General features: G+C 63.3%; 109 protein-coding genes, 1 tRNA gene, 4 pseudogenes and 1 riboswitch (1 of these 115 cut by a window edge). Of the genes and pseudogenes, 47 read left to right on the top strand and 67 right to left on the bottom strand.

Features of this window, described 5'->3' with window-relative positions; all coding sequences use genetic code 11:
• Both ACZYHG_RS10990 and ACZYHG_RS10985 read left to right on the top strand, forming a co-directional pair.
• A protein-coding gene (locus tag ACZYHG_RS10990) for a TIGR02302 family protein (protein ID WP_464613805.1) crosses the window boundary here: on the top strand, positions 1–828 show its final stretch. 1,761 nt of this gene lie to the left of the window's left edge; only the last 828 of its 2,589 coding nucleotides appear in the window; its start codon lies beyond the left edge, outside the window; the stop codon is at positions 826–828.
• Between the two features lie 46 nt (positions 829–874).
• Positions 875–1,246, top strand: a pseudogene (locus ACZYHG_RS10985) (glyoxalase superfamily protein).
• A gap of 120 nt (positions 1,247–1,366) precedes the next feature.
• Here ACZYHG_RS10985 and ACZYHG_RS10980 read toward each other — a convergent pair.
• Complete coding sequence (locus ACZYHG_RS10980) at positions 1,367–2,230, bottom strand: LysR family transcriptional regulator (RefSeq protein ID WP_464613804.1); 864 nt, start codon at positions 2,228–2,230, stop codon at positions 1,367–1,369.
• A gap of 223 nt (positions 2,231–2,453) precedes the next feature.
• Between ACZYHG_RS10980 and ACZYHG_RS10975 the strand changes: the two genes are divergently transcribed.
• Positions 2,454–3,404 carry a DMT family transporter gene (locus tag ACZYHG_RS10975; protein WP_464613803.1) on the top strand — a complete coding sequence of 317 codons (951 nt, stop codon included), beginning with the start codon at positions 2,454–2,456 and terminating at the stop codon, positions 3,402–3,404.
• 9 nt (positions 3,405–3,413) lie between these two features.
• Here ACZYHG_RS10975 and ACZYHG_RS10970 read toward each other — a convergent pair whose 3' ends face one another.
• The 4 genes from ACZYHG_RS10970 to ACZYHG_RS10955 all read right to left on the bottom strand — a co-directional run bounded on the left by ACZYHG_RS10970 (position 3,414) and on the right by ACZYHG_RS10955 (position 6,846).
• Positions 3,414–5,015, bottom strand: coding sequence for a tetratricopeptide repeat protein (locus tag ACZYHG_RS10970; protein WP_464613802.1), 1,602 nt, complete (start codon positions 5,013–5,015; stop codon positions 3,414–3,416).
• Between the two features lie 126 nt (positions 5,016–5,141).
• Positions 5,142–5,513, bottom strand: coding sequence for a response regulator (locus ACZYHG_RS10965; protein ID WP_464613801.1), 372 nt, complete (start codon positions 5,511–5,513; stop codon positions 5,142–5,144).
• 119 nt (positions 5,514–5,632) lie between these two features.
• Positions 5,633–6,175, bottom strand: a complete 543-nt coding sequence (hpt, locus tag ACZYHG_RS10960) for a hypoxanthine phosphoribosyltransferase (protein ID WP_027031270.1) — start codon at positions 6,173–6,175, stop codon at positions 5,633–5,635.
• 23 nt (positions 6,176–6,198) lie between these two features.
• Positions 6,199–6,846, bottom strand: a complete 648-nt coding sequence (locus ACZYHG_RS10955) for a hypothetical protein (protein WP_464613800.1) — start codon at positions 6,844–6,846, stop codon at positions 6,199–6,201.
• A 189-nt stretch (positions 6,847–7,035) separates the two neighbouring features.
• On the opposite strand from ACZYHG_RS10955, the gene ftsE reads away from it, so the two are divergent.
• The 3 genes from ftsE (at position 7,036) to ACZYHG_RS10940 (ending at position 9,522) form a co-directional block, all read left to right on the top strand.
• The gene (gene ftsE, locus ACZYHG_RS10950; RefSeq protein ID WP_027031272.1) at positions 7,036–7,695 is read left to right on the top strand and encodes a cell division ATP-binding protein FtsE; all 660 of its coding nucleotides are present in this window, start codon (positions 7,036–7,038) and stop codon (positions 7,693–7,695) included.
• Positions 7,688–8,674 carry a cell division protein FtsX gene (locus tag ACZYHG_RS10945; protein ID WP_464613799.1) on the top strand — a complete coding sequence of 329 codons (987 nt, stop codon included), beginning with the start codon at positions 7,688–7,690 and terminating at the stop codon, positions 8,672–8,674. The genes ftsE and ACZYHG_RS10945 overlap by 8 nt, the downstream gene beginning before the upstream one ends.
• A gap of 122 nt (positions 8,675–8,796) precedes the next feature.
• Entirely contained in the window at positions 8,797–9,522 is a 726-nt protein-coding gene (locus ACZYHG_RS10940; protein WP_464613798.1) for a YdcF family protein, read from the top strand.
• Positions 9,523–9,539: 17 nt separating this feature from the next.
• On the opposite strand, the gene ACZYHG_RS10935 is transcribed toward ACZYHG_RS10940, so the two are convergent.
• Positions 9,540–10,172 (bottom strand): pyridoxamine 5'-phosphate oxidase family protein, encoded by a 633-nt coding sequence (locus ACZYHG_RS10935; RefSeq protein ID WP_464613797.1) that lies wholly within the window; start codon positions 10,170–10,172, stop codon positions 9,540–9,542.
• A 23-nt stretch (positions 10,173–10,195) separates the two neighbouring features.
• Positions 10,196–10,666: a nuclear transport factor 2 family protein gene (locus ACZYHG_RS10930; protein WP_464613796.1), complete on the bottom strand. Its 471-nt coding sequence runs from the start codon at positions 10,664–10,666 to the stop codon at positions 10,196–10,198.
• 118 nt (positions 10,667–10,784) lie between these two features.
• Between ACZYHG_RS10930 and ACZYHG_RS10925 the strand changes: the two genes are divergently transcribed.
• Positions 10,785–11,687, top strand: coding sequence for a LysR family transcriptional regulator (locus ACZYHG_RS10925; RefSeq protein ID WP_464613795.1), 903 nt, complete (start codon positions 10,785–10,787; stop codon positions 11,685–11,687).
• A gap of 124 nt (positions 11,688–11,811) precedes the next feature.
• Positions 11,812–12,600, top strand: coding sequence for a lysophospholipid acyltransferase family protein (locus ACZYHG_RS10920; RefSeq protein WP_464613794.1), 789 nt, complete (start codon positions 11,812–11,814; stop codon positions 12,598–12,600).
• A gap of 20 nt (positions 12,601–12,620) precedes the next feature.
• Here ACZYHG_RS10920 and ACZYHG_RS10915 read toward each other — a convergent pair whose 3' ends face one another.
• The 3 genes from ACZYHG_RS10915 to ACZYHG_RS10905 form a co-directional block, all read right to left on the bottom strand.
• The gene (locus ACZYHG_RS10915; protein ID WP_464613793.1) at positions 12,621–13,247 is read right to left on the bottom strand and encodes a LysE family translocator; all 627 of its coding nucleotides are present in this window, start codon (positions 13,245–13,247) and stop codon (positions 12,621–12,623) included.
• Between the two features lie 92 nt (positions 13,248–13,339).
• Positions 13,340–14,287 carry an aldo/keto reductase gene (locus ACZYHG_RS10910; RefSeq protein WP_464613792.1) on the bottom strand — a complete coding sequence of 316 codons (948 nt, stop codon included), beginning with the start codon at positions 14,285–14,287 and terminating at the stop codon, positions 13,340–13,342.
• A 123-nt stretch (positions 14,288–14,410) separates the two neighbouring features.
• Positions 14,411–14,932 carry a gamma-glutamylcyclotransferase gene (locus tag ACZYHG_RS10905; protein WP_464613791.1) on the bottom strand — a complete coding sequence of 174 codons (522 nt, stop codon included), beginning with the start codon at positions 14,930–14,932 and terminating at the stop codon, positions 14,411–14,413.
• Positions 14,933–15,067: 135 nt separating this feature from the next.
• On the opposite strand from ACZYHG_RS10905, the gene ACZYHG_RS10900 reads away from it, so the two are divergent.
• Positions 15,068–16,066, top strand: a complete 999-nt coding sequence (locus tag ACZYHG_RS10900) for a DUF2125 domain-containing protein (protein ID WP_464613790.1) — start codon at positions 15,068–15,070, stop codon at positions 16,064–16,066.
• Between the two features lie 7 nt (positions 16,067–16,073).
• Positions 16,074–16,996 (top strand): annotated as a pseudogene (locus ACZYHG_RS10895) (sugar kinase).
• A gap of 6 nt (positions 16,997–17,002) precedes the next feature.
• Here ACZYHG_RS10895 and ACZYHG_RS10890 read toward each other — a convergent pair.
• Both ACZYHG_RS10890 and hisC read right to left on the bottom strand, forming a co-directional pair.
• Positions 17,003–17,938 (bottom strand): prephenate/arogenate dehydrogenase family protein, encoded by a 936-nt coding sequence (locus ACZYHG_RS10890; protein ID WP_464613789.1) that lies wholly within the window; start codon positions 17,936–17,938, stop codon positions 17,003–17,005.
• A 39-nt stretch (positions 17,939–17,977) separates the two neighbouring features.
• On the bottom strand, positions 17,978–19,087 hold the full coding sequence (gene hisC / locus ACZYHG_RS10885) for a histidinol-phosphate transaminase (RefSeq protein ID WP_464613788.1): 1,110 nt from the start codon (positions 19,085–19,087) through the stop codon (positions 17,978–17,980).
• A gap of 138 nt (positions 19,088–19,225) precedes the next feature.
• A riboswitch (SAM riboswitch) is annotated at positions 19,226–19,303 on the top strand.
• Between the two features lie 73 nt (positions 19,304–19,376).
• Here hisC and metX point away from each other — a divergent pair.
• Together metX and metW are read left to right on the top strand one after the other, a co-directional pair.
• Positions 19,377–20,546 carry a homoserine O-acetyltransferase MetX gene (metX, locus tag ACZYHG_RS10880; protein ID WP_464613787.1) on the top strand — a complete coding sequence of 390 codons (1,170 nt, stop codon included), beginning with the start codon at positions 19,377–19,379 and terminating at the stop codon, positions 20,544–20,546.
• Positions 20,543–21,157 carry a methionine biosynthesis protein MetW gene (gene metW, locus ACZYHG_RS10875; protein ID WP_027031288.1) on the top strand — a complete coding sequence of 205 codons (615 nt, stop codon included), beginning with the start codon at positions 20,543–20,545 and terminating at the stop codon, positions 21,155–21,157. Before metX ends, metW begins: the two co-directional genes overlap by 4 nt.
• Positions 21,158–21,172: 15 nt before the next feature.
• Here the strand turns inward: metW and ACZYHG_RS10870 are convergent, their stop codons facing one another.
• Together ACZYHG_RS10870 and ACZYHG_RS10865 are read right to left on the bottom strand one after the other, a co-directional pair.
• Entirely contained in the window at positions 21,173–21,493 is a 321-nt protein-coding gene (locus ACZYHG_RS10870) for a DUF1330 domain-containing protein (RefSeq protein WP_464613786.1), read from the bottom strand.
• Positions 21,494–21,613: 120 nt separating this feature from the next.
• On the bottom strand, positions 21,614–21,877 hold the full coding sequence (locus tag ACZYHG_RS10865) for a hypothetical protein (protein WP_464613785.1): 264 nt from the start codon (positions 21,875–21,877) through the stop codon (positions 21,614–21,616).
• Between ACZYHG_RS10865 and ACZYHG_RS10860 the strand changes: the two genes are divergently transcribed.
• Positions 21,857–22,780 carry a glycosyltransferase family 2 protein gene (locus ACZYHG_RS10860; protein WP_464613784.1) on the top strand — a complete coding sequence of 308 codons (924 nt, stop codon included), beginning with the start codon at positions 21,857–21,859 and terminating at the stop codon, positions 22,778–22,780. The two genes, ACZYHG_RS10865 and ACZYHG_RS10860, sit on opposite strands and share 21 nt — an antisense overlap.
• A 64-nt stretch (positions 22,781–22,844) precedes the next feature.
• Here ACZYHG_RS10860 and ACZYHG_RS10855 read toward each other — a convergent pair whose 3' ends face one another.
• From ACZYHG_RS10855 to ACZYHG_RS10845, 3 genes are all read right to left on the bottom strand, one after another.
• Positions 22,845–23,639: a DUF1194 domain-containing protein gene (locus ACZYHG_RS10855; protein WP_464613783.1), complete on the bottom strand. Its 795-nt coding sequence runs from the start codon at positions 23,637–23,639 to the stop codon at positions 22,845–22,847.
• Between the two features lie 87 nt (positions 23,640–23,726).
• Complete coding sequence (locus ACZYHG_RS10850; protein ID WP_464613782.1) at positions 23,727–25,553, bottom strand: ABC transporter ATP-binding protein/permease; 1,827 nt, start codon at positions 25,551–25,553, stop codon at positions 23,727–23,729.
• A gap of 137 nt (positions 25,554–25,690) precedes the next feature.
• A complete protein-coding gene (locus tag ACZYHG_RS10845) occupies positions 25,691–26,479 on the bottom strand; it encodes a class I SAM-dependent methyltransferase (RefSeq protein WP_464613781.1) in 789 nt (262 codons plus the stop codon).
• Positions 26,480–26,599: 120 nt separating this feature from the next.
• Between ACZYHG_RS10845 and gloB the strand changes: the two genes are divergently transcribed.
• Both gloB and ACZYHG_RS10835 read left to right on the top strand, forming a co-directional pair.
• Positions 26,600–27,367, top strand: a complete 768-nt coding sequence (gloB, locus tag ACZYHG_RS10840) for a hydroxyacylglutathione hydrolase (protein WP_464613780.1) — start codon at positions 26,600–26,602, stop codon at positions 27,365–27,367.
• A 22-nt stretch (positions 27,368–27,389) separates the two neighbouring features.
• Complete coding sequence (locus ACZYHG_RS10835) at positions 27,390–27,812, top strand: cupin domain-containing protein (RefSeq protein ID WP_464613779.1); 423 nt, start codon at positions 27,390–27,392, stop codon at positions 27,810–27,812.
• Positions 27,813–27,814: 2 nt separating this feature from the next.
• Here ACZYHG_RS10835 and ACZYHG_RS10830 read toward each other — a convergent pair whose 3' ends face one another.
• The 3 genes from ACZYHG_RS10830 to ACZYHG_RS10820 are packed head-to-tail and all read right to left on the bottom strand — an operon-like array spanning position 27,815 to position 30,232.
• Entirely contained in the window at positions 27,815–28,489 is a 675-nt protein-coding gene (locus tag ACZYHG_RS10830) for a lysoplasmalogenase family protein (RefSeq protein WP_464613778.1), read from the bottom strand.
• The gene (gene yddG / locus ACZYHG_RS10825; protein WP_464613777.1) at positions 28,486–29,400 is read right to left on the bottom strand and encodes an aromatic amino acid exporter YddG; all 915 of its coding nucleotides are present in this window, start codon (positions 29,398–29,400) and stop codon (positions 28,486–28,488) included. Before yddG ends, ACZYHG_RS10830 begins: the two co-directional genes overlap by 4 nt.
• Before the next feature lie 43 nt (positions 29,401–29,443).
• On the bottom strand, positions 29,444–30,232 hold the full coding sequence (locus ACZYHG_RS10820) for a DUF3108 domain-containing protein (RefSeq protein WP_464613776.1): 789 nt from the start codon (positions 30,230–30,232) through the stop codon (positions 29,444–29,446).
• A 257-nt stretch (positions 30,233–30,489) separates the two neighbouring features.
• On the opposite strand from ACZYHG_RS10820, the gene rpmB reads away from it, so the two are divergent.
• The 3 genes from rpmB (at position 30,490) to ACZYHG_RS10805 (ending at position 32,331) form a co-directional block, all read left to right on the top strand.
• The gene (gene rpmB / locus ACZYHG_RS10815) at positions 30,490–30,786 is read left to right on the top strand and encodes a 50S ribosomal protein L28 (protein ID WP_027031300.1); all 297 of its coding nucleotides are present in this window, start codon (positions 30,490–30,492) and stop codon (positions 30,784–30,786) included.
• 179 nt (positions 30,787–30,965) lie between these two features.
• Positions 30,966–31,646 carry a queuosine precursor transporter gene (locus ACZYHG_RS10810; RefSeq protein WP_464613775.1) on the top strand — a complete coding sequence of 227 codons (681 nt, stop codon included), beginning with the start codon at positions 30,966–30,968 and terminating at the stop codon, positions 31,644–31,646.
• A 4-nt stretch (positions 31,647–31,650) separates the two neighbouring features.
• A complete protein-coding gene (locus tag ACZYHG_RS10805; RefSeq protein ID WP_464613774.1) occupies positions 31,651–32,331 on the top strand; it encodes a spermidine synthase in 681 nt (226 codons plus the stop codon).
• A 26-nt stretch (positions 32,332–32,357) separates the two neighbouring features.
• Here ACZYHG_RS10805 and ACZYHG_RS10800 read toward each other — a convergent pair whose 3' ends face one another.
• The 7 genes from ACZYHG_RS10800 to ACZYHG_RS10770 form a co-directional block, all read right to left on the bottom strand.
• Positions 32,358–32,843 (bottom strand): SRPBCC family protein, encoded by a 486-nt coding sequence (locus ACZYHG_RS10800; RefSeq protein WP_464613773.1) that lies wholly within the window; start codon positions 32,841–32,843, stop codon positions 32,358–32,360.
• The gene (locus tag ACZYHG_RS10795) at positions 32,840–33,208 is read right to left on the bottom strand and encodes an ArsR/SmtB family transcription factor (RefSeq protein WP_464613772.1); all 369 of its coding nucleotides are present in this window, start codon (positions 33,206–33,208) and stop codon (positions 32,840–32,842) included. Before ACZYHG_RS10795 ends, ACZYHG_RS10800 begins: the two co-directional genes overlap by 4 nt.
• Positions 33,209–33,385: 177 nt before the next feature.
• The gene (locus tag ACZYHG_RS10790) at positions 33,386–34,405 is read right to left on the bottom strand and encodes an esterase-like activity of phytase family protein (protein WP_464613771.1); all 1,020 of its coding nucleotides are present in this window, start codon (positions 34,403–34,405) and stop codon (positions 33,386–33,388) included.
• Positions 34,402–36,300 carry a cobaltochelatase subunit CobT gene (gene cobT, locus ACZYHG_RS10785; protein WP_464613770.1) on the bottom strand — a complete coding sequence of 633 codons (1,899 nt, stop codon included), beginning with the start codon at positions 36,298–36,300 and terminating at the stop codon, positions 34,402–34,404. The genes ACZYHG_RS10790 and cobT overlap by 4 nt, the downstream gene beginning before the upstream one ends.
• Positions 36,300–36,737 carry a hypothetical protein gene (locus ACZYHG_RS10780; protein ID WP_464613769.1) on the bottom strand — a complete coding sequence of 146 codons (438 nt, stop codon included), beginning with the start codon at positions 36,735–36,737 and terminating at the stop codon, positions 36,300–36,302. Before ACZYHG_RS10780 ends, cobT begins: the two co-directional genes overlap by 1 nt.
• Before the next feature lie 4 nt (positions 36,738–36,741).
• Positions 36,742–37,728, bottom strand: coding sequence for a cobaltochelatase subunit CobS (gene cobS / locus ACZYHG_RS10775; RefSeq protein WP_027031308.1), 987 nt, complete (start codon positions 37,726–37,728; stop codon positions 36,742–36,744).
• A gap of 123 nt (positions 37,729–37,851) precedes the next feature.
• Positions 37,852–38,496, bottom strand: a complete 645-nt coding sequence (locus tag ACZYHG_RS10770) for a J domain-containing protein (protein WP_464613768.1) — start codon at positions 38,494–38,496, stop codon at positions 37,852–37,854.
• Positions 38,497–38,677: 181 nt separating this feature from the next.
• Here ACZYHG_RS10770 and ACZYHG_RS10765 point away from each other — a divergent pair, with 181 nt between their 5' ends.
• Positions 38,678–38,980, top strand: coding sequence for a BolA family protein (locus tag ACZYHG_RS10765; RefSeq protein ID WP_464613767.1), 303 nt, complete (start codon positions 38,678–38,680; stop codon positions 38,978–38,980).
• Positions 38,981–38,999: 19 nt separating this feature from the next.
• Here ACZYHG_RS10765 and ACZYHG_RS10760 read toward each other — a convergent pair whose 3' ends face one another.
• The 5 genes from ACZYHG_RS10760 to ACZYHG_RS10740 form a co-directional block, all read right to left on the bottom strand.
• On the bottom strand, positions 39,000–40,553 hold the full coding sequence (locus ACZYHG_RS10760; RefSeq protein WP_464613766.1) for an acetolactate synthase large subunit: 1,554 nt from the start codon (positions 40,551–40,553) through the stop codon (positions 39,000–39,002).
• A 116-nt stretch (positions 40,554–40,669) separates the two neighbouring features.
• Positions 40,670–41,470 carry an alpha/beta hydrolase gene (locus ACZYHG_RS10755; RefSeq protein WP_464613765.1) on the bottom strand — a complete coding sequence of 267 codons (801 nt, stop codon included), beginning with the start codon at positions 41,468–41,470 and terminating at the stop codon, positions 40,670–40,672.
• Between the two features lie 85 nt (positions 41,471–41,555).
• Positions 41,556–42,440 carry an HlyC/CorC family transporter gene (locus ACZYHG_RS10750; protein WP_464613764.1) on the bottom strand — a complete coding sequence of 295 codons (885 nt, stop codon included), beginning with the start codon at positions 42,438–42,440 and terminating at the stop codon, positions 41,556–41,558.
• Between the two features lies 1 nt (position 42,441).
• Positions 42,442–43,578, bottom strand: coding sequence for a 3-dehydroquinate synthase (aroB, locus tag ACZYHG_RS10745; protein ID WP_464613763.1), 1,137 nt, complete (start codon positions 43,576–43,578; stop codon positions 42,442–42,444).
• Positions 43,575–44,186, bottom strand: coding sequence for a shikimate kinase (locus ACZYHG_RS10740; RefSeq protein WP_464613762.1), 612 nt, complete (start codon positions 44,184–44,186; stop codon positions 43,575–43,577). Before ACZYHG_RS10740 ends, aroB begins: the two co-directional genes overlap by 4 nt.
• Before the next feature lie 211 nt (positions 44,187–44,397).
• Here ACZYHG_RS10740 and ACZYHG_RS10735 point away from each other — a divergent pair, with 211 nt between their 5' ends.
• The 5 genes from ACZYHG_RS10735 (at position 44,398) to ACZYHG_RS10715 (ending at position 48,352) form a co-directional block, all read left to right on the top strand.
• Positions 44,398–44,550 (top strand): hypothetical protein, encoded by a 153-nt coding sequence (locus ACZYHG_RS10735; protein WP_015315495.1) that lies wholly within the window; start codon positions 44,398–44,400, stop codon positions 44,548–44,550.
• A 14-nt stretch (positions 44,551–44,564) separates the two neighbouring features.
• Complete coding sequence (locus tag ACZYHG_RS10730) at positions 44,565–45,482, top strand: site-specific tyrosine recombinase XerD (protein ID WP_464613761.1); 918 nt, start codon at positions 44,565–44,567, stop codon at positions 45,480–45,482.
• A gap of 98 nt (positions 45,483–45,580) precedes the next feature.
• Positions 45,581–46,531 carry an acetyl-CoA carboxylase carboxyltransferase subunit alpha gene (locus ACZYHG_RS10725; RefSeq protein WP_027031317.1) on the top strand — a complete coding sequence of 317 codons (951 nt, stop codon included), beginning with the start codon at positions 45,581–45,583 and terminating at the stop codon, positions 46,529–46,531.
• Between the two features lie 251 nt (positions 46,532–46,782).
• Positions 46,783–48,102 carry a L,D-transpeptidase family protein gene (locus ACZYHG_RS10720; protein WP_464613760.1) on the top strand — a complete coding sequence of 440 codons (1,320 nt, stop codon included), beginning with the start codon at positions 46,783–46,785 and terminating at the stop codon, positions 48,100–48,102.
• A gap of 7 nt (positions 48,103–48,109) precedes the next feature.
• A complete protein-coding gene (locus tag ACZYHG_RS10715; RefSeq protein ID WP_464613759.1) occupies positions 48,110–48,352 on the top strand; it encodes a sulfurtransferase TusA family protein in 243 nt (80 codons plus the stop codon).
• A 3-nt stretch (positions 48,353–48,355) separates the two neighbouring features.
• Here ACZYHG_RS10715 and ACZYHG_RS10710 read toward each other — a convergent pair whose 3' ends face one another.
• Together ACZYHG_RS10710 and ACZYHG_RS10705 are read right to left on the bottom strand one after the other, a co-directional pair.
• Positions 48,356–49,465: a CobW family GTP-binding protein gene (locus ACZYHG_RS10710; protein WP_464613758.1), complete on the bottom strand. Its 1,110-nt coding sequence runs from the start codon at positions 49,463–49,465 to the stop codon at positions 48,356–48,358.
• 3 nt (positions 49,466–49,468) lie between these two features.
• Complete coding sequence (locus ACZYHG_RS10705) at positions 49,469–50,632, bottom strand: D-alanyl-D-alanine carboxypeptidase family protein (RefSeq protein ID WP_464613757.1); 1,164 nt, start codon at positions 50,630–50,632, stop codon at positions 49,469–49,471.
• 275 nt (positions 50,633–50,907) lie between these two features.
• On the opposite strand from ACZYHG_RS10705, the gene ACZYHG_RS10700 reads away from it, so the two are divergent.
• From ACZYHG_RS10700 to ACZYHG_RS10690, 3 genes are all read left to right on the top strand, one after another.
• Positions 50,908–52,071, top strand: a complete 1,164-nt coding sequence (locus tag ACZYHG_RS10700; RefSeq protein ID WP_464613756.1) for a M20 aminoacylase family protein — start codon at positions 50,908–50,910, stop codon at positions 52,069–52,071.
• 85 nt (positions 52,072–52,156) lie between these two features.
• Positions 52,157–52,233: transfer RNA gene (locus ACZYHG_RS10695), tRNA-Arg, on the top strand.
• 238 nt (positions 52,234–52,471) lie between these two features.
• Positions 52,472–53,020: a glutathione peroxidase gene (locus tag ACZYHG_RS10690; protein ID WP_464613755.1), complete on the top strand. Its 549-nt coding sequence runs from the start codon at positions 52,472–52,474 to the stop codon at positions 53,018–53,020.
• A gap of 84 nt (positions 53,021–53,104) precedes the next feature.
• Here ACZYHG_RS10690 and ACZYHG_RS10685 read toward each other — a convergent pair whose 3' ends face one another.
• From ACZYHG_RS10685 to ACZYHG_RS10645, 9 genes and pseudogenes are all read right to left on the bottom strand, one after another.
• On the bottom strand, positions 53,105–53,992 hold the full coding sequence (locus ACZYHG_RS10685; RefSeq protein ID WP_464613754.1) for an MBL fold metallo-hydrolase: 888 nt from the start codon (positions 53,990–53,992) through the stop codon (positions 53,105–53,107).
• Between the two features lie 81 nt (positions 53,993–54,073).
• Positions 54,074–54,574 carry a hypothetical protein gene (locus tag ACZYHG_RS10680; RefSeq protein WP_464613753.1) on the bottom strand — a complete coding sequence of 167 codons (501 nt, stop codon included), beginning with the start codon at positions 54,572–54,574 and terminating at the stop codon, positions 54,074–54,076.
• Between the two features lie 206 nt (positions 54,575–54,780).
• Positions 54,781–55,134: a cupin domain-containing protein gene (locus ACZYHG_RS10675; protein WP_464613752.1), complete on the bottom strand. Its 354-nt coding sequence runs from the start codon at positions 55,132–55,134 to the stop codon at positions 54,781–54,783.
• Between the two features lie 127 nt (positions 55,135–55,261).
• Positions 55,262–56,155, bottom strand: coding sequence for a sugar phosphate isomerase/epimerase family protein (locus tag ACZYHG_RS10670; RefSeq protein ID WP_464613751.1), 894 nt, complete (start codon positions 56,153–56,155; stop codon positions 55,262–55,264).
• A gap of 69 nt (positions 56,156–56,224) precedes the next feature.
• Positions 56,225–57,163, bottom strand: a pseudogene (locus ACZYHG_RS10665) (ABC transporter substrate-binding protein).
• 81 nt (positions 57,164–57,244) lie between these two features.
• Positions 57,245–58,243: an ABC transporter permease subunit gene (locus ACZYHG_RS10660; RefSeq protein WP_464613750.1), complete on the bottom strand. Its 999-nt coding sequence runs from the start codon at positions 58,241–58,243 to the stop codon at positions 57,245–57,247.
• Positions 58,240–59,784, bottom strand: a complete 1,545-nt coding sequence (locus ACZYHG_RS10655; RefSeq protein ID WP_464613749.1) for a sugar ABC transporter ATP-binding protein — start codon at positions 59,782–59,784, stop codon at positions 58,240–58,242. The genes ACZYHG_RS10660 and ACZYHG_RS10655 overlap by 4 nt, the downstream gene beginning before the upstream one ends.
• A complete protein-coding gene (locus ACZYHG_RS10650) occupies positions 59,781–61,160 on the bottom strand; it encodes an FGGY-family carbohydrate kinase (protein ID WP_464613748.1) in 1,380 nt (459 codons plus the stop codon). Before ACZYHG_RS10650 ends, ACZYHG_RS10655 begins: the two co-directional genes overlap by 4 nt.
• Entirely contained in the window at positions 61,157–61,936 is a 780-nt protein-coding gene (locus ACZYHG_RS10645) for a DeoR/GlpR family DNA-binding transcription regulator (protein ID WP_464613747.1), read from the bottom strand. Before ACZYHG_RS10645 ends, ACZYHG_RS10650 begins: the two co-directional genes overlap by 4 nt.
• A 182-nt stretch (positions 61,937–62,118) precedes the next feature.
• Here ACZYHG_RS10645 and ACZYHG_RS10640 point away from each other — a divergent pair, with 182 nt between their 5' ends.
• Genes ACZYHG_RS10640 through ACZYHG_RS10630 form a run of 3 tightly spaced genes read left to right on the top strand, consistent with a single transcriptional unit; the run spans position 62,119 to position 65,300 of the window.
• Positions 62,119–63,162, top strand: coding sequence for a class II aldolase/adducin family protein (locus tag ACZYHG_RS10640; RefSeq protein WP_464613746.1), 1,044 nt, complete (start codon positions 62,119–62,121; stop codon positions 63,160–63,162).
• A gap of 15 nt (positions 63,163–63,177) precedes the next feature.
• Positions 63,178–64,452, top strand: a complete 1,275-nt coding sequence (locus ACZYHG_RS10635) for an FGGY-family carbohydrate kinase (protein WP_464613745.1) — start codon at positions 63,178–63,180, stop codon at positions 64,450–64,452.
• Positions 64,449–65,300, top strand: coding sequence for a TIGR01459 family HAD-type hydrolase (locus ACZYHG_RS10630; RefSeq protein ID WP_464613744.1), 852 nt, complete (start codon positions 64,449–64,451; stop codon positions 65,298–65,300). The genes ACZYHG_RS10635 and ACZYHG_RS10630 overlap by 4 nt, the downstream gene beginning before the upstream one ends.
• Here ACZYHG_RS10630 and ACZYHG_RS10625 read toward each other — a convergent pair.
• The gene (locus ACZYHG_RS10625) at positions 65,287–66,303 is read right to left on the bottom strand and encodes a sugar-binding transcriptional regulator (protein ID WP_464613743.1); all 1,017 of its coding nucleotides are present in this window, start codon (positions 66,301–66,303) and stop codon (positions 65,287–65,289) included. The genes ACZYHG_RS10630 and ACZYHG_RS10625 overlap by 14 nt on opposite strands.
• Positions 66,304–66,457: 154 nt before the next feature.
• Between ACZYHG_RS10625 and ACZYHG_RS10620 the strand changes: the two genes are divergently transcribed.
• Positions 66,458–67,258, top strand: a complete 801-nt coding sequence (locus tag ACZYHG_RS10620) for a hypothetical protein (protein WP_464613742.1) — start codon at positions 66,458–66,460, stop codon at positions 67,256–67,258.
• Positions 67,259–67,281: 23 nt separating this feature from the next.
• Here ACZYHG_RS10620 and ptsP read toward each other — a convergent pair whose 3' ends face one another.
• Genes ptsP through ACZYHG_RS10595 form a run of 5 tightly spaced genes read right to left on the bottom strand, consistent with a single transcriptional unit; the run spans position 67,282 to position 71,992 of the window.
• Positions 67,282–69,261 carry a phosphoenolpyruvate--protein phosphotransferase gene (gene ptsP / locus ACZYHG_RS10615; RefSeq protein ID WP_464613741.1) on the bottom strand — a complete coding sequence of 660 codons (1,980 nt, stop codon included), beginning with the start codon at positions 69,259–69,261 and terminating at the stop codon, positions 67,282–67,284.
• A gap of 56 nt (positions 69,262–69,317) precedes the next feature.
• Positions 69,318–69,698: a PTS glucitol/sorbitol transporter subunit IIA gene (locus ACZYHG_RS10610; protein ID WP_464613740.1), complete on the bottom strand. Its 381-nt coding sequence runs from the start codon at positions 69,696–69,698 to the stop codon at positions 69,318–69,320.
• A gap of 27 nt (positions 69,699–69,725) precedes the next feature.
• On the bottom strand, positions 69,726–70,724 hold the full coding sequence (srlE, locus tag ACZYHG_RS10605) for a PTS glucitol/sorbitol transporter subunit IIB (protein ID WP_464613739.1): 999 nt from the start codon (positions 70,722–70,724) through the stop codon (positions 69,726–69,728).
• A gap of 16 nt (positions 70,725–70,740) precedes the next feature.
• A complete protein-coding gene (gene srlA, locus ACZYHG_RS10600) occupies positions 70,741–71,502 on the bottom strand; it encodes a PTS glucitol/sorbitol transporter subunit IIC (protein WP_027059023.1) in 762 nt (253 codons plus the stop codon).
• 52 nt (positions 71,503–71,554) lie between these two features.
• Complete coding sequence (locus ACZYHG_RS10595; protein WP_464614659.1) at positions 71,555–71,992, bottom strand: transcriptional regulator GutM; 438 nt, start codon at positions 71,990–71,992, stop codon at positions 71,555–71,557.
• A gap of 192 nt (positions 71,993–72,184) precedes the next feature.
• Between ACZYHG_RS10595 and ACZYHG_RS10590 the strand changes: the two genes are divergently transcribed.
• Positions 72,185–72,826, top strand: a complete 642-nt coding sequence (locus tag ACZYHG_RS10590) for a hypothetical protein (RefSeq protein ID WP_464613738.1) — start codon at positions 72,185–72,187, stop codon at positions 72,824–72,826.
• Between the two features lie 103 nt (positions 72,827–72,929).
• Positions 72,930–73,604 carry an HAD family hydrolase gene (locus ACZYHG_RS10585; RefSeq protein ID WP_464613737.1) on the top strand — a complete coding sequence of 225 codons (675 nt, stop codon included), beginning with the start codon at positions 72,930–72,932 and terminating at the stop codon, positions 73,602–73,604.
• 78 nt (positions 73,605–73,682) lie between these two features.
• On the opposite strand, the gene ACZYHG_RS10580 is transcribed toward ACZYHG_RS10585, so the two are convergent.
• From ACZYHG_RS10580 to ACZYHG_RS10525, 12 genes and pseudogenes are all read right to left on the bottom strand, one after another.
• Positions 73,683–74,762: a DUF930 domain-containing protein gene (locus ACZYHG_RS10580; protein ID WP_464613736.1), complete on the bottom strand. Its 1,080-nt coding sequence runs from the start codon at positions 74,760–74,762 to the stop codon at positions 73,683–73,685.
• Positions 74,763–75,051: 289 nt separating this feature from the next.
• Positions 75,052–76,218, bottom strand: coding sequence for a DUF930 domain-containing protein (locus ACZYHG_RS10575; RefSeq protein WP_464614658.1), 1,167 nt, complete (start codon positions 76,216–76,218; stop codon positions 75,052–75,054).
• A gap of 427 nt (positions 76,219–76,645) precedes the next feature.
• Complete coding sequence (locus tag ACZYHG_RS10570) at positions 76,646–77,725, bottom strand: ABC transporter ATP-binding protein (protein WP_464613735.1); 1,080 nt, start codon at positions 77,723–77,725, stop codon at positions 76,646–76,648.
• Complete coding sequence (locus tag ACZYHG_RS10565) at positions 77,713–79,416, bottom strand: ABC transporter permease (protein ID WP_464613734.1); 1,704 nt, start codon at positions 79,414–79,416, stop codon at positions 77,713–77,715. Before ACZYHG_RS10565 ends, ACZYHG_RS10570 begins: the two co-directional genes overlap by 13 nt.
• A 57-nt stretch (positions 79,417–79,473) precedes the next feature.
• Entirely contained in the window at positions 79,474–80,460 is a 987-nt protein-coding gene (locus ACZYHG_RS10560; protein ID WP_464613733.1) for an ABC transporter substrate-binding protein, read from the bottom strand.
• 273 nt (positions 80,461–80,733) lie between these two features.
• A pseudogene (locus ACZYHG_RS10555) lies at positions 80,734–82,127 on the bottom strand (pyruvate dehydrogenase complex dihydrolipoamide acetyltransferase).
• A gap of 3 nt (positions 82,128–82,130) precedes the next feature.
• The gene (locus ACZYHG_RS10550; protein ID WP_027031380.1) at positions 82,131–83,129 is read right to left on the bottom strand and encodes an alpha-ketoacid dehydrogenase subunit beta; all 999 of its coding nucleotides are present in this window, start codon (positions 83,127–83,129) and stop codon (positions 82,131–82,133) included.
• Positions 83,129–84,157 (bottom strand): thiamine pyrophosphate-dependent dehydrogenase E1 component subunit alpha, encoded by a 1,029-nt coding sequence (locus ACZYHG_RS10545; RefSeq protein WP_464613732.1) that lies wholly within the window; start codon positions 84,155–84,157, stop codon positions 83,129–83,131. Before ACZYHG_RS10545 ends, ACZYHG_RS10550 begins: the two co-directional genes overlap by 1 nt.
• A gap of 2 nt (positions 84,158–84,159) precedes the next feature.
• Positions 84,160–85,488: an NAD(P)H-dependent oxidoreductase gene (locus ACZYHG_RS10540; protein WP_464613731.1), complete on the bottom strand. Its 1,329-nt coding sequence runs from the start codon at positions 85,486–85,488 to the stop codon at positions 84,160–84,162.
• Between the two features lie 297 nt (positions 85,489–85,785).
• Positions 85,786–86,559 carry a phosphodiesterase gene (locus ACZYHG_RS10535; protein WP_464613730.1) on the bottom strand — a complete coding sequence of 258 codons (774 nt, stop codon included), beginning with the start codon at positions 86,557–86,559 and terminating at the stop codon, positions 85,786–85,788.
• A gap of 25 nt (positions 86,560–86,584) precedes the next feature.
• A complete protein-coding gene (locus tag ACZYHG_RS10530; RefSeq protein WP_464613729.1) occupies positions 86,585–87,655 on the bottom strand; it encodes a LacI family DNA-binding transcriptional regulator in 1,071 nt (356 codons plus the stop codon).
• Between the two features lie 126 nt (positions 87,656–87,781).
• Positions 87,782–88,570 carry a 3-hydroxybutyrate dehydrogenase gene (locus ACZYHG_RS10525; RefSeq protein WP_464613728.1) on the bottom strand — a complete coding sequence of 263 codons (789 nt, stop codon included), beginning with the start codon at positions 88,568–88,570 and terminating at the stop codon, positions 87,782–87,784.
• Positions 88,571–88,814: 244 nt separating this feature from the next.
• On the opposite strand from ACZYHG_RS10525, the gene ACZYHG_RS10520 reads away from it, so the two are divergent.
• Positions 88,815–89,603: an acetoacetate decarboxylase gene (locus ACZYHG_RS10520; protein ID WP_464613727.1), complete on the top strand. Its 789-nt coding sequence runs from the start codon at positions 88,815–88,817 to the stop codon at positions 89,601–89,603.
• On the top strand, positions 89,596–90,756 hold the full coding sequence (locus tag ACZYHG_RS10515) for a patatin-like phospholipase family protein (RefSeq protein WP_464613726.1): 1,161 nt from the start codon (positions 89,596–89,598) through the stop codon (positions 90,754–90,756). The genes ACZYHG_RS10520 and ACZYHG_RS10515 overlap by 8 nt, the downstream gene beginning before the upstream one ends.
• Before the next feature lie 274 nt (positions 90,757–91,030).
• On the opposite strand, the gene ACZYHG_RS10510 is transcribed toward ACZYHG_RS10515, so the two are convergent.
• Both ACZYHG_RS10510 and ACZYHG_RS10505 read right to left on the bottom strand, forming a co-directional pair.
• The gene (locus ACZYHG_RS10510) at positions 91,031–92,641 is read right to left on the bottom strand and encodes an inorganic phosphate transporter (RefSeq protein ID WP_464613725.1); all 1,611 of its coding nucleotides are present in this window, start codon (positions 92,639–92,641) and stop codon (positions 91,031–91,033) included.
• A 161-nt stretch (positions 92,642–92,802) separates the two neighbouring features.
• On the bottom strand, positions 92,803–94,017 hold the full coding sequence (locus tag ACZYHG_RS10505; RefSeq protein ID WP_464613724.1) for an ROK family protein: 1,215 nt from the start codon (positions 94,015–94,017) through the stop codon (positions 92,803–92,805).
• Positions 94,018–94,239: 222 nt separating this feature from the next.
• Between ACZYHG_RS10505 and ACZYHG_RS10500 the strand changes: the two genes are divergently transcribed.
• The 6 genes from ACZYHG_RS10500 (at position 94,240) to ACZYHG_RS10475 (ending at position 100,366) form a co-directional block, all read left to right on the top strand.
• Positions 94,240–95,478 (top strand): extracellular solute-binding protein, encoded by a 1,239-nt coding sequence (locus ACZYHG_RS10500; RefSeq protein ID WP_464613723.1) that lies wholly within the window; start codon positions 94,240–94,242, stop codon positions 95,476–95,478.
• A gap of 135 nt (positions 95,479–95,613) precedes the next feature.
• Positions 95,614–96,498, top strand: a complete 885-nt coding sequence (locus ACZYHG_RS10495; RefSeq protein WP_464613722.1) for a carbohydrate ABC transporter permease — start codon at positions 95,614–95,616, stop codon at positions 96,496–96,498.
• Entirely contained in the window at positions 96,498–97,343 is an 846-nt protein-coding gene (locus tag ACZYHG_RS10490; RefSeq protein WP_464613721.1) for a carbohydrate ABC transporter permease, read from the top strand. Before ACZYHG_RS10495 ends, ACZYHG_RS10490 begins: the two co-directional genes overlap by 1 nt.
• A complete protein-coding gene (locus ACZYHG_RS10485; RefSeq protein WP_464613720.1) occupies positions 97,340–98,362 on the top strand; it encodes an SIS domain-containing protein in 1,023 nt (340 codons plus the stop codon). The genes ACZYHG_RS10490 and ACZYHG_RS10485 overlap by 4 nt, the downstream gene beginning before the upstream one ends.
• Positions 98,362–99,300 carry a PfkB family carbohydrate kinase gene (locus ACZYHG_RS10480; protein WP_464613719.1) on the top strand — a complete coding sequence of 313 codons (939 nt, stop codon included), beginning with the start codon at positions 98,362–98,364 and terminating at the stop codon, positions 99,298–99,300. The genes ACZYHG_RS10485 and ACZYHG_RS10480 overlap by 1 nt, the downstream gene beginning before the upstream one ends.
• Positions 99,287–100,366 carry an ABC transporter ATP-binding protein gene (locus tag ACZYHG_RS10475; RefSeq protein WP_464613718.1) on the top strand — a complete coding sequence of 360 codons (1,080 nt, stop codon included), beginning with the start codon at positions 99,287–99,289 and terminating at the stop codon, positions 100,364–100,366. The genes ACZYHG_RS10480 and ACZYHG_RS10475 overlap by 14 nt, the downstream gene beginning before the upstream one ends.
• 7 nt (positions 100,367–100,373) lie before the next feature.
• Here the strand turns inward: ACZYHG_RS10475 and ACZYHG_RS10470 are convergent, their stop codons facing one another.
• A complete protein-coding gene (locus ACZYHG_RS10470) occupies positions 100,374–100,922 on the bottom strand; it encodes a TetR/AcrR family transcriptional regulator (protein ID WP_464613717.1) in 549 nt (182 codons plus the stop codon).
• A 145-nt stretch (positions 100,923–101,067) separates the two neighbouring features.
• Between ACZYHG_RS10470 and ACZYHG_RS10465 the strand changes: the two genes are divergently transcribed.
• Positions 101,068–102,381, top strand: a complete 1,314-nt coding sequence (locus ACZYHG_RS10465) for an efflux RND transporter periplasmic adaptor subunit (protein WP_464613716.1) — start codon at positions 101,068–101,070, stop codon at positions 102,379–102,381.
• On the top strand, positions 102,378–105,461 hold the full coding sequence (locus tag ACZYHG_RS10460; RefSeq protein WP_464613715.1) for an efflux RND transporter permease subunit: 3,084 nt from the start codon (positions 102,378–102,380) through the stop codon (positions 105,459–105,461). Before ACZYHG_RS10465 ends, ACZYHG_RS10460 begins: the two co-directional genes overlap by 4 nt.
• Positions 105,462–105,605: 144 nt before the next feature.
• Here ACZYHG_RS10460 and ACZYHG_RS10455 read toward each other — a convergent pair whose 3' ends face one another.
• Positions 105,606–106,061 carry a L,D-transpeptidase gene (locus ACZYHG_RS10455; protein WP_464613714.1) on the bottom strand — a complete coding sequence of 152 codons (456 nt, stop codon included), beginning with the start codon at positions 106,059–106,061 and terminating at the stop codon, positions 105,606–105,608.
• A gap of 361 nt (positions 106,062–106,422) precedes the next feature.
• On the opposite strand from ACZYHG_RS10455, the gene ACZYHG_RS10450 reads away from it, so the two are divergent.
• Positions 106,423–106,737: a hypothetical protein gene (locus ACZYHG_RS10450; protein WP_464613713.1), complete on the top strand. Its 315-nt coding sequence runs from the start codon at positions 106,423–106,425 to the stop codon at positions 106,735–106,737.
• Between the two features lie 54 nt (positions 106,738–106,791).
• On the top strand, positions 106,792–106,959 hold the full coding sequence (locus tag ACZYHG_RS10445; RefSeq protein WP_464613712.1) for a hypothetical protein: 168 nt from the start codon (positions 106,792–106,794) through the stop codon (positions 106,957–106,959).
• A gap of 68 nt (positions 106,960–107,027) precedes the next feature.
• Here ACZYHG_RS10445 and ACZYHG_RS10440 read toward each other — a convergent pair whose 3' ends face one another.
• Positions 107,028–107,723, bottom strand: a complete 696-nt coding sequence (locus tag ACZYHG_RS10440; protein WP_464613711.1) for a winged helix-turn-helix domain-containing protein — start codon at positions 107,721–107,723, stop codon at positions 107,028–107,030.
• A gap of 45 nt (positions 107,724–107,768) precedes the next feature.
• Here ACZYHG_RS10440 and ACZYHG_RS10435 point away from each other — a divergent pair, with 45 nt between their 5' ends.
• Positions 107,769–108,542, top strand: coding sequence for a response regulator (locus tag ACZYHG_RS10435; RefSeq protein WP_464613710.1), 774 nt, complete (start codon positions 107,769–107,771; stop codon positions 108,540–108,542).
• Between the two features lie 79 nt (positions 108,543–108,621).
• Positions 108,622–110,709 (top strand): PAS domain S-box protein, encoded by a 2,088-nt coding sequence (locus ACZYHG_RS10430; RefSeq protein ID WP_464613709.1) that lies wholly within the window; start codon positions 108,622–108,624, stop codon positions 110,707–110,709.
• A 122-nt stretch (positions 110,710–110,831) separates the two neighbouring features.
• Here ACZYHG_RS10430 and ACZYHG_RS10425 read toward each other — a convergent pair whose 3' ends face one another.
• Positions 110,832–111,242, bottom strand: a complete 411-nt coding sequence (locus ACZYHG_RS10425) for a hypothetical protein (RefSeq protein ID WP_464613708.1) — start codon at positions 111,240–111,242, stop codon at positions 110,832–110,834.
• Positions 111,243–111,244: the final 2 nt, after the last annotated feature.

Genomic DNA, 111,244 nt, shown 5'->3' with positions numbered 1-111,244 from the left:
GACCGCATGATGGACCAGATCGAGAACCTGGCGAAATCAGGCGACCGCGACAAGGCCCAGCAATTGCTGTCGCAACTGCAGGACATGATGAACAATCTCCAGGCCGGCCGTCAGCAGCAGGGCGGCGAGCAGGACAGCCAGATGCGCCAGCAGATGGACAAGCTCGGCGATATCCTGCGGCGCCAGCAGGAGATGATGAACGACACCTTCCGCATGGACCAGATGCAGCGTGGCAAGAATCCCAACGATCAGCCCGGTGGCGGTGAGGACCAGAACTTGCCGGGGGTTGGCCAGAACGGTGATCCACCCGCCAGGCCGAAGCCGATGACGCCGCAGGAATTCGCCGATGCGCTGAAGCAGCTGCAGGAGGGCCAGGGCCAGCTGAAGAGCGATCTCAATCAGCTGAAGAAGAGCCTCGAAGGCATGGGCATGGAGCCCAATGAGGGATTTGGCGAGGCCGGCAAGTCCATGGGCAACGCCGAACAGGCGCTTGGCGAGGGTCAGGGCGACGAGGCCGTTGGCCACCAGGGCCGGGCTCTGGAGGCGCTGCGCAAAGGCGCCAAGGACATGATGAAGCAGATGCAGGCCATGCAGGGCGACCAGGGCGGTAGCCAGGAAGGTGGCCGCCAGCAGGACGCCGACCGTGACCCGCTCGGCCGGCCGCGCGCGAGCCAGGGCCCGGATTTCGGCGATTCGGTGAAAGTGCCCGACGAGATCGACGTCCAGCGCGCCCGCCAGATCCTGGAAGCGATCCGCAAGCGGCTCGGCAACGCGCTCAGCCCCGACATCGAGCGCAGCTATCTGGAACGGCTGCTTGAGCTGAAATAGGGATCGCCACCCCCGCCCGAAACCTCTGTCGAACGATTGCGACACCATGCCGAAGCTCGGTATTGTCACGCCCATCCTGCGCATCTTCGATGTAGCCAAGGCGCATGAATTCTACGTGGGCTTTCTCCGTTTCTAAGTGCAGTTCGAACACCGCTTCGAAGACAACGCGCCGCTTTACACGGGCATCTTCCGCGACGGCTGCGTCCTGCATCTGAGCGAACATCATGGCGACGGCACGCCGGGCATTCACATCCGGATCGAGACGACCGACATTGCTGGGCTACACCACGAGTTGACCGCCAGGAAGTACCGCCTTGCCGGGCCGGGGTTGGAGGAGACGCCTTGGAAGACGAAGGGGGTCACGGTCGACGATCCGTTCGGCAACCGCCTGACCTTCTATGAGGATGTGAGAGGCTAGAGCAATTCCAGGAAAAGTGTAGGCGGTTTTCCCGGGAAAAGCGCGTAGCGCTTTCCCTTGGGAATTGCGTCAAACAAAGAGACAGAGCGGGTCCCCGTTTCCGTGAAACGGTGAACTGCTCTAACCCTGCCTGTTGACGAACGCCTCGCGGATCGCCTCTTGCATGCCGTCGATCGCCTCGCCCGACGTATTCGGGTTGCGATGCATCACCACATTGGACGAATCGATGTCGCCGAACCCGTCGGCGGACGTCAGTTCGCGGCAGCCGTCCGGAATGTTGCTGCGCGAGATCGGTGCGATCGCCAGGCCTGAGGTGACTGCAAGCTTCAGGCCGCCGGTGGTGTCGCTGGTATAGGCAACACGATAGGCAAGGCCGCGCTGCTCCAGCGACTTGATGGCGAAGTCCTTGCACCAGCTGACCCGGTTGTAGAGCGCGATCGGCACCGGGCGCTCCTCATGCATGTGATGCAGGCTCGATGTCACCCAGACAGTTGGGTCGTGCATCAGCACTTCGCCGCTGGAAGGGTCCTGCCATTCGAACACCACGCACAAATCGAGTTCGCCTGCGGCGAGCGCGGCGATCTGCGCCTCCGAATGCGCATAGCGCACGGTGACCTCGACCTTGGTGTGACGCTTGGAGAATGCGCCCAGAGCGCGCGACAGGATGGCGTGGCCATATTCCTCGGGAATGCCGATGCGCACCGGTCCCCCCAGCGGCGCTGCCGCCATCGACGCCGCCGTTTCGTCGAGCAGCGAAACGATGCGGCGGGCGTTGACGATGAGTTCGCCGCCGCGCCGCGTCAGCGCGACACCGCGCGAGCCGCGCTCGAACAGGCTGTCCCCGATCAGTTCCTCGAGCTTCTTCATCTGCATCGACACCGCCGACTGGGTGCGGCCGGCCTGCTCGGCAGCCCTGGTGAAATTGCCGGCCTCGGCAATGGCAACGAAGGTGCGCAAGAGATCGCTGTCGAGGGTTGGGCGCATGATATCCACCATAAGCAAATTTGATTGCTGGTATCATTCCAATTCGTTTGCAACATGTCAAACGCCGGAGGATAGTTCCCTCACCCATTGGATAAGCGGCTGCGAAATCAGTCGCGGACCAATACAGAGTCCTCACTCGTGCCCGCTGCCCGAAACGGTGGCGGGTTCTTTTTAACCCGCGGGCGGCAGCTTCGGATCACTACGCGCAGGAGCCGGAACCAAGATGCAGAATAGGATGGTGCGCGGCATCCTGAGCCTGTGTCTGGGCGTGCTGGTGTTCTCGCTGCAGGACCCGCTCGTCAAAGCCGTGTCGAGCGGTTACCCAGTCACCGAGGTGATGGCGATCCGCTCGATCGTCGCCCTGCCGATCCTGATCGTCCTTGTCCACGCCGATGCCGGGCTGCGGGCAATCCTGTCGAAACGGTTTGGGCTGCTGACGATACGCGCCTTCATCCAGTTCACCTCCTACACGGTGTATTATCTGGCCATCGCCGCCCTGCCGCTGGCCGACGCCGTGGCGCTCTATTTCATGGCGCCGCTGTTCATCATGGCGCTGGCCGGCCCCTATCTCGGCGAACGCGTGTCCTGGCGGACGCTGGCGACCGTGCTGATCGGACTGGTTGGCGTCATCGTCATGGTGCGTCCCGGCGCCGGGCTGTTCGACTGGGCGGCATTGCTGTCACTGGGCTCGGCGGCGCTCTACGGCTTCTCGCAGTTGATGGCCCGGAAGATCGGCGATACCGAATCGTCCACCGTCATGGCCTTCTATCAGAATGGCGCTTATCTCATCGGCGCCGCCGTGGTTGCCGGCACATTCCATCTTGCCGGCATAACCCACGCCGTCCACCCCAGCGTCGAATTCCTGGTGCGTCCGTGGATATGGCCGACACTGCCGGATTTCCTCAAAATGGCCGCCTGCGGCTTCGTCGCCTCCGCCGGCATGATACTTCTGTCGCAGGGTTACAGGCTGGCGCCGGCCAATCGCGTCGCCACCTTCGAATACACCGGCATTCTGTGGTCGCCGCTCTGGGGTTTTCTGTTCTTCGCCGAGGTGCCGCGGTCGACGACAGTGATCGGCGCCGCCCTGATCATCGGCGCCGGCCTGCTTGCGCTCAACACAGAACGGCGCAAGAGTGCGGCACCTGTGCTTGCCACAACCAGCGACACCGTATGAGACCGCACCTCAGCCGGACAGAATTTCGATGAAGCGCTGGACGATTGGCCGGGTTGGCGAGTTGGTCTTGTCCAGTTCCAGAAACTTCTTGTAGGCGGCGATTGCTTCGGGCTTGCGACCGGTGTCGCGGTAGCTGTCGCCGAGCGCGCTGTAGATATCGGCCTTGTCGGGCGCCAGCTTCACCGCCGTATCCAGCGCCTCCAGCGCCTCCTTCTGCTGGCTGAGCGCCTGCAGGCAGCGGGCATATTCCAGCCAGTAGCCAGCATTGCCGGGCTCTATGGTCTTGGCGCGATCGTAGCGCTGCGCCGCGGCGTCCCATTTGTGCAGCAAGGCCAGGAGATTGGCATCCTGCGCCTGCGCCTCGGCATTTTGCGGCGAATAGTCGGCGGCGTCGCGGAAAACCTTTTCCGCCTCTTCATAATTGCCGTCGCCGATATACATCGACGCCAGATAGGCGAAGGCCACGATGTAGCCGGGGTCGAGTTCGAGCGACCGGCGCAACAGGGCAACGCCTTGCTCCTTGCGCCCGCGATCGAGCTCGATCTTGCCGGCCTTGGCATAATAGCGCGGATTTTCCGGGTCGAGGTCGGCCGCCTCTGTCAGGAATTTTATCGCATCGTCGGGCTGCTTGCGGGCCATCGCTATGTCGGAGAAACCTTCGACGGCAAGCGCATTGCCTGCATCGCGGCCATGCACCTCGTTGAACTCAGCCTGGCCTCCGTCAAGGTCGCCGGAGACACGCAGCACATTTCCCAGATTGAGGCGCGCCGGCAGAAAACCGGCATCGAGCGCGATCGCTGCCTTGAAATCCTCGATGGCGGCCGGCAGGTCGTTGGCGTTGTAGCGGATGAGGCCGACGAGATTGTAGGCCCATTTGGCATCCTTGTGGTGCGAGCGGATAAGCCGTCGCGCCAGCGTCGTCGCCCGCAGCGGCTCCTTTTCGGCATCGGCCGCAATGGCGATGAACGGATCGAGCGTCGCCATGATGCTGGAAGCGGCGTCGGCGAAATATTCCCGCTCGGACCGGTCGCCGATCGGCGGCAGATCGATGATCTCGACCGTGTCGCGCACGACCCGCAGCCGCAGACGCAGGCCGGAGCGGCCGCATGCCGAGTCGGCGCAGACGAACTCCCCGGAAATGCGCGTCTCATACGCGTTGAACAGCCGGCGCACGTGGAAAATCAGCGATTCGATCGAGAAGCCCGAATCGGGAAAGGAAAACTCGACGCGGCGCGATTGCGGGATGGCGCTGATGCTTGCCTTACTGGTCTTGGCCTTCGCGGTGACGTCCTGCAGCCCGTCCCAGACCCGGCTTGCCGCGACATCGGCGGTCAGCCCTTCCTTGCTCAGCGTCTCGGGCACGGCGATCGGCTCGATGACCACCTCGTCACGGCGGAACTGGCTGACCAGCACTGGAAAGACGACGATGACGGCGACCAGGAAAAGCGCGTTCAGGAAAATGCTGCGAACCGTCGTCGACCACGTGTCGAAGCCGGAAAGTGAAAACCTTTCGCGCAAGCGTCGCCGCTGCTCCGGCGGTGACGCCGACGCTTCCGCGCTTGCAGGCTGTTCGTCCGCCGTCGATTCCACCTTGCGACGCTGACGCGCCATGCCACCCACCCCGACTTGCCCCGGATCATATTAGGGGATGCGAAGATAGATTGTCACGTGGCACGGCTTTTTTGCGACGGTGTGGTTACCGCCATGCAGGGCTAGCCTACCAGCCAGATGTTCAGCCTAAGCGAAGCAGGCTATCGCCTTGTCCACCCGGGCGCGGATTTCGGCCAATGTGAACGGCTTCTGCACGACATCGAGGATGATGCCGTCCAACTCCTCGGCGCGCTCGCGCTGGTCGGCATAGCCGGTCATCAGCATGATCTTCATCGCCGGAAAAAGGGCCGCCGCGGCGATCGCCATCTCGATGCCGTCCATCTCCGGCATGCGGATGTCGGAGACGACAAGATCGTAGCCGCCATGCGCGGCGCGTATCAGCGCCAGGCCTTGAGCGCCGTCGGCGGCAATATCGATTGCGTGGCCGGCGCGTTCGAGTGCGCGGGCTGCGAGGGTGCGGACGGACTCATCGTCCTCGACGATTAGAAGCTTTGCCATGGCCGGCAATTTGGCCGCGAAAAGTTGACTTTCTCTGAAAGCCCCCAGCGTTCGACCAAGCTAAATTTTTCGGCACCGTTAAGGGCTTTTTCAGAATTCGCCGGTGCCAGGCGCTGGTCTCACGCATCGCCTTTCACAACACCGACGAACGGCAATTCGCGAAAGGCGTGCGCGACGTCCATGCCATAGCCGACGACGAAATAATCGGGACAGTCGAAGCCGACATAATCGGCGACGAGCGCGGTCTGGCGGCGCATGCGCTTGTCGAGCAGCACGGCGATGGAACAGCTTTTGGCGCCGCGCGACAGCATCAGGTCGCGGGTGAAGGTCAGCGTCTTGCCCGATTCCAGAATGTCGTCGATCAAAAGCACGTCGCGGCCGGCAACCTCATTGTCGATATCGCGCAGCACCCTTACCTCGCCGCTGGTGGTGCCGGCGCCGTAGCTTGAAATGAAGATGAACTCGACTTCCGGCGACAGGCCGACATCATGCATGGCGCGGATCAGGTCGGCGGCGAAGATGAACGAGCCCTTCAGAACCGAAATCACCAAAAGATCATGATAATCGTGCTCGGCGATCTCCTTGGCGAGTTCGAGATTGCGCCGCGCGATCGCCGACGCCGAAAACAGGACCTCGATGTCCTTGTCGCGTACGATGGGCATTGGTGGTCTTCCCCAGTGATTGCCTACTCAGCAAAAGTGACCAAAACGGTCCTCACGCCGTTCTTAGGCACGTCGAGCCGGCTGGCAAAGCCGAATCTTTCGCCGGATGCCAGCGAATGGCCGGATGTCCCCAACGTATAGCGTGTCAAACGTCCGTCATTGCCCGTCACCCGGATTTCGAGCGGCGGCAGGGTCGCCGGAGCCGTCCCATCATTTGCGGCCTCGCCATCGACGAACAACACCGGATTGGCTCCGGAGACATCGACGCGTGAGGTGACGCCTGAAATGGTCAGCGCCGACGCTTGCGCACCGGTCAGAAACGGTGCCTGGCGTACCAGCGCATGCCCGCCCGAGACCCAGAAGGCGGCAAGGGCGGCACCGACGCCGGCCATCCAGAAGATCGGCCCGCCGCGCGAGGCTGGTGGCCGTTCCGCCGGCGCTTCCGGCCTGCGCAGCATGTCCATACCCTCGATGGGCGGAGTGATAATCGCACGCGGCGGCGGTGAAGGGCTTTCAACTGGAGGGACTGGCCGAGGCATCACGACATAGTCAGCATCGACGATGTCGCTCGCTGGACCGCGCATCATCAACCGGTCCGCCGCCGCAATTGGTGCCGGATCGGTCATGATTTCGCCGGAAACCGGGCGCGCGGTTCGTTCGTCAGCCATCATGGCCCCAGTATTGCGCGTGTTCGCTTTTCGTTTCTTTTGCGTAAACATAAATGGTTAACGCTTCCCCACCGGAGCCGTCGTGACAAGCCGAAACAGCACGGGAATTAACTGCCGGTTAACCATGCCGGCCGATGGTCTTTTCACAGAGCAGGCCGCCTCGCCGCGGCCAGGAAATTCAGGTCGTCGAAATTGATTCGCTTCGAAAATGTCGGCCTCCGCTATGGCATGGGTCCGGAAATCCTCCGCGACATTTCCCTGCACATACCGGAGCGCTCATTCCAGTTCCTGAGCGGACCTTCGGGCGCCGGCAAGACCACCTTGCTTCGCCTTTTGTTCATGTCGCTGAAGCCGACGCGCGGCCTGATCACCATCTTCGGCAAGGACCGCTCGCGCATCTCGCGCGCCGAACTGCCGCACCTGCGGCGCCGCATCGGCGTGGTGTTCCAGGATTTTCGCCTGCTTGACCACATGACCACATATGAGAACGTCGCCCTACCGCTGCGCGTGCGCGGGCGCGAGGAGGCGAGCTACCGCACCGATGTCACCGAGCTGTTGAAATGGGTGGGGTTGGGTGAGCGCATGCATGTGCTGCCGCCGGTCCTGTCGGGCGGTGAGAAGCAGCGTGCCGCGATCGCACGCGCGCTCATCGAGCAACCGGAAATCCTGCTCGCCGACGAGCCGACAGGCAATGTCGATCCGCCGCTGGCGCGGCGCCTGTTGCGGCTGTTCCTCGAACTGAACCGTCTTGGCACCGCCGTGGTGATTGCCACCCACGATCTCGGCCTGATGGAGCAGGTCGATGCGCGCCGCTTGATCCTGGCCGGCGGAAGGCTGGACATCTATGACTGACCTCTCCGCCGAGCATCTCGAAGAGCAGGACGCCGAGGCGGCCGAAGCAAAACCGCGCGCGCAGCGCCGGATGGCGCCGATCGTGCCGGCGCAGAACATCGCCGGCCGCGCCCTGGTGCTGGTCATCGCCATCATGACCTTCCTGTCCTGCCTGACCTTCGGCGCGGTGACGCTGGTGCGAGACACCGCCTCGGTCTGGGAGAACCAGATCTCGCGTGAGGCGACGATCCAGGTCAAGCCGGCCGACGGCCTCGACATGGAGGCAGCCCTTGCACAGGCTTCGCAGATCGCCGGCGAATTCCCTGGCGTCAAGTCGACGAGGATTATCGACCGCGAAGCGACGGCAAGACTGCTCGAGCCATGGCTGGGCTCGGGTCTCAATATCGATGAGCTGCCGGTGCCGCGTCTAATCATCGTCACCATCGACGAGAACAGCCCGCCCGACTTTGCCGCCATGCGCGCCGCGATCACGCCGAAACTGCCGAGTGCGTCGCTCGACGACCATCGCACCTGGGTCGATCGTCTGGTGGCCATGGCCCGCACCACGGTGACCATCGGCATCGCCGTGCTGGCGCTGATGCTGTCGGCAACGGTGCTGACCGTGGTGTTCGCGACGCGCGGCGCCATGGCTGGCAATGGCCACATTATCGAGGTGCTGCATTTCGTCGGTGCCGAGGCGGCCTTCATCGCGCGCGAGTTCCGCCGGCATTTCCTGGTCACCGGCATGAAGGGCGCGGCTGCCGGCGGCGCGGCCGCGGTGCTGGTCTTCATCGTCTTTTCCTGGTGGTCGTCGCGCAATATGGCGACGCCGCAAGCCGACCAGGCGACCGCTCTGTTCGGCAATTTCGCCATCGGCTCGATGGGCTATCTTGGCGTCGTCCTTATGGTGCTGGTGATCGGCGCCCTGACGGCGGCAACCTCGCATGCCACCGTCGTCGCCTATCTCAGCGACATCGACGTTCGACAGCCCGACGCATGAAAAGGGAGAGCACTTCTACGGGTGGCGGCGCGGACAGAAAGCAGGGCGATCACGGACGGAGAATTGGCGTAACGCAAAGTGCGTCTTTCACCTACCCAAGGCCGCATTTCAGGATTAACCATATGGCGATGGACCCGCGGGATTCGACCGGGACGGCTGGACAGATGCCAGTGGTGGTTGCTCGTTTGCGCGACCACGGCGGGGTTAGCCGTTTAAAGACCGCGCTGCGCGTATCCGCGCTCTCGCTCCTCGTCCTCGCAACGTTGTTTGCCGGCGGCTTCGGCTGGTTCGCCAACAAGGTCGCCCATCTGACGACCCCCGCCAATCCGGCCAAGGCCGATGCCATCATCGTGCTCACCGGCGGCCAGTCCCGCCTCGATGCGGCGATGGATCTGCTGGCCTCCGGCAAGGGTGAACGGCTGTTGATCAGTGGCGTGCATCCTTCGGCCAGCCGTCGCCAGCTTCAGGCGGCGACCGGCGGCGACAAGAAGCTGTTCTCCTGCTGCGTCGACATCGATCGCGCCGCGCTCGACACGATCGGCAACGCCGAAGAAAGCGCCAAATGGGTGGAGAACCATGCCTATGGCACGGTGATCCTGGTCACCAACAACTATCATATGCCGCGCAGCCTCTTGGAGATGGGACGACTGCTCCATGGCGCCAAGCTGGAGCCCTATCCGGTGGTCAACTCCAACCTCGACGATGGTAGCTGGTTGACCAAGCCGCAGGCGTTGCGCGTGCTGTTCACCGAATACAACAAGTATCTCTTGGCGCTCGCGCGCGGCATCCTACCGATCAAACCAACGCCCGACGGCCTTGCGCTGGCCGAGACCGCGGCTGGCGGTTAACCTTTCACGGCATTTCGCTATTCGCTGCCGCCAGCTCCGGTCGCGCCCTTGAGGCGTGCGATCTCGTGTTCAAGATGCTGGATGCGCTTGTCCCGCTCGCCAAGCGCTGCAGTCACATCAGCGGCCTCGAACCGTTGCGGAATGTGCTGCGGGCAATTGGCATCCCAGGTCGAAACGGTGAACAGGATGACCTGTTCGGGCCTCGCCTTGTAATTCTCCGGCATCAGCTTCGCCATCAGCTCGGCATCGTTTTCGACGACACGCGCCGTGCCCCAGATCTTGATGCGCTGGCGCAGCATGTAGTCGATCAGGAACACGAAGGCTTGCGGATTGTCGGCCAGGTTGCCCTGCGTGATGAACTGCCTGTTGCCGGAGAAATCCGCGAAGCCGATGGTCTTTTCGTCGAGCACCTTGAGGAAGCCCGCAGGGCCGCCGCGATGCTGGATGTAGGGCTGGCCCTCGCCATTGGCCGTCGACAGGAAGACACTGGTCTGCCTCTCGATGAAAGCGGCAAGGTCCGGCGTGATGATTGCTTGCCAACCGCCGCGCTCCTCGACGCGGGCGTAGGACTGGCGTGATCCCTTGCGCGCCTGGATCGCCTTGACGCTTGGCGTGAAGGCAACATCGCTGGTGAAAGCATGCGCGTTCATCGAAAGCCTCCTTGAGGTAACGTCTAGAGCCCGAGCTCTGACAATGTTGGATGGTCGTCCGGCCGGCGGCCAAGCGGCCAGTGATACTTGCGGTCGGCGGCGCCTATCGGCTGGTCGTTGATGCTGGCTATGCGCAGGCGCATCAGGCCGTGCTCGTCGAACTCCCAGTTCTCGTTGCCGTAGCTGCGGAACCAGGAACCGCTGTCGTCGTGCCATTCATAAGCGAAGCGCGCGGCGATGCGGTTGCCGTGGAAGGCCCAGACTTCCTTGATCAGCCGGTAGTCGAGCTCGCGGCTCCATTTGCGTGTCAGGAAAGCCTGGATGGCATCGCGGCCTTGCAGGAATTCGGCGCGGTTGCGCCAGCGGCTGTCCGTCGTATAGGCGAGCGCGACCCGTGCCGGATCACGCGAATTCCAGGCATCTTCCGCCATGCGCGCCTTTTGCGCTGCAGTCTCGGCGGTGAAGGGCGGAAGCGGCGGGCGGCTATCAGACATGCGAACTCCTTTGCTGGACCATGCTGCAGACAGGCCCACAGCGCTGATATAACGCCTTCCATTCTTGAAATGCAGATGGCATATTTGCAATCTATCCTTCCATTTTATGGAAGAAGCTATGGATCGTCTCGAAGCCATGTCGCTCTTTGTCGCCGCGGTGGAAGCAGGCAGCCTTTCCGCCGCGGCCCGCCGTTTCGGCATTCCGCTGGCAACCGTCAGCCGCAAGGTTTCCGATCTGGAACGCCATCTCAACACAAGGCTGCTGAACCGTTCGACGCGTCGGCTGACACCGACCGATGCCGGCGAGGCCTATCTTGCAGCCTGCCGCCGCATCCTTGATGACGTCGGCGAGGCTGAGCGCGCCGCGGCCGGCGAATACAGCGCTCCGACCGGGGAACTGGCCATCACCGCGCCGGTCGTGTTCGGTCGCCTGCACGTGCTGCCGGTCATCACGGATTTTCTCGCGGCTTATCCCGACGTGGACATCCGCCTGACCCTTGGGGACCGCATAACCCAACTGGTCGAGGACCATTTCGACCTCGCGCTGCGCATCGGCCAATTGCCTGATTCGAGCCTGGTCGCCATTGCCGTCGGCTCGATCCGCCGCGTCGTCTGCGCCAGCCCGGCCTATCTGGCCGAACACGGCACGCCCACGGCCCCGGAATATCTGAACATGTACAATTGCATCACCTTCGAGGGACTTTCCTCCGCCGCCCCATGGGGCTTCACCAAAGGCAAGACGGAGGTCACGGTTCAGGTCCACTCACGGCTTCAGGTCAACACCGCCGAGGCGGCGATCGATGCCGCGATTGCCGGCGTCGGGCTGACGAAAGTGCTTTCCTATCAGGTTGACGCCGCGGTGCGGTCGGGCATGCTGCGCATCCTGTTGCGGGAGTTCGAGCCGGAGCCATGGCCGGTCAGCCTGGTGCATGCGGGCCACGGCCTGCTGCCGGTCAAGCTGCGCGCCTTCCTCGATTTCGCGGCTCCGCGTCTGAAGGAGCGGCTGGCGCGCTTGGGATAACGTGACCGCGGGCCGGCCCCCGCAGCGAGCCGTGCTTCGGCACCGGTTGGAACACGCTTCGAGCCATTTCCATTTTGCCCGCGCTTGGTGTAACCAACGCACACTTCCTCACCGGACCTCCCCCATGCTCTATGTCAGATCGCTGGCGTTCAACTTCGTCTTCTACGTCAATCTGATCGTCCAGATGATCCTCTGGACCCCCTTCTATTTCCTGTCGCCCCGTCACCTCGCCTGGTTCGTGCCTAAATTCTGGTCGCGCACGTGCATGTGGCTCTATGACAAGATCGCCGGCACCAGGAGCGATATTACCGGGCAGGAAAACCTGCCCGAAGGCTCCTTCATCCTGGCGCCCAAACACCAGTCATTCTGGGACGCCATCGCTTTCTTCCCCTTCCTCCAGGACCCGCTCTACATCCTGAAGCGGGAACTCACCTGGATCCCGTTCTTCGGCTGGTACATCATGAAGATGCGCATGATCCCGGTGCATCGTGGCAGCCGTTCGAAAGCGCTGAAGGCAGTGGTCGCCGCGACCAAGGCGGAGATGGCGCGCAACCCGCGCCAGCTGATCATCTATCCCGAGGGCACGCGCCGCGCGCCGGGCGACGAGCCGGCCTACAAATACGGCATCGTCGAAATCTATGCGCAGTTGGGCGTGCCCGTGGTGCCTGTCGCCCATGTCGCCGGGCTCTACTGGCCGCGCCGCAAATTCCTGCGCTACCCCGGCACCGTCAAGGCGCGCTTCCTGCCGCCGATCCCGCCCGGCCTCGGCAAGGACGAATTCATGGCGCGGCTGATCGGTGAGACGGAAGCTGCCTGCGACCAGCTTCTCATCGAGGCATCCCGCGCAACGAACCCGCCAGCCATGCCGCCGACGGCGGTGAAGCGGTTGCGGGAGCTCGGCGTCAAAGCTTGAAGAAGCTCTTCGCCTAACGATCATCCGAACACCGCCAGCGCGGTGGTCAGCACCAGCGTCACGGCGAACACCAGGTTGATGATGCGGGACGCCATGGGTCTGCGCAAATAGCGCGCGAATGCCGCCCCGGCGAGAAGCCACACGGCGTGGATTATCACGATCATCGCCGCCAGGACCGTCAGCTTCAGCCATAGGCCAAGTTCGGCACCGCCCTGTTTCGAAGAGGCGCCGGCGAACACGGCCGCGATCGCCACATAGGCTTTCGGGTTGGCGACAGCCAGGAGAAACCCGGCCAGCCATGTCGGGCGCGAAGCTTCTACGTCGCGTGCCGCCAGCGGCGGGGCCGTGGCAATCTTGAAGGCGAGATAGAGAATGTACGCCGCCGACGCCAGCAGCAGCAACGGCGCCAGTTTCGGCATCGACGTGAGCACTGCCACGACCCCGGTTGCCACAACCAGCAGCACGGCGATGGTGCCAAGGATGATCCCGCTTGTATAGCGCAACGAGTGACGCAGGCCGAAGGCGGCCCCAACGGCGGTAACGCTTATTGTTGCCGGCCCGGGGCTGCCCATGACGACGGTGGCGGCAAGCACCAGAGCGAGCAATTGCCGCCAGAAGTCTGGTTGCGAAAGGAGCGGCTCACTCATCTCATGCCTTCAGTCCTGCCCTTGTTCGAGAGAACGTTAGGGCAGGACTGAAGGATCGTCTTGGACGTTCGTGCGTCCGGCCGCCGAAGGTGTTAGTCGCTCGCCTTGTCGAGCTCGGCCATGTCGTCGGCGGTCAATTTCAGCGACGCCGCCTTGATCAGGCTGTCCATCTGCTCGGACTTGGTGGCGCTGGCTATCGGCGCGGTGACCCCTGGCCTCGCGATAACCCAGGCAAGCGCCACTTCCGCCTGCTTCGCCGAATGCCTCGCCGACACCGCGTCCAGCGCTGCAAGGATGCGCATGCCGCGCGCGTTGAGATAGCTGCCGACATCTTCGCCGCGCTCGCTTTGGCCAAGATCGGCTTCGCTGCGGTATTTGCCGCTCAGGAAACCCTTCGCCAGGCTGAAATAGGTGATGACGCCGATATCCTCGGCCACACACAGATCGCGCAACGGCCCATCGAAGGAGGAGCGGTCGTAGAGATTGTATTCCGGCTGCAGCACTTCGTAGCGCGGCAGGCTGCGCAGGCTCGCGACATCGAGTGCGGCGCGCAACTGGCCGGCGTCGAGGTTCGAACAGCCGATATGGCGGACCTTGCCTTTGGCGAGCAGCTTCTCGTAGGCGCCGAGCGTTTCCTCATAGGGCGTCGATGGGTCCGGCCAATGCGACAGATAGAGGTCGATGACCTCGGTCTGCAGCCGCTTCAGCGAGGCGTCGACGGCCTTTTCGATGTAGGCGGCGGAAAGATCCTTGTGCCCCTGCCCCATATCCGAGCCAACCTTGGTGATCACCACCACCTTGTCGCGATTGCCACGCTCCTTCATCCAGCTGCCGATAATGGTTTCCGATTCGCCGCCCTTGTTGCCCGGCACCCAGCGCGAATAGGCGTCGGCCGTGTCGATGGCGTTGAGTCCGCCCCCGACGAAGCGATCGAGCAGATCGAAAGAGGTTTTCTCGTCGGCGGTCCAGCCAAAGACGTTGCCGCCCAGAACCAGCGGCGCGATGGAAAGGTCGGTGCGACCGAGACGGCGTTTCTTCAAGATGGATCTCCGTGAGGACGGGTACCGGGCGGATGCCGCCCGCTGGCTGGGGTTCGAGCTTAACCTAGGTCTTGCCTTGTCGAGGTCAAAGGCCTGGCCGCCTTTTTCCGCAGAGCCAGCGCTTCACAAAGGCGCTATCCGCCTGGCGACATCTTCAAGCCAGTGGTCGCGAATGCCGAGCGCTTCGAGATGTTCGAGCGTGCTGAGCACATAATCCTCATTGTTGCCGGATTGGCCGACCGCGCCGCGCACCACCCTCGCCGCGTGCACCGCGTCCAGCGCGCCGGCATATTGCTCATGCTTGCGGTCGGCGATGTAGGCCACCGCCTCGACCGTAGCGCCGCTGTCGAGGCGAATTTTGAGCATGCGCTCGAGATAGACTGATGTGACAAGCTCGCGCTCGCGCAGATAGGCAATGACCTCGTCGCGCAGTTCTCCTGGCACACGGAAAGCGAGCCCGATGCAGGAACCGCCACGGTCGAGGCCGAGCACCAGCCCCGGCCGCTGGCGTGTACCGCGATGCACGAAGGAATAGACGCAAAGCGAGCGTCGGTAGCCATAAAGGCGCGCGCGTTGTGTTTCGACATGTGCGAAACCCGGCCGCCAGATCAGCGAACCATAGCCGAACACCCAAAAATCGCCCATATCGCCGCGCCTGATTACAAAAGATTGCCGACACCGCATCCGAATCGGTGTTTTTTCCGTCCGTCTCTGTCTACCTATTGTTGTCGGAATCGAAGCTCCGTCCACCAATACCCGTGCGTTAATGAGAGCCAAAGCATGACGTCAAGTGACGAACGCCAACCAAAGTCCCGCCGTGGCCTGTTCTGGCTTGTGGCGTTCATCGTTGTGCTGTTTGCCATCTACAGCGGCGGCTGGTTCTATCTGGCGGATCGGGTCAGGAGCGAGGCCGACAAGGCGGTTGCCACGCTCAACAAGAGCGGCGTCGAGGCTGGTTGCGCCAACCTCCAGGTGAGCGGCTATCCCTTGAGCTTCACGGTCTCCTGCGACAACCTTGCCTACGAGGACGATACCAGGAACATCGCCGCCTCGGCCGGCAGTTTCAATGCGGTCGCCCAGATCGTCCAACCCCTGTCGCCGGTTGCCAATCTGCGCGGTCCGCTCAGAACTTCGGTCCCGGGCATGACGCCGCTGTGGATCGACTGGGACAATCTGCAGGCCAACGTCAAATTGTGGTACCCGCTGCCGCAGCGTATATCGCTACAGGCCGACGGCCTGTCGGGCCAGACCGATCCGGCTGACGACACCGATCCGGTCGAGCTGTTTAGCGCCGGCAAGGCGGCGGGCCAATTGCAGCCGAATGGCGGGGATCTCGACTATCTCGGCAGCTTTGGCGATCTCGAGATCGACCCCGATGCGATCGGCGGGCGCGTGCTGCCGGCGCTTGACGCCAGCGGCGACGTGTCCCTCAAGAACGGCCTTGCGCTGATCGGCACGCAACTGAAAAGCCTGCGCGGCCAGAGCATCCAAATCCGCAACCTCGATTTGTCGTCGGGGACTGCGCGTGTCACCGTTTCCGGGCCGCTATCGGTCGACACCGAAGGCCTGATCGACGCCGATCTGATGATCAAGATCAAGGATCCGAAGGCCGTGGCAACTATTCTCGCCGGCGCCATACCGGAGCAAAAGAACGCGATCCAACAGGGGTTCGCCGCGCTGGCCATGCTTGGCAGCGAACCGTCGATGCCGTTGAAAGTGAACAAGGGCAAGGCTTCGCTCGGCTTCATCCCGCTGGGCAAGATCAAGCCGGTGCAATAGCGCTACCATGTCAAGACCTGTGAGGCTCCTGAGTGTCGGTGCATTGACGCTGGACACCATCCTGCGCGTCGAGACGCTGCCCACGCATCAGGGAAAATTCATCGCCTCCGACGGTGTCCAGATTGCCTCGGGCATGGCCACGAGTGCTGCCTGCGCGGCACGTCGCCTGGGCGCCGAGGTGTCGCTTTGGGCGAGCGCCGGCGATGATTCGGTCGGCGATCAGCTGATTGCCGGGATCGAGGCCGAGGGCGTCGATTGCAGCTATGTGCGCCGCGTCCCTGGTGCCCGCTCGGCGCTGGCCTCGATCGTGGTCGATGCGCATGGCGAGCGCATCATCGTGCCTTTCTACGACAAACGCGCCCAGACCGATCCCGAGGCATTGCCGTTTTCCGACATCACGGTATTCGATGCCGTGCTGGTCGACGTGCGCTGGCCGGGTGCGGCGGCGCTTGCCCTGAACGCAGCGCACGCCATCGGCCGGCCAGCGATTCTCGATGCCGACACCGCGCCGCTGGCAGTCCTGGAACAGCTGTTGCCGCTGGCTTCTCACATTGTCGCCTCAGAGCCGGCGGTCCGCATCATATGCGGCCAGGCGCTGGATCTGGAAACCGCTTGCACTGACCTGGCCTCCCGCACCGACGCATTCGTCGCGGTCACCGGCGGCGCGCAGGCACTTGGTGGTTCGACCGCGCTGCCAGATCATCCCGTCATGTCGCGGCGCCAAAAATCAAGGCGGTCGACACGCTGGCCGCCGGCGACGTCTTTCACGGCGCCTTTGCCGTCGGGCTTGCGGAAGCCATGCCGGTCCAGCAGGCCTTACGCTTTGCAAGTGCGGCCGCCGCGCTGAAATGCCTACGCTTCGGCGGCAGGCTCGGCGCACCGGACCGGATCGAGACACTTGCGATGATGGCTGCAACCTGGCCTGCTTGAACAGGCTTAGCTCTTGGCTGGATGCTCCACCGCCTGACGGCCAAAATCGGGCACGTCGATGTCCTGGCCGGCCTCGATGATCGAGCGGCGCACGGCCCGGGTGCGGGTGAACAGGTCGAAGAGCTTGTCACCGTCGCCCCAGCGGATCGCCCGTTGCAGGAACGCCAGGTCTTCCGAAAACCGCGCCAGCATTTCGAGGATGGCGTCCTTGTTGTGCAGGCAGACGTCGCGCCACATGGTCGGATCGGAGGCGGCAAGGCGGGTGAAATCGCGGAAGCCGGAAGCCGAATATTTGATCACTTCGGACTTGGTCACCGACTGCAGATCGTCAGCGGTGCCGACGATGTTGTAGGCGATGATGTGCGGCAGATGCGAGACGATGGCGAGCGTCATGTCGTGGTGCTGCGGGTCCATCGTGTCGATGTTGGCGCCGCAGCGGCGCCAGAATTCCGACAGCCGCTCCAAAGCGTCCGGATCGGTGTCCGGAAGCGGCGTGAAGATGCACCAGCGATTGTCGAACAGATCGGCAAAACCGGCATCCGGTCCGGATTTTTCGGTACCCGCCAGCGGATGGCCGGGAATGAAATGAACGCCATCAGGCACGTGCGGCTGCATCTGCGCGATGACCGAGGCCTTGGTCGAGCCGACATCTGTGAGGATCGCGCCCTTCTTCAACGCCGGCGCGATCTCGTGCGCCACCGCGCCGGACGAACCGACCGGCACCGAGACGATGACCAGGTCGGCATCGCGAACCGCTTCCTTCGCATCGGTCGTGTAGGAATCGCCAAGCCCAAGTTCCTCCGCCCGCGCCAGCGTCGCGGCACTGCGGGTCGAGATGGCGACATGGCCGGCAAGGCCCTCGCGGCGGATGACGCGCGCAAGCGACGAGCCGATCAGGCCGATGCCGACCAGCGCGATCTTTTCAAACATCGGTGATGTCATGGCGTTCAGCTTTCGGGGTGTTCCAGCTTTTCCGGCGTTCTAGCTTTTCAGGAATGTCGTGAGCGCGGCGACGACGCCGCGATTGGCTTCTTCGGTGCCGACGGTCATGCGCAGCGCGTTGGGAAAGCCGTAACCTGAAACGCGCCGCAAGATATAGCCGCGCGCGGTCAGATAGTCGTCCGCCGCGGCCGCGGAGTGCTTCTTGTCGTCGGGAAAATGGATGAGGAGGAAGTTGCCGACGCTGGGCGTCACCCGCAGCCCGAGCCCGGTCATCTCCGTGCTCAGCCAGGTGAGCCAGGTCTCGTTATGCGCCACGCTGCGCTCGACATGGGCGCGGTCGCGGATCGCCGCGATACCGGCCTCGATCGCCGTCGTATTGACGTTGAAGGGGCCGCGCACACGGTTGATGGCGTCGACGATATGCATTGGGCCATACATCCAGCCGATCCGCGCCCCGCCCAGGCCGATCTTGGAGAAAGTGCGCGTCATCACCACGTTCTCGTTGCCGCCGACCAGCTCGATGCCGGCTTCATAATCGTTGCGGCGGACATATTCGGCGTAGGCGGCGTCGAGCACCAGCAGCACATTGCGGGGCAAGCCGGCATGCAGGCGGCGCACCTCCTGGAACGGTACATAGGTGCCGGTCGGATTGTTGGGATTGGCGAGGAACACGATTTTCGTGCGCGGCGTGACGGCGGCCAGCAACGCATCGATGTCGGCGCGCTCCTCGGTCTCCTTGACCACGACCGGAGTGGCCCCGGCCGACTGGATATAGATCTTGTAGACCATGAAGGCGTGTTCGGTGAATATGGCCTCGTCACCGGGTGCGAGATAGGTCTGTGCCAAAAGGCCGAGGATCTCATCGGAGCCGTTGGAGCAGATGATGTTCTGGGCATTGAGGCCGTGCACCTCGGCGATCGCCTCCCGCAACCGTTTGGCGGTGCCGTCGGGATAGATATCGAGCTTTCCGGCAATCTCCCGCGCGGCTTCGATCGCCTTCGGTGAGGGCCCGAGCGGATTCTCGTTCGACGACAGCTTGTAGACCTTGGCGACACCGGCCGGCGCCGTGCTCTTGCCCGGCACATAGGCGTCGATGTGCATGATGCCCGCGCGCGGGGTGGGACGTGCCTGATCCGATGTCTGGTTCATTTTGTGCAAAATCCGTCGAAAATGCCTCCAGCCGGGAAGCCGCAGCGGAAATACAAGCCATGGCCCGCAATGTCGAGAGGTGGCAGTGGTCCTGGCAGTCGGCATTGACGGCAGGGCGGGCGAGTTCTAGAAGAACACCGACAGTTCCGTGGTGATTTGGCCGGTCGGCTTGCAGCCACGTTAAACAACTTGCTAAAGGGCCGTTTGCATCCTGTAACCGGCTTTGCGACGGCAATGCCGGTTTTTTTGTTGTCCGCGCCCGGCCGGACGACCGATGGAAGAGATGTGAATGGCCGCTCTGCGCGCTGGAAAGACCAACAACGAGGCCGACCAACCGTCGAGCCCGGTGTTGCGCTTTGGCCCAGACAAGCCGCTCAAGCTTGACGCCGGTACGCTGCTGTCGCCGTTCCAGATCGCCTACCAGACCTATGGCACGCTGAACGATGCCCGTTCCAACGCCATCCTCGTCTGTCATGCGCTGACCGGCGACCAGCATGTCGCCAACACCAATCCGGTGACGGGCAAGCCGGGCTGGTGGGAAGTGCTGATCGGTCCCGGCAAGATCATCGACACCAACCGTTTCTTCGTCATCTGCTCCAACGTCATCGGCGGTTGTCTGGGCTCCACCGGCCCAGCCTCCACCAACCCCGCCACCGGCAAGCCCTACGGACTCGACCTGCCCATCATCACCATCCGCGACATGGTGCGTGCCCAGCAGATGCTGATCGACCATTTCGGCATCGAACAGCTGTTCTGCGTGCTCGGCGGCTCGATGGGCGGCATGCAGGTGCTGGAATGGGCGTCCAGCTATCCCGAGCGCGTCTTCTCGGCGCTGCCAATCGCCACCGGCGCGCGCCATTCCTCGCAGAACATCGCCTTCCACGAAGTCGGCCGGCAAGCCGTCATGGCCGACCCGGACTGGCATGGCGGCAAATATTTCGAGCACGGCAAGCGCCCGGAAAAGGGCTTGGCGGTCGCGCGCATGGCCGCCCACATCACCTATCTCTCGGAAGCCGCCTTGCATCGTAAATTCGGCCGCAACCTGCAGGATCGCGACCATCTGACCTTCGGCTTCGACGCCGACTTCCAGATCGAAAGCTATCTGCGCCACCAGGGAATGACCTTCGTCGATCGCTTCGACGCCAACTCCTACCTCTACATGACGCGGTCGATGGATTATTTCGACCTCGCGGCCGACCATGGCGGCAGGCTGGCGGACGCCTTTGCCGGCACCAAGACCCGGTTCTGTCTGGTGTCCTTCACATCAGACTGGCTGTTTCCAACAGAAGAGAGCCGCTCGATCGTGCATGCGCTCAATGCCGCCGGCGCATCGGTATCCTTCGTCGAGATCGAGACCGATCGCGGCCACGACGCCTTCCTGCTCGACGAGCCGGAACTGTTCGCCGCCATCAACGGCTTCATCGGCTCGGCTGCGCGTGCCAGGGGGCTCACATCATGAGCGTCAATGGCAACCAGCGCGTCGACCTCGAGGTCGTGGCAAACCTCATCCCGCCGCAGTCGCGCGTGCTCGACGTCGGTTCGGGCGACGGCTCATTGCTTGAATTGCTGCAGGACACCAAACAGGTCGACGGCCGCGGGCTGGAGCTGTCGCAGCGCGGCGTCAACGAATGCGTGGCGCGCGGCCTCTCGGTCATCCAGGGCGATGCCGACAAGGATCTCGAATTCTACCCAGACAAGGGTTTTGATTTCGTCGTCCTGTCGCAGACCTTGCAGGCCACCCGCAACCCGAAGCTGGTGCTCGACGAACTGCTGCGGATCGGCAACCGCGCGATCGTGTCCTTCCCCAATTTCGGCCATTGGCGGGTGCGCCTGTCGCTGTTCGTCAAGGGCCGCATGCCGGTGACCGCGGACCTGCCTTATTCCTGGTACGACACGCCCAACATCCATTTCTGCACCATTCGCGATTTCGTCAATCTGTGCGAGGAGCTGGGGGCTACGGTGGAAAAGGCAACCGCGCTCGACGCCGCCGGCCAGAAGATCGGCCTGTCGATGCCCTGGTGGTTCTGGAATTTCTTCGGCCAGCAGGCAGTGTTCTTGCTGAAGCGATAGAACGCATCCGCCAACCTATTGCAGAACGTCGGTGGCCTTGTGCGGATGCTCGACGCCGTCAACCATGATGACGTTGGACTCCGAGTTTTCGGTGCGCAGCGAAAGGATCGCCTGATAAGCGGGCGAGCCATACCAGCCGCGCATCTGCTGCCGATCCGGAAACTCGATGATGATCAGATGGCCCGGCCAGTCATTCTCGATCACCTCGACATCGCCGCCATGGACCAGGAAGCGACCTCCAAATGGTTCCAGCGTGGCATCGATCCTGTGCAGATACTCGACGATCTGCGGGCCCATCGTGACTTGGCGCATATGGGCAACGGCGTAGGCGGTCATGGCGTAGCTCCCTTTCAATCGAAGCCGACCAGCCGGCCTCGCAAGGGCAATCTGACGAAACGCCGAACGTAAAGCGATTACGTCCAGGGTAATGAGATGAATGCGCGACGGATCGGCCTGTCAGATCGCCCGCAACGCTTTTCCCGGCAACTCTGTTGCAATTGGAGCGCTGTGACCGGAATTCGTGATTTCGCTGGGATCAGGCACCGGCACGGTGAGTGACACCGGCAGCTGTTTTTTGTATCGTCTCGCCGAATCCTGTGAGGGTGTCGTGGAAGGGGGAAGTCCGATCCATTCGACCGTCCTGAAGATCGAAAGACCTGGCAGGGGGCGCATTTTTGCGCTGGAAACGGCTGCCGCGATATGACCGGGAAGACGGAGCATGCACCCCTCATCACGGTGATCACGCCGACCCACAACCGGCGCGAAACCGTACTGCGCGCCGTGGACAGCGTGCTTTCCCAGAGTTTGCGGCGGATCGAGCACATTGTCGTCGATGATGGCTCGACCGATGGCACCGGAGCGGCGCTGGCCTGCATTGAAGACCCCCGGCTGGTCTATATCGGCGCAAAGTGGCGCGGCGCCAACGCTGCCAGGAATGCCGGCATCGAGCGGGCGAGCGCGCCTGTCGTAACATTCCTGGATTCCGACGACGTCTACCTGCCACATCGGCTCGAACGGACCTTGGCCTGGTTCGATGACAATCCAGCACTTCAGGTGCTGCTCTCCTCATATGTTTCCCTGAAAGGAAATCGAACCACCAATTGCATCAACCGCACCGCCTTCCTGAGCCCGTCAATGCTGGAGCGAGCGGTGGTTGTGCAGACCGCTTTCGTCGCCGGTTCGGCGATAACGGCTCGTCGCGAGGCCTTGCTGGCGATAGGCGGCTATGACAGCGACATCAGCCGGATGCAGGACCGGGAGTTGCTGCTGCGCCTCGCCGCGCGCTTCGGCGCACAATTGTCCGGGGACATCGACTGGGCGAAGCACAATTCGCAGAACTCGATTTCGAGCCGCCGGGGCGGCTATGTCGAAGCCTATGCGAACCTGATGGCCAAACACCCGGATATCGCCCGCCGCTATCCGCACATTCCGCCTTTCATGATCGCGCGGCAGATCATCGCCGATCTTCTCAAGGGCCGGATACCTCAGGCTTTTGCGGGATACATGACCAACCGCTCATCGGCGGCGCTCGGCTATTCCTTGCCGGAACTGGTCAATGGCTATGTCTGTGGCCGACGCTCGCGTCGCGACCTCTACAATGAAGTCCGCGACCAACGCTCTTAGCAACCTGAAAGGACCCTTTCAGATTGCTCAAGGCTGCAGCCTCGCCGGCGTGACCGACGACTGCTCATCGATCCAGTTCGGGCAAATATGGATCCGAGAAGAACCGCTTGTCACGCTCCCCCTGCAGGCAGTCGATCGGCGCATCCGCGTCGACGGGAATGACCCCAGCCTTGTCCTGAATGCCGCTCACTTCGAGGATCAGCTTGCGACGGATGGCCGTCGAAAATTCGGCAGCCGCGTAGATAGGCAGCACGAAAGAGCCCGGTCCGCCCGTCACACACTGCGCGTAATACTGGTCGAGATGCTTGAAGGTCGGCGAAGGGCTTATCAGGATCGGCAGGCCGTTGATGACGATGCCCTTGGCGGTTGCCGCATCACGCATGGCGGTGACCGGCGGCCCGATATTGTTGGGCCCATCGCCGGAAATGTCGATGACGCTGCGTTCGCCGGTGAAGTCAGTCCTGTCGAACAGCCCGGCGCCGAAGCCAAGCGCGGTGGAGATCGAGGTGCCGCGAAAGCTCCGGAACGGACGCGCCGCGACCTTGTCGGCAAAGCTGTTGGCGCTCTCGGCACTGTCGATGATCTGCCAGCTGATGATCGCGTCTTCGCGCACCGTGCCTGCCCATTCGAAATAGGCGAGCGCGATGCGGCCCGTATTGCCGGACCGGACAGCCTGGATGAAGTCGGGATGCCGCAGCGCCTCGACATAGCCGGCGCGTTGCAAGGCAAATTCCTTCTCATCCATCGACAACGAGATATCGACCGCCAGCACCAACTCAACGTCGACCGCCAACGGCGCTGGTAGCGACGCGATCGGATGCGCGCAGGCGAGACAGGCAAGCAGAAGAGCATCAAACATGGCCGGCGCCAGCGTTGTTTCTTCGCGAAATCTTCCATTGGGATCACGGCAAAATAAGGTTTTGCGCTCGCAACCAGGGAAAACGGCCTACTTCTTGCGGCGTGCGGCAGCGGGCGGCGGATCGATGGCGCCAGCCCTGACGCGGGCAGGTTTTAGCGCCGGGGCAGCGGAATCCTTGACGATCGTCAGGCCGCGCGGAAAGAACTGATTGTTGTGCTGGCCGCGCCCGATGTTGATGATCGCGGCGCCCTTCAGATGCTTTTCCAGCAGCGCCAGCACGCGCCGCAGTGCGGGCCCGTCGAACGCATCCATGGCTTCGTCGATGATCACCCATTTCGGTTGCCGCAAGGCGAGCCTGGCCACGCCCAGCAAGCGCTGCTCGTCATCGCCCAACTCATGATCCCAGCGCCCGACGCGGTCGAGCGACGACGACAGCCGTTCGAGGCCAATTTCGGCAAGCACCGCCGAAATGTCGCCATCACTCGCAGGCGCATGCCCGTTCGCGTGATTGAGCACGTCACGCAACGTGCCGGCCGGCAAATAGGGGACGCGCGGCACGAAGATGAGGGTTTCGCCCGCCGGCAGGCCAATCTTTCCGCTGCCCCAGGGCCACAGGCCGGCAATGGCGCGGAAGAACAGCGTCTTGCCGGCGCCCGGCTCGCCGGTGATCATCACCCGCTCGCCGGGATGGATCTCGACATGCGGATCCGCAACCTTGGTACAGCCTTCCGGTGAGGCGATTTCAAGGTTTTCGAACGTCAGGCTGCCATTGGCGTTTTCCTCGAAGGCGATCCGCTTCTCCTTGTCGTGAAGCACATCGGTTTCATCGAGCGCGATGCGGAAGTCGGCAACGCGCATCAGCGTGGCGCGCCAATCGGCGATGCTGCCGATGTTGTTGACGAACCAGCGCAAGGACGAGTGCACCTGGTTGAAGGCGCCGACGGCCATCATCAGCCCGCCGAAGCTGATATCGCCCGAGAAATAGACCGGCGACGCGACCAGGATGGGAGCCACGACCGTGATCCAGCCATAGGTATCGGTCACCCAGGACAGATTGATCTGGGCGGTGAAGATGCGCCGCATCGCGGCCAGCACCGTGTCGAGGTCGATTTCCAGTCGCCGTTTGGCGTCGTCTTCGCCATGGTAGAGCGCGATCGCATCGACATTCTCGTTGACCCGCACCATCGAGGAGCGCAGCTCGGCTTCGCTGGTGTAGCGATCGCTGTTGAGCCTGATCAGCGGCCGCCCGACCAGCCAGCTCAGCCAGGAGGCGATGCCGGCATAGATGAACGCGGCCCAGACCATGTAGCCCGGTATCGCCAGCGACCAGCCGCCGATGTGGAACACGAAGCCCGACGACAATTCCCACAGCACGCCGACGAAGGAGACGAGCAGGATGAACGACTGCAGCAGGCCGACACCGAGGTCGGTCGACAGGTCCGAGAGATGCGCGGCATCCTGGGCCATGCGCTGGTCGGGGTTGACGCCGATGGCGCCGGCATTGGCCAGCCGGAAGGCGCGCGCCGGTCGCATCCACTGGTCGATCAGGTCGAGCGTTAGCGCCGCGCGCAGCTTCAGCCGGAACATCTGGTTGAGCCAGGTCTGGCCGATATTCAGCACCAGAAGCCCGCCGGCGATCATCGCAAAGACGAGTAGCTGGTGCAGGAAAGCCGCCATGTCGCGGCGCGCCAACGCATCGTAGAAGGGCTGGTTCCAGCTGTTGAGCAAGACCTGGCCGATCGATGTCGCGACAATGACGGCCATGATGCCGGCCGACGTCCACAGCAGCCATTTGCGGACCGGCGACCCCACCAGCGCCCGTTTGATCGTCGCCACCTGATCACGCAGGCTGCTGGCTTCGACCGCCACGGCAGCCGGCTGAGCTGTGGCATTCCTGTCCGGTTGATCAGCCATAGCCTGGGTCCTTGCGTTCAACAGCGGTGCTGAAACCGGATGGAGAGACTTGAATGCATCTGTCGTTCAAGTGGACTTGGAATGCGCTTGCGACAGATAGGTTGGAAAACGCCGCGCAACACCAGTTTTCACCATGATCACGAAGGTGTCACCTGGCGAGTGGCAGTCGCCGCGCTGCCGACCTCGGTGAGGCGGCCGAGCCGCGTCGCACCGTGCGGCGACAGCACCGGCACGAAGACGCGGCGCGACGCACGCTGGGCAACCGGCACGCCCTGATAAAGCCGTTTCTGCGCTTCGACGACGATAACGCCGGAAAAGATCGGCCACAGCCGCCGGCCGGCGCGCTCCAGCACATTGTGGAAGCGCATCATGAAGCGCCGCCGCGATGGCGGGAAGAACAGCGCATCCGACCAGGACGCCGGCGTGAAATTCGCCTCGCGCAGCAATTCGGTGAGCTGGCCTCGCGAAAAAGGCCGGCCATTGCCGAACGGCGTGTGCTCGAAGCGCGCCCAGACACCGCGCCGATTGGGCACGACGATGACGACGCGCCCCGCCGGCGACAGCACCCGCCAGATCTCGTTCAGCGTCTCGCGCGGGTTTTCGACATGTTCGAGCGAATGGACGAGCAGCATGCGGTCGATGCAGGAATCGACCAGCGGCAGTTCCTCGTCAAAGACCAGCGCCGTCGCCGTCGGCCCCGACGCCGGCCAGACGACCGCACCCTGGGTGGCCGGCATGAAGGCAAAGACCCGCTCGGCATCGGTGCCGAACCGTTCCAGCCAGGGCAAGGTATAACCGAGACCGACCAGTCGTTCGTTGGGGACGGTGGCCCAGATCGACGACAGCGCCATGGTGATCGAACGCTCGGCGAACCGGCCGAGCGTTGTCGAATAGAAGGAGCGAAGGTCGACGATGTCGGAATGCATGTCAGGGATGTAGCCGTGATATCGGCGGGTTTCAATAAAAGGCCTTGATCGACCCGAGATGGCGGGATGACATCCGCACTTTGGCGCCCTATGTCTGCGGCGACAAAAAGGAGAGATGCGATGGCGGTCGAAATCGAACAGTTCATGTGCCGCAGCGATAATTTCGGCGTGCTGGTGCATGACCCAAAGAGCGGGCAGACCGCGATCATCGACGCGCCCGAGGAAGCGCCGATCCTGGCCGCGGTCGAGCGAACCGGCTGGACGCCGACGATGATCCTGACCACGCACCACCATCTCGACCATGTCGAGGCCAATCTGGCGCTGAAGGAGCGCTTCAAGCTGCGCATCGTCGGCCCGGAAGCGGAAAAGGCCAAGATCCCCGGCATCGACGAAACCGTTGAAGACGGCTCCGTCGTTCATCTCGGCGAGGAGCGCATCGAGGTGATCGCCACCCCCGGCCACACCGCCGGCCATGTCTCCTACCATCTGCCGGCATCGAAGGTCGCCTTCACCGCCGACACGCTGTTTGCGCTGGGCTGCGGACGGCTGTTCGAATGCAAGCCGCCGGTGATGTATGAATCGCTGAGGAAACTCGCCGCACTTCCGGCCGCGACGACAATCTATTGCGGCCATGAATACACGCTTGCCAACGCCCGTTTCGCGCTGACCGTGGACCCGACCAATTCGGCATTGAAGGAGCGCGCCGCCAGGATCGAGGCACTGCGGCTCGACAACAAGCCGACGCTGCCGACGACGATCGGCGAGGAATTGTCGACCAATCCTTTCCTGCGCTGGCACGATCCGGCGATCCGCAAGCATCTCGGGCTGGAGAAAGCATCGGATGCCGAAGTCTTCGCCGAAATCCGCAAGCGCAAGGACAATTTCTGAGCTCCGGGGGATTTCGCAGACCATGACCAGCTCCGCGGAAATCATCGCGACACTCGGCCTGAAACCGCATCCGGAAGGCGGCTGGTATGCCGAGACTTTTCGCGATGGCGCCGGCGGTCCGCGCGGCCATTCGACGGCGATCTACTTTCTGCTGGAAGAGCACCAGGTTTCGGCATGGCATCGGGTCAGGGACGCCGCCGAGGTCTGGCATTTCCATGCCGGCGCGCCGCTGGCACTGTCGATGTGGGAAGAAGGCCCAGCCGTGATCGAGCAGGTGCTCGGCATCGAGTTCGCGGCGGGCGAACGGCCGCAGATCGTCGTGCCGGCGGGCTGGTGGCAATCGGCGCGCAGCCTGGGCGAATGGACGCTGGTCGGTTGCACGGTCGCGCCAGGCTTTGATTTCGCCGCCTTCGAACTGGCGGCGCCGGGCTGGGAGCCGAAGTAGCTTCAGCCCAGCAGGAATCCCAGCGTAATCGCGAGCTGGGCAACGTAGTACAAAATCCAAACGGCCAAACGCATCCAGGCACGATGCGGCGAGATGGCAGCAACCAGGAATTTCTCGGTGGCGAGCAGCCCGTCAGAGGCCATGAACAGCACTGCGCCGCCGATCACCCAGGTGCTGCTCGTCGTCAGCGCTGACAGGCCCATCGCCAGGATCGCCACGACGTAGATAGCGATCGGGACCCGCAGGCCAGGGCCGACACGGCGCCAGAGTGCCGCCAGCATGACGACCGCGAACACCGCCATGGCGAGTGCGATCGCGCCGCGCCAGGATTCGGCGCCAAGCAGACCCAACCCGCCGCCGCTGCGCAGGAACAGCACGACATAGACGATGTGGGCGACGAGAAAGCTCGCCAGCCCACCCATAAAAGCCTTCTCGCCGTCGCGCGACAGGAAGGCATCGCCGATGGCGCTGAGCGCCAGGGCCGCGACCAGCAGCAGCGGGCCGCCTTGCAGTGCCGACAGCACGGCAAGCATCGCGACCGCAAGCGTCTTTGCCGCCGAGCGGGCGAGACGCGGCGGCATGCCGAGCGCGAACGCGTAGATCACCGCCGCCGCCAGCGAGAAGATCAGTGTCGCGTTGGCATTGGCGTCGATGCCGCCGGCAAACGGCATCGTCATGCCCCGGCTCCGCTTTCGGATGCCCCGGCGCCGCTTTCGTCAGCCGCCGGCTTGCGTAGGAACAGCGACTTCGCCGCCAGAGCAGCGCCGCCGGTGATGAGCACGCAGGCGGCGAGGATGCGCAGCGACGGCTCGGCGACGCCGGCCGCGATCAGCACAAGCGTCGACAAAAGCGGCGCCGCATAGCTTGCCGCGCCCAGCACCTGGATGTTGCCGCGCTTGACGCCGATGTCCCAGGCATAGAAGGCCGCACCCACCGGCATCAGGCCAAGGCCGAGCACCGCCAGCCACTGGCCGACGCCGTTCGGCAGCACGGTCTGTTCCAGCACCAGATGGCAGATGAGCGACAGCACCGCTGTCGCCGCGCAGAACCAGGTGACGATGCTCGTCGGCACCGATGGAAAGCGCCGCGATAGAAGCGAATAGGACGACCACAGTACGGCGCAGACGGCGGCCATGGCATAGCCAAACGTATAGCGCGCATCGAAGGCAAGCGCGCCGCCCTTGGTGACGATCAGGACGGTACCGGCAAGGCCAAGCAACGCACCAACGACATGGTTCCACGCCAGTTTTTCACCCGGCATCAGTGCGGAGCCGAGCACGATCAGCAACGGCCAGAGATAAGCGATCAGGCTCGCCTCGACCGCCGGTGCGTTGCGAAGTGCGGTGAAATAGAAAAAGTGGTAGCCGAACAGGCCGGCAATGCCGATCACCCAGACCTGGGGCGGGATCTTCTGGCTCTTGTCGGCAGCCGGCATGAACAGCCGCGCGACAAGCCCGACACCGGTACCGATCGAGAAGGTGATCGCCGACAACAGGAACGGCGGCACTTTGCCGGATGCATCCGTCAGCAGAGCCAAAAGCGCCCACATGGCGACCGCCGAAAAGCCGATCAGTGTTGCGCGCGCCATTTTATCTCCCGTGGCGCGCCCTTTTCTGTCTTCAGTGGCGTGCCTATTGTACCGCTTCGAAACGCCCGGCGCTGATGGTCAAGGTGCCGATCTGCGTTCCGACCGTCGCGTGGATCGGCGCATATACGCCGGTTTGGCCGAGCGGTGCAAACGTCACCATCATGCGGCTTTTGTTCTTGAGATAGTTGAGCGCCTTGCGCCCCTTGCGATAGCCCGCCACCGGCTCGAAGCCCATCCGGCAAGTGACGGTGTCGCCCTTGTAGCCCGGCACCGATATCGTGCCTTTCGAATCGTAGGTCAGCGTCAGATCGGCGCGCATCTCGCCATCATAGAATTTCACCGTGCGGCCGCAGACCTGGTCGAGACTGTCGGCATGGACGACGGTGGCCGCCATCGGATCGAGCACCGACGCCAGGTCGCTGGCGCCGAGCGGCACCCAGGCCTTGGGATCGCGCTTGCCGGGCGCCGGGATGACCTGCGTCGAGGTCACGGCGCCGTTTGTGAAGCGGACATCGATGGCTGACACCTTCTTGCCGGAGGTGTAATCGGCGCGGAACGCCTGCGGCACCAGCTTCTTGCCGGAAATTGTGCCCTTGGATGAGATCGTGCCCCGCGTGTCGTCGAACAGCTTGGCCAGTCCCGCTGATTTGACGGTACCGTCGATCGCATAGGCGCCGTTCTCGTAATGGCTCGAGAAGGTCGACCTCGCGATCGAGAGACCGAGGAACGACACCGTGTACTCGCCCTTGAAGGACTGGGGCGAGGCCGCCGATGCGGCGGACGGCAAGGCGATGGCAAGCGCGATAGCGAGCGCGTGAGACAAACGAGGCATGGCGGGATCGGATCCTTGATTTCAGCCGGAGGCGGGCGACTCCGGTCTGGCGTGTCCCTATAAGACCGCTTATAGGGTGAAATCCGGCCTTAATATGAAATCCCGGGCGCTTCCGTAGGCAAGCTGGAGCTTGACGCCCCGGCGAAATGCAACTATGGAACGCCAACTTTTCCATAAGGCCGCCTGACCAGAACCGCGCGCCACCCGGCGTGGGCACAAAGGTTTGGCAGGTCTCGAAAGAACTGAAGGTTAGAACCATGTCCCGCACCTGCGAACTCACTGCCAAGGCAGTTATGACCGGCAACAATGTGAGCCACGCCAACAACAAGACCAAGCGTCGCTTCCTGCCGAACCTCGTCAATGTGACGCTGATTTCGGAAGCGCTGAACCAGAATGTGCGCCTGCGCATCTCGGCCAACGCGCTGCGTTCGGTCGAACATCGCGGCGGTCTCGACGCTTTCCTGGCCAAGGCCGACATCAAGGAACTGTCGCAGCGCGCGCGCCTGCTGAAGAAGCAGATCGCCAAGAAGCTCGCCGAGCAGGTCGCTGCGTAACATCGGATAAAGGCGGGGGACGACCGCCCTGGCCAACCTCTTGTTGGCCTCAGGCCAACCGTTGTTGGCCTCTGGCATCGGATAGATCCGCGAGGTTCGACATCCGATGCTCGAAGACGAAGCGAGCACCGGCCCGATGGGCATGATGCTCCGCTGGTTCCATTACCCAGGATAAAAAAATGTCTTCCTTCTCGCGATATTTGCCCTTCGTGGCTGCCATGGCGCTTGTCGTCGTGGCGTCGAACATTCTCGTGCAGTTCCCGATGCAGGGCCAGATTGGCGGGCTGTCGCTGGCCGACCTGCTGACCTGGGGCGCTTTCACCTATCCCTTCTCCTTCCTGGTCACCGACCTCGCCAACCGCCGCTACGGGCCTGCCGTGGCGCGCCGGATCGTCTTTGTCGGCTTCATGACGGCGGTGGTCTGCTCGATCCTTGTCCCGCCCTTCCTGTTTCGCCATGGCCTGATTGAATTCGAGACCTCGGCCGACCGGCTGGTGCGCATCGCGGCCGCTTCCGGTGCCGCTTTCCTGACCGCGCAATTGCTCGACGTCACCGTGTTCAACCGGTTGCGCCGGCAGAGCTGGTGGCGGGCGCCGATCGTCGGCACGCTGGTCGGATCGGTGTTCGACACGGTGGTCTTCTTCACCGTGGCGTTTTCGGCGGCCTTCGCCTTCGCCGGCCCGAACGACAGCTTTGCGCTTGAGACGGCGCCTCTGATGGGCGTCTTCCATGTCGACGCCATGCGCTGGGTCTCCTGGGCGCTGGGTGATCTCAGTGTGAAGCTGATCATCGCCGTGGTCGCGCTCATCCCCTACCGGCTGGTCGCTGCCCGCTGGAGCCAGCCGGCGGTCGCGGTTTAGACCCTTGATACCCTGGGTCCAGCTCGATTCGGCAAAGACGCCTGATGGCGGACAAGAGCTTCGCCTCAAGCGGCGTGGCGCTGAATTCTCGATCATGCTTGGCACCAACGAGTTGATGAACAGCCGCCTCAGCGGCTCCGAGGAAGCGCTGGCGAAACTCTCCTGCCAGAAGATTGCGGACCATCGGCAGCCGAAAATCCTGATCGGCGGCCTTGGCATGGGGTTCACGCTGCGCGCTGCTTTGGCCGAACTCGGCAAGGATGCCAGCATTGTTGTCGCCGAGTTGGTACCAGCAGTGGTCGCCTGGGCGCGCGGCCCGATGGCCGAAGTGTTCGGCGGTTGTCTCGACGATCCCCGCGTTGCCATCCAGGAGGTCGATGTCGGCCAGCTGATACGCTCCGAGCCCGCTGCCTGGGACGCGATCCTGCTCGATGTCGACAATGGGCCTGAAGGCATCGTCCACAAGAGCAATGACGCCCTCTACAGCCTGGCGGGCCTCGGTGCCGCGCGCACCGCCCTCAAGCCGGGCGGCGTGCTGGCGGTGTGGTCGCAGGGGCCGGACAGCGGCTTTGCCAGGCGGCTGAAGCAGGCGGGTTTCACGGTGGAAGAGATCAACACGCGCGCCAACGGCAAGCGTGGCGCGCGCCACGTCATCTGGATCGCCACCAACGGCCCACGGTCCTGACCAAGGCCGTCGCTGGCGGTTCGAATTTACTTTGATTTCTGTAGATACGCGGCAAGCGCTTCCAGCAGCCCGCGCGTCCCGTCTTCCCGCCCCTTGGCGGAATCGACACCATCGAAGAAGGCGCCCTGCTCGGTATAGGTCAGCCGCGTGCCGTCGCCTGAAGGCGTCAACTCTATTGTGGTGAGAGACGCCGACATGGGCTGCGGTCCGAATGCCATCCGGTAGGAGAAAACAATGCGCTGGTCCGGAACGATGTCCTGGAACTGGGCATCGAGCCTGATCTCCGGGCCGCCGCCATAGCTGAATCGCGACACCTCGCTACCGCCGACGCGAAAATCGAAGCTGAATTCGGCGATGGTGAAGCCATCACCTTCAACCCGCCAGCGCCGCACCGTCGCCTTGTCGGCAAAGGCATGGAAGATTTTGGCCGGCGATTGCGGATAGGTCCGCTCGATGGTGAAGGTCGAGTGGATAACGGAAGGATCGTCTTTCGCGGGGGCGATCTGGTTCATGTCTGGTCGTCCTTTTCCTGGTCTTGAACTTTTGGGGATGATGGGTCCGTCTCGGCCAGAATCTCGCCAAGCCGGTCGAGGTGGCGTTCAGCCGGTATGCGGCGTTCGGCAATCCAGTCGGCGAGCGGAACGAGCCCGCCCGGCTCGATCCGGCAGGTGCGCACCCGCCCGATCTTTTCGCTGCGGATCAGTCCGCAGGCCTCCAACGCCTGCAGATGCTGCAGCACGGCGGCAAAGGACATGCCGAACGGCTCCGCCAGCTGGCTGACGGTGGCCGGTCCGCGGCTCAACCGTTCCAGAATCTGGCGACGGGTCGGCTCGACCAGAGCGCGAAGGATGCTGTCGATGTCGGAATGGTTAAGCATGGACTTTAGTATTGCGCCGATCGCGCCAATAGTCAAGTACTCACTAAAGTGTTTTGATCAACGTCGATCGAATGACGAACAGTCGACCCCACTCCGTCGCTGCTTCGGAGCGACGGAGTGGGGGAAGGCGTTCGACCAGATTGAACCCGCCGTTGGGTTCGCAGTTGGAGCTGCCGCTCAATCCTGGTGGAGAATAAATTCCAGATAGAGATTGCGCTGCAGGATCGAGTGGTTGTCGTCTGATATCAGCGACACCATCAGTGCGCCGTCGTCGCGGGTCCAGATATCGAGACCTTCCATATTGTCGATCTGGTAGCCCATGTCGGCTTCCAGCAGCACCGGCCCGTCGGCGACGGCACCCTTCTCGACGCTCTCGCCATGGATGCGCCGCAGCCGCATCTTCAACCCGCCCGCCATGGTGAAACTGCGCTCCAGCAGCAAAAGATTGCCATCCGGCAGGAAGCCGCCATCGGTGATGTCGAAATCGCCGTTGCGCTTGACGGTGAAGACGCCCTTGTGCGGCCCTTCGATGATGGCGGCATAGATGTTGCCTGATTTGTCGAGGCTCTTCTCCGACACCACCACCAGACCGCCCTGATGCTGGCCATTGGCATTGGCATGGGTGACGGTCTCGAAGCCGCGGTTCTGGCGCAGCTCCCGCGACGGCACCAGGAAATCCAGCTGCCGGAACGGCGCCTTCATGTCATCAGGATCGATCCTGAACTGGGCGACGCGATGATTGCGCTCGAAACCGACGGTCGCGATGCCATCCTTGACCGCGAGGCCTTCGGCGTCGACTTCCCATTTCTCATCGATCGGCTGGCCGCTTTGGTCGACCATCTGCTGCATGCGGAAGTTCTGGATGCCCACGGGCCGCTTGTCGGCGTCGCGGGCCACCGTGCCGAAGAACCAATAGCCGGTGTCGGCAACGCCGATGAAATCACTGCCCGCTTTCAGAAACCGAAAGGCCGACAACGCCCCGAAATCGCGGGATTTCGAAGTCATTTCCAGCCCACCGACGAATTCAAGCTGGCCGAACTGCTTGTCGGTGCGGCCAATATGGAATTGGGTGATCGGGCGCGCCGAAACCACGACGGGCTCAACCGGAGCCGAGCCGGCTGACGCAGAGACCACACCGCCAAGCAAGGCGATGGCAGCGAAAACCGTTTGCCGAAACCCGCCCGGCGAGAAGATCATCCGGCGCGCCGCATGCCGCCGCGACGCGTATCCTTCGCGCTTTCCTCGGCAAACAGCGAAGCCAGTTGTTCGGTCATGGCGCCGGCCAGTTCCTCGGCATCGACGATGGTGACGGCTCGCCGGTAATAGCGCGTGACGTCATGGCCGATGCCGATCGCCAGCAACTCGACTGGCGAGCGCGTCTCGATCAGTTCGATGACGGCACGCAGATGGCGCTCGAGATAATTGCCTGGATTCACTGAAAGCGTCGAATCGTCGACCGGCGCACCGTCGGAGATCATCATCAGGATCTTGCGCTGCTCGGGCCGGGCGATCAGCCGGTTATGTGCCCACAGCAGCGCCTCGCCGTCGATGTTTTCCTTGAGCAGGCCTTCGCGCATCATCAGGCCGAGATTGCGCCGAGCGCGTCGCCACGGATGGTCGGCGGATTTGTAGATGATGTGGCGCAGATCGTTGAGGCGGCCGGGGTTCGGCGGCTTGCCGTCCTTCAGCCACTTCTCGCGCGCCTGGCCGCCCTTCCACGCCCTTGTGGTGAAGCCGAGGATCTCGACCGAGACGCCGCAGCGCTCCAGCGTGCGGGCAAGAATGTCGGCACAGGTGGCGGCGACCGTGATCGGCCGGCCGCGCATCGAGCCTGAATTGTCGAGCACCAGCGTCACCACCGTGTCGCGGAATTTGGTGTCACGTTCCTGCTTGAAGGACAGCGGCTGCATCGGATCGATGACGACGCGCACCAGCCGCGCCGGATCGAGATAGCCCTCTTCCAGGTCGAAATCCCAGGAGCGGTTCTGTTGTGCCATCAGGCGGCGCTGCAGCCGATTGGCGAGCCGGCCGACGACGCCGGACAGATTGGCAAGCTGCTTGTCGAGGAAGGCGCGCAGCCGGTCGAGTTCTTCTTCCTCGCACAGTTCCTCGGCGCCGACCGTCTCGTCGAAAGCTGATGTGTAGACCTTGTAGTCGATTTCCTTCGGCAGATTGGTGAAGGGATTGTCGTTGCGGCGCGCCTCGCCGGGCGTCTCGGCATCGGCATCGTCATCGTCCGATAGATCGTCGGCGGTGGCGTCGGACGCTTCCGTCTCGGACGACTGCTCGTCATCGGCCGAAGCCTCGGCATCCTCGGACTGCGACTGCTCGGAGCCGGAATCCTCTTCGCCGCCCTCCTCGCTCTGCTCCTCGCCTTGCGGCTGGTTGTCGTCATTGTCCTCGGAATCTTCCGTCTCCTGGTCGTCGCCGAGTTCCTCGGCCATTTCCATGGAAGCGAGCATCTCGCGCACGACGCGGGCAAAGGCCTGCTGGTCGCCGAGCTTGGCTGACAGGCCATCGAGGTCGGCCTTGGCCTTTTCCTCGACCCAGGGGCGCCAGAGTTCGACAAGCCGCTCGCCGCTCTTCGGGATCGGCCGGCCGGTCAGCTTCTCGCGCACCATCAAGGCGAGGGCTTCCTCAATCGGCGCGTCGGCCTTGTCCTTGACGTCGACGAGATTGGCCTTGGCGTATTTGTCCTCCAGCATCGAGCCAATATTGTCGGCGACGCCCTGCATGGCGCGGCTACCGATCGCCTCGACGCGGGCCTGCTCGACCGCATCATAGATGGCACGGGCCGCTTTGCCCTCGGGCGCCAGCTTGGTGTGGATGCGCACATCATGGCAGGCGCGCTTCAGCGCCATGGAATCGCCGAGGCCACGGGTGATCGCGATATCGGTCTTCGATGCCTTCTTCGGCAGCTCGGGCAGTCGCGCGCGGCTGCCGGCGAGCGCCGGCCGGTCCTTGGCGAAGCCGACTTCGAGTTCCTTGTCGCCGGCAATGGCGCGCATGCAAACGGTGACGGCGCGCTTGAAGCTGTCGGCTTCAGACCCCGTCTTCGACTTGTTGCGCGTGTTGTCGCCCGGACCCGCCACTAAAGCACCTCTTCTCCAGCGGCCAGTATCAGCTTCTTCACTGCCGCCTGCTGAACATCTTTGAGCCGGTTGCCGTCGCAGTTTTCCTGATCGGACAGACTGGCGTCTTTGGGCGTTGAAATGGCACCGCTCTTAACGTCGAACTGCCAAGCATCCGACCAGACGCCACCATTGTGACAGACCGCGTAAACGCAGACCACTCTGGTCGTGTTGCCGTTCTTGCGCGCATCGCCGCAAGACGCACCACGCTCTGTCATCTCTCGGGTGAAGAAGCTCGCCGACTGGCTCAATTGTTTTAGCCGAGCAGCTCCGTCAGTCCCATTCAAGTTTAAAAAATAGCTTCGATCGGTACCCGGCCGGATCGTCTCGACCGAGCAACCGGCTACTATTGCGAGAACAACACCCGCAATCAGCTTCGGTTGAAGCCGCAGGTCCAAATTGTTACCCCAGCACAACGTTGGCCGCACTCTCCGGCAGATCCTCGCCGAAGGCGCGCTGGTAGAACTCGGCAACCACCGAGCGCTCCAGTTCGTCGCACTTGTTGAGGAAGGTCAGCCGGAACGCCATGCCGATATTGCCGAAGATCTCGGCATTCTCGGCCCAGGTGATGACGGTACGCGGGCTCATCACGGTCGACAAATCGCCATTGATGAAGGCCGAGCGCGTCATGTCGGCTACGCGCACCATCTTGTTGACGATGTCCTTGCCCTTGCCGTCGCGATAATGCTTGGCCTTGGCCAGCACAATGGCGACTTCATTGTCGTGCGGCAGATAGTTCAGCGTGGTGACGATCGACCAGCGGTCCATCTGCGCCTGGTTGATCTGCTGCGTGCCGTGATAGAGGCCGGTGGTGTCGCCGAGGCCAACCGTATTGGCGGTCGAGAACAGCCGGAACGCCGGATGGGGGCGGATGACCCGGCTCTGGTCGAGCAGCGTCAGCCGGCCCGACGATTCCAGCACGCGCTGGATGACGAACATCACGTCCGGACGGCCAGCATCATACTCGTCGAAGCACAGCGCGACATTGTGCTGGTAGGCCCAGGGCAGGATGCCGTCGCGGAATTCGGTGATCTGCAAGCCGTCCTTGACGACGATCGCGTCCTTGCCGACGAGATCGATACGGCTGACATGGCTGTCGAGGTTGACGCGCACGCAAGGCCAGTTGAGGCGGGCGGCGACCTGTTCGATATGGGTCGACTTGCCGGTGCCGTGATAGCCCGAAACCATGACGCGGCGGTTGTAGGCAAAGCCGGCGAGGATCGCCAAGGTCGTCGCCTTGTCGAACAGATAGTCCGGATCGATGTCCGGCACATGCTCTGATGTTACCGAGTAGGCCGGCACCACCATCTTGGACTCGAAGCCGAATTTTTCCTTCACCGACACCGTCGTGTCGGGCAGGTTGGCGATGTCGCGATCGACCTTGTTCATATCTCTCAACGTCTCCACGGGCGAAACATCCCGTTTCGCCGGCAATCGATTTTGTTCGGGGGCGGTCTTAAAGCCTTTTCCAACCTTATGAAAGTTGGAAAGCGACACAAACCATAGGGTCGCTCAGCACAGGCCCGCCTGTTTGAGCACGCGATAGGCCTGCAGCACATCGCGGAACCGGTCTTCCGAACCTCTATCGCCACCATTCGCATCCGGATGGTGACGCTTCACCAGTTCCTTATAGCGCGCCTTGATATCCTTGCCAGTCGCCTTTGTATCAAGGCCAAGCGTTTCCAGCGCCTTGGCCTCAAGGGGCTTGGCCTTGCGCTCGCGCGCCTCGCGCGGATCCTTCGGCCCCTTGAACAGGTCGAACGGGTCGCGCATGCGGTTGTAATAGCCGGCGCGGCCGGAACGCATCTGCGCCATATCGGGCGACGCCATCCCGGGGGAGGTGCGCGGCGAGGCGCCGTTGACGCCCATCTTCCAGGTCGGCCGGTGACCGGTCATGGCTTCCTTCTGGAAGCGCGCGACCTCGGTGTCCGGCACGCCGGAGAAATAGTTGAAGCCCTTGTTGTACTCGCGCACATGGTCGAAGCAGAAGCGGAAATACTCGCCCTCCTTCATCCGTCCGACCGGCGCGCGGTGGGTACCCGCCTCCTTGCAGCCATCCCACTGGCAAATCGGCGAGTGCGACTTCAGCTCCGCGTCCTTGTCGGGGCGGACGCGAATCTTCTCGAAATATTTGGGGTACGGCTTCATCTCACCCATTTATGGGGCGTTCGCAGATGCGAAACAAGAATTGACATTTTCGCGATCATCGCCCTAACCGCTGAATCGCGGCCTAAAGCGGGCGAATGGCGGATTTAGTTGCGAAACAGCAGGCCCCTTGTGAAACCGGTTCCGGTTTTCACGCTGGTGCGCCAGGCATATGTGGTGAACGGAGACGGCAATGTCCATACAGGCGACCATGGAAGACAAGCTCAACAAGGCATTTTCGCCGGAGCGGCTGGTCATCATCAACGAAAGCCATCTCCACGCCGGCCATCATCATCATGGCTCCGACCATCACGGCGCCTATGACGGCGCCGGCGAGACGCATTTTCGCGTCCGCGTCGTCTCGCCGCTCTTTGCCGGCATGAGCCGCATCGACCGCCACCGCGCCGTCAACGAATTGCTGGCCGACGAGTTGAAAGCCGGCGTGCATGCACTGGCGATCGAACCGGCAGCACCTGGCGAAAAGACCCGCTGGTAGGTCCCCGATCGCAGCGCGGTCAAATCACCGCTTCGATCAGGAACGGCCCACGCCGCGACAAAGCACTGTCCAGCAGCGCGTCGAAGCGCTCGCAGGTGTCAGCGCGGGCCGCTTCCACGCCCATGCCCTTGGCCAGCGACACCCAGTCCAGCGCGGGATGGTCAAGGTCGAGCATGCGCCTGGCGTTCTCGCCGATCGCGTTGACGCCGACATTGCGCATCTCGCCATGCAGGATCGCGTAGGTCCGGTTGGAGAAGACGATCGTCAGCACGTCGAGATTTTCCCGCGCCTGGGTCCACAGCCCCTGCACCGTGTACATGCCGCTGCCATCGGCCTCCAGATTGATCACCTTGCGGTCCGGGCAGGCGATCGCCGCCCCGGTTGCCATCGGAATGCCGCCGCCGATCGATCCGCCGGTGCCCATCATGTAATCGTGCGGCGCGGCAAAGGCCGACAGCGCGAAAAAACGCCTGGCCGAGGTGACGGCTTCATCGCAGACGATCGCATTGTCCGGCAGCTTGCGCGCCACGGACAGTGCGATGGCGTCGTCCGTCAGCTTGCCGCTTGGCGTTGCCTCGTCGGGAAACGCGGTCGCGAACTCCGTCTGCCGCGACGGCTTGATGCCAAGCTCGTCGCGCAGCGCTTCCAGCGCCATATGCAAATCCTGACCATGGGCGGCGAGCGTCAGCACCTGGCAATCGTCACGGACAAGCCGTCCCGGTTTTCCCGGATACGCGAAGAAGGCGACCGGCTCATTGCCGCCGACCAGCACAAGAACGTCGATATCCCGCAGAACTGCTATTGCCGCATCGACCGGATAAGGGATGCGTGTCGGCGCGACACGTCCAAGCCCGCGTTGCATGCGCGCGATCAGAACCTCGCTGAACAGGCAGACATCGCTTGATGTCGATATCTGGCCGGCGATCGCGAGTGCATCGGCCCGCGCCGCGCGCCCGCGAAGGACCATGCCGACCCGGCCCGGAGCGGCACGGATGGCCGCTGCGATTTCGCGCACCGCATCCCTGTCGATCGCCGGCGGCGATGCAAGGACGACCTTGCCCGGCGACGCCGGCTCAGCATCGCCCCAGGCGGCATCAGCCGGCAGTATCAGCGTCGTGACGCAGGGTGGCGTCAGCGAGGCGCGAAACGCCGCCTCCGTGGCCGGCTGGACATCGGCTGGCCCCGCGATGCGGCGCACCCAGTTGGACATCGGCGCCGCAAGGCCCTCGATATCGCTGGTCAGCGGCGCGTCGAGCGGCAGGTGGTAGGAGGCATGGTCGCCGACGATGTTGATCATCGGCGTCCTGGCGCGGCGGGCGTTGTGCATGTTGGCCAGCCCGTTGGCCAGGCCCGGGCCGGTGTGCAGCAGCGTCGCGGCCGGACGGTCGGTCATTCGCGCATAACCGTCGGCCGCACCCGTCACGACGCCCTCGAACAGGCCGAGCACGCAACGCATCTCAGGCTTACGGTCCAGCGCGGCGACGAAATGCATTTCGGATGTGCCGGGATTGGCGAAGCAGACCGTCACATCATTGGCCAACAGCACGTCGCACAGGACATCGGCGCCATTCATGCAATTTTTCTCCCATTTAGGGAACAATTGCACCCGGGGATGTCCGCCCGGCAATATCCCGCCATGGCTTTTGGAATGATCCAGTTAAAAGAACGTGCGAGTGGAGTTGGCAGGGATCAGCCGACCGTAGACTTCAGAAACGTCAGTGCCGCTGCGGTCAGCGCATCACCGTCTTCGCCGAAATCGTGGTTGATCGACATGTGCGTATAGGCGCTGCCATCGAACAGCGTCACCTCAGTGCCGGAGGCGCGCAGGCGATCGGCAAAGGCCTTCGAATCCTCGCCGCGCCCCGATGCGCCGGAATAGGCGATGAAGGTCGGGGGATGCTTGCGGCCGTCGACATAGTTCGCCGGCGACAGCGCCGCCCATTGCGACGGATCGGAAAACACCCTTGCATAGGCCCGCACCATGCCGCCATTTTTCTGAAGTGCCGCGAGATCATAGGCCCTGGTGTCGTCAAGCAGCAGGCCGGCGACACCGGGCAATCCGCCGCGCATGCCGGTCAAGGCGATGAGATGGCAGCCGGCCGAATGGCCCATGCCGACAATGCGGTTGGGATCGCCGCCATGCGGGGCGATGTTGGCCCTAACATAGGCATAGGCCCTTTCGACATCGCCGGCCTGGGTGGCGACATCGGCATCGGGCAGCATGCGGTAATCGATCGAGACGAAGCAGAAGCCATTGGCGAGCAGGAAGGCAGGCTTGGCGCCCACCTGGCTGCGTTTGCCGAACTCCCAGGCGCCGCCATGGACGAAGAAGACGACCGGCAGGCCGGTTGCGCCGTCGGGCGCATAGATATCGAGCTTGCCCGGGCCGTAGTCGAAGGTCTTGGGAGATGGCGACGACTGGCGCGCAAAAGCCGTGGCCGGCAAAAGAGCGGCCATTGACGCCAAAAGCAGGGTTCGCCGATCGATCATCATTTTCTCCTGGCCGCCCCAGCGCAAAATGCACCGTGATGCCGCGAAGTTCCAATGAAGGATTGGTAACATAGCCGCCGGGCCGCTACGCGACGGGCCTGATCCTTACTCTGGCAATGCGGTTCTTGTCGCGCTTCATGACAATGAAGCGCTTGCCGTGGAACGTGAAGGCCTGCTTTTCCTCAGGGATCGACTGCGCCTCATGGATAACGAGGCCGGCAATGGTGGTCGCTTCCTCGTCCGGCAGGTTCCAGTCGAGCGCCCGGTTCAGGTCGCGGATCGGCACCGTGCCGTCGACGACGACGGAGCCGTCGGCTTCCTGCTTGACGCCCTGGATGTCGACATCGTGCTCGTCGGCGATCTCACCGACGATCTCCTCGATGATGTCCTCCAGCGTAACCAGCCCTTCGACCTCGCCATATTCGTCGACAACAACGGCGAAATGCGCCTTGCGGCGCAGGAAGGCGTTGAGCTGTTCCTGCAAGGTCGTGGTGTCGGGCACGAACCAGGGTTTCGAAGCGATCTTCATCACGTCGATCCTGGAAAAGTCGTTGCCGACTTCGTTCAGCGCACGCAGCAAATCCTTGGCGTGCAGCACGCCGACAATGTTGTCGAGCGAGCCCTTCCACAGCGGCATGCGGGTGTGCGGGCTCTGCAGGATCTCGCGCACCACCGCTTCCGGCGCATTGTCGGCATTGACCGAGCGCATGTTGGTGCGGTGGACCATGATGTCGGAGACTTCGAGCTCGGCCAGATCGAACAGGCCACCGACGCGGTCGCGATCCTCGCGCACCACCTGGCCGTCACGGCGGAAATCGTCGACCGCACCGCGCAATTCGGCCTCGCTCGAGCGCTGCGGCTCGATGCGCGACAGCTCGTAGCCAAACACGGCAAGCAGGCGCGTGCGCACGGCAACGAACAGCAGGATGAGGATGGCAAGGACGGCGACGACGGTCCAGCCGGTGCCCATCTCAGCCGGCTTTCGCGTTGGCTGGATGATTTTCCCCGAGGAACGCCAGCACTTCCGAGGCCGGTACATCCTTGGCGATGAAGGCCTGGCCGATGCCGCGTGTCAGGATGAAGGTCAGCGCCCCGCGCGACACCTTCTTGTCCTGGCTGATGAATGAAAGCAGCGCCTCGGCATCAGGCAGATCGCCTGGAATATCGGACATCCGCCACGGCAGGCCGACGGCGCGCAGATGCGCCTCGACGCGTGCCGCGTCGTCAGGGCTGGCCAGGTTGAGCCGCGAGGAGATCCGATGCGCCAGCGCCATGCCGATCGCGACCCCCTCACCATGGACGAGCCGGGTTCCGTCATACTGCGTGGCAGCTTCGAGCGCGTGGCCGAAGGTGTGGCCGAGATTGAGGAGCGCCCGGTCGCCGGTCTCGAACTCGTCGCGGGCGACGACATCGGCCTTGGCGCGGCAGGCTTCGGCAATCGCCTGCGCCCGCTCCGGCCCGCCGGCGAAAACTTGTCTCCAGTTCGCTTCCAGCCAGCCAAAAAACTCCGGCCGGTCGATCAGCCCGTATTTGGCGAGCTCGGCATAGCCGGCGCGGAATTCGCGGATTGGCAATGTATCGAGCACTTCGGTGTCGGCCAGCACCAACTTCGGCTGCAGAAAGACGCCGACAAGGTTCTTGCCGCGCGGGCTGTTGATGCCGGTCTTGCCCCCGACGGAGGAATCGACCTGCGCCAGGAGCGAGGTAGGGATCTGCACGAAATTCATGCCACGCCGCACAATGCCGGCGGCAAAACCGGTGAGATCGCCGATAACGCCGCCGCCAAGCGCGATGACGACGTCGCCGCGCTCCAGCCTGGCTGCCAGCACGCCATCGACCACCGTCTCGAGATGGGCAAAGCTCTTGGTTTTCTCGCCCGGCGGCATCGTGATGACGGTGGGCTGGATGCCACCCTTCTCAAGCCCGGCCTTCAGCGTATCGAGATGTGCGGCGGCAACATTCTCGTCAGTAACCACAGCGGCACGCGTGCCCGGCAGGCGGCGCGAAATCTCCTCACCGGCGCGCGACAAAAGGCCGGAGCCGATCAATATGTCGTAGGCCCGGTCGCCAAGCCCGACTTCGACGGTGACGGGCTGATCCGCGCTCACGATTCGACCTCGCCCGTCGCTGCAATTTCATCGATGCCGAAATGCCGGCACAGTGCGTCCAGCACCTCGGCGGCGATGACTTCCTTGCGGTCGTCGCGGGTTGGCACGGTGACATCAGCGGTTGCATAGACTGGATAGCGCTCCCCCATCAGCCGCTCCAGCACGGCCCGGGGATCGGTACTTTTCAAAAGCGGCCGGTTCTGCTTTTTCGAAACCCGGCCCATCAAAAGGTCGAGTTCGGCCTTCAGCCACACCGACACGCCATGCGCGGCGATGGCCTCGCGCGTCTGCACGTTCATGAACGCGCCGCCGCCGGTCGACAAAACCTGCGGGCCGTTCTCCAGCACGCGCAGGATGACGCGCTGTTCCAGCGCCCTGAATTCGGTCTCGCCATAGCGCTCGAACAGTTCCGGAACGGTCATGCGCGAGACGCTCTCGATCTCCTGGTCGCTGTCGATGAAAGGCAACGAAAGCATGGTCGCCACCTTGCGGCCGATCGCCGTCTTGCCGGCGCCCATCAGGCCGACAAAGACGATGGACCGGCTGCCCAGCCGGCCAAGCAGCGCAACGTGGGTCTCGCCTGGAGGATTTGCCTGGTGCGCGTTCATCAGCTGTTTCTTGGACCCTCTTTGCCGGCGTATCGACATGAAAAGCCCGTTTGCGTCAAGCGTGCCGAGCATCGGGGAGCCTATATCGGCCCGGAGATGCCTGCATCAGAAGTTGCTAACAGGCCTCCGCTTCTTCCTTGAATTGGTCGGATTGGCGTCCCATAAGGGCACAGGGTTTGGAAACGCAGAACAAGAAGACGAGCGAAAATTGATGCCGACACTGTTTCGCTTTGTCGTGACCCTCGCGATTCTGGCCGGCATTGCCTATGGTACGATGTTCGCGCTGGTGATGTTCGTCGAGCCGAAAAAGGCCGAGATGAGCGTGCGCATCCCGCCGGAAAAGCTGAATCCCAAGAAGAACTGATCGACCAACAGGACATGAACAGCGCCGCCCGCATCGAGGCCTTCCTGGAAATGATGAGCGCCGAGCGCGGTGCCGCCGAAAACACGCTGTCCTCCTATCGCCGCGACCTTGAAGATGCTTCGAGCGGGATCAATGGGGGGCTTGCCGGAGCGGTCGCCGCCGATATCCGCGCCTATCTCGACGACATTGCCGCGCGCGGTTTCGCGGCGACCTCGCAGGCGCGCAAACTGTCGGCGATCCGCCAGTTCTTCAAGTTCCTCTATGCCGAGGGTTTGCGCACCGACGACCCGACCGGCACGCTGGACAGCCCGAAAAAGGGCCGCCCGCTGCCCAAGACGATGAGCGAGGCGGAGACCGGGCGGCTGATCGACCGCGCCGCACAGGAAGCCGGTGACGCCGGGATCGGCTACGCTGACAGTCTGGCAGCACTTCGCCTGCATGCACTGGTCGAGGTGCTCTACGCCACCGGCCTGCGCGTTTCCGAGCTGGTGGGCCTGCCGGTCACGGTGGCGCAGCGCGACGACCGTTTCTTCATGGTGCGCGGCAAGGGCGACAAGGAACGCATGGTGCCGCTCTCGGCCAAGGCACGCGTGGCGATGAAGACCTGGCTTGCCGCGCGCGCCAAAGTGCCCGCTTTCGCCGACAGCCCGTTCCTGTTTCCGGCAGCGTCGGACAGCGGCTATCTCTCGCGCCAGGTCTTTGCCCGTGACCTGAAGGGGCTGGCGGCACGGGCCGGCATCGCCTCGGCGAAGATATCGCCGCATGTGCTGCGCCATGCTTTCGCCAGCCATCTCTTGCAGAACGGTGCCGATCTCAGGGCCGTGCAGCAGCTGCTTGGCCATGCCGACATATCGACGACACAGATTTACACCCATGTGCTGGAAGAGCGGCTGGTGCGGCTGGTCAACGATCATCATCCGCTTGCCGACTAGGCCTCATATCGCTATGTGAGGACGACATTTCACCGCCCGGAGCCTTGGTTTCAATGGTTCCGCAGTCCTTGCCTTCCGACGTATCGGTCCGCCCAAGCATGTACAATTACCTCGATTTCGAAAAGCCGGTGCAGGATCTTGAGCTCAAGATCCTCGAGCTGAAGAAGCTTGCCGAGAATGGCGAGGCGGTCGATGTCGCCGATGAGATCGCCAGGCTCGAGAAGCGTTCCCACGACGCGCTGCGCGAACTCTACAAGGCGCTGACGCCGTGGCAGAAGGTGCAGGTGGCGCGCCATTCCGACAGGCCGCACTGCGTCGACTACATCAAGGGCCTGTTCAGCGATTTCACGCCGCTCGCCGGCGACCGCAATTTCGGCGAGGACCAGGCGATCGTCGGCGGTTTTGCCCGCTTTCGCGGCGAGCCTATTGCGATCATCGGCCAGGAAAAGGGTTCGGACACGACGAGCCGCCTGAAGCACAATTTCGGTTCCGTGCGCCCCGAAGGCTACCGCAAGGCGGTGCGTTTGATGGAGCTTGCCGACCGTTTCAAGATCCCGCTTCTGACCTTGGTCGACACCGCTGGCGCCTATCCCGGCGTCAGTGCGGAGGAACGTGGCCAGGCCGAAGCCATCGCGCGCTCGACTTCAGCCTGCCTTGGCCTGAAAGTGCCGTCGATCTCGGTGGTCATCGGCGAAGGCGGTTCAGGCGGCGCCATCGCGATCGCCACCGCCAACCGCGTCTACATGCTCGAACATGCCATCTATTCGGTGATTTCGCCTGAAGGGGCGGCCTCGATCCTGTGGCGCGACACCACCCGCTTGAAGGATGCGGCGACCAATATGAAGATCACCGCACAGGACCTTCTGCAGATGAAGGTCATCGACGCCATCATTCCCGAGCCGATGGGCGGCGCCCAGCGTGCGCCCGAAACGGTGATTGCCGCGACCGGCGACCTCATCGCCAAGACGATGAAGGAATTTGCCGGCGCCAACACCGATTTTCGCGAGCAGCGCCGCGAAAAATACCTGGCGATGGGCCGTAGCCTTTAAGTAGTCCTGATGGCGCAAAAAGCCCCCTGCCCGCGGCAATGTGGCGGCGATGAGCAATTTCGCCACAAAAATGCCGCCGCATTCGGGTCAATAAAGTTGCCGTGAGGGTTTGGGAAATTGCCGTGAGCGGTTGGTCGAAGCTTGCGGTAAGGAATTTTCAAGGTTAACGGGCTTACGGTCCGTCGGTGTTCAGCATGCGGGTTCGGCGGCTACGACGCCATTGGCCCGAGAGAAAAGACATAGCCGTATCCATGTTTGCCAAGCTCGCCCGTACCGGAGTCCTCATCAGCTCGATAGTCGTTGCCGGCTGCAATGATTCGTCGATGAAGGACTTTGCCCCGGAGGCCAACAAGCCGCTGCCCGACAAGATTCTGGCCGACATGAAGGCCAAGGGCATGATCCGCACCTCCTCGGTGATGGCCCGCATCTTCAAGGAAGAGGGCAAGCTCGAGATCTGGAAGGCCAAGACCAACGGCCGCTACGACATGGTGGCGAGCTACGACATCTGCAAATGGTCGGGCAAGCTCGGCCCCAAATACACCGAGGGCGACCGCCAGGCACCGGAAGGCTTCTACACGGTGCGTCCGGCGCAGATGAACCCGCGCTCGAACTATCATCTGTCCTTCAACATCGGCTTTCCCAACGCCTACGACAAGGCCAATGGCCGCACCGGCCAGAACCTGATGGTGCACGGCGCCTGCTCGTCGTCGGGCTGCTATTCGATGACCGACGCGCAGATCGAGCAGATCTATGCTTTCGGCCGAGATGCCTTCCAGGGCGGGCAGACCGAGTTCCAGGTCGAGGCCTTCCCCTTCCGCATGACCGCCGCCAACATGGCGCGTTATCGCAACGACCCGAACTACGAATTCTGGAAGATGCTGAAGGTCGGCTACGACAATTTCGAGGTCACCAAGGTGCCGCCGAAAGTCGATGTCTGCGAGAAGCGCTACGTCTTCAACCAGGTTGCCGCCGATGGCCAGACCTTCGATCCGACCGGACCCTGCCCGGCAACCACCCAGCCGGATTCGCTGAAGAGCGCCTACAATTCCTACCAGAGCACCTATGACGCGGCCTTCAACAGCGCGCTCAAGGCCAGCGTACCGCCGCCCAAACCGACCATTGCCGGCATCAAGGAAGCCAGCATCGTCTCCGACTGGTCGAAGCGCCGGGCGCGCGGCGAGCGTGTGCCGATCGATCCGCCGTCGCTCAATTCCAATGGCACGGTAACCGAGACGGCGCGCATGGGCCGCATCGATTCACCGGCCGGTCGCAAGATGGCGGCACTCGATGCGGAGAACGCCGCCAAGAAGAAGGCCGAGGAACAGAGGCTGGCCGCCATCGAGGCCGCCAAGCAGGCCAAGGAAGCCGCTAAGGCCCAGGCGCTCGCCGAAAAGGAAGCGGCCAAGGCTGAAAAGGAAGCGGCCAAGGCCGCCAAGGAAGCCCCGGTCGCGACCGCCACTATCGCGGCGCCGGCCGAATCTGCCCCGGCGGCCGAGACGCAGGCTGCAAGCGCCGATGAGAGCCGGGTGACCAAGCTCAAGAACAAGCTGCTCGGCATGTTCGGCGGCTGAGCCTGTCTTGGCCGGGGATACCGCTATCTATGACCTCAAGGGCCTGAACTGCCCGCTTCCGGTGCTCAAGGCGAAAAAGCGCCTGGCCGGGATGCAGCCGGGCAGCCGGCTGTGGCTCGAGACCACCGATCCGTTGGCTGTCATCGACATCCCGGCATTCTGTGCCGACAGCGGCCATCATCTGGTTGAAACGTCAGCCGTTTCCGGCGGTCATCGCTTTCTGGTCGAGCGGGGCGAGCAGCGATCGTAGGAGCTACCGCCCTGCGATCGCCAGCGGGTTGTTTTCCAGCGCCGCGCGATCGGGCGTGTCGATCGACGGCCGGTTGGTGAAGGCGGCGAACAGCCGGCGCACATAGTCTTCCGGCATGTCGAGCGTGATCAGCACCAGCCGCGTGCCACGCTGGCCGTCGGGCCAGGCCGGCAGCCGCGCCGGCGGATGCAGGATCTTCTGCACGCCGTGGATGACCAGCGGGCGTGACCGATCTTCCTGCAATTCAATAACGCCCTTCATGCGCAGCAGCTTCTCGCCATGCGTCGAACGCATCAGGTCGAGGAACATTTCTATGGCTGAAAACGGGACCGGACCATCATGGACCAGCGAATAAGAGCGCACGCGCTGGTCGTGCCGGTGGCCGTGGTCATGATGGTCGTGGTCGTGACCATCGTGATGGTGATGGTCGTGATCATGCGCCGTTTCCTCGCCAAGCCAGCGCCGCACGTCGGCGGATTTGGTGGCAGGATTGTAGAGGCCGCAATCGAAAAGCGCCGCCACGCCTGTTTTCGAATTGCCGGCGTCAAGCAGTTCGGCGCCGGGATTGATCTGCCGCAGCCGCGTCCGCAGCGTGTCTAGGTCGCCCGGATCGGTCACCAGGTCAGCCTTGCTGAGCACGATGCGGTCGGCGACCGCAACCTGCTTGACCGCCTCGACATGGGCGTCGAGCGTGGCATTGCCATTGACCGCGTCGACCAGGGTGATAACGCCGTCGAGCCGAAAGGCCTGGACAAGTGCTGGATGCCCCATGATCGACTGCAGCACCGGCGCCGGATCGGCGAGGCCCGTGGTCTCGACGATGACGCGGGCAAGGCGGGCGATACGGCCGGTCTGCAGCCGGTCGACGAGATCGGCCAGCGTGTCGACCAGTTCGCCGCGCACCGTGCAGCACAGACAGCCGTCGGAAAGCTGGATGATGCCGTCGGAAGACTGCTCGACCAGCAGATGGTCGATCGCCACGTCACCGAATTCGTTGATGATGACCGCCGTATCGGCGAGAGCCGGATCCTTCAGGAGCCGGTTGAGCAGCGTCGTCTTGCCGGCGCCGAGGAAGCCGGTCAGCACCGAGACGGGAATGGGAAAGCCGCTCATTGGCTAGTTGGCACCCTTGGCCGGCTGGTCGCCTTGCGCGTCGGCGCCCACCACTTTCGGGCCGGTGCCTGCAGGAGCCGGCTTGTCGGGCCGCCAGCTCGGGATCGGCACGTCGGCGTAATTCTGGTCGCCCAGCGCGAGCAGGGCCTTCGGCGCCGGACCGGTGGCGCCGCCAAGGCCAACGGCAACCAGCGTCGGCACATGGTCGAGCTTTTCCTGGTAGGGCGATTTCGGAACGTCCTTGGCGGCAACCGGCGGTGCCTCGGACTGTTCCTCCGCCGCCTTCTTCTTGCAAATCTCATCATGCATGTCGTTGGGCGAGGTCGTGTCGCCATACGGCGCCAGCGTGGTGATGGTGGTCGAGCCGGCGGCGGGCGTATCAAACCCCTGGTCTAGCAGTTTGGCCGCTGCCTCGGCACGGCTGACCGCCGACTTCTCGCCAAGCACCACCGCGACCAGCGTGCGGCCATTGCGTGTCGCCGAACCGATCATGTTGAAGCCGGAAGAGCAGACAAAGCCCGTCTTCATGCCGTCGGCGCCGGGATAGCGGCCGATCAGCAGATTGTAGTTCGGGATCGCCTTCTTGCCGACCGCGAGCCCCTCGATGGAGAACCACGGCGCATATTGCGGGAACTCGCGACGGATCGCCATCACCAGGACCGAAAGGTCGCGTGCCGTCGTGTACTGGTCCGGCGAGTAAAGCCCGTTGGGATTGACGAAATGCGTGCCGTTCATGCCAAGCCGGGTCGCCTCGGCGTTCATCCGTTCGGCGAAGGCGGCCTGCGAGCCGCCGACATTCTCGCCGACCGCCATGGCGATGTCATTGGCCGATTTGACCAGCATCATCTTCAGCGCATTGTCGAGCCGCATCACCGAGCCCGGCTTGAAGCCCATCTTGCTTGGAGGCTCGCCGGCGGAGTGTTTTGTCACCTTGATCGGCGAATCGAGCTGGACTTCACCGGCCGCGATCGCCCGGAAGGTCACATAAGCGGTCATCAGCTTGCTCAGCGACGCCGGATACCAGCGTTTGAACGCATCCTGATGCTGCAGGATCTGGCCGTTCTTCAGGTCGAAGACAACCACCGGATTGGCCAGCGCCGACCCGGCCAGGACCGACAGCATGATTGCGCCAGCCGGGAATAGTTTGAGGAAATGCCTGTGCCGCATGATCAAATCCGAAATCGCCTCTTGCCGTAGTCGCCCCTGGCTCCGTAAGATTTCGTTACGTGACCGGCAGCATAATGAGTCCGACCCTCAAAAACGGACCACATCGTTGCGGTGCTATTTACCCTATGTGACGCCAACATGGCAAAGTGCCTGACAATCACAATCGCAAGAGACCGGGCACAATCGCAAAAGCCCGGCCCCAATCGCAAAAGACCGGCCACAAATACAAAACACCAGGCTGAAGCCGGCTGCTCCAACCACGAAATGGAACCATCATGCCAATCCTGAACCGCGCCGCTGAAATGCAGAACGAAGTTGCCGGCTGGCGCCGGCACCTGCACCAGACGCCCGAGCTGAACTTCGATGTCTTCAAGACGGCGGCTTTCGTCACCGAAAAGCTGAAAGAGTTCGGTTGCGACGATGTGGTCACCGGCCTCGGCAAGACCGGCGTCGTCGGCATCATCCGCGGCCGTCAGGGCGAAGGTGCCACCATCGGCCTGCGCGCAGATATGGATGCGCTGCCGCTCAACGAGATAACCGGAAAACCCTACGCCTCGACGGTCCCCGGCAAGATGCACGCCTGCGGCCATGACGGCCACACCGCCATGCTGCTGGGTGCCGCGAAATACCTCGCCGAGACGCGCAATTTCGCCGGCTCCGTGGCGGTGATCTTCCAGCCGGCGGAGGAAGGCGGCGGTGGCGGCAACGAGATGGTCAAGGACGGCATGATGGAGCGCTTCGACATCGCAAAAGTGTTCGGCATGCACAACATGCCGGGCCTGCCTGTCGGCCAGTTCGCCATTCGACCAGGCCCGATCATGGCGGCGACGGCCGAGTTCACCATCACCGTGAAAGGCCGAGGCGGCCACGCCGCGATGCCGCATGGCACGATCGATCCGATCGTCATCACCAGCCAGTTGGTCGGCGCGCTGCAGACGATCGCCTCGCGCAGCACCGATCCGGTCGAGGCCGTGGTGGTCTCGGTGACCAAATTCCACGCCGGCGACGCCTATAATATCATTCCCGAATCGGCCGAGATCGCCGGCACCGTGCGCACCTTGCGCAAGGAGATCGCCAAGAAATCCGAGGAGCGCCTCCGCGCCATCTGCGACGGGATGGCGACCGCGTTCGGCGCCAGGATCGAGGTCGACTTCCAGGCAAATTACCCCGTCACCTTCAACCATGCCGAAGAGACGGTGTTTGCCAGCGACGTCGCCGCGACTGTCGCCGGCGACGCCCATGTCCACCGCGGCATCCAGCCGGTGATGGGCGGCGAGGACTTCTCCTACATGCTGGAAGCCCGCCCCGGCGCCTTCATCTTCATCGGCAATGGCGACACGGCCGGCCTCCACAACCCGAACTATGATTTCAACGATGAGGCCATCCCGCACGGCATGAGCTACTGGGTGAAGCTGGCCGAAACGGCGCTGGCCGCCTGATACATCCAACGCAATGGGCTGGCCGATTTGCATTCGGCCGGCCTCTTGGCGAAACGATCCGAAGCGGCTATGTGTCGGGCCGCGTGGTCCCGTAGCTCAGTAGGATAGAGCGGCAGATTCCTAATCTGTAGGTCACAGGTTCGATTCCTGTCGGGATCACCAAGCTTTTTCAAGCACTTGGCGAATTTCCATCCGTAGTTTTCGCCTGCAGCGCAGCCACTCGGCAACCGGGCGTGTCTTCCGTCGATCCTAGTAGGCATATGGATGCTGGCCGGCGATTTCGGCAGCGAACATAACGCTGTCTCTCAAGATGCCCAGCAATTTAAGAATGGCTTTCCTTGACGCGAATGGCGAAGGCACCAATGTACGAGCACGATTTCGCTTGCAGGGAATTTTGCTTATGACAGCCTCGATCCAAGACATTCCATTCAGCCGCGCCGACGGTTCGAACACAAGCCTTGCCGAATATGCCGGCAAGGTGCTGCTGATTGTCAATGTCGCCTCCAAATGCGGCTTCACCAAGCAGTATGACGGGCTGGAAGCGCTCTACCGGTCGCATCGCGACCAAGGCCTGGTGGTGCTTGGCTTTCCGGCCAATGATTTTGCCGGCCAGGAGCCGGGCACGGATGCCGAGATCCAGGACTTCTGCAGGCTGACCTATGGCGTTGAATTTCCGGTGTTCGCCAAGATTGCGGTGAAAGGACCTCAGAAACATCCGCTCTATCAGGCGTTGATCGAGGCGCAGCCGAAGGCTTTCTTCAAGCCGGGCAGCACGCTGCTCAGCCGACTCGGCGGAAGCGGCGCGGCGCATGCCTCCGGTGAGGTCAGTTGGAACTTCGAGAAGTTTCTGATCGATCGGAAAGGGGCCGTCGTCGGTCGCTACGGCTCCGACACCGAGCCGCAGGACGAGGTGATCGTCAGCACCATCAGCAGCTTGCTGTCGATTTGACACCAAAACTGAGCAATGAACGCCGCTGCATACCATGTAGCCTGAGCAGCTAGATGGCGTGCTGAAACCGAAGGATCGAAACGCCTACTGAGGCTTGTCGCTCGGCGCCCATTTGAAATGATCGCCATCCTTCTCGATGAACCCTACACCCGGGAACGGGAAGTGCGGCGCAAAGATCAACTCCTGGTCCTTGGCCAGTTTCGCCAAAGTCTTGGCTCTGTTGTGCTCCGCTTCCGGCTTGTCGCCGTCGAAGGCCACAGCCCAGTCCGGCTTGGCCAGTGAGATGATCGAGCTGTGCACGGTATCGCCGATATCGAAAAGACGTTCCTTCCCGGACTTGATCTGGTAGCCGACATGGCCCGGTGTGTGACCCTTGAGCGATACCGAGGTGATGCCGGGCGCGACCTCCGCGCCAGCCTTGAACGGTTTGACGCGGTCGGCGATGACCTTGACGATGTCAGCCACGCCCTTGTTGGACTTGGCGAAATTCCACTCCACGTCCGACATCCGGATCGTGGCATTGGGGAAGGCCAGTTTGCCGTCCTTGACCAGTCCGCCGATATGGTCGGGATGAGAATGGGTAATTAGGATTTCGTTGACGTCAGCGGGTTTGACGCCGGCCTTGGCCAGGCTGTCCTGCAGTGCGCCACCGACGCCGGTGTCGATCAGCACAATGTTGTTCTTCGATTTCACCAGCAAGGCGTCCACGCTTAGCGTGATGTTATCCGTAGGGGCTCCCGCTGCCTTGAGCAGTTCGCCGACTTCCGCAGGACTGTGGTCGATGCCGAAGGTCTTGCCGTCATTGGGTTTGACGAACTGGGCGTCGTGCAGGGCAACAATGTCGAGCTTGCCAAGCTTGAACGTCTTGGCGTCCGGCTGTTGCGCCGGCATCTGCGCCATTGCCAACCCTTGGTGAAGAGCCATCAAGGCCGTCATGGCCATCAGCCTGGCGGTGGATTTGAACATTGTCATAAGGAGTGTCCTATCGCTGCGGGAGGCGCGACCGTACCGGATTACCCCTTGTACGACAGACAGTTTAGGGGACCGGTCCGATCACAAAGTCGCTAGCGGATATAGGCTCCGGGCATGGTCCGGCAATGGCAGTTCGTAGCTCATACCCGCTTCCTGGGACGACTCCACGGGTTGGCACAGTGCATAAGCCCTCTCCAGCGCCGCTTCGGCATCCCTGTGCGTTTGCTTTTTCATGATTGCCTCGGCCTTGCCAATGACGCAGTCGAAATAGGCATCATCATCCGCACGGGCCGTGCCTTTCAAGGAAATGGTGGCGAGCACGCCAATGGCGATGAGTGCGATCAGCCTCACCGGCAGGCGAACCTCCGACTGAATTGCATCTTGTCTGACCGTCGCGCCTTCGGAGCTTGCCGGCTTGTAGACCAACCTGACAAGCAACGCAAAATAACCCATCTGCAACAGGACTGCGCTGGAGGCATCCCATGCAAGAGCAGCCCATGGCGAACCCGTTTTGAGATAGGCCGAGATCGCGACGGACGCCGACGTTGCAATCATCCCGATGACGAACTGAGGAAAGTACATAATTGCCAACCATTGTGGATCGGGACGGTCTCGTAGCCGCTCTGCCACGAGAGCAAACGCGGTGCCAGACGTCCTGACCCATTACGGTGCATCCGCTGATTGCGCGCGCCAGCGAGACAACCCGTCAAAACCGATGTGGCAAAGAAAAAGCCCGCCACGACAAGCCATGGCGGGCTCCTTCATGTTTCGAATTCGGTCAGGCCAGCTCAGGCAACCCTGACCACGAAATGCTTGGTCACCGGCTCGATGATCTTCCAGGTTCCCTTGAAATCGGCTTCCACCACGAAGGCGTCGCCGGGGCCGACTTCGACCGGCGTGCCGCCGTCCGGGGTGATGATGATGCGGCCGGCGATCATGTGGACGAACTCATAATCGGTGTAGGTCGCATGATAGGTGCCGGGCGACGCCCGCCACGTGCCCGACATCACCTTGCCGTCCGCGGTCGTGTGCTGGACGGCGGTTTGCATGGTCGGCTGGCCCTCGACCGCGATCCAGCCAGGCAGGTCGCCGGCTTCCGCGTGTTCGATCGCGCCGAATTTGAGGATCGTCTTGTTCGTCATGCCGGGCTCCATTTGCTCATTGTCTGGAGGTCGGATAGCCGATGCGCATGACGGGAGCAATGCATGCACCATGAGACCAGCGGCGTTACGCACTGGACAGTACAGCTTGGGACGTCCTGCGCCCGCGTTACGGCTTGTGCGGCGCCGAGACGAGTTCCGCCTTGCGCCGCGCCGTTTCCAGCCCGAGGCCGATGAAGGTGCGCGCATGCTTGGCGAGCGCCATGTTGTCGGTCCAAAGATTGCGCCAGATCGCGGTTTTCTTCGACAGGTTCTCGTCGACGATCTCCGACGAAAAGGACTCGAAGCTGAGGTCGTCGGCATAGCCGATGGCCGTCAGCGCATCGAATATCGCGGCGAAGTCGATGTTGCCGGTGCCGAGGAAACCGCGATGGCTCTCGCCGATATGGACATAACCGATCTTGGCCGCGGCGTGGCGGATGGCCAGCCCGACATCGGCCTCCTCGATGTTCATGTGGAACGTATCGAGATGCAGGAAGATGTTGTCCGAGCCGGTGTCCTCGATGAAGGCGAGCCCTTGCGCGGCGGTGTTGAGCAGGTTGCTTTCGAAGCGGTTGACGATCTCGAGGTTGAGCGTGACGCCGGCCGCCTTTGCCGTCTCGGCGACCCTGGCCAGCGTTGCAGCGCTGCGGTTCCATTGATCGCGCGTCGGTGCCTCGACCTGCAGGCCGTGGCTGGCCGACAGAATGCCGGCAACCTTGCTGCCGCCAAGATCACGCGTCAGCGCGATGGTCTCGTTGAGGATTTTTACGCCGCGCGCCGCAATCGCCTTGTCGGCGCTCGATATGTCGCCATCCCCAGGCAATCCGATGCTGATCGCCACGCCAAGGCCGAGATCGGCGATGCGTTTGGCAAGCCCGCCAATATCGACGTCGGCCGGGTCGAGATAGGAGAATTCGATCAGGTCGAAGCCGGCCTCCCTGGTGTTGGCCAGCGTGCGTTCGAGCGCGCTTTGCGCCGAGCTTGCCGACCAGACGAAAGAATGGATCCCGATGCGCGACATGATCGTCTCCGGTTCACGGCTATGAGGATGAGCGCGGCCGGATGAGCCCGGCCGCGCTTGTTGGGGTGATCAGCGGGCCGCGGTCCAGCCCTTGTAGTCCTTCAGGTTCTCGGCGGTGATCAGCTTGGGATCGAGCAGCACGATCGGTTCCGCCGGCTTCTTGCCGGCCAACAGATCGGCTGCCATCGTCAGCGACTGGCCAGCCATCACGTAAGGATCCTGCGAGGCCGAGGCCTTGATCATCGATTTGCCGGAAGAGAGCTCCTTTTCGATATCAGGCGCGCCGTCGACCGCGGTGAAGATGAACTCGGAGCGGTTGAGCTGCTTGGCGGCAAGCTGGGCGCCGATCGCCGTCGGGTCGTTGATGGCGAACACCGCGTCGATCTTGTCGAAGCGGGTCAGCAGCGACTGGAACACTTTCAGGCCGCCGTCGCGTGAGCCTTCGGCGTTCTGGTCGTCGGACAGGATCTTGATGTCGGGATGCTGCGCAAGCACGTTCTTTCAGCCCTTGACCCGCTCCAGGATCGACGACGAGGCCGGGCCGTTGAGGATGACGTAGTCGCCCTTGCCGCCGGTGTGGTCGACCAGGTACTGGCAAGCCTCCTCGCCGGCCTTGACGTTGTTGGTCATCACCGTGACGTCGGCGCCTGGCGCCGAGACATCGAACGCGGCAACGATGATGCCGGCGGCCTGCGCCTTCTTCACCGCCGGCGCGATCGCCTTGGCATCGACGGCGTTGAGCATGATCACGTCGACGCCCGCCGCGATGAAGGAATCGACCTGCGAAACCTGCTTGTTGAGATCGTAGTCGGCCGATACCGACGTCACCTCGACCTTCGGATTGATCTTCTTGGCCGCGTCCTCGATGCCCTTGATGGTGGCGACGAAGAAGGGGTTGCCGAGCAGGCCGACCGAGATGCCGACCTTGTTCAAGTCCTTGGCCGACGCCGGCGCGATGGCGACGGCCGCGAATGCGGCGCCGCAGAGCAGTTTGGCGATGATCTTCATGACGCTTACTTTCCTCCTGATGCCCCGCGCCTCTCGCGGTGCGTTACACAAGCCGGTCGTTGATGCCGGCGACCAGGTCACTCACGTTCTTGCTCCGGCCTGGAGCCGGTAGCGGTCGAGGGCGACCGCCACGATGATGACCAATCCCTTGATGATGTACTGCCAGATGTCCGAGACACCGGCCAAGATGAGCCCGTTGGACAGAACCGCGATGATCAGGCCGCCGATCAGCGTGCCCCAGATCGAGCCGACGCCGCCGACGAAGCTGGTACCGCCGAGGATGACGGCGGCAATGGCATCAAGCTCGTAGGACTGGCCGAGCTGCAGGCCGTTGGCGGCGTAGAGCCTTGCCGCCGACATGGCGCCGCCGAGACCGGCGAGCAGACCCGAAACGCCGTAGACGAAGAGCAGCACCAGCGGCACCTTGATGCCGGTCAGCCGGGCCGCCTCGGCATTGCCGCCGACGGCATAGATCCAGGTGCCGAGCACGGTGCGCTTGAGCACCAGCCAGGAGAGCACCACCACCGCGAGCGCGATGACGACCAGCCAGGGAATGCCGAACAGCGAGCCATTGCCGATGAAGTCGAACGGCAGGTCGGAGTTGAACACGGTCGTGTCCTGCCCGAGCAGGCGGGCAATGCCGCGCACGGCCGTCAGCGAACCCAGCGTGACAATGAAGGGCGGCAGCCTGATATAGGCGATGAGCAGCCCGTTGATGAGCCCGAAGCCGAGACCGGCCAGGATGGCCGCGGGCACGCCGAGCAGGCCCCAGTCCGGCACCAGCGACACCATCACCGCCACCATCGCCGAAGCGGCCAGAATGGAGCCGACCGACAGGTCGATGCCACCGGTCAGGATGACGAAGGTCATGCCGGCCGCCAGCACGATGTTGATCGACGACTGCTGGGTGACGATCAACAGATTGGTCTCGGTCATGAAGCGAGGGTTCATGAACTGGAAGCCTGCCGCCAGCAGGATCAGGACAGGCAACATTCCAAGCGCGGCGAAAGCGGTTCGCAACCGCCGGCTCCTGCCGGTGGCCTGGTCGCCAGCGCTGCTCCCGGTCGTCTTCTCGGTCATTGCTGAGCTGCTCCCGTTGCCAGTTCCATGATCTTCTCCTGACTGAGTGGCGTGCCTTCGGATGCCGTCACCTCGCCTGCTAGGGCGCCGTCTCGCATCACCAGCACGCGGTCAGCGATGCCGATCACTTCAGGCAATTCGCTGGAGATCATCAGGATGGCGATGCCCCTGTTGGCGAGATTATCGATCAGCCGGTAGATTTCCGACTTGGCGCCGACGTCGACGCCGCGCGTCGGTTCGTCGAGAATGACGACCTTCGGCTCGGTCTCCAGCAGGCGGGCGAGCAGCACCTTCTGCTGGTTGCCGCCCGACAGCGAGCCGGCATTGGCCTGCGCCGAGCGGGCGCGGATCGACAGATCCGCGATGGCTTTTGCCGCACGTCTGTCGGCGGCGGTGAAATCGCGAAATCCGCCGGCCCGCGCGTCCCTCGCCAGCACGCCCATGCTGATGTTGTCGGAAATCGACATGTCGAGGAACAGGCCGAGTTCCTTGCGATCCTCGGTGAGGTAGGCGATGCCGGCATCGAGCGCCTCGCGCGGCGAGCCGATCGCGATCGGTTTGCCGTCGAGATCCAGCGTGCCGGCGCTGCGCCTGTCGGCGCCGAAGATCAGCCGCGCAAGCTCGGTGCGGCCGGAGCCGACGAGCCCCGCGAGCGCCAGCACCTCGCCCTTGTAGAGGTCAAACGAACAGTTCTTCAGCAGGCGCCCGTCGGACATGCCGCGCACCGAGAGCGCGACCACGCGCTTCCCGTCCGGTGGACGATGATCTTTCTTGTAGAAGGCGGAGAGATCGCGGCCGACCATCATCGACACCAGCCGCGAGGCATTGAGGTCGGCACGCTCCAGCGTACCGACATAGCCGCTGTCGCGCAGCACGCTGACGCGGTCGGCGAGCTGATAGACCTCTTCCATGCGATGGCTGATGTAGATGATGGCGATGCCTTGCGCCTTCAGCGTCGCAATCACCTCGAACAGGCGGTCGGTCTCGCGCGAGGTCAGCGACGTGGTCGGCTCGTCCATGACGATGATGCGCGCCTTGGTCGACAGCGCCCGGGCGATCTCGACCAACTGGCGCTCACCGAGCGAGAGGCTCGAGACCAAGGCGCGCGCCGAGAATGAGACGCCGAGCCGCGCGACGATTTCGTTCGCGCGCCGATTGCATTGGTCACGGTCGACGAAGCCAAGGCGCTGCGGCTCGTTGCCGAGGAAGATGTTCTGCGCCACCGTCAGATTGGGCGCCAGCGACAGCTCCTGATAGATCACCGCGATGCCGGCGGCGCGCGCCTTGATCGGATCGCCGATTGCGGCAAGCACGCCATCGATGAGGATCTCGCCGCCGGCATCCGGCCGATAGGCTCCCGACAGCACCTTCATCAGCGTCGACTTGCCGGCGCCGTTTTCGCCCATCAGCGCGTGCAGCTCGCCGGCATGGACGGTGAGCGAAACATCCTGCAAGGCGCGGATCGCACCAAAGGTCTTGGAGATGTGGCGCATCTCCAGCACCGGCTGGCGGATCGCTTGCGTCTGCGCAGTCGCGCTCATCGCGCGCCTCCCGCCGTCTTGGCGGCGCTGCCCTGCCCGGCAACGAGATCGCGCCAGGCATCGCGGTAGCTGGGAAGGCCGGTGAAGCCCGTCGCATGCACCGGCTGCGGCGCTTCGGCGGCGAAATCACGTCCGACGCTTTCGAAAGCGAGCGCCGCCGCGCCTGTGGCGCTGCCTTCCAGCGTGGCGCCTTGCAGGAAAACCTGGTGGGGACGAAGCTGCGCCAACAGCTCCGCAAGCAGGCCGCCGGTGTTCAGCCCGCCATCCACAATCACGGTGTTTTCCGAATGGATCAGGTCGAGGCAGAAATCGACCATCAGCGTCACGTAAAGCAGCGCCGCCGCCGCGCGTTCTCCGGCATCGGGCGTGCGCCCGACCAGCCGGCCGGGACGGTCGGGTGTCGGCCCGCCCGGCGCGAAACTCGGCAGAGCCATGATGCCGGCGTCGATCACTTTCTGTACCGAGCCATGCGGGATCGCGCCTTGCCAACCGCCGCTGATGGTGGCGAATTCGCGCCCGCCCATGAAGCGGATGGTCGGCACCGGGCCGCCGTCGACATCGACATTGACCAGCATGTCGCGGTCACGGTCGAGCACCTCCAGCGGGCAGTCGGGATTGAGCACGATGACCCAGGTGCCGGTCGACACCACGGTCAGCGGGCTAAGCTCTTGCCGGCGATAGGCATGCAGCGCCGCATTGGAATCGTGGACGCCATTGTGGATGGCGATCGGTCGCTTGTTTTGGCCGAAATGCCGTTCACCGGTCACGGCGCCTGCCCGCTCGAAGGCCGGCATCTGGCCGCGCCACCCCTCCGCATCGACCAGCGAGGAAAAGTCTCGGGCGCGCGGCGCCCACAAATGCGAATGGCAGCCGAGATAGGACACTTCCGAAGCCGCTTTGCCGCCAAGGCGCCAGCTCCAGTACTGGGGGTAGCCGAGGATCCATTTGGCCGCTGCGAACGCGTCTGGATCGACCTCCTGCAGCCACAGCATATGACGGCCGTAGTTGAAGCCGAGCGGCAGGCGCGGCGAGAACGTCTCGGCGAAATCCGGAATGCGTCGATCGATCCGGGCAGCGATTTCGGCCGGCGGCTCCTGCTCGTAGTCGAGGATCGGGTGCGTCAGCGCGTCATCATCCACGATGGCAAAGGTGCAGCCATGGCCAGAGACCATCAGCCCTTCCACGCCATGGCTTTCGACCGCGTCCGTGACGGCACCGAGCGCCCAATCATGAAGGGCGGCTTCGTCGAGCACGCTGAATCCGTCCTGGCGTATCCATTTCGGCTGGGTCCGGCGCTCGTCGAGGATGCGTCCGTCCTGGCCGAAGACGAACAGCTTCGAATTGGTCTTGCCGAAGTCGAGCACCGCCACTTTCACGGAACGGCCCCCGAGGTGGAAGCGATCCGCACCATGACGCCTGCATCCTCCAGCATGCGCGCATCGGTGTCGGAGAGCCCGTCATCGGTCACCAGCGTGCCGATGCGCGACAGGGGCAGCGCAACATTGCGCGCGTGGATGGACAGTTTACGGCTGTCGGCCAGCACCACGATCTGGTCGGCGCAGAGGCTGAGTTCGACAATCGAACGCACCAGCAGCGGATGCGATTCCAGCACGCCTTCCTGGTTGAGGCCTTGCGCGCCGAGAAAGAATTTCGAGGCGTAGAAGGGCGTTGGCTGGGTCAGCGAATGGATGATGCCGGGCTCGCGATGCAGGTCGCCACCGGCGACCGTCAGGCTGCAATGGCCATGGTCGCTGAGATAGGCCGCCAGCGGCATCGAGTTGGTGTAGAGGCGGATGTTACGCTCGGCGAGCTTGACGCCGAGATGGAAGCAGGTCGAGCCGCCATGGACGATGACCGCGTCGCCATCGCGTACCATGGTCGCAGCGACGGCAGCGATCTGCCGCTTGGCCTCGACGGCGAGGTCGCGGTTTTCGTCATAGGGCCGGGCAAAGGCTACGCCTTGTGATGCCCCGTCGAGTGCCGAGATGCCGCCATAGACCTTCCGCGCCTCACCGGCCTCATCGATCCGGTCGATATCGCGCCTCACCGTCGCCGCTGAAACGCCAAGCCGCTCCTGCAGCTCGCGCACCGAGGCGAACGGGCGGTCCCGCAGCAGTTCGACGATCTGGCGCTGGCGGCCGGAGTCGCTCAATTCATTCCTCCCAATGCCATTTTCCCATGACAATTGGTGCAACTTACTCAACATCAATCAGATTGCAAGCCGGTTTTGATGATAGTAGATCACCATTGACGCAAGTCGCTCGCATCTGCGATATCAACGCCGACGGCGGCACCGGCGACGGGATTTCGTACAGGCGTGCAAGGAAAGGTCCCATGGCAACTCAAGCTGACGCGCAGGAACTGGCGGCCTTGCGGGCGCTCTCGGCCAGCATCGGGCTCAACCCGCATATGACACAGGCGGCGGGCGGCAACACCTCGCTCAAGGCCGGCGACACGCTGTGGATCAAGGCGTCCGGCACCTGGCTGAAGGATGCGCTCAGCGACGACATCATGGTGCCGGTGGCGATGGCGCCGCTGCTCAGAGCGGTCGAACAGCGAGATCCGGCGGCCGACAGGCCGCAGGCCTTCGCCATCGCAGCGCTCAACCCGCGTGGCCTGCGCCCGTCGATCGAGACCACGGTGCATGCCTTGATGCCGCAACGCGTGGTTCTACATATCCACTGTGTCGACACGATTTCGCTCGCCGTGCAGGCCGATGGCGAGGCCGAGGTCGCCAGGCGGCTCGACGGCATCGAATGGGCCTATGTGCCGTATTTCCGGCCGGGCCTGCCGCTTGCCCGCGGCATTGCCGAGAAACTGCGCCCCGGTGTCGACGTCCTGATCCTTGGCAATCACGGGCTGGTTGTCGCCGCCGAAACCGTCGCCGAGGCGGACATTCTGCTTCACCGCGTCCGCTCGCTGCTGGCGCGGCCGGCGCGCGTCACCGCCGCGCCCGACATCGGGGCCCTTACCACGCTTGCCGGCGACAGCATCTATCGATTGCCGGCGGATGTCGAAGCACATGCGGTAGCCCTCGATGCGGAAAGCCGCCGTATGGCTGAGGCCGGCAGCCTCTATCCGGACCATGTCATCTTCCTTGGCCAGGGCTCGGTCGTGGCGAGACCGGGCGAGGATGCGGCCGTTGTCACCGCGCGACTTGGCGGACAGCCAGCGGCGATCCTGTTTCCCGGGGCCGGCGTGCTGATGCGCGGCGACGCCAGTGCCGGCGCCGACGCCATGCTACGCTGCCTCGCGGACGTCACGGCACGCGTCGATACCGCGGCGCGGCTGAACTACCTTACCGCCGCCGAGAATGACGAACTGGTCAACTGGGACGCCGAGCAGTATCGCCAGAAACTCAACACCGCCTCCGGCTAGCAAAGGACTGACAATATGATGCCCCTTGTCATCGGCATCGACATCGGCACGTCGGGGGCGCGCGCCGTCGCCATGCGCCCGGATTTTTCGATTGCCGGCCAGTCCGCCGTCCGCCTCGACCGGTTCGGCCAAAATCCCCGCGATCCCTCGGCATGGTCCCAAGCGGTCCAGGCCGCCCTGACGGAACTGCCTTCTTGCATCGATCGCGCCGCGGTCCGCGCTATCGCCGTCGACGGTACGTCCGGCACGCTGCTGCCGGTCGACGATGTCGGGCGGCCCTTGGCCGAGCCGCTGATGTACAACGACAAGGTCGCCGATGACCCTATTCTGACCGCGATAACCCGCGAAGCGCCGGCAGCGAGCGCCGCGCACGGGGCGACTTCGGGCCTCGCCAAAGCCCTGCAGTTCCAGCATCTGCCCGGCATCGCCGCGGTGCTGCACCAGGCCGACTGGATCGCCGGAAACCTGTCCGGCCGCTTCGACGTCAGCGACGAGAACAATGCGCTGAAGACAGGCTATGACGTCGAGGCCCGCCGCTGGCCGGATTGGATCGCGGCCACCGGACTGCGCATGGACTTGCTGCCTGATGTCGTCGAGCCGGGCGATGTCACTGGCACGCTCACCGCGGCCGCAGCGGAGCTGTTTGGCCTACCGCGCGATGTGGTCGTGGTCGCCGGCACCACGGATGGCTGCGCGTCGTTCCTGGCTACGGGCGCCACGGCGGCCGGCGATGGCGTCACGGCACTGGGATCCTCGCTTACCATCAAGATCCTCTCCGACCGGCCGATCTCGGCGCCACGCTTCGGCATCTACAGCCATCGCCTCGGCGACGCCTGGCTGGCGGGCGGCGCGTCGAATTCCGGCGGCAAGGTGCTGGCTCAACATTTTCCGCTCGCGCGCATCATCGAACTTAGCGCGGCAATCGACCCGACGACCGAGACCGGCCTCGACTACTATCCGCTCAGCACATCAGGCGAGCGGTTCCCCATCGCCGATCCGGCCTTGCCGCCGCGCCTCTCGCCACGGCCAACTAACGACGCCGACTATCTCAAGGCGATGTTCGAAGGCATGGCCGCGATCGAAGCACTCGGCTACCGCAGGCTTGCCGAGCTTGGCGCGCCGGCGCTGACATCGGTCAGAAGTGTCGGCGGCGGTGCGGCGAACCCGGCCTGGACAGCAATCCGGCAGCGCAAGCTCGGGGTCGATTTCCTGCCCACGCTCTCCGACGAAGCGGCGGCCGGCACGGCGCGGCTGGCGCTGAAGGGTGCAAGCAAGGCGGGGCTGTTATGAATGCCAAAAGCATCCAACATCTCGACGGTATCGGGCCGCTGGCGCAACGCTATCAGGTCTTCCTGCTCGACCAGTTCGGCGTGCTGCATGACGGCCAGGCTCCCTATCCCGGCGCGGTGGAGGCCTTGTCGGCGCTGAAGCGCGCCGGCAAGACGGTGGTGTTGATTTCCAATTCCGGCAAGCGCGCCAGGCCCAACGAAGATCGCCTGCTGAAGCTCGGCTTCGCCACCGGCAGTTGGGACCATTTTGTGTCCTCGGGCGAGGTGGCGTGGCGACGCTTCCACGAGATGGCGACAAATGGAGCGTTGCGGCCCGGCACGAAATGCCTGCTGATCAGCCGCGACGGCGATCGCACGGCGATCGAAGGCCTGCCCTTCGTGCTGACGGAGGCCGGTGAGGACGCCGAACTGGTGCTGATCTCGGCCAGCGAGGGCGACCGCCACGACCTCGATCATTATCGCCGGCTGCTTGCCCCAGCGGCGGCGCGGCAGGTGCCGTGCTTCTGCACCAATCCCGACAGGATCATGCTGACGGCGGTCGGACCCCGGTTCGGCGCCGGCGAGATTGCCGATCTCTATGAAAGCCTTGGTGGCAGCGTCACCCGCATCGGCAAGCCCTATCCGGCGATTTTCGAGGCGGCCTTGGCACTGGCCGGCGAGCCGGAGCGCGGCGATGTGGTCTGCGTCGGCGACAGCGTCGAGCACGACATAGCAGGCGGAAACGGCGCCGGCATCGCCACGGCACTGGTTCTCAGCGGGATACTGGCGGGCACATCCGATCTTGCCGCCATTTTCGACGAACAGCAGGCCTGGCCGACCTACATCACGGGGTCCTTCAGCTTTCGCTGACCGCTTCGAGCATGCGCCGCGCGCTCTCCTCATCGGTGATCAGGATCGTCGGTGCGATCAGGTTCATGGCGCCGAGCAGGGCCTCGATCTTCTCCTCGCCGCCGGAGGTCAGGATGCGGATCGGCGCCGCGCGCAGCCGGTCGACATCCACCGACATCACCAGGCTGTTGATCGGATGGTCGACCAGATCGCCATTGCGGTCGAAGAAGTGGAACAGAAGGTCGCCAACCGCGCCGCGCGCAAGCAGGGCCTCCCGGTCCGCTTCCTTGAGAAAGCCGCCGCGCGAGAAGGTGGTGGCCGAAGCAATGCCGCCGACGCTCAGCAGAACCGCATCGAGCACGTTGGCCATTTCAAAAACCTCCTGCAGGCCGCAGCGCTCGACCAGCGCGATCTTGGTCTCGACGCTGTCGACGACGGCCGGCGTCGGGATCAGATAGCCATCGCCCTGGAAGATTTGGGCGAAGCGCCAGGAGAACTCGGCCGGGTTGTAGCGCCGCACAACGCCGACACCGCCCAGCAGCGAGATGACCTTGAAGTCGGAGAGCGACTTGGCGCTGATGAAGGGCAGGCTGGAGAACAGCGTTCGGCCCCAACCGACGCCGACACGCATGCCGGATTTCATCGTATCGGACAGGAAAATCCCGGTCTTGGCGCTGATCGCTGGGAGCGGATCGGCATTGGGGGCGGTGAGCGGCGCCACCAGCGCCTGCTGCAGGCCGAACGTCCGCTCCAGCGCGCGCTCTAGCCGCACGATCTCCGCCAATTCGCTCTCGATGGTGATCTTCACCTCGTTTCGCGCCCTCGCCTCGGCCAGCATGCGCACGATGGTGACGCGGCCGACGCCAAGCACGTCGGCGATCTCGTTCTGCGTCATCTGCTCGACGAAATACATCCAGGCGGCGCGGATCCTGAGGCGATCCGTCCGGCTTTCACTGACGACCGGCTCGGTCGCCTCGCCGCCGCCGCGACCGTCTTCGGTTTCGCTGTGTCGTCGCCTGGCCAAATCATCCCTCCCCCGCGACGGACAAGCGCGCCGTCACCGATTCTGCATGCTGGTCTAGTATCGCCTATTGATCTACCAATCGATAGGAACAATGTAGAGTTGGTGGCCGGCCGCTTGCTGGCCGTTCTCCACGGCACTTTCGAGGCGATCCGCGATGCTCCGACAAATCTCTGAAGATGTCCGCGTCAATTTGAAGGACCGGTTGCGGGAAGTCCGCGACATCATCCGCCAGAGCCGCCATGACGGCAGCGGCGACGCCAGTGCCCTGCGCGAGGCGACCAGCCGCTTGCCGCCATTTCCGGGCAAAGGCATCGAAGGCCTGCTCAGCCATGCCGCGAGCGCTTTCGACGAGGCGCTGTCGATCGCTGAATCCTTTGTCCCGCATGAGCGCCCGATCAAGGTGGACGGCACGACCGTAAAAGGCCTCGGCACCTATTTCCCTACTGGAAACGAGGAGCGGCAGCTGGGTGCCGAGCGCCTGTTCCGGCGCGACATGTACTATTTGACCAAGGCCGTGCTTGCCGGCTTGAAGATCGACAATGCCCGCATTCTTGAAGCCGATTTCGCCGCCGTGCATGCCACGATGCGCAAGCGTCATGGCGATCTTCTGGCCGCTTTGGTTGCGCCGGATGCCGGACTGCAGGCTATCGCCGCCACCTGCGCGGCGCTGCTGGTCGAGTTGCTCAACCAGCGTCCGGTCCGCTTTGCCGAAACCGCGCCGGAAACGCCTGCGATTGCTGGCCGGGCGCTCGACATAAGTTGCCTGGCGCCGGTCGTCCTGGCTTGCGGCCTGGCGACCACCGGCCGCGATGGCGCGCCGGAGCCGGACATGCTGGAGATCGCGATCCTGGCAGCCGATATCCGTCATGACCGCATCGTGCAGGCCTGCGGCAAGGCAAGCCCGGTCGAGGAACTGACACCGGTCTTTGCCACCTTGCTTGCGCATTTGCCGTAGGCTCCGGCGGCTGTCGCTGGAGTTTACTCCCCGGCTGTCATGGCCATTATCGTCTTCTTGGCGCGCTGGATCGAGGCCGGGCTCATCGACAGCTCCGTCAGCCCCATTTCAAGGAACTTCGCAATCAGGTCAGGACGTCCGGCTGCCTCGCCGCACATGCCGACCATGATACCGGCTGCGACGCCGGCCTTGGCCGTCAGTTCGATGGCCATCATGACCGCCGGATTGGTGACATCGTTGAGCTTGGCGACCGTCGGGTTGAGCCGGTCGGCGGCCATGATGTACTGGGTCAGATCATTGGTGCCGATCGAGAAGAACGCCACCTCCTTGGCCAGCGCCGGAGCGATCAGCACGGCCGCCGGGGTCTCGATCATCACGCCGAGATCGAACGTCGCATAAGGCACGCCTTCGGCCTTCAGTTCGGCGGCGCATTCATCGACCAGAATGCGCGTCTGCCTGACCTCGTCGATGTCGGCCACCATCGGCAGCATCACCTTGATGTTGCCGTGCACGGCTGCTCGAAGCAGTGCCCGAAGCTGGCGCTTGAAGATATCGGGCCGGTCGAGGCACATGCGGATGCCGCGCCAGCCTAGGAAGGGGTTTTCCTCGTCGGGAAACTCGATGCCGGCGATCGGCTTGTCGCCGCCAATGTCGAGTGTGCGCACAATGACCGGATAGGGGGCGAAGGCCTTGGCCAGCGCCGCATAGGTTTCGGCCTGCATGTCCTCCGAGGGAAGATGCATATGGCGCATGAAGAGGAGCTCGGTGCGGAACAGGCCGACGCCCATGGCGCCAGCCTCCTGTGCCGCCTCGATTTCCTCGAGCGAGCCGATATTGGCCGCGACCTCGATCACCTTGCCATTGGCAAGCTTTGGCGTCACCGTCTTGAAGACGCTCAGCCCCGCGCGTTCCTTTGCCGCCGCTTCGACGCGGGTCGCAAATTCGGCGCGCGTCGCCGCATCGGGGTCGATGATCACGTGGCCGCTGTTGCCGTCGAGCGCCACCTCGCGTGCCGTGCGCAACGCATTGACGCTGTCGCCAAGGCCCAGCACCGCCGGAATGCCATGCGAGCGGGCAATGATGGCGATGTGCGATGTGGCGCCGCCATGGCCGCAAATCACCCCGCCAATGCGCTTCAGCGGCGCACGCGCCAGATCCCAGGCGCCGATATCCTCCGCGATAAGAATGGCCCCTTCAGGGATATGTTCGAGGCTGACATCGTCCTGCCCGAGCAGAACGAGGCAGATTTGCCGCCCGACGGCATGGACATCGTCGGCGCGCGCATTGAGGTAGTGATCGTCGACGGCGCTGAAATCGGCGGCGATGGTGGAAGCGGCGGTGATGACAGCCGAGATAGCGTCATTGCCACCCTTGATCAGCCCTTCGGCCTCGCCGGTCAGACTGTCGTCGGCGGCGATATCCCTGAGCGCTGCGACGATACCGCGGTCCCCGGCCGACAGGCTGTCCTGCGCCAAGGCCCGGTCCATGCGCGCCTGGACGGCGGCGACGGCGGCGCGGAACCTGTCGATCTCGCCGGCGATTTCGCTTTCCTGCAGCATGCGGCCTTGTCCGGCGATATCGGGCGGGAAATGCGCGAAAGCCGGTCCGATGGCGAAACCCTCGCTTGCGGCGACACCGCGCAGCCCATTTGCTCCACCCGTTGCTGGCAGTGTGGAATCTCCCACCGACGCGACTGGCGTCTCCGACACGGCATCGGCGGCCGGCTTGGACTCCTCATCGTCGAGACCCGCCTTGGGATTTTCGAGATAGCCGATCAGCGCCTCGATGGCCTCGATCGCGTCGGCGCCATTCGCCCGCACAGTGACTTCCTGGTTTTCCTTGACCGCCAGCAGCATCAGCTTGACCGAGCTCTTGGCGCTGACCGCCTCGCCGTCCTTGACCAGCTCGACATCGGATTCGAAACCCTTGGCGAGCTTGACGAACCGCGTGGCGGGACGGGCGTGCAGACCTTCATGCACTCTGACGATGGTCGAGCGTTCCATGGCAAATACTCTGGTTTTGAGCGCCACCGCCAGCATAGGCTGCGGCGCGAATGTTGTCAGGCGGCGATGGTGATGATCGCGTCTGTCTTGAGGGCGGCCACGAGCGCTTGTGTATCAACTTGCGACGCGCAGATTTCGCCCGGCCTCTCGGCCTCGGTGGCGCCATTGAACGAGATGACGACGTGGCCCATTTCGAGCACCTTGCTCCAGGCGCTGGAGCCGACGGCGGTTATGACAGCGGAAACCGGACCAAGGGTGATCGAAGCGCCCTTTTGAGGCGCTCCGTCACTGGGTCCCTGCTCCGTCTTGTGGAGCACCGACACCTCGGCAAGCTCCGGCGGCGAGCCATCCGCAAACAGGATGACCACGCCCCCTTCGGCAAGGTCCGCCACTTCGGGTCCGATGGCAGTGACCCGTGTTCTCAACAGAACCGTCATATGGCGAACCTCATTTTCCTACTTTTCTTAGAACACGATCAGGCTGACAACCCAGGCGATCAGCACCGAGATAGGACCCATGATCTGGCGGCTGATGAGCACCGCCGGAACACCGATTTCGATCGTCTTTGGCTTGGCTTCGCCGAGCGCCAGGCCGACGGGGACGAAGTCGCAGCCAACCTGGGTGTTGTAGGCAAACAGCGCCGGCAGCGCCATTGCCGGCGAAATCGTGCCGTTGGCGATCTGCGGGCCGATGATGGCAACGCCGATGACCTGCGCGATGACGGCGCCTGGCCCGAGGATGGGCGACAGGAACGGCAGGCCGCAAATGGCCGAGATGATCAGCAGGCCGACGATGTTGTTGGCCAGCGGACCCATCGGCTGGGCCAGCACGTCACCGATGCCGGTGTAGAGGATCAGACCGATGAGCATGGTCACGAAGGCCATGAACGGCAGCACGTTGCGAATGACCTGGTCGATGGTGCGGCGGCCGGCATTGAAGAAGATGCCGACGACCCGACCCATGATACGGCCGATTGTGCTGATAAAGCCGATAAGACCACCCTCGCTGGGCAGCGCCGTCGGCATCGTATTGTTATTGCTCGAACTCATCGCTGCTGCTCCCCCCGCAGTGGTGACCGTTTCGGACCCGTCCGCCATTGTGACGTTGGCCGGCTTCACGCCCGAAACGTAGATATCCTCGGTGATGAACTGGGCGAGCGGCCCAGACTGTCCGACCGGCGTCAGATTGACGGTCGGGATACGTTTGCGCGGATAAACGCCGCAGCGTGCGGTGCCACCGCAATCGACGACGACAACCGCCATCTCGCTTTCGATCGGCGGCGCCTTGAAGCCATCGACGGCTTCGGCGCCGGTCATGTCGGCGATGAGCTGTGCCACTGGATGAATGCCGCCACCGGTGACGGACACCACCTTGCTGCGCTGTTCAGTCGGCTCGATCACGAGCGGACCACCCCAACCGGTCTTACCCCGGGAGATGCGTACGGCTTTGTATGTCTTGGCCATGATGTCCTCCCCGCCCTTACAGCTCGACGCCTTGACGGCGTGCCATGATGGCGGTGATGCGCTCGGTCAGCATGCCCTTGAGCAGGATGACGACGAGGCCGACGATGGCGTACCAGATCGCCACCTTGACGTGGTACCCGGCAACGACGGCACCCTTCTTTTCCAGTTCCAGCAGCGCGACGAGAATGCCGCCCCAGACGAAATATTCGCCGGGATTGATGTGCGGGAACAGGCCGAGCGGCGGATGCACGTAGGACACGGCCGCGTCATAGAAGGCAGGCTTGTGCTTTTCTTCCAGGAACGAGCCGAACGTATAGGCCATCGGGTTGGTGAGGAAGAACACCGCCAGCAGCGGCAGCAGCGTGTAGCGGGTCAGTGCTATGCGGCCGGCGCCACGCGCCAGACCATGCACGCGCTCTTCACCGACCAGTTCAGTGACGGCGTAGAAGGCGGTCATCAGCACGACCAACGTCGGGATGATGCCGGTAACGAAGCCGGCGAACACTTCGCCACCCTTCTGGAAGATCCCGATGAAGTACTTGCCGATGGCGGTCAGCCAGCCGAGCTGCTCTTCCTGCTGGACGTCCTTCAGCTTTTCCTTGAACTGATCGACGGTGAGCGGTGCGTTGTCCGCTTGCGCAAGGACAACGAGATGGTCGGAAGCATGCTCGACGGCGAGCTTGCCATGCAAAGCAGCATCCGAGACCATGGCACCTGCGACATGCAGGTTGTGCACGGCCATGTCGGCATGCTGCGCCAACAACGAAAATACAGACATTTCTCCTCCTTATGCCGCCCGCCGGTTATCCCAATCGGTGCGCGGCGTTCCTCTAGGCCCTTGCTACGTTCAAACCGGACAGCCCCGGCTTCTTCCCAGGCTCCGACCGTGCTTTGTCGATCTGTTCGATCGCCCGCTTCACGGCCTCGGCCACACCGGGTTCCCCCTCCCCCTTGATTGCAGGATTGGACCGGAGTCTCTCGAGGGCAACGCCCTCGAATTCTTCATGTCTCTTGAATTTGGTGAAGACGGACCGGCCGGTCATCACCATCACACGGCGCACGATCATGTCAGGCGTCACCACGACCAACGCGATGGTGCCCTTGGCAAATCGGCCGCGAAAATTGCCGGCTCCGACGAAGCCATCCTTGTACTGGTCGGTGACGCCTCGGAAGACATCCGAATAGTGCCGCATCTGCAGCCAGACGCCGAGCGACTGCAGCGCCCACACAATAACCAGCAGAAGCAGTCCCCACTGCCAAATCGCCATTCGGTTCTCCTCCCGAAGCCTCAGTTGAACACGCACCTTGGACCGATGCACGACAACAGCAAAGTGAGAACATTTGTTTCCGAGAATGTCAATATGTATGATATTGGCCTCAGCCACGGTCATCCACAGGCCGCTCTGCGATTTCGGTAGCGGCATGGCTGTGCTAGCCTGTCGGCAAACGGGATGCCTTAAATGGAACTGCCCTTCAGGGATGAACTGGCCCTTATGCCCGACCTGCGCCACAGGTTGCGGCAGTTGCGCTGGTTTCGTGCGACTTTCCGCGGCAGTGCCAAGGTGGTCTCGGACACGTTCGGCGTGCGCTTCGACATCGACGAAGCGAAACTCACCAGGGCTTTTCTCGACTGGGTCGAAATCATGGAAGCGCAGAAACGCTTCGCCGCGGTCGACCGTGCCGACTTCATCGTCTTCGCCGCCGGCCTCGTGCTGCGCGAACTGATCAAACAGGCGCCGGCCCGGGAAATCTCCGGCCTGACCCAGCTGATCGAGACGGATCAGAATGCCGGAACGCTGGAAATCATCCGCTTCTGGCCGGAGGGTTTTCTCTACACCAACTATTGCGTCTCGGTGATTTCGGCGGTCCATGAGCAAGAATTCGGAAGCGCGCCGAGCATCGACAAATGCGCCGATGATTTGCGCACCTGGTGGTCCTACCGCGAGAATGTGACCGAGATGCCGGCCTATGCGGTGGCTTTCCTCGACCGCTTCCTGGGCGCCGAACCGAACTGGATCACGCCGGACCGCGCACAGTCCCGGCAAGCCATGCAACGGGCGCTTGGATCGTCCCGCGCAAGCGATGCGCTGCGCCATTTGTGATCACGCATCACTTGTTGGATCCATTAGTCATCAAACGCCGCACTATCGAACATTTGACTTTTTGCCGATAGCGATGTGCGAAATCGACTCGGGGGAGAAGCGCGTGGCGCAATCAAGGCCTATCATTTTCGACTGCGATGGCGTTCTCGTCGACAGCGAACCCTTGGCTGCCCGCGCCTATGAGCGCGTCTATGAAAAGCACGGCATGCCCGGTGTTCATGGCGGCATCATCGCCCAGTGCGTCGGCATGAAGCAGTCCGATATCATCGCCAGGATCAAGGAATTGACCGGTCATCAGTTTCCCGCCTCAGCCGACGGCGATATCTGGGCCGAGACCAAGGTTCTGTTCACAGAGGAACTGAAGCCGACGCCGGGAATTGCTGCTTTTCTGGCGGCGCTTGCCGGCAACCGCTGCGTTGCCTCGTCTTCCTCGGTCGAGCGCATTAACCACAGCCTCGCCGTCACCGGGCTGGCGCGTTTCTTCGGCGATGCGATCTACTCCTCCTCGATGGTCAAGAACGGCAAGCCCGCGCCCGACATCTTCCTGCTCGCCGCCGAGAAAATGGGCGCAAAGCCCGCCGACTGCATCGTCATCGAGGATTCGCCCTTCGGCATCCAGGGCGCGGTTGCCGCCGGCATGACGGCGATCGGCTACACCGGCGGTGGCCACACCTATGCCGAGCATGCCGCGCGTCTGACCGCGGCGGGTGCCGATTTCGTCTGCGCTGACTGGCATGAAATTAGCCGGCAACTTTCCGGACTCGGCGTGCCGGCCTAGAATCACCGAGGAACTGCACCTGTTTCTGTCCGCAATTGGAGTTGTTGGAGGGTTCCGCGAAAGTTGGGGTACTGCAGGCTAACGGCAGACGGGTAGTTCAAGGCGAACGGCTTCGTCGGCCGGGATCACGGATCCTACACGGAAGTCGAAAGACAAGACCTTTGTCACATCGCTGTCGACCTCGCACCGGAAGCCGAGATGGTACCACTTTTTCGTTGCGCAGAACGCGACGTCCGGGGCGTTGAGGACATTACCGGCCTTCAGCGGGACACTTGGGATTAAGAAAGGAAAATAAGAGGCATCCAGCAATTGCTGCTGCAATGCACTGGCACAAAGTTTGGCGCCACGTTGAACGCGAGCTACTCCGCCCATCGAGGTCGCGGCCAGCGCATCGCCGGTAGCGCCCTGCGAATAGAGCTTGCGGACACCTGGAAGACCCGAGTCGTTTCGAGATGCAGACTTCGAGGCCTTTGAGGGGCTCGGCACATTTGTAGGTTTGGGCTTGGGCTTTTCGACCGACATGGGAAGCTCGATCTCGCCGCCGCCATCAGCAGCCAAAGGCACTGGTTCCGCGCCCTGTTGCTTGGCGGCGTCGAGCAGTGCCTGTTTGTCTGCATCCTGTGTGGGCTTGGCATCCGTCGGCGAGGTTACGGGCTTCTCGTCGGCCTTGGTTGTATTTGCCCGCTGCTCGGGGTCTGGCGGCGTCGCAGGCTGGTTCTCGACGGGCTTCGGCTCGACCGGCGGCTTCGAAGCGTCATCCTTGGCGGGCGCCGGCGAACTGTCCTGAGCGCTGGCCCCATCCAGGGATTTCCTCGGGCCGGTATCTTTGTCGCCGAACTGAAAGACAGGCTTCAGGACCTCGACTGGCGGAGGCTTCTGCGCCTGATTTGCCGGCGGAGGTGGCTTTTCAACCTTCTGCTCGGGTGGTTTTTCAACCTTCAGCTCCGGTGGCTTAGGAGGCGGCGCCGGAGCAGGCTTCGGTTTCGGCTGGTCGGGCGCAGGCACCAGCGCGACATTGACTGGCTGCTCCTCCTGCGGCTGTTGGGGAGCTACTGGCAGGCCATACACCAGGAGCGCCGCGACAAGCACGTGCAGGATCAGCGATGCGGGGATGCCCCACAACAGATTCCGACGCCGTTCTCCTGTCTCACCCTTCATCCCAGTCGATGTGGAATGAAATAGCGGCGGCTTCAAGCATAGGCATTGGATTTGCGCAATCTAGCCGCTGACAGCGTGTCGATTTGGATCATTGTACCCAGGGCAACCCGACCAAGGCCCTGTGGCGACTCAACGAGCAACTGCCCACGATTCGATCCATCGATCGGCTACATCGCCGGCGGACACACCTATCCGGAGCATGCCGCCCGGCTGAAGGCCGTTGGTGTCGATTCGTTTGCGCCAACTGACATGAAATTAGCCGGCAACTCTCCGGGCTCCGCGTGCCGGCCTAATTGAGCGGATACTTGGTGAATCCACGGCTGGCCCAGTCGCCAGGCGGTATTGATGACCCGACACTGAAGTTGAAGGATAGCACTCGCGTCGCATCGGGGTCGACTTCACATCGGAAGTTTAGATTGTACCAGGTGTTTCTGGTGCTGAAGGCGGCCTGCGGAGGATCGAGAACATTGCCTTTGTCCAGCGTAATGGTCGGCACCCATTTGATCTGATAATCGGCTCCCTGCAATTCCTGGCTCAGAACGTTGCCGCAAAGGTTGGCCACGCGCTGACCGCGCGGCACGTTATCCATGGAACTTGTGGCCAGCGCATCGCCGGTAGCGCCCTGCGAGAAGAGCTTTCGAACTCCCGGAAGGCCGGAATACATCGGCGATCCCGCAGCGGCAGTGTTCGCGGGACTTGACTTCGCTGCTTTCCCGCTTGGAGCCTTGAAGGCTCGCGCGGATTTGAAATTCATCGTCTTTGCAGGTTTGGACTTTGCCTTTTCGGCAGGGGGTGGCGGTGCTGGCTTGTCGCCGGCCTCGGCAGCCAATGGCTTTGGCGCCACGACCGCTTGCTTCTCTTCGGTTTGCGGCGTCGACTCCTGCTTGTCCGGCTGTTGTTTATCGGTGTCCTCGGTCGCCTGCTTTTCCTCGCTTGGCGCGGGTTTTTCGTCCGGCGCGGCGGTGGCCGGCTTCTCGTCAGGCTTGCTGGGCTCTGCCTTCTGCTGCGGCGTTGCAGCCGGGGCGGGCTGGGTCGGCGCGGGTGTCGGCACTACAGGCGGCTTCGCCGCCTCATCCTTAGCCGGCGAAGGCGCGTTGGCTTGAGCGCTGCCGCCGTCGAGAGATTTCTCGGGCCCGGTATCCTTCTTGCCATACTGGAAAACAGGCTTCAGAACGGGAATGTTCACCGGCTTGGGCGGCGGCTCGGGCGGTTTTTCAACCTTCTGTTCCGGCGGCTTTTCGGCTTTGGGCTTTGGTGGCGGCGGGGGAACAGGTTTCGGCTTTGGCTGCTCGGGCGGAGGCACCAGCGCGACATTGACCGGCTCGTCCTGCTGCGGCTGTGTGGGGGGCGTGCGTACGCCGTATATTAGGGCAACCACGAAAAGCGCATGCAGGATCAGTGATGCGGGGATGCCCCACAGCAGATTCCGACGCCGTTCTCCTGTCTCGCCCTTCATCCCAGTCGATGTGGAATGAAAAAGCGGCAGCTTCAAGCATAAGCGTTGGATTGACGCAATTTGGCCGCTGACAGCTTAGTGATCTGCGGTCGCGGGCCGCGCGTCACCAAAGCACAGGGCGATTTGAACGGCTCTACGATCCACACCCGATATCAACTAGCTTTGCCGCCGAACCCCGCCCAGAAGGCGCTCGTCCAGCCGCGTTTTCGCCAAACCAGTTCAACCGGTAGCCGGCATCGATCGCCTCATTCTCGTCACCCGGCTTACTGGCATGAGCGCGTCCGCGTGGCACCTTGATGACCGTACGATCGCCATCGCTTTCCAGCATCTCGGCCTTGCGGACGACTTGTCGCGGCCGATGCGCGGCTGTCGGATTTCGGCCGGCAGCGCGGTCGGCAGGTTGACGCTCAGCCAATGGCCAGCATCATCACGAAGCTGTTCCCGCTGCAGGAATCAGCCAGCCGGACCTTATCCGCAACCGCGCCTGCGCTCCGCTCTCGAGCACGACCGGATCGGGTTGTTCGAAATGCAAGGTGAGGTCAGGGCCGGCGGCGGGCGTGAATTCGATGCGCGCGGCACCGCCCTGATAGATCACTCGCTTGACCAGGCCATCGAAGCCCGGACCATCCGGCGATACGTCGAGATCCGCCGAACGGCAGCAGATCTTCGCGCCGGATCGCGGTCGCTCGCCCGGCCGACAGCGGACCACTAGCTCGGTTCCGAGAACCCTGACCTTGCAGTGTCCTGCTTCCTCGGCGCTCAACACGTCGGCGGGCAGCAAAATGCCTTGCGAAATGAACGAGGCCACCATTTCATTTGCCGGCTCATGATAGAGCTCCCGCGGTGTCGCAAGCTGCGCGAGCCGTCCATGGTCCATCACCGCGATACGATCAGCCAGCGCCATCGCCTCGGCCTGGTCATGGGTGATGTAGACGATGGTCGTGCCAGTGCGCTTGTGGAAAGCGGCGAATTCGTCCTCCATCGAGGCCCTGAGATGGACATCGAGATTGGCGAGCGGCTCGTCGAACAGCACCAGCGACGGTGCCGCCACCAGGCAGCGCGCCAGGGCCACACGTTGGCGCTGACCGCCGGAGAGATTGGCGGGCCTCCGGTCGCCCAGCCCCTGCAAATTGACCAAAGCGAGCGCGTCTTCCACCTTCTGGCGCGCGATGGCCTTGTCGAGCTTGGCCACTTTCAGCGAATAGCCGATGTTCTCGGCAACACTCATATGCGGCCACAGCGCATAGTTCTGGAAGACGATGCCGACGCGCCGCTTTTCCGGAGCGACACTGCCGCCGCTGTTTGAAACGATATCGCTGCCGATGCGGATCTCTCCCGAGGTCACTTTCTCGAAGCCGGCGACGAGGCGCAGCAACGTCGTCTTGCCGCAGCCGGAGGGCCCAAGCACCGCCAGGAACTCGCCGTCGCCGACATCGATCGACACATCCTTCACCGCATCGAAATCGGCGAAGCTTTTGGTGACGTTGTCCAGGCTCAATCGCGCCATGGCAGAACTCCACTCGGAAGATGAGGGGCAAGCAGATTGGTCACCAGCATCAGCGCGAAGGTGACCGCGACCGTGATGACGGACATCGCCGCCGCATAGTTGGAATCGCCGCCTTGCTCGAAGGAAAACATCACCACGCCGATCGTCTCGGAGCCCGAGGACCATAGCAATGCCGAGACGGTGAGCTCGCTGAGCGCCGTCATGAAGATCAAAAGGCCGCCGGCGATCGCAGCCGGCGCGACGAGCGGGAAGATGATGGTGCGCATGCGCGTGAACAGCCCGGCGCCCGCCACTTGCGCCGCTTCCTCCAGCACCCGGTCGATCTGGTGGTAGCCGCTGATAGTTGGCCGCAGCGCCAGCACCAGGAAGCGGGCAAGATAGGCGTAGAGGATGATCCAGACCGTGTTGTAGAGTTGGATGCCAGTCAGCGGGATCGGCCGCAGGAAGAGCAGCAAGGAAGCGATCGCCAGCACGACCCCCGGCAAGGCATAGGGCAGTTCGACCGACAGATTGAGCAGCCGCACCCAGCGCTGCTTGCCCCAGGCGATGAGATAGCCGACCGGCACGGCGACAATGACCGCGAAGAAGGCGGCAGCGATCGACAGCCAGAAACTATTGAAGAAGGCGCGCTTGGCCGCATCATGCTCGAACAGCACGAAGCGGTAATTGTCGAGCGTCGCCGTCTTGGCATTGAGCGCGATGCCGTATCCAGGTACCAGCGATGTCAGCACCAGCCCGAACAGCGGCAGAAACAGCACCAGCACGATCAGCAGCCACATGCCGGCCTGGACAACCACCCGCCAGCGGCCAAGCTCGTAGGGTTCGGCCGGCAGTGATGTCGAAGAGATGCGATAGTCGCGACGGCGGCTCATGAGTTCCTGGGTAAGGATACCCGCCATGGCAATGATGCCGATCAGCGCTGAAAGAAACGCCGCCTCGCCCAGCACCGCCGGACCGCCGCCAGCGAGCCGCTGATAGATCAGCGTCGGCAAGACCGGATAATTGGCGGGAATGCCGAGAAAGGCCGGAATGCCGAAATTGCCGACGCAGGAGACGAAGGCCAATGCGGCGGCCGCCATGATCGACGGCGTCATCAGCGGCAAGACAATGGTGACCAGCAGGGTGAACCAGCCGGCGCCACCGGCGCGCGCGGCCTCGACCAGTTCGCGCGGCAGCTTGCGCAGGCCGGTCCGCACCAGCAGGAAGACCAGCGGGCCGTATTGCACGCCGAGCAGCAGGATGATGCCTGATGTCGAATAGAGCGGGTTTTTCGTGCCGAGCGGCGGGGCGGCGCCGAACAGTTTCAGGAACGGGCTGGCCGGGCCGAACAATTGCAGCCAGGCCAGCGCCGTCACCTGTGGCGCGATCATCAGCGGCATGACGTAGCAGAGCACCAGAGCGCTGCAGCCGCGCATATCGGTCAGCGAGACGAGAACCGCCACCAGCGTTCCCGACAGCACGGCAAGCAATGTGCCGCCGATGCCGACGACCAGCGTGTGCCAGGTCGCGATCCAGGTTGCCGGGCTGCGCAATCCGGCCGCAATGGCCACCGTCGACAAGGTGCCGCCGGGTGCCACGATCTCCTTGACCAAGCGTAGCATGGGCAGCAGCGAAAGCAGCACGATGACGACGGCCACCGCCCCCGTCAGGGCCATTTCCTGGCCCCGACTTTCCTTGATCCGTGTTGCCATGATTGCGTGTCCTGAGATCCGGATGCCGTTTCACCGGCATCCGGCCATAGTATCGGCTCAGCCGCCGAACAGTTCCTGGAATTTCGCCTTGTCGGCGTCGGTCTTGGCGACGATTGCCTTGGTGTCGAACGGCATCACCTTGACTTTGACGCCTTGCGGCAGCCATTCGGGTCGGCCGACCGAAGCGCGGGCCGGCAGATAGCCCATGGACAGAGCCAGCTTCTGGCCTTCATCGGACAGAATGAAGTCGACGAACTTCTTGGCGCCGTCGACATTCTTGGCGGTCTTCATGATGGCGACCGGCTCGGTCACCGCCGGCACGCCTTCGCTAGGGAACACGAACTCGACCGGCGAACCCTTCTTCTTGGCGTTCATGGCCATGAAGTCGACCAGGATGCCATAGGGCTTCTCGCCTGATGCCACCGACTTCAGCACCGCGCCATTGCCGCGCACGCTGACCGTATTGTTGGTCTTCAGCTTCTGAAAGAAATCCCAGCCATAATTGGTATCGCCGGCGAAGCCTGAAAGCAGGTAGGCGGCGGCCCCCGAATAGAGCGGACTCGGCATGACCAGGCCATCGGCGTAAGCGGGCTTGGCGAGATCGGCCCAATGCTGCGGCTTTTCGGCCGCCGCCGTGTTGTAGACGATGCCGGTGGTGATCAGCTTGCTGCCGAAATAGGTCTTGTCGGCGTCATAGGCATCAGCCTCGATGCCGTCGAGCTTTGCCTCGGCATAAGGCAGCAGCCGGTCGTCCTTCTTCAACAGCTCCATCGAGACCGCATCGGCGATGAGCAATACATCGGGCTGCGGGCTGCCGGCGGCGAATTCGGCTGCCATCTTGGTCAGAATGTCGCTGGTCCCCGAGCGATAGATGGTCACGTCGATGCCGGGCTGCGCCTTCTTGAAGGCATCCACGGTCTTGGCCGCGTCGGCCTCCGGCTGCGATGTGTAGAGCGTCAGTGTTTCGGCGTTTGCCACGCCGGCAAACAAAGTTGCCGCGAGCGCCAGCTGGCTGGCCAGCAGCTTGATGAAGTGCGTCTTCATGAGACCTCCTGTCTTGTCTGTGCATGACCGGACCGGCCTTGGCCGGCTCCCCGTCTCTTCCTCCCTGCACGGCGCATATGACTGGTGGATGACAGCGCACATGTGCGATCAGATCAAGCGACAGCTTGTCATGCAATACTCCTACGGCACGGCAAAAGGGCCCGCGGAGTTAATGTCCGCGAGCCTCATTACCATTATGGCCACTCATTCCTGGCGCAACCCAACGCTAGAAACTATGTTTCCCGGCACCTATCAGGGGCGCCTCGACTGCCCCTACACCAGCATGCCCATCGGGTTTTCGATCAGCCGCTTGAAGGCGACCAGCAGTTCGGCACCGAGCGCTCCGTCAACGGCGCGATGATCGGTTGACAGCGTCACAGACATAACCGTGGCGATCTTGATCTCGCCGTTCTTGACCACCGCCCGCTCCTCACCGGCACCGACCGCCAGGATCGTCGCATGCGGCGGGTTGATGACGGCGGCAAAGTCCTTGATGCCGAACATGCCGAGGTTCGACACCGCTGTGGTGCCGCCCTGATACTCTTCCGGCTTCAGCTTGCGGCTGCGGGCGCGACTGGCCAGATCCTTCATCTCGTTGGAAATGGTCGACAGCGTCTTTTCTTCCGCATGCCGAATGATCGGCGTGATCAGGCCGCCAGGGATGGACACGGCAACACCAACATCGGCGTGCTTGTGCTTGACCATGGCGGTTTCGGTCCATGAGGCATTGGCATCCGGCACCGCCTTCAGCGCCAACGCCATGGCCTTGATCACCATGTCGTTGACCGACAGCTTGTAGGCCGGAGCGTCGCCTTTGTCGGTCTTCTTCATCGGCGCTGCCGCATTGATCTGCGTGCGCAGCGCCAAGAGCGCATCGAGTTCGCAGTCGAGCGTCAGGTAGAAATGCGGGATGGTGGTCTTGGCCTCGACCAGGCGCCGCGCGATGGTCTTGCGCATATTGTCATGCGGGACGAGGTCGTAGGAGCCCTGCTCGAACAGCTTCAGCACCTGATCGTCCGACATCGCTTTCACGGCAGGGGCAGAAGCCGCGGCCGGCGCACCAGCCGGAGCCTTGGCTGCGGGTGCTGCCTTGGCTTCGGGTGCAGCCTTTGCGCCACCGGCAATCGCGGCATCGATATCGGCCTTAACTACGCGGCCGCGTGGGCCGGTGCCGGCGATGCTGGCGAGGGGAAGGCCCGCCTCACGGGCCAGACGTCGAGCCAACGGTGTTGCGCGGGCGCCCGATGGCGATTGGCCGATCTCCCCCCCGTGGGGGAGATGCCCGGCAGGGCGGAGGGGGGCGTGACAGAACGCAACGTTGGCGGGACAGCGCCCCCCTCTGTCGGCTTCGCCGACATCTCCCCCACGGGTGGGGAGATTGGCGCTTTGTCCTGCTTTGCCTCGGCGGCATCAGCTCCATAGGCCTCGCCATCGGCATAAATCCACGCCACAGGCGCGCCGACCGGAATATCGACGCCTTCCCTACCGGTCACATCGCGCAGCACGCCGCTGGCCGGCGCGTCGATTTCCATCGCCGCCTTGTCGGTCTCGATCTCGAACAGCACATCGCCCTTCTTGACCGTGGCGCCTTCCTCGGCGAACCAGCGCGAGATCTGTCCGGTCGCCATATCCATGTCGACCTTGGGAAGAATGACTTCGGTCGGCATCGCTCAGCGAACCCCTTTCACGAGGTCGCGCGCGGCGGTGATGATGTCGGGAACCTGCGGCACAGTGGCCTTTTCCAGCTCCGGATTGTAGGGGATCGGCGTCTCGGCGCCGCCCAGCCGCACGATCGGCGCATCGAGATAATCGAACGCCTCGCTCTCGGCGATCATGGCGCTGACCTCGGCACCGATGCCCAGCGTCTTGACCGCTTCGTAGACGCACATCAGCCGCGATGTCTTCTTGACGCTGTCGATGACGGTCTGCTTGTCCATCGGCCGGATGGTCCGGAGATCGACGACTTCAACGTCGATGCCCTCGGCTTCCAGCACGGCGGCGGCGTCGAGCGCCTTCTGCACCATGATCGAGGTGGCGACGATGGTGAGATCGCGGCCCTCGCGGCGGATGTCGGCCTTGCCGATCGGCACGGTGTAATAGCCCTCGGGCACCGGCCCCTTCGCCTTGTAGAGCAGCTTGTGCTCGAAGATCATCACCGGATCGGGATCGGCAACAGCGGCCAGCAGCATGCCTTTGGCATCGTAGGGCGTGGCCGGCTGGATGACCTTCAGGCCCGGCACATGGCCGAGCCAGGCTTCCAGGCTCTGGCTGTGCTGGGCCGCGGCGCCCGTGCCGGAGCCGGCGGGAAAGCGCATCACCACGGGAACGGAAACCTCGCCGCCCAGCATGAAGCGCATCTTGGCCGCCTGATTGACGATCTGCTCCATGGCAAGCGTGGCGAAATCGGAAAACTGGAATTCGAAGATCGGCCGCATGCCGGTGAGGGCCGCACCCACCGCGACGCCCGCCCCGCCCAGCTCCGAAATCGGCGTATCGATGACACGCTCAGTGCCGAAGCGCTCGACCAGATCGCCGGTCACCTGAAAGGCGCCGCCATAGACGCCGATGTCCTCGCCCATCAGGAAGACGCGTTCGTCCATCTCCATGGCGATCGCCATGGCTTCCTGGATCGCCTGGGCGTAGCTCAGTTCACGCACCATCGCGTCCATCACGCCTGCTCCGTATACACGTAATTTCCGGTCTCGCTGACGTCAGGCGACGGGCTCGCCTTGGCGAACTCGATGCCGTCGGCGATCTCCTGCGCCACCCCACTGCGGATGGCCTCGATGCCCTTGTCGTCGATGAAGCCGAATTCGCGCAATTCGTTCTCGAACAGCGTGATCGGGTCGCGGTTCGACATCCAGTCCTCGATCTCTTCCTTGGTGCGGTAGCGGTTACGATCGCTCTTGGAATGGCCGCGATGGCGGTAGGTCTTGGATTCGATCAGCGTCGGCCCCTCGCCCGCGCGGGCACGCTCGACAGCCTTGTAGGACGCCTCGGCGACCTCCGAAAAGATGTTGCCGTTGACGATCACGCCGGGCATCGAATAGGCGGCGGCGCGGTCGGCGATGTTCTTGACCGCGGTCGAGCGGGCGGTCGATGTCGACATGCCGTAGCCATTGTTCTCGCAGACGAAAATCACCGGCAGCTTCCAGACCGCCGCCATGTTGAGCGCCTCGTGGAAGGCCCCCTCATTGTTTGCGCCGTCACCGAAGAAGGAGACGACGACCTTGCCTGTCTTCATCATCTTGGAAGAGAGCGCCGCGCCGACGGCGATTGGAATGCCGCCGCCGACGATGCCGTTGGCGCCGAGATTGCCCTTGGCGACATCGGCAATGTGCATCGAACCGCCACGCCCCTTGCAGTAGCCGGTGGTCTTGCCGAAGAACTCGGCGAACATGCGCTTGACCTCGGCTCCCTTGGCGATGCAGTGGCCGTGGCCGCGATGGGTGGAGGTGATCTGGTCATCCTCGCCAAGCGGCATGCAGATGCCCATGGCGCTGGCTTCCTGGCCGATCGACAGATGCATGGTGCCGTGGATGAGCCCGCGCGTATAGCTGTCCTCGGCGCCCTCTTCGAAGCGACGGATGAGGTACATCTTGTAGAGCACCTGCTTGAGCTGCTCGGGGCTGTACTGGCGATAGACGAAAGGCAGGTTGGCGCGACTGTCGGCGACCCCTTTGCTGGCTGTGGCCATGATCAGGCTCCCACGGTTCCGTAGACGAGTTTGTCCTGGCGGGCACGCAGTTCGGCGATCTTGGAGCCCGGGGCCGGCGCCGCATTCGCATAGGTGATGAGCTCGCCCTTCTTGATCGGCGCCGTCACCGAACCGCCCTGCAGCAGGCCGCAGGGAATGGCCCTGACGGCATGCGCCTCCGGTGCCGTCATGATCCAGGCGCGGTAGCAATACTCGCCGATCGCATCGAGCTTCTCGCCGGGCCGCATGTCCTTCTTGGCCACTGCGGCGACTTCGGCCACGGGCTTGGCCAGCGGCACCATGTCGGCCTTGCCGTAGAGAACGACGCGGGCGCAGGTCAGTGGCACTTCGAGCGACGTCAGGTGATAGGGGCGGTGGAAGGTGAAGTACGGACCCTTGCCCATCTTCAGATCTTCCATGCGCTCCGAAATGCGCGGATGCGACATGTCGGCGACAACGAAGACGCCGGGCGCCACGCCCTTGCCTATGGAATAGTCGACGACGCCGACCCTGGATAGCACGCCGCCATCCTTCTGCGGCACCAGGACTTTCGAGAGTTCGCCGAGCGTCGCGGCCGGGCCGTGCATGCCGGCCTTGTCGGGCACCAGCCCGGTGGCATTGGCGATCGCCGCCATCTCGACCATGGTCTTGGAACCATCGACGAATTCGACCAGCATGCGCACATTCATGTGCCGGCGCTTGGCCTCTTCCTCATAGGCAGGCGGAGTGGCGTCGATGTTGAGCGGATTGTTCTTGCCCTTGCCGGCGGCAACGATCGGGTGGCCCATCGCCGAGACGAACTCGATCAGTTCCATGCAGGAGGACGGCTCATCGCCGGCGCCCAGCGAATAGGTGACGCCGAGCCGATCGGCCTCGCTTTTGAGATAGGCGCCGATGGTGACGTCGGCCTCGACATTCATCATCACCAGGTGCTTGCCATGCTCCATGGCGCGCAGGCCGATCTCGGCGCCGACGGCGGGAACACCGGTCGCATCGATGACGACGTCGATGAGATCATTGTTGATGACCAGGTTGGCATCGTTGGTGACCGCAATCTTGCCGGCCTCCATGGCAGCCGTCATCGCCGAAGCGTTCGACACTTCGCGCGCATGGCCGGTTTCCTGGAAGGCGATATCCACCGCCCTGCTCGCTGCGGGCAGGTTGAGTTCCGAAATGGCGCCGATCTCGATGCCGGACATATGGGCGACGCGGGTGACGATATCGGTTCCCATCTCGCCGGAGCCGATCAGGCCGATGCGGATGGGCTTGCCGGACTTGCCGCGTTCCTCGAGATCGCGGGCAAGACCCGTCAGCGAAACATTGGACGCCATACCGCTCATTCCTCCCACAGTGCAGGCTTGTTCATTCGCTTGACGGGTATTGAACATCTGTATTTCTGTCAAGACTAATGTCCAAATTCACATGCTTTTTGGCACCCTTTCGCGGAGACCGCGTGTGGACCAAAAGCACGATGATCACGGCAGCCACATAGGACGATGCGTGCGAGCAGACGACCGCCGGGATATGATCCTCGGCGCACCGGAGATGCATGGGAATTGGGCCTCGGTCAGTCGGTCGCGACAGTCGCCTCGCCACGACCGCTCGACCCATTCTCGGAATGGAGACCCCTACGGAACTCGATCTGACACCGGCGCCACCGGAAAATCATGGAAATGCACGATCACCCCATCCGCATCGATGAAGATCACGGCGTAGGCCGGCGGCTCGTGCCCTAGGCTCCAGTCTTCCGAGAAATCGAGCGCGCTCTGGTGGTTGGTGCTGCGCAGCGTGCTGACCGGTATGCCGCGCCAGCTGCCGGCGATCAGCCGATGGACGTGTCCAGCGAAGATGTGGCGGACATTGCCGTGGTGCGACAGGACCTCATGGAGGGCGTCGGCATCGGCGAGCCTTACCTCGTCAAGTACGGGCATGTGTATCCGGAACGGTGGATGGTGCATGAACAGGAAGGCCGGGCCGCGCGCTTCCCCGAGCTTTTCGTCCAGCCATTCGAGCCGCGCCGGGCACAGCCTGCCTTCGACATGGCCGCTGTCCAGCGTGTCGAGCAGGATGAGCCGACCCTCGCTGCCATCGAAAATGCTCTGCACGAACCCACCCTCGGCGGTGGCATGAGGGAACATTTCAAGGAAGAGCGCCCGGTCGTCATGGTTGCCGAGCATCAGCCGGCAAGGCAGAGCAAATTGCGCCAGCCTCTCCCGCAACGCCGCATAGGCGGCACGCTCGCCGTCATTGGTCAGGTCGCCTGAAATCACCACCAGATCGGCATCGGCGTGGTTCTTGCCGATGTCGGCAAGGCAGGCCTCCAGCCTCGCCAGCGGATCGGAACCGTAGAGGAGACCACCCGGCGTCATCAGATGCGGATCGGAGAGCTGGATGATTTTCATGGGCATCAACCTATGGCTGCGGATTTCAGGAGGAACTGTGCGACAGCGACTCCGCATCATGCGGAACAAAGCTGCCACGCACGATGAGCGGCACGCCCAGGCGCTCGCGAATCGGCGGCAGATCCGGTTGCTGCTGACGCAGGTCGAGCAATGCGACGGCCCGGGCGGCCATCGCCTCCGGATCCTGGCGGAACGTGGTCAGTTGGTAGGCAAGCCAGCCGGCTTCCGGGATATCGTCGAAGCCGATCACCGAGAGATCGCCGGGGATATCGAGCCCTGCCTGACGGGCATGGTCCATGACGCCGAAAGCGATGAGATCGTTGACGCAGAAGATCGCCTGCGGCCGATCCTGGCCATCGATCAGGGCCTTGCCTGCCTGCAGCCCGCCCGCATAGTCCGTATCCCCGCCTCGAGCGACCGCGACTTCTGCGCCCAGACGCGCTGCCTCGGCGCAGAAGGCATCTGCGCGTTCGGTGATGGTGGGAGTACCCGACAGCGATCCCGCCAGGCCGAGCTTGGTCATGCCGCGCGCAACGAACAGCGCCGCCGCGAGCCTTGCTGCCGCACTGCCGTCGGTCTGGATATGATCGGCCTCCGGTTCGGACCGGCCGATGACGACGAGCGGCTGGCCATTGCGCCGCGCGAGTTCGAAGAAGGACGAAGGCGGCGAGCCGGAAAGGATGATCGTCGCCTCGGCGCGATGGCCAAGCAGCGTCTTCTGGGCTGATATAAGTTCCTGCTCGGTCTGGCCGGTGTTGATCATGACCGGAACATTGCCGCGATGGATCAGCGCCTTGGTGAGTGCGGCTGTAAGATGCGCGCGAAAGCCGACTTCTGGCTTGGTCACCACCAGGCCGACCAGCCGGCTCTGGTTGGCGAGCAGGCCACGCGCCAGATCGTTGACCTGATAGCCGAGTTCTTCGGCGGCGCGCATGATCTTTTCGCGCGTTTCGGTGGCGACGCTGGCGCCCGGCGTGAAGGCGCGCGATACCGCCGAGCGCGACACCCCGGCCTGGCGCGCGACATGCAGCGCGCTGACCGAGCGAAGCTTGTCCGATGTCTTGTCGCCCGTGGTCGAGTTCTTGTCCGCCGTCATCGGTTGACGTTCATACTCTTCAATGGCCAACCCGCGACAGCTCGACGATCAGCATTAAGCCGATCGACGGGATGAGCAGCATCAGTGCCGTGATCGAGGCGATGGCGAAACGAAAGAAGGGCCGCCTTACTGTGCCGTCCAGCCGCCATCCATCGGTAAGGTTGTGCCGGTGATCTGCCTGGCCGCATCCGAACACAGGAACAGCGTCAGGGCGGCAAGCTCCTCGACGGTGACGAATTCCTTCGTCGGCTGTGCGGCGAGCAGCACGTCGTGCTTGACCTGTTCCTCGGTCATGCCGCGCGCCTTCATCGTGTCGGGGATTTGCTTTTCGACCAGCGGCGTCCAGACATAGCCCGGCGCGATCGCGTTGACGGTGATGCCGTCCTGCGCGGTTTCCAGTGCCACTGTCTTGGTCAGGCCTGCAATGCCGTGCTTGGCCGAGACATAGGCCGACTTGAACGGCGAGGCGACCAGCGCATGCGCGGAAGCCGTGTTGATGATGCGGCCCCATTTGCGGCTTTTCATGCCGGGCACCACCGCCTTGATGGCATAGAAGGCGGCCAGAAGATTGATGCGGATGATGGCTTCCCACTTGTCGTCGGGAAAGTCCTCGATCGGCGCGACATGCTGGATGCCGGCATTGTTGACCAGGATGTCGAGGCTGCCGAACGCCGCCTCGGCGTCATGAACCATGGCGCTCACCGCCGCGCCGTCCATCATGTTGGCGTCGGAGTAACGGCACTTGACGCCGAAATCCTTCTCGATACCCGAGCGCTCCTGCTCGATGGCGGCAGGATCGCCAAGGCCGTTGATGGTGACATTGGCCCCTTCGGCGGCAAAGGCGCGGGCGATGGCCAGGCCGATACCGCTGGTCGAGCCGGTGACGAGGGCATTCTTCGAAGACAGGGAACCCATGGTGATCTCGCGAGAGGTGGGAGGGAATAGGAGGATATAATTGTGCGTCGCAACATGACAATGACAGAGCCATGTGTCGATGCGATTACAGCCAGACGACAGCGCCGGCATGACCCTCGACCGGTTCGAAACCATGGTCTTCAGGCTGACACGGCATTGTCATGGTGCCGTGCAACATAATCGGCTGCTTATTCGCGCGCTTGTTCCGGAATGAAACCCGTCTGAAGAACCTTGGGGGTGCAGCTTGGAAATCGCCGATGTCGTGAAGCGTGCCTATGCGATGCCGCTGACCAACCCGTCTTTCCCGCCCGGTCCCTACCGTTTCTTCGACCGCGAATACATCATCATCACCTATCGCACGACGCGCGAGGCGCTCGAAGCCGTGGTGCCGGCGCCGCTGGAGATCGACGAGCCGCTGGTCAAATACGAATTCATCCGCATGCCGGACTCGACCGGCTTTGGCGATTACACCGAGACCGGCCAGGTCATCCCGGTGAAGTACAAGGGCCAGCATGGCGGCTACGTCCATTCGATGTATCTCGACGACGACGCGCCGATCGCCGGCGGCCGCGAGCTGTGGGGCTTTCCCAAGAAACTGGCCAATCCCAAGATCGTCCATGAAGGCGAGGTGATCGTTGGCACGCTGCACTATGGCAGCGTTCTGTGCGCCACCGGCACGATGGGCTACAAGCACCGCGAAGCCGACCACGATTCCGTGCTCGCAGCACTCGCCGCGCCCAATTTCCTCATCAAGATCATCCCGCATGTCGACGGCACGCCGCGTATCTGCGAGCTGGTGCGCTACTACCTCACCGACATCACGCTGAAGGAAGCCTGGACGGCGCCGGCCGCTCTCGACCTTCGGCCCCATGTCATGGCCGACGTGGCGAAGCTGCCGGTGCTCGACATCGTCTCCGCCGTCCACTTCAAGGCCGATCTGACGCTTGGGTTGGGCGAGGTCATGCACGACTATCTTAGTGATCACAGCCGGATCGCAACCAGCACAACCCAGCCGGAGAAAATTCGTGCTTGAACGCAATCGTAACAAGGAAGCCGCCGCCACGATCGAGGAGATCTCGGCGCAGTATGACCGCATCGCTTTGGTGTTCCAGGGCGGCGGTGCGCTCGGCGCCTATCAGGCCGGCGTCTACCAGGCGCTGGCCGATGCCGGCTGCGAGCCGAGCTGGCTGTCCGGTGTGTCGATCGGCGCCATCAATGCCTCGATCATCGCCGGCAATGAGCCGAGCCGCCGCCTGCAACGGCTCGAACAGTTCTGGCAGACCATCTCAGGCCGCAAGATCTGGTCCTACACGCCTGAAGGCGACATCTACCGCGACATCCGCAACCGCACCTCGTCGTGGATGACGATGACCATGGGCCAGCCCGGCTTCTTCAAGCCGCGCAACCCCAACCCCTGGCTCGAGCCGCAAGGCGCCGAGGGCGCGACCAGCTTCTACAACACTGCTGAACTGAAGGACACGCTGGAGAGCCTGATCGATTTCGACGTGCTGAACGACGGCAAGAAACGGCTGAGCGTCGGCGCGGTCAACGTCCGGACCGGCAATTTCGTCTATTTCGATACCGAGAAGGTGCGCATCGGACCGGAGCACATCATGGCCAGCGGCGCTCTGCCGCCCGCCTTCCCTTCGATCCGCATCGAAGGCGAGTATTACTGGGACGGCGGCATCGTCTCCAACACGCCGCTGCAATATCTGCTCGACCAGGAGGAAGACCGTTCGTCGCTGGTGTTCCAGGTCGACCTGTTCAGCGCGCGCGGCGTCCTGCCGCGCAGCATGCCGGACGTTCTGTCGCGCCACAAGGACATCATGTATTCCAGCCGCACCCGCCAGAACACCGACAATTTCAACCGCATCCATGGCCTGAAGATGCGCCTGCTCGATGCGTTGAAACGCGTGCCCAAGGACCAGCTGACGCCCGCCGAAGAAGCTTTGATCGCGGACTATTCCGACGCCGGCATCGTTAACATCGTCCACCTCATCTACCAGCACAAAGGCTACGAGGGTCACGCCAAGGACTATGAATTCTCCGGCACCTCGATGCGTGAGCATTGGGAGACCGGTCTGGAAGACACACAGCGCACCTTGCGTCACCGCAAGTGGCTGACGATGCCGACCAATGTCGATGGCGTTGCCATCCACGATCTGCATCGTGAGGATCCGACTTAAGGTCAGGTCTCTCCGGCATCGATCATCGGACGCCGAGTTCCTTCACACCCCCCTCTGTCCTGCCGGACATTTCCCCCGCAAGGGGGGAGGTTGGCAGTTTGACTCTCGCGTAATCTTTCAACGACGACAATTGGCGGCACATCCGATCTCCCTCCTTGCGGGGGTTGAGGGACAGAGGGGGGGTGCTGTCCCGCCAGCGCTTCCGAATAACCCACAAAAAAAGGCAGCGCCGGTGACTGGCGCTGCCTTTTGTTTGAAAGCTCTTGTGCTTCGCTCAGAACACCTGGCGGAAGATGATGAACAGCACGAAGGCGAGCGTGATCGAGCACGGCAGGGTCAGCACCCAGGCCAGCAGCAGGTTGCGCACCGTCGCCCATTGCAGGCCCGAGCCATTCGCCGCCATCGTTCCGGCGACACCCGATGACAACACATGGGTGGTCGACACCGGCAGACCGAGCCGGTCGGCCATGCCGATGGTGACCATCGCGACGAGTTCAGCGGCGGCGCCCTGGCCATAAGTCAGGTGGCTCTTGCCGATCTTCTCGCCGACGGTCACGACGATGCGTTTCCAGCCGACCATGGTGCCAAGGCCAAGCGCCAGCGCAACCGCGACCTTCACCCAGATCGGAATGAACTTCGTCGCGTTGTCGACGGCCTTGTGATAGTCGGTGACCGCCTTTAGATCGTCGGCCTGCATCGGCAGCAACTGCTTCTTGTCGATCAGCTTGAGCGCCTCGCCGATCAGATAGATGTCATTGCGGGCGTTGCTGACCAGATCGGTCGGCACGTTGTCTACCGATGCATAGGGCACCAGCTCAGCAGTCGTGTTGTGGATGTAGGTCTGCAGCGCAACAGTCGTCTGGTCGTTCCAGGTCCGGGTGCGCACGGCATCCTGGACGGCCGCCTTTGCGGCCTTGGCATCGGCAATGGTGACACCGGGCTTGACGTATTTGCCCAGCGCGGTCTCGACGCCGACAGAAGCCGACTTGTAGGCTTCGAGATAGTTGATGTCGGGCGTACGGTTCAGCGCATAGGCCGTCGGCACGACACCGATCAGGATCAGCATGATCAGGCCCATGCCTTTCTGTCCGTCGTTGGAGCCGTGCGCGAAGCTGACGCCGGTGCAGGTGAAGATCAGCAGCGCGCGGATCCACCAGGGCGGCGGGGCATTGCCCTTCGGTGCCTCGTAGAGCGCCGGATTGCGGACCAGCAGCTTCATCACATAGAGCAGGATTGCCGCCGCGAAGAAGCCGATGATCGGCGACACCAGCAAGGTCACGCCAACATTGGTCGCCTGCGACCAGTCGACGCCGCTGGTTGCGCTGCCGGCAGGGGCCATGAACTGGTTGGCGAGGCCGACGCCGATGATCGAGCCGACCATGGTGTGCGAGCTTGAGGCCGGTAGGCCGAGGAACCAGGTGCCGAGGTTCCATAGGATCGCGGCGACCAGCAGCGCGAACACCATGGCGAAGCCGGAGGAGGAGCCGACCTGCAGGATCAGTTCGACCGGCAGCAGCGACAGGATGCCGAAGGCCACCGCGCCGCTGGAGGTGAGAACCCCGAGGAAATTGAAGGCGCCGGACCACATGACGGCGAATTCGGCCGGCAGCGAGCGCGTGTAGATGACGGTTGCCACCGCATTGGCGGTATCGTGGAAACCGTTGACGAATTCGAAGCCGAGCGCGATCAGCAAGGCGATGCCGAGCAGGATCCACGGCACGGTCTTGGCCACCGCCAGGTCCTGGCTCAGCGCGTAGCCGACATAGACGACGCCGATCAGCACCAGCACACCAAAGACCGGCAGGAACCACTTCGCGCTGGCCGAACTATCCAGCGGATGCTCCGGTCTCGGAATCCCCGCCTCACTAGAAACTATGTCCACCACGTCCCACTCCTATTGCATTGCAGCAAAGAACTGGGAAAGACGCTATGTCCGGACGATGAACCCTGTGTGACGCCGACAGCCGGCTTTCATGCACAAATGCATGTTACCCAGGAGTGACCTCGGTTCCGGCAGGCGAAACGTACTTTGGACCCTTGGTACTCCTACACCGGACCGGAGCTTGTTTTCAGGATCGCCGAGAACAGCGGATCGAAGGCACGGCTGATCGGCGCCGCGGCAGCGCCCAGCGCGATCGACCAGGGGTCGGTGGTGCCGAGTTGCAAGCGCGGCAGGGTCCGTCCGGGCCTGTCGGCGATCGACGGCAGCAGCGGATGCATCGCCTCGACCAGCCGGCGCGCCAGCGTCTCCGGCGCACCGCTGGTCAGGATGACGGTCTGCGGATCGAAGATCGTTTCGATGAGATGCACGCTCCAGCGCAGGTCATGCGCCGCGCCATCGATCCAGGCCATCATCCCGGGGTCCTCGGCCAACACCAGGGCGTTCATCTGCTGATAGATATCGCTATGCGCCGGGTTGAGGCCGAGATGCTGGTAGAGTGAGGCCAGTGATGCGCGGTGCTCGAGTGGTGTCGAGCCAGGACCAGCCGGCGCCAACAGCGCCATGCCGATTTCACCGGCATTGCCATGGCCGCCGCTGTAGAGCTCGCCATTGAGGATCAGGCCGGCGCCGATGCCATAGCCGACATAGAGGCAGACCGCGTGATCGACGCCGTGCGCCGCGCCGACGATACGCTCCGCTGTTGCGCAGGCGGCGGCATCGTTCTGCAGGCCGACATTCAGCCCCGTGCCTTTGGCCAGCGTCTCCAGCAGCGGAAATTTCTGCCAGGCCGGCATCATCCATTTGTCGTCCGAATCTTTCAGTCCGAAAGGTCCGGGCATGGCAACGCCGAGACCGACCAGCCGTTTTTCCGACTGGGCCGAAATGCCGGCCAGGTCGCGGCGGACACCAGCGATCAGCTCGAGGATGATCTCGACGCCCTTCGACGGTTCGTCGAAGGGCAGGTTGGCCTCTGCCCGCGCCAGCACGCTGCCCATCAGGTCGACGGCGACAGCGCGCGTCAGATGGCGGTCGATATGCAGGCCGATGGCGAAGGCGCCTTCGGGCACCAGCCGGTAGGGCGTCGAGGGTTGCCCCCTGCCTTTACGGACCGTATCGAGCGCGACGACCAGGCCGTCGCTTTCGAGATCCTCGATGATGTTGGACACGGCCTGCTTGGTGAGCTGCGTCGCCCGCGCCAGATCGGCGCGCGACAGGGCGCCGTTGAGGCGCAGCGCCTCGATCATGACCCGGCGGTTGTGCGCGCTCGTGCCTTCCTGATTGGTGCCGCTTTTGGCGCGGATTGGGCTGATGTCGTCCACCGGCGTTTCCCCTCTTGACTCCATTAGAATATTGATCGACTAATTAAGTCAAGCGAGTTGACTTAATGCGAACCGGACGTCCCAAAACAAGATGGCCAAAGGCTCCCAGCCTGTCGCCACTGGTCAGCCGGGTAACCATCAGGTCACGCGACATGGATCCGGGAAGACGATGCGACATATCCGTATCGCCAGCCCGTCAACGCCTGAAATGGGAGAAGTAAAATGCTTAAGACAATCACCAAGACACTGGTCGGCGCGGTCTTCGCAGGAGGACTGCTCGTCCCTCACGCTTTCGCCGAAACGACACTGAACGCGCTGTTCATGGCGCAGGCCGCCTACAGCGAGGCCGACGTTCGCGCCATGACGGACGCCTTCACCAAGGCCAACCCGGACGTCAAGGTCAATCTCGAATTCGTCCCCTATGAAGGCCTGCACGACAAGACCGTGCTCGCGCAAGGCTCGGGCGGCGGCTACGACGTCGTGCTGTTCGACGTCATCTGGCCGGCCGAATACGCCACCAACAAGGTGCTGGTCGATGTCACGCCGAAGATCACCGACGACATGAAGAAGGGCGTGCTGCCCGGCGCCTGGACCACGGTCAAGTATGACGGCAAGTATTACGGCATGCCCTGGATCCTCGACACCAAATACCTGTTCTACAACAAGGAAATCCTGGAAAAGGCCGGCATCAAGACGCCGCCGAAGACCTGGGAAGAGCTCGGCGCACAGGCCAAGATCATCCAGGACAAGGGCCTCTTGAAGACGCCGATCGCCTGGAGCTGGTCGCAGGCCGAAGCCGCGATCTGCGACTACACCACGCTGGTCAGCGCCTATGGCGGCGACTTCCTCAAGGACGGCAAGCCCGACTTCCAGAATGGCGGCGGCCTCTCGGCGCTGAAATACATGGTCGACAGCTACAAGTCCGGCCTCACCAACCCGAATTCCAAGGAGTTCCTGGAAGAGGACGTGCGCAAGGTTTTTGAAAACGGCGACGCCGCCTTCGCGCTGAACTGGACCTACATGTACAACATGGCCAACGATCCGAAGGACTCGAAGGTCGTGGGCAAGGTCGGCGTCGTGCCGGCGCCGGGCGTCACCGGCATCAGCGATGTGTCGGCCGTCAATGGCTCCATGGGCCTTGGCGTCACAGCCGTCTCCAAGCATCCGGACGAAGCCTGGAAGTACATCACCTTCATGACCTCGCAGGCGACGCAGAACCAGTATGCCAAGCTGTCGCTGCCGATCTGGGCCTCGTCCTATGACGACCCGGCGGTCACCAAGGGCCAGGAAGAGCTGATCGCCGCCGCCAAGCTCGGTCTGGCTGCCATGTATCCGCGCCCGACCACCCCGAAATACCAGGAACTGTCGACCGCGGTGCAGCAGGCGATCCAGGAATCGCTGCTTGGCCAGTCCTCGCCTGAGGATGCCTTGAACACGGCCGCCAAGAACAGCGGCCTCTGAGCATCTTTCTCCAGTTACGGGCGGCACTACAGCGCCGCCCGTCCATTTGGACGGGCAAAGGACGCTGTAGCGCTTTTTGGGCTTGCCGCCCGTGCTATGTCTGAAACCGAGATGAGTTAGGGAGAGGCTGCTCTGATGTCGAGCACCTGGATGACGACCCGCGCGTGGTTGCTGATGCTGCCGCTGCTCGTGGTGATGGTCGCCGTCATCGGCTGGCCGCTGGTCGATACGGTCAGTCTTTCTTTCACCGACGCCAAGCTGGTCGGCACCGGCGGCGATTTCGTTGGCTTCGACAACTACACCAACATGCTTTCGAGCTCGAATTTTTCGCGCACACTGGTCACCACAACTTTGTTCGCGGTGATTTCGGTTGCCGCGGAAATGGTGATCGGCGTGCTCGCCGCCCTGCTGCTCAACCAGCAGTTCCATGGCCGCGCCGTCCTGCGCGCCCTGATGATCCTGCCCTGGGCGCTGCCGACGGTGGTCAACGCGACGCTGTGGCGGCTGATCTACAATCCCGAATATGGCGCGCTGAACGCTGCCTTGACGCAGTTGCATCTCATCGACGACTACCGCTCCTGGCTCGGCGAACCCGGCACGGCGCTGGCGGCGCTGATCGTCGCCGACTGCTGGAAGAATTTTCCGCTGGTGGCGCTGATCGCGCTTGCTGCCCTGCAAGCTGTGCCGCGCGACATCACGGCCGCCTCGCTGGTCGATGGTGCGGGAGCCTTCAACCGGTTCCGCTTCGTCATCCTGCCCTATCTCGCCGGCCCGCTGATGGTGGCGCTGGTGCTGCGCACCATCGAGGCCTTCAAGGTCTTCGACATCATCTGGGTGATGACCCGCGGCGGTCCGGCCAACAGCACACGCTCGCTGTCGATCCTCGTCTATCAGGAGGCTTTCTCCTTCCAGCGCGCCGGCTCCGGCGCGTCGCTGGCGCTGATCGTCACCTTGCTCGTCACCGTGCTCGCCGTCGCCTATGCGGCGCTGGTCAGGAAGACCGCCGGGAGTGCTACCTGATGGAACGCAGGAGCCCCGCCTTCACGGTCTTCATCTATGCCTGCGCGCTGTTGCTGGCCGCCATCATCCTGGCGCCCATCGCCTGGCTGTTCATCATGAGCATATCGCCGGCTGCCGACCTTGCCGCCAAGCCGCTGCGCTGGTGGCCGCAGGCAGCCGACTTTTCCCGCTACCAGACATTGCTGTCGACGGCTGAAAACAGCGCCGGTGCCGCCTTCACCTCATCTCTGCGCAACAGCCTGGCGATCGCAGGCATGGCAACGTTGGCGGCACTCGCTCTGGCGATCCCCGCCGGCTGGGCGGTCTCACGCACGCCGGCGATCGGCTGGTCGCTGTCGATGGTCATCGCCACCTACATGCTGCCGCCGGTGGCGCTGGCCGTGCCGCTCTATATGGGTCTTTCGCATCTCGGCCTGCTCAACAATGTCTTCGGCCTGGCCCTGGTCTACCTGACCATCCTGGCGCCCTTCACCACCTGGCTGATGAAATCCGGCTTTGACTCGATCCCACGCGAAATCGAGGCGGCGGCGATGATCGACGGCGCCGGCCTGTTCCAGACCTTGCGAATCATCACGCTGCCGCTGGCGGCACCGGTGATGACGACATCGGCGCTGTTTGCCGTGCTGCTCGCCTGGGACGAATTCTTCTATGCGCTGCTGTTCACCTCCGACCAGCGCGCCAAGACCTTGACCGTCGCCATCGCCGATCTGGCCGGTGGCCGTGTTTCCGACTACGGGCTGATCGCCACCGCCGGCGTGCTGGCGGCTTTGCCGCCGGTGCTGATCGGCCTGGTCATGCAACGCGCGCTGATTTCGGGCCTGACCAGCGGCGGTGTGAAAGGATGATGATGACTGCAGACAAATCCCGGCCGGCTGGACTGGTCGCCATCGACCGTGAAATGGCGCGCCAGCATGCGGATGCGCGCGCCTCGTTCGAGAACAACGCTGCCATGGCGCAAGACGTCGGCGCCTCGATCAGGAGGACCGGTCGTCTGCTTCTGCTCGGCATGGGCGGCTCGCATGCGGTCGGGCGCGCCGTCGAGCCGCTTTACCGCGCGCTCGGCATCGATGCGCTGGCGCTGCCGCTGTCCGAACAGCTCGGCCAGCCGCTGCCGCTCGCGGGCAGGACTGTGCTCGTCACCTCCCAGTCAGGCGAGAGCGCCGAGGTCGTCAGATGGTTTGCTGAGGCCGGCAGCACTGTCGACGTTTTCGGCCTGACGCTTGAGGGCGGCTCCTTCCTTGCCCGCACTGTGCCCTGCCTGGTCGGCGCTGGCGGCACCGAACTGGCCTTTGCCGCCACCCGCAGCCTGACCGTGACCTTCGCCTTGCATCTGGCCATTCTGGCAGCCCTTGGCGAAGACCCGAAAGCCGCGCTCGGCGCACTGGATCGGAGGCAGGACAATGACATCGCGCAGGCGCTCGCTGCGCTGGACAAGGTCACGACCATCGTCACCTCCGGCCGCCGGCTGCAAGGTATCGCCGAGGCGCTGGCGCTCGGCCTCACCGAACTGTCACGGCTGCCATGCTTTTCGCTCGAAGGCGGCCAGTTGCGGCATGGGCCGATGGAGATGCTCGGCCCCCACATTGGCGGCATCCTGTTTCGCGGCAACGACCCGACAGCGGACCTGGTGACCGCCATGGCCACCTCCGTGGTCGAGGCCGGCGCGCCGCTCATCATCTTCGACGCATCAGGCCAATCGCCCGTCGCCGGTGCCGTCACGCTATCGTTCGAGCCGGCTTCGGGTCTCGCCGCCGTCTTTGCCATGTTGCCGGTCGCGCAGCGCCTGATGATCGCCTTCGCCGACAGCCGCGTCGACAATGCCGGCACGCCTGTGCGCTCGACCAAGATCACCAGGAGCGAGTGATGCGTCCGCTCGCGGTGATCGGCAATGTCAATGTCGACCTGATTGTCGGCCCGGTCGCGCCATGGCCGAAGGCGGGAACGGAAACCGTCGTCGACCATGACGAATTGCGCGTCGGCGGCCAGGCCGGCAACAGCGCGCTCGCCTGGCAAGCGCTGGGCGTCGACTTCACCATTGCGGCCAATGTCGGCGACGACCAGTTCGGCCACTGGCTTCGCGAGGCTTTTGGCCATCGCGCCGAAACCTGGCCGGTCCGTCCCGAAGGCACGACGCTGTCCGTCGGCATGACCCACCCGGATGGCGAACGCACCTTCTTCACCACGCGCGGGCACCTGCCGCGCTTCAGCCTCGCCGACGTCTTGTCCGTTCTCGACGGCAGCGCGCTCTCCGGCGGTTACGCACTGCTGTGCGGTTCTTTCCTGACTGATGATCTCACCCGCGACTATGAGGCCTTGTTCAACTGGGCCGACAGCCACCACATTGCCGTCGCGCTAGACACAGGCTGGCCGATCGATGGCTGGACGGAGGCCAATTGCGCCGTAACACGGGCGTGGCTCTCGCGCTGCGCGCTGGCGCTGTTCAACGAGGTCGAGACGGTGACGCTGGCGGGAATGTCGAGCCCCACCGACGCCGCGCGCGAAATCCGCTCCAGCATGCGGCAAGGCGCGACCTTCGTCGTCAAGCGCGGCCCGCGCGGCGCCATCGCCATCGGCCCCGATGGCACGCTTGTCGAAGCCGTCGCGCCCGACGTCCGCGTGGTCGACACGATCGGCGCCGGCGACGTCTTCAACGCCGCCTTCCTCGCCGCATCGGCGCAGGAACAGCCGCTGTCCGCTTGCCTTTCCGCCGCGACGCATGTCGCCTCGCGCGCCATTTCCACTCTGCCCCGCAACTATGGCGGGCCGATGCAGTTCAAGGAATCCATGCATGAGCGCGCTTGAAATCCGCGGCGTCCGCAAGAGCTACGGCAGTGTCGAAACGCTGAAAGGCATCGACATTGCGCTGCAGGACGGCGAGTTCCTGGTGCTGCTCGGCTCGTCGGGTTGCGGAAAATCGACGCTTCTCAACATCATCGCGGGCTTAGCCGAAGCGACAAGCGGCGATGTGCTGATCGGCGGCCGCTCGATCCTTGGCGTCCACCCCAAGAACCGCGACATCGCCATGGTCTTCCAGTCCTACGCGCTCTATCCGAACCTGACCGTGCGCCGCAACATTGGCTTCGGGCTGGAGATGCGCGGCGTTGCCGCCGACGAACGCGAAAAGGCGGTGAACGAAGCGGCAAGACTGTTGCAGATCGAGGCTCTGCTCGACCGCAAGCCGAGCCAGCTTTCCGGCGGCCAGCGCCAGCGCGTCGCCATCGGCAGGGCGCTGGTGCGCAAGCCGCAGGTCTTCCTCTTCGACGAACCGCTCTCCAATCTCGACGCCAAGCTGCGTCTGGAAATGCGCACCGAACTGAAACGCCTGCACCAGATGCTGCAGACCACCGTCGTCTACGTCACCCACGACCAGATCGAAGCCATGACCCTGGCATCGCGCATCGCCGTCATGCGCGACGGCAGGATCGAGCAGCTCGGCACGCCCGAAGAAATCTACAACCATCCAGCCACGGCCTATGTCGCGGGCTTCGTCGGCGCGCCGTCGATGAACATGCTGCAGGCGAAAGTCGAAGGCGCAACGCTGACAATCGAGGGCGCCGACGCGCGGCTGCCCTTGCCCGCCCGCTTCCGCAAATTGGTTGGTGACGGGGCACGGGTCGTGGTCGGAATAAGGCCCGAAGCGCTTCGTGTGGCAGCCGACGCAACCGTGCCATCGCTGCCTGTGGAGATAGAAGTTGTCGAATTGACTGGCCCAGAACTGGTTACCACTGCGCGGATAGGCGCGCAGCGGCTGACGGCCTGCTTGCCTCCGGGGTCTCGTGTTTCGAAGGGTCAGGCTGGTATCTTCACCTTCAGCGAAGACGCGGTGCGGCTCTTTGACCCTGACACGGGCAAGGCCTTTGCCAGCTGAAAGCCTGTCAGGATCGCTTTCCTGATCCGGCGATGTCCAGCAACGACGCCACCAGAAGTTCCCGTTCGTCCTTCGACAGCACATCCGCATCGAACAGGTTCATGCTGCGCAACCCCTCGATGGCGAGATAGCAGACCAGCAGCGATTTGAGGTCTGGCGTCTCGCCCTTCAGCCGTTGGAAAAGCTGCCGCTTGAATGTCTTGATCGGCGTCATGAAATCCGGATCCTCGGCGATGGCCGAAAAGATCCAGGAGGCCGATGGCTGCTTTTCCTCGCAATCCTCGGCTGACAGGCTGATGTAGACGGCGAGTGGATTTTTGCCGTTGTCGTTGCTGTTGGCGCTGTCCAGCGCCTGCTCGAAATCGCGCAGATAGCCTTCGACCAGCCCCTGCATCAATTTGGCCTTGGTCGGGAAATTGTAGAGCAGCCCGCCCTTTGATACGCCGGCGCGACTGGCCACCGCTTCCAGCGACAGGCTGCCAGGCCCGGATTCCCGGGCAACATCTGCCGCCGCGGCGAGGATCTTCTCGCGCGAGTTCGGTCGTTGGGCTCTCATGGCGCCTCCCCAAGCAAGCTTAGGCCCAATTGACAAGACCGTCCAGACGGTACAGTAAGATCACCACTATTTGTAATCGGGACCCGCAGTCGGTATGTGTCCCGATGTCCGAGCTTAGCGCCGGATTTCGACTGAGGGGACTTCCTTGTTTAAGCGCATACTCCGTATATTTCTCATCGTCTTGGTGTTGGTCGTGCTCGTGATCGTGGTCGGCGGCATCGTTGGCTTCAACTTCCTGCGTGACAACGGCATCAAGCAGTATTTCGCCACGATGAAGCCGCCGGCAGCGACAGTATCGACGACCATCGCCAGGCCGTCGAGCTGGACACCGGGCGTCGAGGCGATCGGCACGGTGCGCGCCGTGCGCGGTGTCGACCTGACGGTCGAGACCGCCGGTATCGTCAAGGAAATCCCCTTCCATGCCAACGAGAAAGTCGCATCCAATGCGGTGCTGTTGCAGCTCGACGACGCCGTCGAGCGCGCCGATCTCGAGGCGCAGAAGGCGCAGGCCGCGCTCGATCAGACATCGCTGACCCGCGCCATCGAATTGACCAAGCGTGGTGTCGGCTCCGACTCGACGCTCGACACCGCGCGTGCCGCGGCTTCCGCTTCGGCGTCCCAGGTCACCAGGCTGCAGGCCGTGCTCGACCAGAAGCAGCTGACGGCGCCCTTCGCCGGTACGGTCGGCATTCCAAAGATCGACCTGGGCCAGTACATTGCACCCGGCACCTCGGTGGTGACGCTGCAGGATCTCGACACGATGCGGGCGGACTTCACGGTTCCCGAACAGGAGCTCCCCCTACTCAAGATCGGCCAGACGGTTCGGCTCGGGCTTGGTGGCGACGACAAGCCTTTTGCCGGCACCATCCGCGGCATCGACCCCAAGATCGACCCGTCCAGCCGGCTGGTGAACATCAGGGCGGAGGTCGCCAATCCAGAAGGCAAGCTGACCCCCGGTCAGTTCGTGCAGGTGCGTGTCGAACTCCCCGAGGAGCAGAACGTTCTGGTGCTGCCGCAGACGGCCCTGACCACCAGCCTCTATGGCGACTACATCTTCGTGGTGCAGCCGGCGAAGCCTGCCGAGGCGGCCCCGGCCAAGGCGGAAGAAAAGCCTGCCGCAGCGACCACCGACAAACCTGCAGATACCAAGCCAGCGGATACCAAGCCCGCAGACGCCAAGCCGGCCGACCCCATGAAGCCCGCGGCTGATGCAGCCAAGCCGGCTGCCGACCCGGCCAAGCCGGCGGCGGAAGGCGACAAGCCTGCACTGGTTCTGTCGCAGGTCTTCGTCAAGCCCGGCCGCCGCAACCAAGGCATGGTCGAGATCGTCGAAGGTCTGAAGGCTGGCGACGAGGTGGTCACCGCAGGCCAGAACCGCCTCTTCAACGGCATGTCCGTCAACGTCGACAACACCATTGATCCGACCAAATCGGCGAACAAGCAGGCCGACAACCAATGAGCTTTTCCGATCTCTTCATCCGCCGGCCCGTCCTGTCGACGGTCCTCGCCTGCATGATCCTGCTGCTCGGTTTCCAGGGCATCTTCAACCTGTCGATCCGGCAGTATCCGAAGGTTGACGAAACCGCGATCACCATCACCACGGCCTATCCCGGCGCCAGCGCCGACCTGATCCAGGGCTTCATTTCCGCCCCGATCGCGCGCGCCGTCGCCTCGACCGAAAACATCGACTACGTCACCTCGTCCAGCCGTCCGTCCTCCAGCACCGTGACGGTGCAGATGAAGCTCGGCTCCAACCCCGACGTGGCGCTGACCGAAGTGCTGTCCAAGGTCCAGGGCGTGCGCGGCACGTTGCCGGACGCCTCCAAGGACCCGGTCATCGTCAAGGGTACCGGCCAGCAGTTCGCGATGATGTACATCTCGATGCAGAATCCGAACATGACGAAGGAGCAGCTGACCGAGTATATCGAGCGCGTCATCCGGCCGCGCATGTCGACGGTCGAAGGCGTCGCCGATGTGCAGATCTTCGGCGCCCAGCAATATTCGATGCGCGTCTGGATCGATCCGATCCGGCTCGCCGCGCGCGGCGTGACGGCTTCGGAAGTTCTGGCGGCCATCAACAACTCCAACTTCCTGTCGGCGCCAGGCAATACCCAGAACGAATATGTCGTCTCGTCGATCACCGTGCGTTCGACGCTGCAGACGCCGGAAGCCTTCGCCGAATTGCCGCTGCGCTCGACGGACGGCAATGTCGTGCGGCTGCGAGACGTGGCGCGCGTCGAACTCGGCGCTGAAAACACCGACACCAGAGTCTCCTTCAACGGCAAGCCCGGCACCTTCCTCGCCATCTTCCCGACCCCGGCGGCCAACCCGCTGACCACAGCGGCAGCGCTCACCAAGCTCGTGCCGCAGATCCAGGAAACGCTGCCGAAAGGCATGACCATCGAGGTCGTCTATGACGCGACCGGGCAGATCAGCGCCTCGATCGAGGAGGTGTTCAAGACCATCGCCGAAGCGGTCGCAATCGTCGTCGTTGTCATCCTTCTGTTCCTCGGCTCGTTCCGCTCGGTGATGATGCCGATCATCACCATCCCGCTATCGCTGATCGGCGTGTGCTTCCTGTTGTTTGCGGTGGGCTATTCGATCAATCTTCTGTCGCTGCTGGCCATGGTGCTGGCGATTGGCCTTGTCGTCGACGACGCCATCGTGGTGGTGGAGAACATTCACCGCCACATGGAAGAAGACCATATGTCGCCGATGCAGGCGGCGTTCAGCGGCATGCGCGAAATCGCCTCGGCCATCGTTGCCATGACCATGACGCTGGCTGCCGTGTTCGCGCCGCTGGCCTTCACCGGCGGCCTGACCGGCGCGCTGTTCCGCGAATTCGCGGTGACGCTCGCCGGCGCGGTCGTGCTGTCGGGCATCATTGCCGTCACCATCACCCCGATGATGTCGGCACGCCTCTTGAAGGCCGGCACGCCCGGCCGTTTCCAGCGCATTGTCGATGGCATTTTCGCGCGGGTCGAACACACCTATGAGCGGGCCGTTACCGGTTCGCTGAACTATCGCCCTCTGACGCTGCTGATCGTGCTGGCGCTTGTCGGCGTGACCGGCTTCATGTTCACCAAGACGTCGAGCGAGCTGGCGCCGGAAGAAGACCAGGGCTTCCTGCTTTCGCTGGTGACCGCGCCGACCTATGCGACATCGGACTATACCGAAACCTATGTGAACCAGATGCTCGGCCTGGTGAAGGATATTCCCGAAACCCGAGCGCAGTTCTCCGCGGTCGCCTTCGGTGGCGCGACGAACAGTGCCTTCGTCGGCTTTGCCTTCAAGGACTGGGCGGAGCGCAAGCGCAATTCGAAGGAGCTGCAGGCCGACATCACGGCTCGCATCGCCAAGGTGGCCGGCGTCCAGGCCTTCGTCTTCGCTCCACCGACGCTGCCGGGCTCCGGTGGCGGCCTGCCGATCGCCCTTGTGGTCCGCTCGACCGGCAATTCCTCGGAAGTGTACGAGGCAGCAGAGCAGATCAAGAACAAGGCGCAGGCCTCCGGCCGCTTCATCGTCGTGCAGAACTCGATGTCTTATGATTCACCGCAGGTGACAGTGACCATCGATCGCGACCGGGCCGCAGCGCTCAACCTGCCGATTGCCGATATCGGCCGGACGCTGACGTTGCTGGTCGGCGGTGCCGAGGTGGCGCAGTTCGACCGCGATTCCAACAGCTACGACATCATCCCGCAGGTGCCGCAGGAATTCCGGGACAATCCCGAAAAACTCGGCCAGTATTTCGTGCGCAGCGTGACGGGCGAGATGGTGCCGCTGTCGGCCGTGGTGAAGATTTCAAACAATCCGTCACCGGCGGCGATCGAGCAGTTCAACCAGCTGAATTCGTCGACGATCTCGGCGCTGCCGCTGCCCGGTGTTACCACGGGCGACGGTTTGAAAGTCCTCGAGGACATTGCCAGGGAGAGCCTGCCCGACACCTTCTTCATAGACTACTCCGGTCAGTCCCGGCAGGAGAAGGAACAGGGCAACACGATCCTGATCGCTTTCGGAGCGGCCGTCATCGTCATCTACTTGGTGCTGGCGGCGCAGTTTGAAAGCTTCCGCGACCCCCTGATCATCATGATGGCGGTGCCGCTGTCGATCTTCGGCGCCATCGTGCCGCTCAATCTGGGCCTCGGCACGCTCAACATCTACACGCAGGTCGGCCTGATCACGCTGATCGGCCTGATTACCAAGCACGGCATCCTGCTGGTCGAGTTCGCCAACCAGCAGCGCGAACTCCATGGCATGCGGCGGCGCGACGCCATCATCGCTTCGGCCAAAGTGCGCCTGCGCCCGATCTTGATGACGACGGCGGCGATGGCGCTTGGCGTCGTACCGCTGATCACGTCCAGCGGCGCTGGTGCTGCTGCCCGCTATTCGATGGGCCTGGTCATCTTCACCGGCATCCTGGTCGGCACCATGTTCACGCTCTTCGTCGTGCCCATGTTCTACACCTTCATCGCCAGCAAGGATCTGCCGCATCTGGCGGAAAAGCCGGATCCGAAGCTGATGCCGGCACTGCCGAACTGAAAAAAAAGAGGCCGGAAAATTCCGGCCTCTTTTCTTGGCTGCGCTCGATACCGCCGGTTGAGCAGTGCTCACGATCGCGAGACACTTTCCGGCAGGAGCCTTGAACACGGGCACGGGAGTGAACCGTGCCCGTCCCTCAGCCTGCTACTTGACGATGACGATGCTGGTGTTGGCCGGCCCGAAGGTCTCGACGAGTTGGTAGAAATCGGCGGCATTGTCGGGATGTAGCCGTACGCAGCCATGCGAGGCGGGCTGGCCAAGGCGCTTGATGGCATAGGTGGCGTGAACCGCGTAGCCGCCGCTGAAAAACACCGAGTGCGGCATCGGCGCATTGTCGTACTTCTTCGAATACCACATCTCATGCATGCGCGTCGGCTTGAACGAGCCGGTCGGCGTCACATGCGCCCGGTCGCCGGTCGAAACCTTCCAGGCGAAGGTCGGCCGGCCATCGACCGAGACTTCCATGACCTGCTGCGAAAGCGAGACCCGCGCCACGATCTTGTTGGCGGCGTGCGCTGCGTCGGCGCCGAACAGAAGTGCGGTCGCCGTGAGCGCGGCGGCGGTGATGTTGATGAGCTTGGCGGTGATGGTGGTGTTCATGATGTCCCCTCTCTCTCTGCCGGTCCGTCCGGCTCCAATTCGATGAGCGGCTTATCGGCGCGACATGTTTCGGGCAGATTTCGCTAAATGCTCGTTTGTGTTTCGAATCTGTTTCCTCTGGTTAACAGCCCAATGATCACAGTGGTGACACACCGGCACTCGCCAATGGGGCAAGATGGGGAACATAGGTATTCTCTACAAAACGAAAGTTCGAATTGCCTTAATATGAAAGAACCGGGGTCAATCTCGAAACCAATCTGCAACAAAGCGCGGCTTTGGGCGGCATGATCCGGATACGAGCCGGACGCAAAAGTTGACGCAACGAAAGCAGACGGCAACGCCCATGGGAACGAAAACGAACATGCGATCCTGGCTCTTCAGGATCAGCATCGCAGCGGCAGCGATCAGCGGTCTCGGCACAATTGCCGGCGGCCCGGTAGCAAGGTTGGCTGCGATGAGTTCGAGCGAGATCTCAACCCTGCACGTCGCCCTGTTTTCCGCCAGGGTCTGGATTGTCTCCAGCCTGCGCATCGCCCGGTTGAAGGCCCTCTGGCGGGTTGGCCTTCGGCTGCTGGCATTGCGCGGCCCCTCCGGCAACTTGCTGCCTGGAGGACCGAAGGCCCGCGCCGCGACGGGGGGCTCCGTAAGCGGCGCGGGCACTTCGGGAGTTTCCTGAAGCGACCCGCGACACATCATCTTTGAACAATTGGCATTTCTGGGGATTGGAACGATGAAAACGAAATTCGCGGCCTCGGTGCTTTCCGCACTGCTTTACGCGCAGGGCCTGCTCGGCTTTGCCGCGCTTGCCACCGTGCTCCTCAAGGACCGTGCCCAGGCAAACGAAGTCGTCATGGCCCGTGACATGCCGTCGGGCCCGTCGGTGCTGGTGGCACGCTGAGTTTCGGGAGCATCGGCAAGTTGGAAAATCCGATGCTCAGCCAGAATGATAAGCCGGGTGCGCTGCCGTCAGTCGGCGGACTGGCGCGGCGGATCGAACCGGTAGCCCGCACCGCGTATGGTGGTGATGGTCTCGGTGTCGAGCTTGCGGCGCAGCCGCACGATGCGAGAATCGATCGAGCGGTCGAAAGCGTCGGCATTCTCGGCCGGCGCGGCGGCGATGATGTCGTCACGCGTCAGCACCTTGCGCGGGCTCGCCAGGAACAATCTGAGCAGCGCCACCTGACCGGGCGAAAGTTGTTCCTCGCTACCGGAGCGGTGCATGACGATCGCCGATCTCAAATCGACGGTCGCGTTCTCCAGCACGATCAGTTCCTGGGTGCCCCTGCCGCGCCGCGAAAGCAGGCCGCCGACACGGGCGGCGAGTTCCCGGACATTGAGCGGGCTTTCGACAACGTCGGCCGCACCCAGTTCGAGCGCCAGCACCTTGTCTACGAGATCGGCCGGCCGGCAGATCAGGATGAAATCCGGCCCACCCTCCCCGCCTTGGCCGCCATAACGCCTGAGCAGATCCCGCCCTTCCGCCTGGCTGAGACTGTCGCCAACAACAACGACATCGATGCCCTTGCCCGTCAGCAGCGATTCCGCCTCCCATGGCTGCCGCGCCTGGCGCACATCATGGCCACGCCGCTCAAGATGGTCGGCAAGTTCGGTCGCGACCATTTCGGCGACGGAAACAAGGGCGATGACGGCTCGTGTGGCCATATTTTCCAACCGTTCCCTGGCAACCGGATATGAGTGCTGGACATCATGTTTATACCCAATCTACTTTCCACTGAAAGTGGCAGCGAGGGCATCGTGCGGGCAAGAATTGTCATTGTCGAGGACGAGCCCGACCTGCGGGACGCGGTTGCCGAATATCTCGGCGCCGCCGGCTATGATGTGGCGACCGCCGAAACCGCGGCCGCCGCACGCAGCCTGATCGAAACTCAAGCCTTCCATCTGGCGATCCTCGATATCGCCATGCCGGGTGAGGACGGACTGTCGCTCGGCCGCTGGCTGCGCTCGAAAATGCCGATCGGCATCATCTACGCGACCGCCGCGGGCACCGCGCTCGACCGCATCGTCGGGCTTGAACTGGGCGCCGATGACTATATCGTCAAGCCCTACGAACTGCGTGAATTGCTGGCTAGGGTCCGCAGCGTGCTGCGCCGCGTCCCGCAGCCGACAGAGCCGCAGGGCAAGAAGGTCGCGAACGACCGCCGTTCCGTCGCCTTCGGTCCCTTCCAGGCCGATCTCGACGGCAGGCTCGTCACCGGCGTCAACGGCACGGTGATCGACATGGCCAAGAGCGAATTCGACGTGCTGGAGGTTTTCCTGACCCGCGCCAACCGGCTGTTGACGCGCGCCGCGATCTCGGAGGCAATCGGCTTCACCGAGGACCCGGAATCGTCGCGCGCCGTCGACATCCGCATCATGCGCCTGAGGAAGAAGATCGAGGCGGATCCGGCCAACCCGAAATTCCTGCGCACGGTGCGCGGCGAAGGCTATATCTTCTCGCTGCCGACCGGCGACGGCAACTGAAGCCAGGCCTACGGGGTTTCAGCTTCGCAGCCGCTGTTCGCCGATCGACTTGGCAACACTTTGGAAATGACGGCTGGCGATGACGGGCGAAGCAACAAGCACCGATATACAGGGTCTCAGGCAGGGCGCGGCGATGGCCGCCGTGCGCGTCGTTCGCCGGCTGCGCGAGGCCGGCGACTGGCAGCGTGAGATGGACGGCATACTGGAAACGCTGTGCCGTGCCATGGAGTGCCAGCGCGGCATCCTGTTTCGCTTGCGCGAACTGCCCGGCCAGGGTTTTGCCCAGTCGGTCGCCGCCTACTGGATTGATCCCGACTTCGGCGGTGAACTCGCGTCTCCGACCGTCATCATGCAGTCGATCGTCAATTCGGACCCGCTGCTGGAGCGCGTGGCCGAGGACGAACGGCAGGGCAAGATCTTCGCCGGGCACACGCGCGAGCTCGAAGGGTTCCTGAGAACCGATTTCGAAAAGCAGAACATCAAGTCGTTCCTGTCGGTGTCGGTCTTCGCGCACGGCCATCTGTGGGGCACGCTCGCCGTTAATGATTGTGTCGACGAGCGTGAATGGACCGATGAGGAAGAGGCGACGCTGCACATCATCGCGCTCGCCATCGGCGACGCCATCGAACACTCGCCCTCCGACGCCCATGCCAGCGAAGTCATTCGCCGCACCATGCTGCAGGCTTCGCTCGACGCCATCATCGTCATCGACGAGGCCGGTTCGATCATCGAATTCAATCCGGCAGCCGAGAAGATGTTCGGCTTCCTGCGCAGCGACATCCTCGGCAAGGACCTGCTCGATACCGTCGTGCCTGAATACTACCGCAAGGGTTATTCCTCGGGTGCCGACTACATGTCGGGCCGCGGCGCGCCAATGGTCGGCCAGCGGCTTGAGACGGTGACCCAGAATGCCGCCGGCGAGGTGTTCCCGATCGAGCTGACGGCGACCGAGATGCGCGTCGCCGACCGTCGCCTGATCTTCGGTTCGATCCGTGACCTGCGCGACAGGCTGCGTGCCGAGGAGGAGATCAACCGCCAGCGCGAGAAACTGCACCAGAACGAGAAGATGGCGGCGATGGGCTCGCTGCTTGCAGGCGTCTCGCACGAGCTCAACAACCCGCTCGCCGTGGTGGTCGCGCAATCGACGCTGCTGCATGAATTCGCCACCGATCCGCAGACCAAGGTGCGTGCCGAGAAGGTGCGTGCCGCCGCCGAGCGCTGCGGCCGCATCGTCAAGAGCTTCCTGTCGATGGTGCGTCTGCATCCCGCGGCACAGGCCGAGACCGACCTCAACCAGGTGATCCGCGCAGCACTCGAGGTGACCGCCTATGGCGCACGCTCGAGCGGCATCATCATCGATACCGATTTCGCGCCGGGTCCGCTGCTGGCCATGGCCGACGCCGACCACGTGACACAGGTGGCCGCCAACTTTTTGATCAACAGCCAGCACGCCTTGGCCGGCATTGCCGGCGACCGGCTGATCAAGGTGCGCACTTTCCGCAGCGACTTGGGCAAACCCGGCTTTTCGGTCGAGGACAACGGGCCTGGCATTCCTGAAGCGATCCGCAACCGCATCTTCGAATCCTACTTCACCACCAAGCCGGTCGGCGTCGGCACCGGCATCGGCCTGTCGATCTCGAAATCGATCATCGAACGGCACAATGGCAATGTCTGGTTTGAGGAAGTGCTGCCGAGAGGCGCGCGTTTCGTCGTCCAGTTGCCGGCCATCGCGGCCGGTGCCGTCATCGCCGGCGAGGCCCAGTCACGCTCGAGCGGCCTGCGCCACGCCCTGATCATCGATGATGAGCCAGACGTTGCCGGCTCGCTGTCTGACATTCTCGAACTGATGGGCATCAAGTCGAGGATCGCGCCCATCTGGGAATCGGGCGCCGCCACCCTGGGCGGTCACATGCCCCCGGACATCGTTTTTTCGGATCTGCGCATGCCCGGCATATCAGGCATTGCCATCTATCGCGAGTTGCTGGTCGAAAGGCCTGAACTGGCGCGGCGTTTCGTACTGGTCACCGGTGACCTGATAGGCGCCAAGGCGGAAATCGAGGCTTTGCCGGCGCAACAGCGGCCGCAGATCCTGGAAAAACCGTTCAGCACGCTGGATGTGCGCAGCGTGCTTTCAACCATCGCCGAACAGGCCGCGTTGAAAGGATAAAAAATGGCTCCCGGCCGACTTTGCGGACGGGAGCCGAATGGAGCGCTGGAGGAAGCGCTCGGGGAGGTCAGGGCATGATCCCGAGATGGGAACCGGTTTCGGGATCACGCTTCGACGGAAATCTAGAAAATGTTTGGCGTGTTGGTCAGCGGCGCGGCATTGGCGATCATGCGGATCGCGCGCGCCTTGTGCGTGCCGGACTGCTCGGCGATGGCGCGCAGGCAATCCACGCTCTCGGCACCCCAGTTCTGTCCCTTGCAAGCAAAATCGGTCGCCGGCGCAGGCAGGCGCGCGGTCCTGATTGTCGTCGACGCGCCGTCGACGACGTTGGCCGGCGGGTTCAACGAAGCGAAGGCCGGCCCGACTGTCGGCGTGAGCGCCATGCCGATGAAGGCGCAAGCAGCCAGCGCCATGAACATGGCCATGGGGTGGTCGCTGGCGCGTTGGCGGAGCGCCAGTTTCGGGCGGCGGTCAGCGCGCCCCGGAGCCTGAAGCCGACGCTCGCCGCTGATGATCTCGACTTTCGCATACATTG

Source organism: Mesorhizobium subarcticum (assembly GCF_055456085.1).
The sequence above is the reverse complement of the archived record's forward strand: the minus strand, read 5'-3'. Positions and strand labels throughout refer to the sequence as shown.

Excerpts from the sequence above, each read along its gene's own strand:
- ACZYHG_RS10680 (WP_464613753.1), bottom strand. The coding sequence starts at position 54,574 with ATGTACTTTCCTCAGTTCGTCATCGGGATGATTGCAACGTCGGCGTCC.
- ACZYHG_RS10560 (WP_464613733.1), bottom strand. The coding sequence starts at position 80,460 with ATGAAGACGCACTTCATCAAGCTGCTGGCCAGCCAGCTGGCGCTCGCG.
- ACZYHG_RS10655 (WP_464613749.1), bottom strand. The coding sequence starts at position 59,784 with ATGAGCGCGACTGCGCAGACGCAAGCGATCCGCCAGCCGGTGCTGGAG.
- ACZYHG_RS10710 (WP_464613758.1), bottom strand. The coding sequence starts at position 49,465 with ATGAGCGGCTTTCCCATTCCCGTCTCGGTGCTGACCGGCTTCCTCGGC.
- ACZYHG_RS10690 (WP_464613755.1), top strand. The coding sequence starts at position 52,472 with ATGACAGCCTCGATCCAAGACATTCCATTCAGCCGCGCCGACGGTTCG.
- ACZYHG_RS10835 (WP_464613779.1), top strand. The coding sequence starts at position 27,390 with ATGACCAGCTCCGCGGAAATCATCGCGACACTCGGCCTGAAACCGCAT.
- ACZYHG_RS10945 (WP_464613799.1), top strand. The coding sequence starts at position 7,688 with ATGACTGACCTCTCCGCCGAGCATCTCGAAGAGCAGGACGCCGAGGCG.
- ACZYHG_RS10920 (WP_464613794.1), top strand. The coding sequence starts at position 11,812 with ATGCTCTATGTCAGATCGCTGGCGTTCAACTTCGTCTTCTACGTCAAT.
- hisC (WP_464613788.1), bottom strand. The coding sequence starts at position 19,087 with ATGAACCAGACATCGGATCAGGCACGTCCCACCCCGCGCGCGGGCATC.
- ACZYHG_RS10670 (WP_464613751.1), bottom strand. The coding sequence starts at position 56,155 with ATGTCGCGCATCGGGATCCATTCTTTCGTCTGGTCGGCAAGCTCGGCG.
- ACZYHG_RS10865 (WP_464613785.1), bottom strand. The coding sequence starts at position 21,877 with ATGCTCCGTCTTCCCGGTCATATCGCGGCAGCCGTTTCCAGCGCAAAA.
- ACZYHG_RS10790 (WP_464613771.1), bottom strand. The coding sequence starts at position 34,405 with ATGATCTTCTCGCCGGGCGGGTTTCGGCAAACGGTTTTCGCTGCCATC.
- srlA (WP_027059023.1), bottom strand. The coding sequence starts at position 71,502 with ATGTCTGTATTTTCGTTGTTGGCGCAGCATGCCGACATGGCCGTGCAC.
- ACZYHG_RS10590 (WP_464613738.1), top strand. The coding sequence starts at position 72,185 with ATGGAACTGCCCTTCAGGGATGAACTGGCCCTTATGCCCGACCTGCGC.
- ACZYHG_RS10830 (WP_464613778.1), bottom strand. The coding sequence starts at position 28,489 with ATGACGATGCCGTTTGCCGGCGGCATCGACGCCAATGCCAACGCGACA.
- ACZYHG_RS10820 (WP_464613776.1), bottom strand. The coding sequence starts at position 30,232 with ATGCCTCGTTTGTCTCACGCGCTCGCTATCGCGCTTGCCATCGCCTTG.
- ACZYHG_RS10750 (WP_464613764.1), bottom strand. The coding sequence starts at position 42,440 with ATGGGCACCGGCTGGACCGTCGTCGCCGTCCTTGCCATCCTCATCCTG.
- ACZYHG_RS10795 (WP_464613772.1), bottom strand. The coding sequence starts at position 33,208 with ATGCTTAACCATTCCGACATCGACAGCATCCTTCGCGCTCTGGTCGAG.
- ACZYHG_RS10735 (WP_015315495.1), top strand. The coding sequence starts at position 44,398 with ATGCCGACACTGTTTCGCTTTGTCGTGACCCTCGCGATTCTGGCCGGC.
- ACZYHG_RS10535 (WP_464613730.1), bottom strand. The coding sequence starts at position 86,559 with ATGAAAATCATCCAGCTCTCCGATCCGCATCTGATGACGCCGGGTGGT.
- ACZYHG_RS10525 (WP_464613728.1), bottom strand. The coding sequence starts at position 88,570 with ATGGGTTCCCTGTCTTCGAAGAATGCCCTCGTCACCGGCTCGACCAGC.
- ACZYHG_RS10935 (WP_464613797.1), bottom strand. The coding sequence starts at position 10,172 with ATGAACGCGCATGCTTTCACCAGCGATGTTGCCTTCACGCCAAGCGTC.
- ACZYHG_RS10760 (WP_464613766.1), bottom strand. The coding sequence starts at position 40,553 with ATGAATGGCGCCGATGTCCTGTGCGACGTGCTGTTGGCCAATGATGTG.
- ACZYHG_RS10980 (WP_464613804.1), bottom strand. The coding sequence starts at position 2,230 with ATGCGCCCAACCCTCGACAGCGATCTCTTGCGCACCTTCGTTGCCATT.
- ACZYHG_RS10900 (WP_464613790.1), top strand. The coding sequence starts at position 15,068 with ATGACGTCAAGTGACGAACGCCAACCAAAGTCCCGCCGTGGCCTGTTC.
- rpmB (WP_027031300.1), top strand. The coding sequence starts at position 30,490 with ATGTCCCGCACCTGCGAACTCACTGCCAAGGCAGTTATGACCGGCAAC.
- metW (WP_027031288.1), top strand. The coding sequence starts at position 20,543 with ATGAGCGTCAATGGCAACCAGCGCGTCGACCTCGAGGTCGTGGCAAAC.
- ACZYHG_RS10955 (WP_464613800.1), bottom strand. The coding sequence starts at position 6,846 with ATGATGGCTGACGAACGAACCGCGCGCCCGGTTTCCGGCGAAATCATG.
- ACZYHG_RS10890 (WP_464613789.1), bottom strand. The coding sequence starts at position 17,938 with ATGACATCACCGATGTTTGAAAAGATCGCGCTGGTCGGCATCGGCCTG.
- ACZYHG_RS10720 (WP_464613760.1), top strand. The coding sequence starts at position 46,783 with ATGTTTGCCAAGCTCGCCCGTACCGGAGTCCTCATCAGCTCGATAGTC.
- ACZYHG_RS10540 (WP_464613731.1), bottom strand. The coding sequence starts at position 85,488 with ATGGCGTCCAATGTTTCGCTGACGGGTCTTGCCCGCGATCTCGAGGAA.
- ACZYHG_RS10475 (WP_464613718.1), top strand. The coding sequence starts at position 99,287 with ATGAGCGCGCTTGAAATCCGCGGCGTCCGCAAGAGCTACGGCAGTGTC.
- ACZYHG_RS10705 (WP_464613757.1), bottom strand. The coding sequence starts at position 50,632 with ATGCGGCACAGGCATTTCCTCAAACTATTCCCGGCTGGCGCAATCATG.
- ACZYHG_RS10620 (WP_464613742.1), top strand. The coding sequence starts at position 66,458 with ATGCTCCGACAAATCTCTGAAGATGTCCGCGTCAATTTGAAGGACCGG.
- ACZYHG_RS10640 (WP_464613746.1), top strand. The coding sequence starts at position 62,119 with ATGGCAACTCAAGCTGACGCGCAGGAACTGGCGGCCTTGCGGGCGCTC.
- ACZYHG_RS10660 (WP_464613750.1), bottom strand. The coding sequence starts at position 58,243 with ATGACCGAGAAGACGACCGGGAGCAGCGCTGGCGACCAGGCCACCGGC.
- ACZYHG_RS10580 (WP_464613736.1), bottom strand. The coding sequence starts at position 74,762 with ATGAAGGGTGAGACAGGAGAACGGCGTCGGAATCTGTTGTGGGGCATC.
- hpt (WP_027031270.1), bottom strand. The coding sequence starts at position 6,175 with ATGCCCATCGTACGCGACAAGGACATCGAGGTCCTGTTTTCGGCGTCG.
- ACZYHG_RS10440 (WP_464613711.1), bottom strand. The coding sequence starts at position 107,723 with ATGGCCACACGAGCCGTCATCGCCCTTGTTTCCGTCGCCGAAATGGTC.
- ACZYHG_RS10860 (WP_464613784.1), top strand. The coding sequence starts at position 21,857 with ATGACCGGGAAGACGGAGCATGCACCCCTCATCACGGTGATCACGCCG.
- ACZYHG_RS10500 (WP_464613723.1), top strand. The coding sequence starts at position 94,240 with ATGCTTAAGACAATCACCAAGACACTGGTCGGCGCGGTCTTCGCAGGA.
- metX (WP_464613787.1), top strand. The coding sequence starts at position 19,377 with ATGGCCGCTCTGCGCGCTGGAAAGACCAACAACGAGGCCGACCAACCG.
- ACZYHG_RS10810 (WP_464613775.1), top strand. The coding sequence starts at position 30,966 with ATGTCTTCCTTCTCGCGATATTTGCCCTTCGTGGCTGCCATGGCGCTT.
- ACZYHG_RS10450 (WP_464613713.1), top strand. The coding sequence starts at position 106,423 with ATGCGATCCTGGCTCTTCAGGATCAGCATCGCAGCGGCAGCGATCAGC.
- ACZYHG_RS10730 (WP_464613761.1), top strand. The coding sequence starts at position 44,565 with ATGAACAGCGCCGCCCGCATCGAGGCCTTCCTGGAAATGATGAGCGCC.
- ACZYHG_RS10855 (WP_464613783.1), bottom strand. The coding sequence starts at position 23,639 with ATGTTTGATGCTCTTCTGCTTGCCTGTCTCGCCTGCGCGCATCCGATC.
- ACZYHG_RS10495 (WP_464613722.1), top strand. The coding sequence starts at position 95,614 with ATGTCGAGCACCTGGATGACGACCCGCGCGTGGTTGCTGATGCTGCCG.
- ACZYHG_RS10550 (WP_027031380.1), bottom strand. The coding sequence starts at position 83,129 with ATGGACGCGATGGTGCGTGAACTGAGCTACGCCCAGGCGATCCAGGAA.
- ACZYHG_RS10755 (WP_464613765.1), bottom strand. The coding sequence starts at position 41,470 with ATGATCGATCGGCGAACCCTGCTTTTGGCGTCAATGGCCGCTCTTTTG.
- yddG (WP_464613777.1), bottom strand. The coding sequence starts at position 29,400 with ATGGCGCGCGCAACACTGATCGGCTTTTCGGCGGTCGCCATGTGGGCG.
- ACZYHG_RS10975 (WP_464613803.1), top strand. The coding sequence starts at position 2,454 with ATGCAGAATAGGATGGTGCGCGGCATCCTGAGCCTGTGTCTGGGCGTG.
- ptsP (WP_464613741.1), bottom strand. The coding sequence starts at position 69,261 with ATGGAACGCTCGACCATCGTCAGAGTGCATGAAGGTCTGCACGCCCGT.
- ACZYHG_RS10700 (WP_464613756.1), top strand. The coding sequence starts at position 50,908 with ATGCCAATCCTGAACCGCGCCGCTGAAATGCAGAACGAAGTTGCCGGC.
- ACZYHG_RS10435 (WP_464613710.1), top strand. The coding sequence starts at position 107,769 with ATGTTTATACCCAATCTACTTTCCACTGAAAGTGGCAGCGAGGGCATC.
- ACZYHG_RS10455 (WP_464613714.1), bottom strand. The coding sequence starts at position 106,061 with ATGAACACCACCATCACCGCCAAGCTCATCAACATCACCGCCGCCGCG.
- ACZYHG_RS10545 (WP_464613732.1), bottom strand. The coding sequence starts at position 84,157 with ATGGCCACAGCCAGCAAAGGGGTCGCCGACAGTCGCGCCAACCTGCCT.
- ACZYHG_RS10675 (WP_464613752.1), bottom strand. The coding sequence starts at position 55,134 with ATGACGAACAAGACGATCCTCAAATTCGGCGCGATCGAACACGCGGAA.
- ACZYHG_RS10610 (WP_464613740.1), bottom strand. The coding sequence starts at position 69,698 with ATGACGGTTCTGTTGAGAACACGGGTCACTGCCATCGGACCCGAAGTG.
- ACZYHG_RS10930 (WP_464613796.1), bottom strand. The coding sequence starts at position 10,666 with ATGTCTGATAGCCGCCCGCCGCTTCCGCCCTTCACCGCCGAGACTGCA.
- ACZYHG_RS10480 (WP_464613719.1), top strand. The coding sequence starts at position 98,362 with ATGCGTCCGCTCGCGGTGATCGGCAATGTCAATGTCGACCTGATTGTC.
- ACZYHG_RS10870 (WP_464613786.1), bottom strand. The coding sequence starts at position 21,493 with ATGACCGCCTACGCCGTTGCCCATATGCGCCAAGTCACGATGGGCCCG.
- ACZYHG_RS10970 (WP_464613802.1), bottom strand. The coding sequence starts at position 5,015 with ATGGCGCGTCAGCGTCGCAAGGTGGAATCGACGGCGGACGAACAGCCT.
- ACZYHG_RS10685 (WP_464613754.1), bottom strand. The coding sequence starts at position 53,992 with ATGACAATGTTCAAATCCACCGCCAGGCTGATGGCCATGACGGCCTTG.
- gloB (WP_464613780.1), top strand. The coding sequence starts at position 26,600 with ATGGCGGTCGAAATCGAACAGTTCATGTGCCGCAGCGATAATTTCGGC.
- ACZYHG_RS10850 (WP_464613782.1), bottom strand. The coding sequence starts at position 25,553 with ATGGCTGATCAACCGGACAGGAATGCCACAGCTCAGCCGGCTGCCGTG.
- ACZYHG_RS10940 (WP_464613798.1), top strand. The coding sequence starts at position 8,797 with ATGGCGATGGACCCGCGGGATTCGACCGGGACGGCTGGACAGATGCCA.
- ACZYHG_RS10770 (WP_464613768.1), bottom strand. The coding sequence starts at position 38,496 with ATGGGTGAGATGAAGCCGTACCCCAAATATTTCGAGAAGATTCGCGTC.
- ACZYHG_RS10485 (WP_464613720.1), top strand. The coding sequence starts at position 97,340 with ATGATGATGACTGCAGACAAATCCCGGCCGGCTGGACTGGTCGCCATC.
- ACZYHG_RS10565 (WP_464613734.1), bottom strand. The coding sequence starts at position 79,416 with ATGGCAACACGGATCAAGGAAAGTCGGGGCCAGGAAATGGCCCTGACG.
- ACZYHG_RS10740 (WP_464613762.1), bottom strand. The coding sequence starts at position 44,186 with ATGAACGCGCACCAGGCAAATCCTCCAGGCGAGACCCACGTTGCGCTG.
- ACZYHG_RS10490 (WP_464613721.1), top strand. The coding sequence starts at position 96,498 with ATGGAACGCAGGAGCCCCGCCTTCACGGTCTTCATCTATGCCTGCGCG.
- ACZYHG_RS10470 (WP_464613717.1), bottom strand. The coding sequence starts at position 100,922 with ATGAGAGCCCAACGACCGAACTCGCGCGAGAAGATCCTCGCCGCGGCG.
- ACZYHG_RS10905 (WP_464613791.1), bottom strand. The coding sequence starts at position 14,932 with ATGGGCGATTTTTGGGTGTTCGGCTATGGTTCGCTGATCTGGCGGCCG.
- ACZYHG_RS10800 (WP_464613773.1), bottom strand. The coding sequence starts at position 32,843 with ATGAACCAGATCGCCCCCGCGAAAGACGATCCTTCCGTTATCCACTCG.
- ACZYHG_RS10635 (WP_464613745.1), top strand. The coding sequence starts at position 63,178 with ATGATGCCCCTTGTCATCGGCATCGACATCGGCACGTCGGGGGCGCGC.
- ACZYHG_RS10915 (WP_464613793.1), bottom strand. The coding sequence starts at position 13,247 with ATGAGTGAGCCGCTCCTTTCGCAACCAGACTTCTGGCGGCAATTGCTC.
- ACZYHG_RS10575 (WP_464614658.1), bottom strand. The coding sequence starts at position 76,218 with ATGAAGGGCGAGACAGGAGAACGGCGTCGGAATCTGCTGTGGGGCATC.
- ACZYHG_RS10445 (WP_464613712.1), top strand. The coding sequence starts at position 106,792 with ATGAAAACGAAATTCGCGGCCTCGGTGCTTTCCGCACTGCTTTACGCG.
- ACZYHG_RS10595 (WP_464614659.1), bottom strand. The coding sequence starts at position 71,992 with ATGGCGATTTGGCAGTGGGGACTGCTTCTGCTGGTTATTGTGTGGGCG.
- ACZYHG_RS10925 (WP_464613795.1), top strand. The coding sequence starts at position 10,785 with ATGGATCGTCTCGAAGCCATGTCGCTCTTTGTCGCCGCGGTGGAAGCA.
- srlE (WP_464613739.1), bottom strand. The coding sequence starts at position 70,724 with ATGGCCAAGACATACAAAGCCGTACGCATCTCCCGGGGTAAGACCGGT.
- ACZYHG_RS10430 (WP_464613709.1), top strand. The coding sequence starts at position 108,622 with ATGACGGGCGAAGCAACAAGCACCGATATACAGGGTCTCAGGCAGGGC.
- ACZYHG_RS10845 (WP_464613781.1), bottom strand. The coding sequence starts at position 26,479 with ATGCATTCCGACATCGTCGACCTTCGCTCCTTCTATTCGACAACGCTC.
- ACZYHG_RS10765 (WP_464613767.1), top strand. The coding sequence starts at position 38,678 with ATGTCCATACAGGCGACCATGGAAGACAAGCTCAACAAGGCATTTTCG.
- ACZYHG_RS10460 (WP_464613715.1), top strand. The coding sequence starts at position 102,378 with ATGAGCTTTTCCGATCTCTTCATCCGCCGGCCCGTCCTGTCGACGGTC.
- ACZYHG_RS10725 (WP_027031317.1), top strand. The coding sequence starts at position 45,581 with ATGTACAATTACCTCGATTTCGAAAAGCCGGTGCAGGATCTTGAGCTC.
- ACZYHG_RS10630 (WP_464613744.1), top strand. The coding sequence starts at position 64,449 with ATGAATGCCAAAAGCATCCAACATCTCGACGGTATCGGGCCGCTGGCG.
- ACZYHG_RS10530 (WP_464613729.1), bottom strand. The coding sequence starts at position 87,655 with ATGACGGCGGACAAGAACTCGACCACGGGCGACAAGACATCGGACAAG.
- ACZYHG_RS10425 (WP_464613708.1), bottom strand. The coding sequence starts at position 111,242 with ATGTATGCGAAAGTCGAGATCATCAGCGGCGAGCGTCGGCTTCAGGCT.
- ACZYHG_RS10965 (WP_464613801.1), bottom strand. The coding sequence starts at position 5,513 with ATGGCAAAGCTTCTAATCGTCGAGGACGATGAGTCCGTCCGCACCCTC.
- ACZYHG_RS10570 (WP_464613735.1), bottom strand. The coding sequence starts at position 77,725 with ATGGCGCGATTGAGCCTGGACAACGTCACCAAAAGCTTCGCCGATTTC.
- cobS (WP_027031308.1), bottom strand. The coding sequence starts at position 37,728 with ATGAACAAGGTCGATCGCGACATCGCCAACCTGCCCGACACGACGGTG.